Annotated in this window: 125 protein-coding genes (1 of these 125 running past the window's edge); 42 read left to right on the plus strand and 83 right to left on the minus strand. The window is 52.3% G+C overall.

The genetic code is table 11. From position 1 onward, the window contains the following. Positions 1-106: 106 nt before the first annotated feature. Positions 107-904 carry a glucose 1-dehydrogenase gene (locus tag KNP71_RS08785; RefSeq protein WP_029596296.1) on the minus strand — a complete coding sequence of 266 codons (798 nt, stop codon included), beginning with the start codon at positions 902-904 and terminating at the stop codon, positions 107-109. Between the two features lie 192 nt (positions 905-1,096). Here KNP71_RS08785 and KNP71_RS08790 point away from each other — a divergent pair, with 192 nt between their 5' ends. Together KNP71_RS08790 and KNP71_RS08795 are read left to right on the plus strand one after the other, a co-directional pair. Continuing rightward, positions 1,097-2,419 carry a hemolysin family protein gene (locus KNP71_RS08790; RefSeq protein WP_034797473.1) on the plus strand — a complete coding sequence of 441 codons (1,323 nt, stop codon included), beginning with the start codon at positions 1,097-1,099 and terminating at the stop codon, positions 2,417-2,419. Between the two features lie 192 nt (positions 2,420-2,611). Beyond that, entirely contained in the window at positions 2,612-3,604 is a 993-nt protein-coding gene (locus tag KNP71_RS08795) for a 5'-3' exonuclease (protein WP_021068063.1), read from the plus strand. Between the two features lie 13 nt (positions 3,605-3,617). On the opposite strand, the gene KNP71_RS08800 is transcribed toward KNP71_RS08795, so the two are convergent. Further along, complete coding sequence (locus tag KNP71_RS08800) at positions 3,618-4,418, minus strand: VOC family protein (protein ID WP_029596298.1); 801 nt, start codon at positions 4,416-4,418, stop codon at positions 3,618-3,620. 106 nt (positions 4,419-4,524) lie between these two features. Here KNP71_RS08800 and KNP71_RS08805 point away from each other — a divergent pair, with 106 nt between their 5' ends. The 3 genes from KNP71_RS08805 (at position 4,525) to KNP71_RS08815 (ending at position 6,330) form a co-directional block, all read left to right on the plus strand. Then, positions 4,525-4,851, plus strand: coding sequence for a winged helix-turn-helix transcriptional regulator (locus KNP71_RS08805; RefSeq protein ID WP_021068061.1), 327 nt, complete (start codon positions 4,525-4,527; stop codon positions 4,849-4,851). Between the two features lie 63 nt (positions 4,852-4,914). Next, a complete protein-coding gene (locus KNP71_RS08810; protein ID WP_214756406.1) occupies positions 4,915-5,922 on the plus strand; it encodes a S66 family peptidase in 1,008 nt (335 codons plus the stop codon). A gap of 198 nt (positions 5,923-6,120) precedes the next feature. Further along, entirely contained in the window at positions 6,121-6,330 is a 210-nt protein-coding gene (locus KNP71_RS08815) for a hypothetical protein (RefSeq protein WP_242678974.1), read from the plus strand. Positions 6,331-6,354: 24 nt separating this feature from the next. Here the strand turns inward: KNP71_RS08815 and KNP71_RS08820 are convergent, their stop codons facing one another. From KNP71_RS08820 to KNP71_RS08835, 4 genes are all read right to left on the minus strand, one after another. Continuing rightward, positions 6,355-6,651 (minus strand): DUF3817 domain-containing protein, encoded by a 297-nt coding sequence (locus tag KNP71_RS08820; RefSeq protein WP_029596302.1) that lies wholly within the window; start codon positions 6,649-6,651, stop codon positions 6,355-6,357. Positions 6,652-6,733: 82 nt separating this feature from the next. Beyond that, positions 6,734-7,237 carry a DoxX family protein gene (locus tag KNP71_RS08825; protein WP_029596303.1) on the minus strand — a complete coding sequence of 168 codons (504 nt, stop codon included), beginning with the start codon at positions 7,235-7,237 and terminating at the stop codon, positions 6,734-6,736. 191 nt (positions 7,238-7,428) lie between these two features. Continuing rightward, entirely contained in the window at positions 7,429-7,842 is a 414-nt protein-coding gene (locus tag KNP71_RS08830) for a pyridoxamine 5'-phosphate oxidase family protein (protein WP_131471649.1), read from the minus strand. A gap of 126 nt (positions 7,843-7,968) precedes the next feature. After that, positions 7,969-8,169 (minus strand): cold-shock protein, encoded by a 201-nt coding sequence (locus tag KNP71_RS08835; RefSeq protein WP_016507985.1) that lies wholly within the window; start codon positions 8,167-8,169, stop codon positions 7,969-7,971. 267 nt (positions 8,170-8,436) lie between these two features. Between KNP71_RS08835 and KNP71_RS08840 the strand changes: the two genes are divergently transcribed. Next, positions 8,437-10,035 (plus strand): glycoside hydrolase family 55 protein, encoded by a 1,599-nt coding sequence (locus tag KNP71_RS08840; RefSeq protein ID WP_029596305.1) that lies wholly within the window; start codon positions 8,437-8,439, stop codon positions 10,033-10,035. Here KNP71_RS08840 and KNP71_RS08845 read toward each other — a convergent pair. Both KNP71_RS08845 and KNP71_RS08850 read right to left on the minus strand, forming a co-directional pair. Continuing rightward, positions 9,999-10,505, minus strand: coding sequence for a flavodoxin domain-containing protein (locus KNP71_RS08845; RefSeq protein ID WP_021068053.1), 507 nt, complete (start codon positions 10,503-10,505; stop codon positions 9,999-10,001). The genes KNP71_RS08840 and KNP71_RS08845 overlap by 37 nt on opposite strands. Before the next feature lie 103 nt (positions 10,506-10,608). After that, positions 10,609-12,258, minus strand: a complete 1,650-nt coding sequence (locus KNP71_RS08850; protein WP_214830487.1) for a glycoside hydrolase family 13 protein — start codon at positions 12,256-12,258, stop codon at positions 10,609-10,611. 114 nt (positions 12,259-12,372) lie between these two features. Here KNP71_RS08850 and KNP71_RS08855 point away from each other — a divergent pair, with 114 nt between their 5' ends. The 3 genes from KNP71_RS08855 to KNP71_RS08865 all read left to right on the plus strand — a co-directional run bounded on the left by KNP71_RS08855 (position 12,373) and on the right by KNP71_RS08865 (position 15,491). Continuing rightward, complete coding sequence (locus tag KNP71_RS08855; protein WP_035385701.1) at positions 12,373-13,152, plus strand: helix-turn-helix domain-containing protein; 780 nt, start codon at positions 12,373-12,375, stop codon at positions 13,150-13,152. An 82-nt stretch (positions 13,153-13,234) separates the two neighbouring features. Continuing rightward, positions 13,235-14,575: a globin family protein gene (locus KNP71_RS08860; protein WP_214756408.1), complete on the plus strand. Its 1,341-nt coding sequence runs from the start codon at positions 13,235-13,237 to the stop codon at positions 14,573-14,575. Positions 14,576-14,594: 19 nt separating this feature from the next. After that, complete coding sequence (locus tag KNP71_RS08865) at positions 14,595-15,491, plus strand: class F sortase (RefSeq protein ID WP_029596309.1); 897 nt, start codon at positions 14,595-14,597, stop codon at positions 15,489-15,491. 96 nt (positions 15,492-15,587) lie between these two features. On the opposite strand, the gene KNP71_RS08870 is transcribed toward KNP71_RS08865, so the two are convergent. The 3 genes from KNP71_RS08870 to KNP71_RS08880 all read right to left on the minus strand — a co-directional run bounded on the left by KNP71_RS08870 (position 15,588) and on the right by KNP71_RS08880 (position 19,140). Further along, positions 15,588-16,295: an ABC transporter ATP-binding protein gene (locus KNP71_RS08870; RefSeq protein WP_021068048.1), complete on the minus strand. Its 708-nt coding sequence runs from the start codon at positions 16,293-16,295 to the stop codon at positions 15,588-15,590. Next, positions 16,295-17,932 (minus strand): ABC transporter permease, encoded by a 1,638-nt coding sequence (locus tag KNP71_RS08875; protein WP_214830488.1) that lies wholly within the window; start codon positions 17,930-17,932, stop codon positions 16,295-16,297. The genes KNP71_RS08870 and KNP71_RS08875 overlap by 1 nt, the downstream gene beginning before the upstream one ends. 137 nt (positions 17,933-18,069) lie before the next feature. After that, a complete protein-coding gene (locus KNP71_RS08880) occupies positions 18,070-19,140 on the minus strand; it encodes a Fe(3+) ABC transporter substrate-binding protein (protein ID WP_214830489.1) in 1,071 nt (356 codons plus the stop codon). Between the two features lie 227 nt (positions 19,141-19,367). On the opposite strand from KNP71_RS08880, the gene KNP71_RS08885 reads away from it, so the two are divergent. Together KNP71_RS08885 and KNP71_RS08890 are read left to right on the plus strand one after the other, a co-directional pair. After that, positions 19,368-19,940 (plus strand): TetR/AcrR family transcriptional regulator, encoded by a 573-nt coding sequence (locus KNP71_RS08885; RefSeq protein ID WP_214718539.1) that lies wholly within the window; start codon positions 19,368-19,370, stop codon positions 19,938-19,940. Positions 19,941-19,964: 24 nt separating this feature from the next. After that, positions 19,965-23,108, plus strand: a complete 3,144-nt coding sequence (locus KNP71_RS08890) for an efflux RND transporter permease subunit (RefSeq protein WP_214830491.1) — start codon at positions 19,965-19,967, stop codon at positions 23,106-23,108. A gap of 45 nt (positions 23,109-23,153) precedes the next feature. On the opposite strand, the gene KNP71_RS08895 is transcribed toward KNP71_RS08890, so the two are convergent. After that, the gene (locus KNP71_RS08895) at positions 23,154-23,891 is read right to left on the minus strand and encodes a YwqG family protein (protein ID WP_214830493.1); all 738 of its coding nucleotides are present in this window, start codon (positions 23,889-23,891) and stop codon (positions 23,154-23,156) included. Between the two features lie 151 nt (positions 23,892-24,042). Here KNP71_RS08895 and KNP71_RS08900 point away from each other — a divergent pair, with 151 nt between their 5' ends. The 5 genes from KNP71_RS08900 (at position 24,043) to KNP71_RS08920 (ending at position 27,664) form a co-directional block, all read left to right on the plus strand. Beyond that, positions 24,043-24,399 carry a CidA/LrgA family protein gene (locus KNP71_RS08900; RefSeq protein WP_214830495.1) on the plus strand — a complete coding sequence of 119 codons (357 nt, stop codon included), beginning with the start codon at positions 24,043-24,045 and terminating at the stop codon, positions 24,397-24,399. Then, positions 24,396-25,070 (plus strand): LrgB family protein, encoded by a 675-nt coding sequence (locus KNP71_RS08905; protein ID WP_214830497.1) that lies wholly within the window; start codon positions 24,396-24,398, stop codon positions 25,068-25,070. The genes KNP71_RS08900 and KNP71_RS08905 overlap by 4 nt, the downstream gene beginning before the upstream one ends. A 129-nt stretch (positions 25,071-25,199) precedes the next feature. After that, positions 25,200-26,438: a peptidase T gene (pepT, locus tag KNP71_RS08910; protein WP_214830499.1), complete on the plus strand. Its 1,239-nt coding sequence runs from the start codon at positions 25,200-25,202 to the stop codon at positions 26,436-26,438. 54 nt (positions 26,439-26,492) lie between these two features. After that, positions 26,493-26,939: an SACOL1771 family peroxiredoxin gene (locus KNP71_RS08915; protein ID WP_214718558.1), complete on the plus strand. Its 447-nt coding sequence runs from the start codon at positions 26,493-26,495 to the stop codon at positions 26,937-26,939. Positions 26,940-26,941: 2 nt separating this feature from the next. Beyond that, on the plus strand, positions 26,942-27,664 hold the full coding sequence (locus KNP71_RS08920) for a DNA/RNA nuclease SfsA (RefSeq protein ID WP_214830501.1): 723 nt from the start codon (positions 26,942-26,944) through the stop codon (positions 27,662-27,664). 23 nt (positions 27,665-27,687) lie between these two features. Here KNP71_RS08920 and KNP71_RS08925 read toward each other — a convergent pair whose 3' ends face one another. Further along, the gene (locus KNP71_RS08925) at positions 27,688-28,299 is read right to left on the minus strand and encodes a stage II sporulation protein M (protein ID WP_214830503.1); all 612 of its coding nucleotides are present in this window, start codon (positions 28,297-28,299) and stop codon (positions 27,688-27,690) included. Between the two features lie 131 nt (positions 28,300-28,430). On the opposite strand from KNP71_RS08925, the gene KNP71_RS08930 reads away from it, so the two are divergent. After that, on the plus strand, positions 28,431-30,056 hold the full coding sequence (locus tag KNP71_RS08930) for an ABC-F family ATP-binding cassette domain-containing protein (RefSeq protein ID WP_034780623.1): 1,626 nt from the start codon (positions 28,431-28,433) through the stop codon (positions 30,054-30,056). Between the two features lie 32 nt (positions 30,057-30,088). Here KNP71_RS08930 and KNP71_RS08935 read toward each other — a convergent pair whose 3' ends face one another. Next, entirely contained in the window at positions 30,089-30,838 is a 750-nt protein-coding gene (locus KNP71_RS08935) for a FixH family protein (RefSeq protein ID WP_214830504.1), read from the minus strand. Between the two features lie 278 nt (positions 30,839-31,116). On the opposite strand from KNP71_RS08935, the gene KNP71_RS08940 reads away from it, so the two are divergent. Beyond that, positions 31,117-32,313, plus strand: coding sequence for a LysM peptidoglycan-binding domain-containing protein (locus KNP71_RS08940; RefSeq protein WP_214830505.1), 1,197 nt, complete (start codon positions 31,117-31,119; stop codon positions 32,311-32,313). A 39-nt stretch (positions 32,314-32,352) separates the two neighbouring features. Here the strand turns inward: KNP71_RS08940 and KNP71_RS08945 are convergent, their stop codons facing one another. The 10 genes from KNP71_RS08945 to KNP71_RS08990 all read right to left on the minus strand — a co-directional run bounded on the left by KNP71_RS08945 (position 32,353) and on the right by KNP71_RS08990 (position 39,613). Beyond that, complete coding sequence (locus KNP71_RS08945) at positions 32,353-33,363, minus strand: ThiF family adenylyltransferase (protein ID WP_214830506.1); 1,011 nt, start codon at positions 33,361-33,363, stop codon at positions 32,353-32,355. Further along, positions 33,360-33,824, minus strand: coding sequence for a cyclic pyranopterin monophosphate synthase MoaC (moaC, locus tag KNP71_RS08950; protein ID WP_214830507.1), 465 nt, complete (start codon positions 33,822-33,824; stop codon positions 33,360-33,362). The genes KNP71_RS08945 and moaC overlap by 4 nt, the downstream gene beginning before the upstream one ends. Before the next feature lie 3 nt (positions 33,825-33,827). Continuing rightward, entirely contained in the window at positions 33,828-34,055 is a 228-nt protein-coding gene (locus KNP71_RS08955; protein ID WP_214830508.1) for a MoaD/ThiS family protein, read from the minus strand. Continuing rightward, positions 34,052-34,507, minus strand: coding sequence for a molybdenum cofactor biosynthesis protein MoaE (locus KNP71_RS08960; protein WP_114164939.1), 456 nt, complete (start codon positions 34,505-34,507; stop codon positions 34,052-34,054). Before KNP71_RS08960 ends, KNP71_RS08955 begins: the two co-directional genes overlap by 4 nt. Next, the gene (gene mobB, locus KNP71_RS08965) at positions 34,485-34,961 is read right to left on the minus strand and encodes a molybdopterin-guanine dinucleotide biosynthesis protein B (RefSeq protein ID WP_214830509.1); all 477 of its coding nucleotides are present in this window, start codon (positions 34,959-34,961) and stop codon (positions 34,485-34,487) included. Before mobB ends, KNP71_RS08960 begins: the two co-directional genes overlap by 23 nt. Further along, positions 34,937-36,172, minus strand: a complete 1,236-nt coding sequence (locus KNP71_RS08970; RefSeq protein WP_214830511.1) for a molybdopterin molybdotransferase MoeA — start codon at positions 36,170-36,172, stop codon at positions 34,937-34,939. The genes mobB and KNP71_RS08970 overlap by 25 nt, the downstream gene beginning before the upstream one ends. After that, positions 36,172-36,720, minus strand: a complete 549-nt coding sequence (locus KNP71_RS08975) for a molybdenum cofactor guanylyltransferase (RefSeq protein WP_214830513.1) — start codon at positions 36,718-36,720, stop codon at positions 36,172-36,174. The genes KNP71_RS08970 and KNP71_RS08975 overlap by 1 nt, the downstream gene beginning before the upstream one ends. Next, positions 36,717-37,220 (minus strand): MogA/MoaB family molybdenum cofactor biosynthesis protein, encoded by a 504-nt coding sequence (locus tag KNP71_RS08980; RefSeq protein ID WP_214830515.1) that lies wholly within the window; start codon positions 37,218-37,220, stop codon positions 36,717-36,719. Before KNP71_RS08980 ends, KNP71_RS08975 begins: the two co-directional genes overlap by 4 nt. 5 nt (positions 37,221-37,225) lie before the next feature. Further along, the gene (moaA, locus tag KNP71_RS08985; protein ID WP_114164946.1) at positions 37,226-38,233 is read right to left on the minus strand and encodes a GTP 3',8-cyclase MoaA; all 1,008 of its coding nucleotides are present in this window, start codon (positions 38,231-38,233) and stop codon (positions 37,226-37,228) included. 63 nt (positions 38,234-38,296) lie between these two features. Then, positions 38,297-39,613, minus strand: coding sequence for an MFS transporter (locus tag KNP71_RS08990; protein WP_214830518.1), 1,317 nt, complete (start codon positions 39,611-39,613; stop codon positions 38,297-38,299). 222 nt (positions 39,614-39,835) lie between these two features. On the opposite strand from KNP71_RS08990, the gene KNP71_RS08995 reads away from it, so the two are divergent. Then, a complete protein-coding gene (locus KNP71_RS08995; protein ID WP_214830520.1) occupies positions 39,836-40,348 on the plus strand; it encodes a hypothetical protein in 513 nt (170 codons plus the stop codon). Here KNP71_RS08995 and KNP71_RS09000 read toward each other — a convergent pair whose 3' ends face one another. The 7 genes from KNP71_RS09000 to KNP71_RS09030 all read right to left on the minus strand — a co-directional run bounded on the left by KNP71_RS09000 (position 40,349) and on the right by KNP71_RS09030 (position 46,045). Beyond that, positions 40,349-41,041 (minus strand): Crp/Fnr family transcriptional regulator, encoded by a 693-nt coding sequence (locus KNP71_RS09000; protein ID WP_214830522.1) that lies wholly within the window; start codon positions 41,039-41,041, stop codon positions 40,349-40,351. 110 nt (positions 41,042-41,151) lie between these two features. Continuing rightward, entirely contained in the window at positions 41,152-41,355 is a 204-nt protein-coding gene (locus tag KNP71_RS09005; RefSeq protein WP_114164953.1) for a hypothetical protein, read from the minus strand. After that, positions 41,345-41,851 carry a QcrA and Rieske domain-containing protein gene (locus tag KNP71_RS09010; protein ID WP_214830524.1) on the minus strand — a complete coding sequence of 169 codons (507 nt, stop codon included), beginning with the start codon at positions 41,849-41,851 and terminating at the stop codon, positions 41,345-41,347. The genes KNP71_RS09005 and KNP71_RS09010 overlap by 11 nt, the downstream gene beginning before the upstream one ends. Before the next feature lie 20 nt (positions 41,852-41,871). Then, complete coding sequence (locus KNP71_RS09015; RefSeq protein ID WP_021068020.1) at positions 41,872-42,414, minus strand: 4Fe-4S dicluster domain-containing protein; 543 nt, start codon at positions 42,412-42,414, stop codon at positions 41,872-41,874. After that, entirely contained in the window at positions 42,411-44,657 is a 2,247-nt protein-coding gene (locus KNP71_RS09020) for a molybdopterin oxidoreductase family protein (RefSeq protein WP_214830526.1), read from the minus strand. The genes KNP71_RS09015 and KNP71_RS09020 overlap by 4 nt, the downstream gene beginning before the upstream one ends. Then, on the minus strand, positions 44,650-44,937 hold the full coding sequence (locus KNP71_RS09025) for a hypothetical protein (RefSeq protein WP_021068018.1): 288 nt from the start codon (positions 44,935-44,937) through the stop codon (positions 44,650-44,652). The genes KNP71_RS09020 and KNP71_RS09025 overlap by 8 nt, the downstream gene beginning before the upstream one ends. Beyond that, entirely contained in the window at positions 44,918-46,045 is a 1,128-nt protein-coding gene (locus tag KNP71_RS09030; RefSeq protein ID WP_214830528.1) for an MFS transporter, read from the minus strand. Before KNP71_RS09030 ends, KNP71_RS09025 begins: the two co-directional genes overlap by 20 nt. Before the next feature lie 134 nt (positions 46,046-46,179). Between KNP71_RS09030 and KNP71_RS09035 the strand changes: the two genes are divergently transcribed. Beyond that, positions 46,180-46,551, plus strand: coding sequence for a DUF3221 domain-containing protein (locus KNP71_RS09035; RefSeq protein WP_214830529.1), 372 nt, complete (start codon positions 46,180-46,182; stop codon positions 46,549-46,551). Here KNP71_RS09035 and modB read toward each other — a convergent pair. The 6 genes from modB to KNP71_RS09065 form a co-directional block, all read right to left on the minus strand. Beyond that, the gene (gene modB / locus KNP71_RS09040; RefSeq protein ID WP_214830530.1) at positions 46,548-47,189 is read right to left on the minus strand and encodes a molybdate ABC transporter permease subunit; all 642 of its coding nucleotides are present in this window, start codon (positions 47,187-47,189) and stop codon (positions 46,548-46,550) included. The two genes, KNP71_RS09035 and modB, sit on opposite strands and share 4 nt — an antisense overlap. Then, positions 47,186-47,917, minus strand: a complete 732-nt coding sequence (gene modA, locus KNP71_RS09045) for a molybdate ABC transporter substrate-binding protein (RefSeq protein ID WP_214830531.1) — start codon at positions 47,915-47,917, stop codon at positions 47,186-47,188. The genes modB and modA overlap by 4 nt, the downstream gene beginning before the upstream one ends. Before the next feature lie 106 nt (positions 47,918-48,023). After that, the gene (gene ric / locus KNP71_RS09050; RefSeq protein WP_021068013.1) at positions 48,024-48,731 is read right to left on the minus strand and encodes an iron-sulfur cluster repair di-iron protein; all 708 of its coding nucleotides are present in this window, start codon (positions 48,729-48,731) and stop codon (positions 48,024-48,026) included. 148 nt (positions 48,732-48,879) lie between these two features. After that, entirely contained in the window at positions 48,880-50,160 is a 1,281-nt protein-coding gene (gene aceA / locus KNP71_RS09055) for an isocitrate lyase (RefSeq protein ID WP_214830532.1), read from the minus strand. 66 nt (positions 50,161-50,226) lie between these two features. Beyond that, the gene (locus tag KNP71_RS09060) at positions 50,227-50,523 is read right to left on the minus strand and encodes a hypothetical protein (protein WP_021068011.1); all 297 of its coding nucleotides are present in this window, start codon (positions 50,521-50,523) and stop codon (positions 50,227-50,229) included. Then, positions 50,520-52,712: a malate synthase G gene (locus tag KNP71_RS09065; protein WP_251132790.1), complete on the minus strand. Its 2,193-nt coding sequence runs from the start codon at positions 52,710-52,712 to the stop codon at positions 50,520-50,522. Before KNP71_RS09065 ends, KNP71_RS09060 begins: the two co-directional genes overlap by 4 nt. 183 nt (positions 52,713-52,895) lie before the next feature. Between KNP71_RS09065 and KNP71_RS09070 the strand changes: the two genes are divergently transcribed. Both KNP71_RS09070 and KNP71_RS09075 read left to right on the plus strand, forming a co-directional pair. After that, complete coding sequence (locus KNP71_RS09070) at positions 52,896-53,342, plus strand: MarR family winged helix-turn-helix transcriptional regulator (protein WP_029596329.1); 447 nt, start codon at positions 52,896-52,898, stop codon at positions 53,340-53,342. Further along, positions 53,339-53,974 (plus strand): nitroreductase family protein, encoded by a 636-nt coding sequence (locus KNP71_RS09075; RefSeq protein WP_214830535.1) that lies wholly within the window; start codon positions 53,339-53,341, stop codon positions 53,972-53,974. Before KNP71_RS09070 ends, KNP71_RS09075 begins: the two co-directional genes overlap by 4 nt. Positions 53,975-54,010: 36 nt before the next feature. Here KNP71_RS09075 and KNP71_RS09080 read toward each other — a convergent pair whose 3' ends face one another. From KNP71_RS09080 to KNP71_RS09120, 9 genes are all read right to left on the minus strand, one after another. Next, a complete protein-coding gene (locus KNP71_RS09080) occupies positions 54,011-54,673 on the minus strand; it encodes an NAD(P)H-dependent oxidoreductase (RefSeq protein ID WP_214756437.1) in 663 nt (220 codons plus the stop codon). A gap of 17 nt (positions 54,674-54,690) precedes the next feature. Next, entirely contained in the window at positions 54,691-55,302 is a 612-nt protein-coding gene (locus KNP71_RS09085; protein ID WP_029596332.1) for a class I SAM-dependent methyltransferase, read from the minus strand. Further along, positions 55,299-56,306 (minus strand): ABC transporter permease, encoded by a 1,008-nt coding sequence (locus KNP71_RS09090; RefSeq protein ID WP_214830537.1) that lies wholly within the window; start codon positions 56,304-56,306, stop codon positions 55,299-55,301. Before KNP71_RS09090 ends, KNP71_RS09085 begins: the two co-directional genes overlap by 4 nt. After that, positions 56,303-56,977, minus strand: coding sequence for an ABC transporter ATP-binding protein (locus KNP71_RS09095; protein ID WP_214830539.1), 675 nt, complete (start codon positions 56,975-56,977; stop codon positions 56,303-56,305). The genes KNP71_RS09090 and KNP71_RS09095 overlap by 4 nt, the downstream gene beginning before the upstream one ends. A 39-nt stretch (positions 56,978-57,016) precedes the next feature. After that, positions 57,017-57,745: a GntR family transcriptional regulator gene (locus tag KNP71_RS09100; protein WP_131471682.1), complete on the minus strand. Its 729-nt coding sequence runs from the start codon at positions 57,743-57,745 to the stop codon at positions 57,017-57,019. 80 nt (positions 57,746-57,825) lie between these two features. Next, positions 57,826-59,250, minus strand: a complete 1,425-nt coding sequence (locus tag KNP71_RS09105) for a glycoside hydrolase family 1 protein (RefSeq protein WP_029596336.1) — start codon at positions 59,248-59,250, stop codon at positions 57,826-57,828. Between the two features lie 32 nt (positions 59,251-59,282). Then, positions 59,283-60,593, minus strand: coding sequence for a PTS cellobiose transporter subunit IIC (gene celB / locus KNP71_RS09110; protein WP_058765536.1), 1,311 nt, complete (start codon positions 60,591-60,593; stop codon positions 59,283-59,285). A 23-nt stretch (positions 60,594-60,616) separates the two neighbouring features. Beyond that, the gene (locus tag KNP71_RS09115; protein ID WP_021068000.1) at positions 60,617-60,961 is read right to left on the minus strand and encodes a PTS sugar transporter subunit IIA; all 345 of its coding nucleotides are present in this window, start codon (positions 60,959-60,961) and stop codon (positions 60,617-60,619) included. Positions 60,962-60,965: 4 nt separating this feature from the next. Further along, a complete protein-coding gene (locus KNP71_RS09120) occupies positions 60,966-61,262 on the minus strand; it encodes a PTS sugar transporter subunit IIB (protein WP_021067999.1) in 297 nt (98 codons plus the stop codon). 141 nt (positions 61,263-61,403) lie between these two features. Between KNP71_RS09120 and KNP71_RS09125 the strand changes: the two genes are divergently transcribed. Next, the gene (locus tag KNP71_RS09125; protein ID WP_165569425.1) at positions 61,404-63,188 is read left to right on the plus strand and encodes a type I phosphomannose isomerase catalytic subunit; all 1,785 of its coding nucleotides are present in this window, start codon (positions 61,404-61,406) and stop codon (positions 63,186-63,188) included. A gap of 16 nt (positions 63,189-63,204) precedes the next feature. Beyond that, entirely contained in the window at positions 63,205-64,077 is an 873-nt protein-coding gene (locus KNP71_RS09130) for an ROK family protein (protein ID WP_165569426.1), read from the plus strand. 39 nt (positions 64,078-64,116) lie between these two features. On the opposite strand, the gene KNP71_RS09135 is transcribed toward KNP71_RS09130, so the two are convergent. Both KNP71_RS09135 and KNP71_RS09140 read right to left on the minus strand, forming a co-directional pair. Continuing rightward, the gene (locus KNP71_RS09135; RefSeq protein ID WP_131471687.1) at positions 64,117-64,611 is read right to left on the minus strand and encodes a hypothetical protein; all 495 of its coding nucleotides are present in this window, start codon (positions 64,609-64,611) and stop codon (positions 64,117-64,119) included. After that, positions 64,608-66,143 (minus strand): sensor domain-containing diguanylate cyclase, encoded by a 1,536-nt coding sequence (locus KNP71_RS09140; protein ID WP_131471689.1) that lies wholly within the window; start codon positions 66,141-66,143, stop codon positions 64,608-64,610. Before KNP71_RS09140 ends, KNP71_RS09135 begins: the two co-directional genes overlap by 4 nt. 227 nt (positions 66,144-66,370) lie before the next feature. Here KNP71_RS09140 and KNP71_RS09145 point away from each other — a divergent pair, with 227 nt between their 5' ends. After that, positions 66,371-66,805: a hypothetical protein gene (locus tag KNP71_RS09145; protein ID WP_131471690.1), complete on the plus strand. Its 435-nt coding sequence runs from the start codon at positions 66,371-66,373 to the stop codon at positions 66,803-66,805. 120 nt (positions 66,806-66,925) lie between these two features. Here the strand turns inward: KNP71_RS09145 and KNP71_RS09150 are convergent, their stop codons facing one another. The 6 genes from KNP71_RS09150 to KNP71_RS09175 form a co-directional block, all read right to left on the minus strand. Further along, positions 66,926-68,377 (minus strand): glycoside hydrolase family 1 protein, encoded by a 1,452-nt coding sequence (locus KNP71_RS09150; protein WP_031200425.1) that lies wholly within the window; start codon positions 68,375-68,377, stop codon positions 66,926-66,928. Positions 68,378-68,386: 9 nt separating this feature from the next. Beyond that, a complete protein-coding gene (locus KNP71_RS09155) occupies positions 68,387-70,240 on the minus strand; it encodes a beta-glucoside-specific PTS transporter subunit IIABC (protein WP_214799415.1) in 1,854 nt (617 codons plus the stop codon). A gap of 99 nt (positions 70,241-70,339) precedes the next feature. Continuing rightward, entirely contained in the window at positions 70,340-71,191 is an 852-nt protein-coding gene (gene licT, locus KNP71_RS09160; RefSeq protein WP_021067990.1) for a BglG family transcription antiterminator LicT, read from the minus strand. Between the two features lie 212 nt (positions 71,192-71,403). Continuing rightward, complete coding sequence (locus KNP71_RS09165) at positions 71,404-72,144, minus strand: AAA family ATPase (RefSeq protein WP_029596342.1); 741 nt, start codon at positions 72,142-72,144, stop codon at positions 71,404-71,406. After that, positions 72,135-73,403: a HAMP domain-containing sensor histidine kinase gene (locus tag KNP71_RS09170; protein WP_214799417.1), complete on the minus strand. Its 1,269-nt coding sequence runs from the start codon at positions 73,401-73,403 to the stop codon at positions 72,135-72,137. Before KNP71_RS09170 ends, KNP71_RS09165 begins: the two co-directional genes overlap by 10 nt. Next, positions 73,400-74,050 (minus strand): response regulator transcription factor, encoded by a 651-nt coding sequence (locus KNP71_RS09175; RefSeq protein WP_131471693.1) that lies wholly within the window; start codon positions 74,048-74,050, stop codon positions 73,400-73,402. The genes KNP71_RS09170 and KNP71_RS09175 overlap by 4 nt, the downstream gene beginning before the upstream one ends. 142 nt (positions 74,051-74,192) lie before the next feature. Here KNP71_RS09175 and KNP71_RS09180 point away from each other — a divergent pair, with 142 nt between their 5' ends. After that, a complete protein-coding gene (locus tag KNP71_RS09180) occupies positions 74,193-74,762 on the plus strand; it encodes a hypothetical protein (RefSeq protein WP_131471695.1) in 570 nt (189 codons plus the stop codon). Between the two features lie 30 nt (positions 74,763-74,792). Here KNP71_RS09180 and KNP71_RS09185 read toward each other — a convergent pair whose 3' ends face one another. Together KNP71_RS09185 and KNP71_RS09190 are read right to left on the minus strand one after the other, a co-directional pair. Then, positions 74,793-75,500: a hypothetical protein gene (locus tag KNP71_RS09185; protein ID WP_214830541.1), complete on the minus strand. Its 708-nt coding sequence runs from the start codon at positions 75,498-75,500 to the stop codon at positions 74,793-74,795. A 90-nt stretch (positions 75,501-75,590) separates the two neighbouring features. Continuing rightward, entirely contained in the window at positions 75,591-77,501 is a 1,911-nt protein-coding gene (locus tag KNP71_RS09190; RefSeq protein WP_214799419.1) for an endonuclease MutS2, read from the minus strand. Between the two features lie 459 nt (positions 77,502-77,960). Between KNP71_RS09190 and KNP71_RS09195 the strand changes: the two genes are divergently transcribed. The 3 genes from KNP71_RS09195 to nagE are packed head-to-tail and all read left to right on the plus strand — an operon-like array spanning position 77,961 to position 80,801. Continuing rightward, entirely contained in the window at positions 77,961-78,449 is a 489-nt protein-coding gene (locus KNP71_RS09195) for a PTS sugar transporter subunit IIA (protein WP_214756441.1), read from the plus strand. 19 nt (positions 78,450-78,468) lie between these two features. After that, entirely contained in the window at positions 78,469-79,317 is an 849-nt protein-coding gene (locus tag KNP71_RS09200; protein ID WP_034780531.1) for a PRD domain-containing protein, read from the plus strand. Then, a complete protein-coding gene (nagE, locus tag KNP71_RS09205) occupies positions 79,314-80,801 on the plus strand; it encodes an N-acetylglucosamine-specific PTS transporter subunit IIBC (RefSeq protein ID WP_029596350.1) in 1,488 nt (495 codons plus the stop codon). The genes KNP71_RS09200 and nagE overlap by 4 nt, the downstream gene beginning before the upstream one ends. Positions 80,802-81,104: 303 nt before the next feature. Here nagE and htpX read toward each other — a convergent pair whose 3' ends face one another. Together htpX and KNP71_RS09215 are read right to left on the minus strand one after the other, a co-directional pair. Next, positions 81,105-81,986, minus strand: a complete 882-nt coding sequence (gene htpX, locus KNP71_RS09210) for a zinc metalloprotease HtpX (RefSeq protein ID WP_034780909.1) — start codon at positions 81,984-81,986, stop codon at positions 81,105-81,107. 21 nt (positions 81,987-82,007) lie between these two features. Beyond that, the gene (locus tag KNP71_RS09215) at positions 82,008-82,556 is read right to left on the minus strand and encodes a LemA family protein (RefSeq protein WP_034780526.1); all 549 of its coding nucleotides are present in this window, start codon (positions 82,554-82,556) and stop codon (positions 82,008-82,010) included. A 138-nt stretch (positions 82,557-82,694) separates the two neighbouring features. Here KNP71_RS09215 and KNP71_RS09220 point away from each other — a divergent pair, with 138 nt between their 5' ends. Both KNP71_RS09220 and KNP71_RS09225 read left to right on the plus strand, forming a co-directional pair. Further along, positions 82,695-83,147 (plus strand): NUDIX hydrolase, encoded by a 453-nt coding sequence (locus tag KNP71_RS09220; protein WP_131471703.1) that lies wholly within the window; start codon positions 82,695-82,697, stop codon positions 83,145-83,147. Continuing rightward, on the plus strand, positions 83,138-84,322 hold the full coding sequence (locus tag KNP71_RS09225) for a M20 metallopeptidase family protein (protein ID WP_052090255.1): 1,185 nt from the start codon (positions 83,138-83,140) through the stop codon (positions 84,320-84,322). Before KNP71_RS09220 ends, KNP71_RS09225 begins: the two co-directional genes overlap by 10 nt. A 10-nt stretch (positions 84,323-84,332) precedes the next feature. Here the strand turns inward: KNP71_RS09225 and KNP71_RS09230 are convergent, their stop codons facing one another. The 5 genes from KNP71_RS09230 to KNP71_RS09250 form a co-directional block, all read right to left on the minus strand. Further along, positions 84,333-85,658 carry a hemolysin family protein gene (locus tag KNP71_RS09230; protein ID WP_131471705.1) on the minus strand — a complete coding sequence of 442 codons (1,326 nt, stop codon included), beginning with the start codon at positions 85,656-85,658 and terminating at the stop codon, positions 84,333-84,335. A gap of 87 nt (positions 85,659-85,745) precedes the next feature. After that, positions 85,746-86,222 carry a DMT family transporter gene (locus KNP71_RS09235; protein ID WP_131471707.1) on the minus strand — a complete coding sequence of 159 codons (477 nt, stop codon included), beginning with the start codon at positions 86,220-86,222 and terminating at the stop codon, positions 85,746-85,748. 11 nt (positions 86,223-86,233) lie between these two features. Further along, a complete protein-coding gene (locus KNP71_RS09240; RefSeq protein ID WP_114164987.1) occupies positions 86,234-86,905 on the minus strand; it encodes a Crp/Fnr family transcriptional regulator in 672 nt (223 codons plus the stop codon). An 11-nt stretch (positions 86,906-86,916) separates the two neighbouring features. Beyond that, positions 86,917-87,342 carry a DMT family transporter gene (locus KNP71_RS09245; RefSeq protein ID WP_131471709.1) on the minus strand — a complete coding sequence of 142 codons (426 nt, stop codon included), beginning with the start codon at positions 87,340-87,342 and terminating at the stop codon, positions 86,917-86,919. A 109-nt stretch (positions 87,343-87,451) separates the two neighbouring features. Further along, positions 87,452-88,111, minus strand: a complete 660-nt coding sequence (locus KNP71_RS09250) for a type 1 glutamine amidotransferase domain-containing protein (RefSeq protein WP_131471711.1) — start codon at positions 88,109-88,111, stop codon at positions 87,452-87,454. 373 nt (positions 88,112-88,484) lie between these two features. Between KNP71_RS09250 and KNP71_RS09255 the strand changes: the two genes are divergently transcribed. After that, positions 88,485-89,591: a glycerol dehydrogenase gene (locus tag KNP71_RS09255; RefSeq protein ID WP_131471713.1), complete on the plus strand. Its 1,107-nt coding sequence runs from the start codon at positions 88,485-88,487 to the stop codon at positions 89,589-89,591. On the opposite strand, the gene KNP71_RS09260 is transcribed toward KNP71_RS09255, so the two are convergent. Both KNP71_RS09260 and KNP71_RS09265 read right to left on the minus strand, forming a co-directional pair. Next, on the minus strand, positions 89,573-90,079 hold the full coding sequence (locus KNP71_RS09260) for a hypothetical protein (protein ID WP_214830543.1): 507 nt from the start codon (positions 90,077-90,079) through the stop codon (positions 89,573-89,575). The two genes, KNP71_RS09255 and KNP71_RS09260, sit on opposite strands and share 19 nt — an antisense overlap. Before the next feature lie 61 nt (positions 90,080-90,140). After that, positions 90,141-90,359 carry a hypothetical protein gene (locus KNP71_RS09265; protein ID WP_034780509.1) on the minus strand — a complete coding sequence of 73 codons (219 nt, stop codon included), beginning with the start codon at positions 90,357-90,359 and terminating at the stop codon, positions 90,141-90,143. 200 nt (positions 90,360-90,559) lie between these two features. Between KNP71_RS09265 and KNP71_RS09270 the strand changes: the two genes are divergently transcribed. Together KNP71_RS09270 and KNP71_RS09275 are read left to right on the plus strand one after the other, a co-directional pair. Further along, positions 90,560-91,399 (plus strand): M15 family metallopeptidase, encoded by an 840-nt coding sequence (locus tag KNP71_RS09270; protein WP_214756444.1) that lies wholly within the window; start codon positions 90,560-90,562, stop codon positions 91,397-91,399. Positions 91,400-91,477: 78 nt separating this feature from the next. Next, positions 91,478-91,813: an antibiotic biosynthesis monooxygenase gene (locus tag KNP71_RS09275; protein ID WP_034780505.1), complete on the plus strand. Its 336-nt coding sequence runs from the start codon at positions 91,478-91,480 to the stop codon at positions 91,811-91,813. Here KNP71_RS09275 and KNP71_RS15865 read toward each other — a convergent pair. Further along, complete coding sequence (locus KNP71_RS15865; protein ID WP_251132791.1) at positions 91,796-92,062, minus strand: hypothetical protein; 267 nt, start codon at positions 92,060-92,062, stop codon at positions 91,796-91,798. The two genes, KNP71_RS09275 and KNP71_RS15865, sit on opposite strands and share 18 nt — an antisense overlap. Further along, the gene (locus tag KNP71_RS15870) at positions 92,059-92,496 is read right to left on the minus strand and encodes a CBS domain-containing protein (protein WP_251132792.1); all 438 of its coding nucleotides are present in this window, start codon (positions 92,494-92,496) and stop codon (positions 92,059-92,061) included. Before KNP71_RS15870 ends, KNP71_RS15865 begins: the two co-directional genes overlap by 4 nt. 112 nt (positions 92,497-92,608) lie before the next feature. On the opposite strand from KNP71_RS15870, the gene KNP71_RS09285 reads away from it, so the two are divergent. Beyond that, complete coding sequence (locus KNP71_RS09285; protein ID WP_214756446.1) at positions 92,609-93,337, plus strand: AzlC family ABC transporter permease; 729 nt, start codon at positions 92,609-92,611, stop codon at positions 93,335-93,337. Next, complete coding sequence (locus tag KNP71_RS09290) at positions 93,334-93,636, plus strand: AzlD domain-containing protein (RefSeq protein ID WP_131471719.1); 303 nt, start codon at positions 93,334-93,336, stop codon at positions 93,634-93,636. Before KNP71_RS09285 ends, KNP71_RS09290 begins: the two co-directional genes overlap by 4 nt. 38 nt (positions 93,637-93,674) lie before the next feature. Here KNP71_RS09290 and KNP71_RS09295 read toward each other — a convergent pair whose 3' ends face one another. Then, entirely contained in the window at positions 93,675-95,153 is a 1,479-nt protein-coding gene (locus KNP71_RS09295; protein WP_214708332.1) for an HD domain-containing phosphohydrolase, read from the minus strand. A gap of 113 nt (positions 95,154-95,266) precedes the next feature. After that, positions 95,267-97,054, minus strand: coding sequence for a mechanosensitive ion channel (locus tag KNP71_RS09300; RefSeq protein WP_131471949.1), 1,788 nt, complete (start codon positions 97,052-97,054; stop codon positions 95,267-95,269). 226 nt (positions 97,055-97,280) lie between these two features. On the opposite strand from KNP71_RS09300, the gene KNP71_RS09305 reads away from it, so the two are divergent. From KNP71_RS09305 to KNP71_RS09320, 4 genes are all read left to right on the plus strand, one after another. After that, positions 97,281-97,694 carry a methylglyoxal synthase gene (locus KNP71_RS09305; protein ID WP_034780495.1) on the plus strand — a complete coding sequence of 138 codons (414 nt, stop codon included), beginning with the start codon at positions 97,281-97,283 and terminating at the stop codon, positions 97,692-97,694. Then, the gene (locus KNP71_RS09310) at positions 97,675-98,595 is read left to right on the plus strand and encodes a hypothetical protein (protein ID WP_242678989.1); all 921 of its coding nucleotides are present in this window, start codon (positions 97,675-97,677) and stop codon (positions 98,593-98,595) included. The genes KNP71_RS09305 and KNP71_RS09310 overlap by 20 nt, the downstream gene beginning before the upstream one ends. Before the next feature lie 112 nt (positions 98,596-98,707). Further along, positions 98,708-99,223, plus strand: coding sequence for a YflT domain-containing protein (locus KNP71_RS09315; RefSeq protein ID WP_029596367.1), 516 nt, complete (start codon positions 98,708-98,710; stop codon positions 99,221-99,223). A 13-nt stretch (positions 99,224-99,236) separates the two neighbouring features. Then, the gene (locus KNP71_RS09320) at positions 99,237-100,010 is read left to right on the plus strand and encodes a YflT domain-containing protein (RefSeq protein WP_131471951.1); all 774 of its coding nucleotides are present in this window, start codon (positions 99,237-99,239) and stop codon (positions 100,008-100,010) included. A 46-nt stretch (positions 100,011-100,056) separates the two neighbouring features. Here the strand turns inward: KNP71_RS09320 and KNP71_RS09325 are convergent, their stop codons facing one another. The 3 genes from KNP71_RS09325 to KNP71_RS09335 are packed head-to-tail and all read right to left on the minus strand — an operon-like array spanning position 100,057 to position 103,342. Beyond that, the gene (locus KNP71_RS09325; RefSeq protein ID WP_131471953.1) at positions 100,057-101,019 is read right to left on the minus strand and encodes a 2-hydroxyacid dehydrogenase; all 963 of its coding nucleotides are present in this window, start codon (positions 101,017-101,019) and stop codon (positions 100,057-100,059) included. A 49-nt stretch (positions 101,020-101,068) separates the two neighbouring features. After that, positions 101,069-102,211, minus strand: a complete 1,143-nt coding sequence (locus KNP71_RS09330) for a YcjF family protein (RefSeq protein ID WP_131471955.1) — start codon at positions 102,209-102,211, stop codon at positions 101,069-101,071. A 12-nt stretch (positions 102,212-102,223) separates the two neighbouring features. Next, positions 102,224-103,342, minus strand: a complete 1,119-nt coding sequence (locus tag KNP71_RS09335) for a GTPase (protein ID WP_214830545.1) — start codon at positions 103,340-103,342, stop codon at positions 102,224-102,226. 81 nt (positions 103,343-103,423) lie between these two features. Here KNP71_RS09335 and KNP71_RS09340 point away from each other — a divergent pair, with 81 nt between their 5' ends. Together KNP71_RS09340 and KNP71_RS09345 are read left to right on the plus strand one after the other, a co-directional pair. Beyond that, positions 103,424-103,810 carry a VOC family protein gene (locus tag KNP71_RS09340; RefSeq protein ID WP_214756450.1) on the plus strand — a complete coding sequence of 129 codons (387 nt, stop codon included), beginning with the start codon at positions 103,424-103,426 and terminating at the stop codon, positions 103,808-103,810. Between the two features lie 95 nt (positions 103,811-103,905). Next, complete coding sequence (locus KNP71_RS09345; RefSeq protein ID WP_214830548.1) at positions 103,906-104,706, plus strand: formate/nitrite transporter family protein; 801 nt, start codon at positions 103,906-103,908, stop codon at positions 104,704-104,706. 51 nt (positions 104,707-104,757) lie between these two features. Here the strand turns inward: KNP71_RS09345 and KNP71_RS09350 are convergent, their stop codons facing one another. The 11 genes from KNP71_RS09350 to KNP71_RS09400 all read right to left on the minus strand — a co-directional run. Continuing rightward, a complete protein-coding gene (locus KNP71_RS09350; RefSeq protein ID WP_029596374.1) occupies positions 104,758-106,221 on the minus strand; it encodes an alanine/glycine:cation symporter family protein in 1,464 nt (487 codons plus the stop codon). Positions 106,222-106,575: 354 nt separating this feature from the next. Continuing rightward, positions 106,576-106,743, minus strand: coding sequence for a hypothetical protein (locus KNP71_RS09355; protein WP_021067950.1), 168 nt, complete (start codon positions 106,741-106,743; stop codon positions 106,576-106,578). Between the two features lies 1 nt (position 106,744). Further along, entirely contained in the window at positions 106,745-106,948 is a 204-nt protein-coding gene (locus KNP71_RS09360; protein WP_021067949.1) for a YwbE family protein, read from the minus strand. A gap of 64 nt (positions 106,949-107,012) precedes the next feature. Further along, positions 107,013-107,345 (minus strand): hypothetical protein, encoded by a 333-nt coding sequence (locus KNP71_RS09365; protein WP_131471959.1) that lies wholly within the window; start codon positions 107,343-107,345, stop codon positions 107,013-107,015. Positions 107,346-107,381: 36 nt separating this feature from the next. Then, positions 107,382-107,741 carry a monovalent cation/H(+) antiporter subunit G gene (mnhG, locus tag KNP71_RS09370; RefSeq protein ID WP_131471961.1) on the minus strand — a complete coding sequence of 120 codons (360 nt, stop codon included), beginning with the start codon at positions 107,739-107,741 and terminating at the stop codon, positions 107,382-107,384. Beyond that, positions 107,728-108,003, minus strand: coding sequence for a Na(+)/H(+) antiporter subunit F1 (locus KNP71_RS09375; RefSeq protein ID WP_131471963.1), 276 nt, complete (start codon positions 108,001-108,003; stop codon positions 107,728-107,730). Before KNP71_RS09375 ends, mnhG begins: the two co-directional genes overlap by 14 nt. Continuing rightward, positions 108,003-108,479, minus strand: coding sequence for a Na+/H+ antiporter subunit E (locus KNP71_RS09380; RefSeq protein WP_131471966.1), 477 nt, complete (start codon positions 108,477-108,479; stop codon positions 108,003-108,005). Before KNP71_RS09380 ends, KNP71_RS09375 begins: the two co-directional genes overlap by 1 nt. Next, the gene (locus KNP71_RS09385; protein ID WP_131471968.1) at positions 108,476-109,966 is read right to left on the minus strand and encodes a Na+/H+ antiporter subunit D; all 1,491 of its coding nucleotides are present in this window, start codon (positions 109,964-109,966) and stop codon (positions 108,476-108,478) included. The genes KNP71_RS09380 and KNP71_RS09385 overlap by 4 nt, the downstream gene beginning before the upstream one ends. After that, a complete protein-coding gene (locus tag KNP71_RS09390; protein ID WP_131471970.1) occupies positions 109,959-110,297 on the minus strand; it encodes a Na(+)/H(+) antiporter subunit C in 339 nt (112 codons plus the stop codon). Before KNP71_RS09390 ends, KNP71_RS09385 begins: the two co-directional genes overlap by 8 nt. After that, entirely contained in the window at positions 110,297-110,734 is a 438-nt protein-coding gene (locus tag KNP71_RS09395) for a Na(+)/H(+) antiporter subunit B (protein WP_214756454.1), read from the minus strand. Before KNP71_RS09395 ends, KNP71_RS09390 begins: the two co-directional genes overlap by 1 nt. Continuing rightward, on the minus strand, positions 110,731-111,974 hold the 3' portion of the coding sequence (locus tag KNP71_RS09400; protein WP_131471972.1) for a Na+/H+ antiporter subunit A. Its footprint extends 1,165 nt past the window's final position; the window shows 1,244 of its 2,409 coding nt (coding positions 1,166-2,409); the start codon falls outside the window, past its right edge; the stop codon is at positions 110,731-110,733. Before KNP71_RS09400 ends, KNP71_RS09395 begins: the two co-directional genes overlap by 4 nt.

The raw sequence follows: 111,974 nt of genomic DNA on the forward strand, positions 1-111,974 counted from the left end.
AAACGGCTTGAGCCCTGTCGAATACAGGTCTCAAGCCGCATAGTCCGGTTTTCATTATTTGCCCTGTCTACTTGACGGGGAGCAGTTCAGCGGAGCCTCCCTTTTGTCATTGCACTTTATTTTCAGGACCGAATGATGGATAGAGCGACAAGCCCCCGTCCGCGAAAATCGTCGCGCCGGTGACGTATGATGACTCGTCTGAAGCAAGCCATGCCGCAACGGCCGCAATCTGTTCCGGACGACCGATTTCATGGGTCGGGATGAGCGCCTCGAGCCCTTTCTTCTCTTCAGGGTCTTGCATCGTCTCTTCATTGATTGGTGTGTCGATGGCGCCTGGTGCGATGCCGTTGACACGAATCTTGTTCGGTGCGTACTCGAGGGCGACCGATTTCGTGAACATCTTCACGCCACCTTTACTCGCCGCATAATGCGTATAGCCTGGACGTGGAATCACTTCGTGCACCGATGACATGTTGATGATGTTTCCTTGAATCTCATGGTCGACAAAGTATTTGAGGGCGGCACGTACACCGAGGAACGTTCCCGTCAAATTCGTGTCGATGATTTTCTTCCAGTTATCGAGCTCCATCTCGTGCGTCTTCGCCTCGACCTGTACGCCGGCATTGTTGACGAAAATGTCCATCTTCCCGAACTCCGATACGGCCGTTTCAATCATCTTCTCGGCGAGACCCTCTTCCGCGACGTCCCCTTTGACCGCGACCGCTTTCCCGCCAGCGGCCTCGATGCCTTCAATGACCTTGTTCATCTCGTCCTCGCTACTACGATAGTTCAGGACGACATGGACCCCTTCTTTCGCGTACCGTTCCGCGATTGCTCGCCCGAGTCCCTTCGAACTTCCGGTGATGACCGCGACTTTTCCTTTTAGTTCTGGATAGTTAGCCATATCAATTCCTCCTTCGTCTCTTCTCGATTTGTAGTTCCCTCATTCCCCTCTTGTCGAAACCTTTCCGCCTGTTTTTTGAATATTTTTGGTAAATCCACTATACTGAAACAAACTATTCGTTTTCAGGGATTCTCCTGAACGACATACGACTTAACGTTAATGGAGGTGACTCCCCGATTTTTGGGGGAATTTTTGGACAGTCCCATGTTACTCAGCTTATTGATCGTCGCCTTGCTCATTTTTATGACCGCCTTTTTCGTGGCGGCTGAATTCTCCATCGTTAAAGTGCGCGGGGCCCGACTCGACCAACTCGTGCTCGAGGGGAACCGACGGGCCTCTGTCGCCAAGAAAGTGATTGAGAATCTCGATGACTCGCTATCGGCCTCACAGTTTGGCATCACACTCGCCGCCCTCGGGCTAGGCTGGATTGGTGCGGACCAAATCGAAGGGATGATTCAACCGCTCGTCGACCGCTTGAACGTCTCATCGTCGCTCGCGACCATCCTATCTTTCTTGATTGCCTTCTTGCTGATTGCCTTCTTACACGTCGTCATCGGGGAACTCGTCCCGAAAACGCTTGCTGTGCATGAAGCCGAACGCTTGACGTTACTCGTCGCCCGACCGCTCTATTTCTTCACGAAATTACTGTATCCGTTTATCCATGTGTTGAACGGGACGGCCCGGTTGACGTTGCGCTTGTTCGGCGTGCAGACGACCGCACAAGAGACGGCGCACTCGGAAGAAGAACTTAAGATCATCATGACCGAGAGCTTCCGCAGCGGAGAAATCAACGAGAATGAGCTCGCCTACGTTCAAAACATCTTCTCCTTCGACGAACGAATCGCCAAGGACGCGATGGTCCCACGAATGAACATGGTGACCATCGACGAAGAAGACTCGATTGAGACGATTATCGCTACCGTCCAAGAACATCAATACACCCGTTATCCGGTCACGCGTGATGGCGACCGCGATGACGTGCTTGGCTTCATCAACGCCAAACAATTATTTACCGCTCAACTCGTCAAAAGTGATGCCCCGTTCGAGACGTTCATTCATCAGCTGCCGCTCGTGACGGAATTCACACCGCTCCAAGAAGCGATGGTGAAAATGCAGAACGCGCGGACGATGATGTGTCTCGTCATCGATGAGTACGGCGGTACGGCCGGTCTTCTCACGATCGAGGACATCCTCGAGGAAATCGTCGGAGAGATTCGTGACGAGTTCGACCGTGACGAACAGGCTGAAATCACCGAGGTCACACCCGGTCATTACCGCTTGTCCGGTCTCGTCTTGACGCAAGAGATTGAAGAACGGTTCGGCATCGAAATCGAAGATGACGTCGATACAATCGGCGGTTTCGTCTTATCGCAAAAAGCGAATGCCCGCACCGGTGAACGGTTCGTCTTACCGGGCGAACATGAACTGATCGTCCGTGAAATCGACAATCACCGCGTCGTTTTCGTCGATTTGATTTTAGCCCATAAAGACGAGATTCAACCTGAACTCGACTGACTCAATGGACCGCCCTCCCTGATTTTTCGGGGAGGGCTTTTCGTGGAGCGGTCGAACTGTCGCTATATTTTCATGTCTTGTCGTGATATACTGCACATATGTTGCTAATTTGAGTGCGTGTCACTCATTGACACAACATCACCGAACAGTTCATCAATGTTCGGTCCAACAACTACAGAAAGAAGGTTACGCATGGAACGTAAACTATTTTTAATTGACGGAAACTCCATGCTGGCCAGTGCCTACTATGGTGCCGCCGCGAGCCGAACGAAAAAAGGACGCGAGGTATCTAAAAACGATCGGAGTGCCGTCATCGGTATGACCGGCCTCATCCGGACGATTCTACGCAGACATCGTCCGACTCATTTCGTCGTCGTGTGGGACGTCTCACGTGAAACATTATGGCGCCGCGAGCTCTATCCAGGCTATAAACGCCGTCGCCGCCAGACACCACCCGAGTTGAAAGCACAAATGGAACTCATGCGCCAATTGCTTGAAGAGAGCGGCATTCCGCAATATCAAGTCGAAGGCTATGAAGGTGAAGATTTGATTGCTCATATCGCTCGGAAGTTCAGCTGTAGCGCCCCTGTCGTCATCATGACGAAAGACAAGGACTTGCTTCAGCTCGTGAGCCCACGCATCACCGTCTGGCTTCAAACGCAAGAGCTGCAACAAATGCAGGCTCGTTGCGACATCAAAGACAATCGCCCGCTCCCGCTCAAGCGACATCTCGAGATTCGCCCTGAGGAGATTGCGGCATTGTACGAGGGATTGAAGCCAAAACAGCTCTCAGCAGTCAAAGCATTGACAGGAGACCGTTCAGACGGGATTCCACCTGTGGCCGGATTGGACGAAAGCCAATCGGTCCAGTTGATCAAACGCTTTGGTTCGCTTGATAAGCTCTATACGGCGCTAAGCGTCAAAGGCGACAAACGACAATTAATCAATGAAACGATCGCGGCACTGACGTCAGAAGAAGTGCCCCGTAACTTGAGACGCACACGTAAAAAGGCCGAGCGCAACATGGAGCTCGTCCGTCTCGATGTCACGGTGCCAGAACTCGAACACTTGAAACTCGCTCATCTTGAGCTCAGTATCAATTCAAAACGTGTCGAACAAGCGTATCAAAAACGCGGCATTCGCCTCTCGTTTGATTCGAGTCAAAAGAAAATTTCAGCACGCTAAAAAAGCGCGGACATTAGTCCACGCTTTTTATATTGACCGTGATGCCGTCGTCATCGGTGAGCGACCATTCCGATGTCGTCCCGCCGAGTTCGCGATTCGTGGCCGTATCGACCAAGAGCGTCCACGCCTCCAGACCGGCCTCTTGTCCCATCGGCTGGCTTGGTCGGGCCCAGACGTTCGCGCCAATGTGGTGATGATACCCGTCGGCCGCTAAAAATAAGGCGCCCGGATACGAATCGGTCGTCACCTTGAAACCGAGACGATTTTGATAGAATAATTTTGCCGCTTCTAGGGAACGTACTTTGAAGTGGACATGCCCCATCGTCGTCCCGTTCGGAAGACCCGTGAACGGACGGTCGGCCGCCGCCTCGAGCATCGATTCATATTCAACCGGGTCCGTCGACATCTTCACATGACCGTTCGCTTCATATTCCCACTGCTCGCGGGGACGATCGGCGTAGAGCTCGATGCCGTTACCTTCCGGGTCGCTCAAATAGAACGCCTCACTGACCAAATGGTCGCCTTGTCCGACTTCAATCCGTTGTTCAATCAAATGACGAAGGATCCGTCCGAGTTCGACGCGGTTTGGCAATAGGATCGCCATATGGAACAAGCCAGCTGTTCGTGGATTTGGACGCACGCCGCTCACTTCATGTAAGACGACGAGCGCCATTTCCTTCGTTCCGAGCGTGACGCGATGTTCTGACGTCTCGAGTACATCCATTCCGATGACGCGCTCATAATATGTTTTCATCGTTTCTAAATCGCTGACGCGCAATGTGACGGCGCCGAGTTTAATGTTTGTTAAGTTCATCCTTGATCACCTCTTTCTCAGTATACCCGCTAAGTAGAATCGACAGAAGACGGCACAAAAAGGTGGTATAGTTACCTCAAGGATACTATAGAGAGGAGTGAGACTGATGCCATTGATTTCAAGTTGCGAAGTCGATACCGCGCTCGAGCTGATCACGGGGAAATGGAAACCGTCGATTTTACTCGCGCTCATTAATGGGGACACGTTACGGTTCAGCGAATTGAAACGCTCGCTCCCAAATATCAGTCAAAAGATTTTGACGGCACAGCTTCGCGATTTAGAGGAGCAAGACATCATCATCCGCACCGTCTATCCCGAAGTTCCGCCTCGTGTGGACTATCGCTTGAGCGAGTATGGGAAGACGTTGATTCCGGTGCTCGAGACGATGAACGCTTGGGGCATCCAACACGCAGAACGTATGCGTCAAAAATAATTGTCCACATGTGGATAACCCGTTCCCGCATTCCCATCTATCACTTATCCACAGGAGGCTCACATGATTCGTTATCCACAATTGACCGGACATCACTTCGGTGTGACGGCCCCTTCGTCTGGCGTTCCCGCTGAATTACATGGACTGCTCCATGAGGCCGAGGCGACATTCACCCGCCATGGGTTCACGCTCCAATTCGAGTCATCGGTCTGGACGCAAGACAAGGCGAAATCGGCACCGGCAAAAGTCCGGGCCGATGAATTGACGCGGTTGTTCCACGATGATGGGATCGATTTGATTATCCCGCCATGGGGCGGCGTCCTCTTGATTGAGTTGCTAGACGCTATCGACTGGGACGCGCTCCCACCGAAATGGATGCTCGGCTATTCTGACGTCAGCTTATTCCTATTCGTGTACACGCTCAAGACCGGTATCGCTTCGGCCCACGGGACGAACCTTGTCGACCTACGCGGCGAAGAATGGGACGCGACAAGCTCGCGTTGGCTCGACGTCGTATCAGCAAAAGAAGGCGAGACGGTCATCCAGCTCGCCTCGGAACAGTTCCAAAAAGAGTGGCAGCATGAGAACCCAAGCCCGCACGTCTATCATTTGACCGAACCGACGGAGTGGAAATCACTCGGCGGGACAGAGGCGACCGGACGATTGCTCGGCGGCTGTATCGACGTCTTGTTGCATACCATCGGCACACCGTATGGAGATGTCGCCACGTTCCACCAGACCCATTTGGACGGGGAGCCGATTCTTTGGTATTTCGAGAACGCCGAGCTCGATGTTACGGCACTCAAACGGACCCTGCTTCAAATGAAGTGGGCCGGTTGGTTTGATCATACGTCTGGCATTTTGTTCGGGCGCAGTGCGGCCCAACAGCCCGTCCAAGGCTACACGGCAGAAGACGTGTATACGGAACTGCAGGAATTGCTCGACGTACCTGTCATTTACGATATCGATTGCGGGCACGTCCCGCCGCAAATGACACTCATCAACGGTGCCCACGCCTCGATTCAAGTCGAGGACGGCAAAGGGACACTCATTCAAACGTTCAAGGGCTGACGCGTCAGCCCTTGATTTTTTGTAATAGTTCGGTCAAATGCGTCCGGTAGAATCCTTCTGGGAGCTTTTCGACGGCTTCACGTATAAACGGGATTAACTTCTCCCCACATCCGTTTAAGCGGATTCTTCATCATCCGCATCAATATCCCCATTCAGCTCTATTTACAGACGAACACGGAACCAGGTTATCTCGGTCGCGTGATCGGTGTTCTCGAATCCCTCGCCATGGGCATCACACCGTTCGGATTCATCGTGTTTGGCCTATTGAGCGAATGGATGCCGGTCGCTTCACTCTATACGATTTGTATGCTCTGCCTGCTCACCATCACGTTGTTCGCGATGTATCGGATCCGTCACGACATCTCTGCCGAAAAAGCAAATGTGTCAGCGAAAGCAGAAAGTGCGTGAACACAAAAAGACATCGAACGTTTTTCAGTTCGATGTCTTTTCTGTTGATGGAAGGACGCGTTTCTCTAACAAGAACGGTCCGAGTGGGATGACCGACGCCATGACGGCGAGGACCAACACTTTGAAGCCCCAGTTGAAACGCCATGCCATATAGACGGCTGCCGCCACGTAAGCGACGAACAGGAAACCATGGGCCGCGCCGACGATGCTGACAGCGAGCGGCATGCCCGCCAAATACTTGAGCGGCATCGCGATGAGCAACAAGAGTAAGAAAGACACTCCTTCTGTGTATCCGAGCCATTTAAAATGTGTCGCGTTCATATTCGTTCTCCTTTTCAATCGATGCTACGTTCATCGTAGCCGAAAGTGGTGAGGTTTGTCACAGGAGAACGTCATAAAGTCGTTACGCTATTTGACGATTTGGTGAACGATGCATGACTTTTGTTTCCACGAACTTGCGAAGGAACAATCCATCGACGCCAAGTTTACCAGCATTGTAGCCTGCGACGAGAATGAGGACTGATACGATTAACATCGTCGGGTTCGTGCTGACCGTACCTGAGAGCAAGAACGCCATGTTCATGACGAGACCGAAGAAGGCTGCGCTACGTGTGAGGGCACCCACTAAGAGTCCAAGACCGACTAGGAATTCACCGTATGGGATCAACACATCGAACAAGGCTGCGTTCGGGATGGCGAAGTTTTCAAGGAATGCTGCCCACCAACCGGCAACGGCTGGGTGATCACCCGTGGCGAGAGAAGCTGCGTTTTGAAGATATCCTTCTGAACCAAATCCGCCTGTGATTTTGCCCCAACCTGCTGTGAGCCAGTGATAGCCGAGCCAGACGCGAAGGACTGTCAAAATACCGGTGGCGACGTTGTGGTTCTGCCAAAATTTTGTGAACATGATAATTCCTCCTTAGAATGAGTGAATGATGACTTATATGTGATTACATTCACAATATACCATCCATGTTCATCTTTTCACATAGGTTAGGACAAAAGTTCACGTTTCGTTCATATGTGTGTCACAGGTCAGTCACTTTTTGGAAATTGGTCAATTACAAAAGACGCCCACTCGGGACGTCTTTGTTTGAATTACAGGTTCACTTCTTGAGGCGGCTGTCCTTTTTTATTCATCACGCGCATCGATTGCGGCGAGATTTTTAAGATGACGAGTTTTGGATCATCCGGACCGTCGAACCAACCTTCGAGTTTCTCGTTCCATACCTTTTCTTTCATCGATTCATCGTCAGATACACTCGTCTCGCCTAAAATCTCGAGGTACGTATCCCCGACGCCGTCCCCGTCATAGCCAATCAAAATATGCGTATACGGATTATTTTTCAGTTCATCCACTTTATCCGTTTCTTTCGAAGTTGCGGTGTAGAGCGTCAAGTCATCATGGAAAAATGTCATATAACGGCTGTGCGGCTTCCCTTTATAAACCGTTGCCATTGTCCCTACGTTACTATGATCTAAAATCTGTTTTGCCGTTTGCATTGCATCCATTCTGAAAAACCTCCTTGTGGTAGTCACTCGTATATTGATTCCCCTGGGACAAGTGATTAAACACGCGGACAACAAAAAACCTGCTCGCCGAAGCGAGCAGGTTATAAAATTCCTTAGAAAGGAAGATTAGATTTTTTCAACGTTAGAAGCTTGTGGTCCACGAGCTCCGTCAGTGATTTCGAAAGTTACTGCTTGGCCTTCTTCAAGTGTCTTGAAGCCGTCGCCTTGGATTGCTGAGAAGTGTACGAATACGTCGTCTCCGCCTTCCATTTCGATGAAGCCGTAACCTTTTTCTGAGTTAAACCATTTTACTTTACCTGTGTTCATAATGAACCCTCCTGAAATAAACGCTGTGCGTTCTAGTAGTGCCTTACTAGAAAAAACTGACCAATAAAAAATCACAAACCTCTAGGATTATCTTAAACGAAAAATAATCCAAAGCGTTTTGTGAATTATGTTTCCAGCTATTCTTAATTAAGCACATATAGAATATACCATGGATAAATGCTTCTGTCTACTAAATACTTCGGTTTGCTAAAAATACTTTTAAAACGGGTACATTCAATTGTAGTGAACGCTAGGAGGATGAACCATATGACCGCACACATTGATCGCTCGAATATCGCTGCCACCATCGCCCACCATTCGAACTGGGCGCTCGGTGATCTATTGAAAGAAACACTTGATTGGCATGAGACGACACGACAGGCTCACTATCCCGACCAAGCGAAAACCTATCTCTCTCACCTGCCGATGACCGAACGCATCGTCCCAGTGACAAGTTCCTTGCCGCTCGAGACGATCGATGGAATCGTCCGCCCGGTGTGGATGCGCCGGCTCGACGCCGAGCACTTGAACTTGAGACAAGCGACACGCCAACATGTCGACGTCACCGACTACGGGGCCGTCGGGGATGGTTTGACGGATTGCACGCTCGCTTTCCGGCTCGCCCTCCGGTCAAACCGCCACGTCCACGTGCCGGCCGGCGTGTATGTCGTCCGCGGCATCCGCATCCCGTCGAACTGTGTGCTTGAAGGGGCAAGCCAGCAGGAAACGATCATCAAGCTCTCGGACCGAGCTCCGAAACATCGACGGTTGCTTCGAAATGCAACCCCGTTCGCCGGAAACCACCATATTGAAGTCGCACATTTGACGCTCGACTGGAACGTGGAGCGCCTCGGTGACGTCGACCGGACCTCGAGTGGCGATACCGCTTCGAGCGCATTGACGTTCGCGCACGTCAAATTCGGTTGGATTCACCATGTCACGGCGAAAAACGCTGGACTCCATGCCTTCGATATCACGTCTCCTCATTATCATTACTTAGGGGACGGGCTTCGCGCCAAAAAAGGGAGCCGGTACGTGTGGCTCGACCATTGCGAAGCGACGAATTACGGGGACGACGGCATTACGACCCATCATAGCGACGCCCTCTATATCACGAACTGTTACTGCCATCATCCACATGGACGCACCCACGCCCATGGCTTCTCGAACTCAAACGGGATCGAGATTGATGACGGGTCACGCCACGTCACACTCGTCAATAATATGAGCGAAGGTTGTTTCGGGGGCGTCGAAGTGAAAGCGCACGGGACGTCTTCAGCCGCTCACGACGTCCACATATTCGGACACTTCTCGTATCACGACAATCGGTCGTTCAATTTCCGTCACATCAGCCATCACTTGGCCGATGACCCACAGTCGAAGACGGCACGCTTCCTTTCAGGGACGAACCTCGTCTCGATGGAACCGGTCCGCTCGAAGCTGTATACGAAATCTTCGGCACGCAGCCTCGTCGTGTCGGCGTATCAGGACGTTTTGATTCATGGATTTACGGCCATCGGCAATCCGGATTACGATTATCGCGCCAATCCAGCCCTCGCCGTCCAATATAAATCTCGCAACGTACGTTTGAAACGGATTGCGACGAGCGGATTTGCATCGGGTCGGGCCGACATTGAACTGTTCGGCGGCGATAACCGGACCGACCACGTCACGATCGAGGACGTTATCTGTCGCAACTCGGCCCCGGTCGCATTGAAAATTGGTGGCCAGTTGACGAATATTACGCTCCAGCGAATCGAAGGCGAACAAAAAAGTGGAGATGTGCTCATCTCCACGAGTAGTCCAATCGAGGCTCACGACTTGTTTGCTTACGGGTTCTCAGACCGTGTACGCAACGATGTTTGAGCCGCCTCGACGAGTTCATCGAGCATCGTCTCGTCTAAATTGAGCGAACTCACCGTCTGTTTTGCCATCATGCGGACGATGGCTTTGTCGAGAAAGCCCATCCGCTCGAAATCATAGCCGTTGCCGACGACCTCGACAAAATAAGCGTGTGCACGCAACACTTCTCGATACGCGTCCTCGAGCTCCCGTTGCCGTTCGGCTGGGGTCGGCGTACCGGCACATAAATAGAGGCCGAGCGGTCGTTTGAGCAATTGAGCTTCGTTGATGTGCAGCCAAGCCGTCATCTCGTCTTGAATTTTGCCCATCCGGATTGAGCTGCCGACAATCACATGGTCGACCGTCCCCCACTCGACGTCCGGTGCTTCGACCACGTTTTGAATGTGGACGTCTCCCGGAAGCCGCTCCGCCAACAGATGGGCGACTTTCTCACTCGTCCCGTAGCGGGTCGAATAAGCAATTAACGTATTCATCGTGTTTCCCCCTTTCGGTCAGACTCTACTATCCTTATTCCCGAAATGGGTCATCTTTACTAACGACACAACAAAAACTCGCCAAGGAGGCGAGTTTTTTTCGTCACACTTTATACACTTGCGCTTCGTACGGACGAAGCGTGAACGGTTCGATCGGTTCCATGTTCCCGATGACACGTTCTGTCACGTCATACGGGAGTTCGCGTGTCACCGTCTCAGCTGAGAAGTTGCAGAGCACGAGCCACGTCTCCCTTTCGAACGTTCGAGTGAAGGCGTATACCGCTTCATCGTCTGGGAGTAACAGTTCATACTTCCCGTAGACAACGATCGGATTTTGTTTCCGGAGCTGAATCAACTGGCGATAATAATGGAAGAGCGAGTCCGAATCACGCCGCGCCGCTTCCGCGTTCACGGTCATATAGTTCGGGTTGACCCCGATCCACGGCGTTCCGGACGTGAATCCGCCTTGCGGTTCGGCCGACCACTGGACCGGTGTCCGCGAGTTGTCGCGCCCACGTGCGTGAATACCGCGGAAAATCTCATCATGCGTCAACAAGCCATTCGTCGTGTAATCCCGATACGCGTTGAGCGTCTCGATGTCACGGTACTCATCAATCGAGTCGAACGCCACGTTCGTCATCCCGAACTCTTCACCTTGATAGATGTATGGCGTCCCTTTCAGCATGTGCAGGAGCGTCGCCAGCATCTTGCCAGAGACAACACGATACTCGTCCGAGTCGTTCCCGAATCGTGAGATGGCTCGCGGTTGGTCATGGTTGCTCCAGTAGAGACTGTTCCAGCCATCTTCTTCAAGACCTTCTTGCCAACGCGAGAAGATTGTCTTCAAGTCCGTCAACTTCCAGTCCGTCGGATTCCATTTGCCGAAACTGCCGTTGCCGACGTCGACGTGTTCGAAATGGAACACCATGTTCAACTCGTCACGACCTTCTCCCGTATAAAGCTTCGCCTCGTCGACGCTGACGCCCGGCATCTCACCGACCGTGATCGTATCGTATTTCGACAGGACCTCACGATTCATCTCCTGCATGAACTCATGGATGCGCGGCCCATTGAAGAAGAACGGTGTGCCGTCCCCGTAACCCGTCCCCCGCGTCTCGCCGTCTGGGTAGCTCGGATCTTTCGAGATCATGTTGATGACGTCCATTCGGAAACCGTCGACCCCTTTGTCGAGCCAGTACGTCATCAAATCGTATACTTCACGGCGCAACGTCTCCGACTCCCAGTTCAAGTCTGGTTGCTTTTTGCTGAACAGATGCAAGTAGTATTCGTCGCTCGCCTCATCGTATTGCCAGGCACTCCCTCCGAAGAAAGCACCCCAGTTCGTCGGTGGCTGACCGTTCTCGCCTTTTTTCCAAATGTAGTAGTCTCGGTACGGGCTGTCTTTTGAGGATCGCGATTCCATGAACCATTGGTGTTCGTCCGACGAATGGTTGACGACGAGGTCCATCATGATTTTGATGCCGTGACGATGCGCTTCTTCGAGCATCGCATCGAAATCGTCCATCGTTCCGAACTCATCCATGATGGCCCGGTAATCGCGGATGTCGTATCCGTTGTCGTCGTTCGGTGAATCGTACACCGGCGATAGCCAGATGACATCGATGCCGAGTTCCGCCAAATACGACATCTTCTCAGTGATTCCAGGGATGTCCCCAATCCCGTCACCGTTCGAGTCATTAAAGCTACGCGGGTAAATTTGATAGACGACCGCTTCTTTCCACCATTGTTTCATGTTTCATCCTCCTCATACGTTCTGTCGATTTCATCGTACCCGCTCGTCGCCTTGATTTCTATCCATGATATGATGAAAATATGCACGATTTTGCTATTAAGAAAGGATGATTCGATGGAAATTGGCTTTTGTGGCTATTCGTATCATACAACGACCTATACTTTTCCTTTTCCCAATCGGTTGGAGACGTATTTGATTCGCTTGCAAACAGAAGGCACGGCGCGCATCGTCGTCAATGGGAAGACGTATACGGCACGGCCTGGCGACCTGTTGCTCGTTAAACCTGGTGACGCGTACGAACTGCATGTCGATACCCCGGCAAGCGGGGATTATCATCTTTTCTGTGACGGTCTGACCCTCGATGCATGGTGGGTGGCGGTCGATCGTTCCCGCATCACGTCCATCTCGATCGACCCTCGCTTGTTGTCACTCTGGCAGCATATCACCGAAGAGGCGCGACGCCCGACGACTGAACAAAGTCCGGACTTGATTGAAACACTGATTGAAGCCTTGCTCCTCATGCTCGACCGTTCAGTCCAAGAAGTGCAAGCAAACGTGCGACCACCTGTCGTGTCACGCATGATGCGTTATATAGAAGGAAACGTTACAAGCGACTTCAAAGTGGCGGACGTCGCCGACGCGGTCGGGCTCAGTGTATCGCGGACCGTCCACTTATTTAAAGAAGTGACCGGTATGACGATTGTCGCCTATGCTCAATCGATTCGACTCCAGCTCGCCGAAGAACAGATGCAGTATACCCAACACTCTCTCGAACGGATTGCCGAGCTGTCTGGATTCCGCTCCTATCCATATTTTCATCGTATCTTTAAACGAAAATATGGCGTCGCACCAGGGGTTTATCGCACACTTCAACAAAAAAACGAAAAAAAATAAAAAAAGAGTGATCCATTTTTTGAACCGCTCCGTTAGATGGGTGTAAACAACGACAACCACTCAAAAAAAGGAGCGATTACCCATGAAGAAGAAAACAATGAACAAGATTGTAGCACCGGCACTCGCACTCGGCTTACTCGTACCATTGAATGCACAGGCAGCGGATCACGCACCGACAGCAAGCACACCAGCAGGTGACTTACGAGCCACGCTCGACCAATTACTGTCTGAGCATTACGTCTTAGCCGTCACATCGATGATGAAAGCATATGATGGAGCACCAGACGCTGAAGTCGCGATGAAGGCACTCGATCAAAACGCACTCGACATGACACCGGCCATCGCTTCAATTTATGGAGATGAGGGCGCAGCCCAGTTCGAAGACATCTTCGCTGGTCACAACGACTACTCAGCTGACTTCGTTGAAGCGGCTAAATCAGAAGACAAAGAGCTTCGTGCTGACGCTGAAGCTGAGGTCGACGAATTCGTCGAAGAGTTCTCAACATTCCTTGATGCAGCAACAGAAGGTAACTTACCGAAAGACGCTGCTGCTGACGTACTTGAGCTTCACGAAGACCAAGTTCTCTCAGTATTCGACAACTATGTCGCAGGTGACTACGAGTCGGCATACATGACGTACCGTGAAGGGTACAAGCTCATGTTCGACATCAGTAAAGCCCTCTCAGGCGCAATCGTCACACAGATGCCTGACAAATTTGAAACTGCTGCTGACACACCAGCCGTCGAGCTTCGTTCAACATTGAACAGCCTTGCTGGTGAACACTTCGCACTCGCAGCAATCGGCATGCAAAAAGGCTACGATCAAGCAGAAGACTTCGACTACGTGAGCTGGGCTGAAGATCAGAACACACTCGATTTCAAAGCAGCCATCGGTTCAGTCTACGGTGATGAAGGTGCGGCCCAATTCGAAAAAGTATGGAACGGGAACCACATCACAGCCCAAGGTGACATCGTTGCCGCTACACTCGAAGGCGATGAAGCTAAAATTGAAGAAGCACGCATGAAGCTCGACCAGTTCGCTGTCGATTTCAGCACATTCCTCGATGCAGCGACAGAAGGTAACTTGCCACAAGAAGCTGGCCAAGAAGCCATCAAACAACATGAGGCCCTCGTGCTTCAAACGTTCGATCAGTATGTAGCTGGTGACGCGGATGCCGCTTGGATGTCATTCCGTGAAGGATACGCGTTCATGTTCGGTGTTGGTGAGACACTCGGTAACGCGATCGTGACACAAATGCCTGACAAGTTCGCTGAAACAACAATGCCTGAAGAGATGCCTGAAACAGGTCTCGGTGGTGCACAAGAACAATCAATGAACACGCTCTACGCTGGCCTTGCTGTACTTGGCGGAATCTTGCTCGCCTTTGTAACGCTTCGTAACCGTAAACAATCTGTTCAATAATCAATAAGGAGGGAGCCCCATGAACAAGCGCCATTTGTTTCTGGCGCTCTCTCTCTTTTGTTTTGGCTTCTGGACGTGGACGAGCGCCCAAGAATCGTCGTCACCACCTGTAGAAGAAAAACAAATAGAGGAGAGCCCAGATTTATCGGCTGAATTCTCACTTCTACAGGAAGAGGTGAAGAAGCTCCGATTAGCCGAGGAAGAGGAAAGTGCCAAGGCCGCGACACCCGTCCAACTTCAAATCCCAACCATTGACGTCGACACCGCGATTGAACAAGTCGGTGTGCTCGACAATGGACAGATGGGCGTCCCAAAAGACGAGAACCAAGTCGGTTGGTTCGAACCGGGCGTCAAACCCGGCAGTAAAGGCAACGCCGTCATCGCCGGACACGTCGACAGCAAGACCGGCCCCGCCGTCTTCTATGAACTCGATCAGCTGAAGACAGGCGATGCCGTGACGATTATCGACGAGACCGGTAACACGTTGCGGTTTCGTGTCACAAAGACAGAGAGTTATGACACGAGCAACGCCCCGATCGAAGCAATTTTCGGTGCTACGTCGAGTCGGCATTTGAACTTGATCACGTGTTCCGGCACCTTCGGAGACGGCGGCTATGACCAACGTTTCGTCGTCTACACCGAACTCGTCGATAGCGAGATCAAGTCGACAGTCGAACTCGACGCACCGACGAGCGTCGAACTCCGCGGGAACTTATTGACGTGGCACGCCGTCCGTGACGACGCCGTCATCGGCTATCGCGTCTACGAAATGGTCGACGGTGAAGCGACACATATCGAAAGTATCCCGTCGCACGCCCGGAAGAGCATCGAAGTCACGAACGAGCAGGCAGCGTATTACGTGACAGCGATCGATCAACTCGGGAACGAGTCGAGTCCTTCCGCACAGACGAAGTGATGATCGAAGCACCCACAGACCGCCATCTGTGGGTGCTTTTTATCAACTTGCAACTTCAAGCAAAAAAGCATCCCTCGATGAGGAATGCTTTTTCGTTTAGACGAAACACGGAATCTGCGGGTTGAACGTCTTATTGTTCTCCGTCATGATCTGTTTTTTGATTTTGCCTTCGCCGAGATAGACGATACGGTCAGCGAGCGCCTCCGCGTCCTCTTCATCGTGGGTAACGAAGATCGTCGTCGTCCCCGTCTGTTTGAGGAGGCGGCGCAAATCGTCCCGAATGCGATGTTGGAGCGACGTGTCCAAGTTGCTGAACGGCTCATCTAAAATGAGGAGCGATGGTTTCGGTGCGAGCGCACGCGCGAGCGCGACACGCTGTTGCTGACCACCACTGAGCTCATACGGATAGCGGTGACGGAACTCGGACAGGTTTACGAGCGTCAGCATCTCTTCGACACGCTCGTTCCGCTCTTTCCGGCTCAATTTATGCAGACCGAAGCGGATGTTCTTCTCAACGGTCATATGCGGGAAGAGCGCATAGTCTTGGAACACCATCCCGACACCACGCTGTTCAGGCGGCATGAACTGGCAATCGTCGCAACAGACACAGTCGTTAACGACGACGACGCCTTGATTCGGCATCTCAAGCCCTGCGATGAGGCGTAAAATCGTACTCTTCCCAGAACCGCTGTCACCGAGAAGCGAGACGATTTCACCTTTCGTGATCGAGATTGAGAATCCTTTAATCGTCTCGGCTTGCGCACCTTTATAGCTGAAGTGTAAATCGTTGATTTGAACAAACATTAGTCGGCCTCCTTATCAAGCACCTTATGGAACACAAAGATCAACAGTCCGCTCATGAGCACGATGACGATTGAGGCGAGCGCTGCCTCATGTATCTTCTCGTCACTGACATATTTGAACGCCTGTGTGGCGAGCGTCGAAAAATTGAATGGCTGTAAAAACAGCGTCAGCGGCAATTCTTTCATAATATCGATAAAGACGAGGATGAACGCGCTCATGATCGCCCCTTTAATCATCGGGATATCGACCCGGAAGAACGTCTGTACCGTCCCCCACCCGAGCATGCGCGACGCTTCCGTGAACGACTTCCCGACTTTCTCAAATCCGCTCTCAATCGAGTTATAGCCGATGGCGAGGAAGCGGATGACGTAGGCGAAAATGAGCATGATGAGCGTCGTCCTAAACACGAACGTCTGCCCCAAATCGAGCGCGAGCGCCACGTTCAGCACCCACTCGTCAAGCAGCAAGAACAACGTGATGACGGCGATGGCGATGGCCGCTCCCGGAATCGAATAGCCGAGCGTCGTCACTTTCGAGATGACGCGTGTCATGTTCGACGGAAACAGGCGCGTGTAGTTCGCGATGATGAGCGCGAACACGAGAATGATTACGGTCGCGATGAACGCCACGCTCACCGTGTTCCAGACGAGGCGGAAAAACTCGGCCGTGAACACTTGCTCGAACGTCAACACCGTCCAAGCGACGAGTTGCACGAACGGGATGAGAAACGCGATAGCGAAGATGGTCGCCACGTAGCCGAATACGGCGTAGCGGTGCCACCCGTTCAATTGTCTCGGTTTGAGCGGCTTCACTTTCGTCGTCGCATAGCTGAACTGCTTCCGACCTCGGACGAGCCGTTCCATCGTCAAGATGGCGATGACGAGAATCATGAGCGTCCCGGCGAGTTTCAGCGCCGAGGACGTATCTTTCATCCCGAACCACGTACTGAAGATGGCCGTACTGAACGTTTGAATCCCGAAGTATTTGACGACCCCATAGTCGTTCAATACTTCCATCAACACGAGGCTGACCCCGCCGATGATGGCGACACGCGAAATCGGGATGACGACGGTGAAGAAGATATCCCATGAGCCGCGGCCGAGGATGCGGGCGTTCTCAATCATCGAGGACGATTGGTTGTGCAAGAAAGCCCGCGTGATCGTGTAAATGTATGGATACAAGAACAGCGTGAAGATGAACACCGTTCCTTGAATCGTCATGATGTTGAAATACGTCTGGTCGACGGTGATGCCGAACTCATTGCGTAGCGTCGTCTGGATGACGCCCGTATAGTTCAAAATCCCGTGATACGTGTATCCCCCGATATAAGGCGGGATGGCGAGCGGTAAGATGAGCGCCCATTTGAAGAACTTACGGAACGGGAAGTCGTATACCGTGACGAACCAAGCTAAGCTCGTCCCGATAATCGTCGTCAGCAGGCCGGTCGCAAGCATGATGAACAGGGTATTGCGTACGTAAGTCGGCAACAAATACTCGCGGATGTGTTGCCAGTTGTCATTGACCGGTGCGAATAGTTCGACCAAGACGACGACGCCTGGCAGGACGATGAACAAGAGCGCGATAAAGCTGAGGATGGCCCATCCATTCAGTTGTCGTTTCAGCGCGTACCAGTTCATGTCGTACAACTCCCGTTCTTCTTTCGTTCAGTCACTTCCTGTCCCATCATATCAGGTTCAACGCTCTCGTTATACCGCTAGCGTGTCGAGAAACGCAAAAATCTTCGGCCTGAACGTCTGTTCAAGCCGAAGTCTTCTTATTTCCAGCCCGCTTCGTTGAAGACGCGGATGGCTTCTTGCTGGTTTTCACCGAGGACAGACAAGTTGATGTCCTGCTCTTTGAACTCACCCCATGATTTAAGGAGTTCGTTCGGTTCAACCGATTCATTTACTGGATACTCGTAGTTTACGCTCGCGAACTGCTCTTGTGCCGACGGATCAGACATGAACTCCATGAGCTTCTTCGCGTTCTCTGAGTTCTTCGAGGCTTTCGTCATCGCGATTCCTGAGATGTTCACGTGTGTCCCCGTCGTATCTTGGTTCGGGAAGAAGACGCCAAGTTGTTCAGCGACTTTCTTCTCTTCCGCATCTTCCGAATTCAACATGAGACCCATGTAGTAGGTGTTCATAATGGCGACATCACCTTCACCGGCCACGACTGCTTTCGCTTGGTCACGGTCGTTCCCTTGTGGGTCGCGTGCAAAGTTGTTGACCATGCCTTTCGCCCACTCTTTTGCCTGGTCGACACCGTTCACTTCAATGAATGAGGCGAGGAGCGAGATGTTGTACATGTTCTCAGACGGACGGACGAGTACTTTGCCGTTCCACTGCTCTTCCGTGAGTGCTTCATACGTTGACAAGTCTTCTGGTTTCACGCGGTCTTTCGCGTAGACGATGACACGCGCCCGTTTCGTGAGACCGAACCATTCGTTGTCCGTGTCACGGTATTTCTCCGGAACGTTCGACTCAAGCACGTCGCTATCGACCGCTTGCAGGTGTCCCGCTTCTTTCGCTTGATACAAGTTCCCTGCATCCGCTGTGATGAAGAGATCGGCTTCTGTATTGTCGCCTTCTGTGTTCAAACGCTCGAGCAACTCATCGCTCTTCCCTTCAACGACATTAACTTTCACGCCTGTCTCTTCTTCGAACTGCTTGTAAAGCTCTTTATCTACATCATAGTGACGGCTCGAGTAAACGTTGACGACTTTTGACTCTTCTGCTGTCTCGTTGTCGCTTGAAGTCGTCGTTTCTTCTGTGCTGGCGCAAGCCGCAAGAAGTGATGTCGTGAGCGCAGCCGAAAGGCCGAGTGCCATGTACTTTTTGTTCATTTCATAATCCCCCACTTATTCATATCTATTATTGGTAATGATAATTACTCTCAGTTAATATCATCACTGATAATCATTCTCACGTCAACCTTTTTTGAAATCGTTTACTGCAGTTATAGGTACATAACTTAACAGTTTTAACATCATCATTTCTTGACTTCAAAATGACTAGCCCCCTATAGTGAAAGAGAACAAACCGTCTGGTCGGTACAGAAAGGAGGCATGACATGACAAACCGATCAATGATCACGAAACAAAAATTGTTGGATGCCGCGACGGATATCATCATGGAGCATGGTGTGCATCATCTTACATTAGATGAAGTCGCCAAGACAGCTGGCGTCTCGAAAGGTGGTCTCCTGTATCATTATCCATCCAAAGAAGCGCTGCTGACCGCCATCGTCGAACGGCTCCAAACCGAACAAAACGATTTGTACGAGTCGCTTCAAGCGGACGGCAACGGTCCTGTCGAAGCGTTCGTCCGCCTGTTTGACGAGACAAAACTCCATCCGGAGCGTTCACCGATCCACATCGACGCCGAGAAAATGATCGCTTTCTTGACGTTGTTCGCGGTCGACCAAGAGTACGCGGAACGATGGAAGCACGACCTCGACACGTTCTTCGCTCAGTTTCAACAGACGAGCGACCCCGTTGAGACGATGATTATCCGTTATGCACTCGAAGGCATGATGATGTCCGAGCACTTCAACGTCGGCGTCGCCCCGCCTGCCTTAAAACACGACATTATCGCTCGCTTGATCGAGCGAGCCCGGAATATCGATTCGGGTAAAACAGACTAAGCCCTCAGAGGAGAAATGAATCCCATGCAGAAAATCACGTCCTTCTCCGTCAACAACAAGTTCGCAGTCTGGTTGATGACGATCATCTTGACAGCCGCCGGAATTTTCGCCGGCTTGACGATGAAACTAGAAACATTGCCTGACATCACGACACCGACCGTCTCGGTGACGACGATTTATCCAGGAGCCTCACCTGAACAAGTGCTCGACGAAGTGAGCACCGTGCTCGAAGAACGCTTGAAGAGCTTGAACGGTGTCGAACAAGTTCGTTCGTCTTCGTTCCAGAACGCTTCAAACATTCAAATCGATTACGACTTCAGCACCGACATGGAAGAGGCTGAACAACTGGTCAAAGACGCGCTCAGCAACGTCGAGTTGCCTGAAGCCGTCCAAGACCCGCAGGTGTCGCGTCTCAGCTTTGACGCGTTCCCGGTCATCGGGGCAGCCGTCTCGGATGAGAGTCTCGATTTGGCTGAATTGACGAAATTGGTCGAAGATGAGTTACAACCAGCGCTTGAAGGTGTAGAAGGCGCTCAGACCGTGCAAATCGCCGGACAAGAGATTCGTCGCGTCGAGCTTCAGTTCGATGAGGAGGCACTTGCCGAATACAACTTGACGGAAGACACGGTCAAACAGTTGATTCAAGCGAACGATGCCCGCATCGCGCTCGGCTTGTATGAACTCGGTGATACGGAACAAGCCGTCGTCATCGACGGGAAGTCGGAGACGCTCGAAGCGTTCCGCGACCTCCAAATCCCGTACTCACCCGCACAAACGGAACAGCCGGTGCCAGGTGCGTCAACAGAACTTCCGACTGGCGAGACTCCACAAGTCCCGACTGAAGTGCCAGGTGCCGTGCCACCAGCCAACATCCCGACGACTGTCCCGACCGTCGCCTTGAGCGAACTCGCGACGATTGAAGACCGCGGGATCGAGGAATCGATTTCACGGTCGAACGGGGAACGTTCCATCGGGATTCAAGTGACGAAAACACAAGATGCGAACACCGTCGACGTCGTCAACGCCGTCAAAGACGTGCTCGCCGACTTCGAAGCCGACTATGACACGGCCAAAGTATCGGTCACGCTCGACCAAGGTCAACCGATTGAAGAATCGGTCGAGACGATGGTCTCGAAAGCGTTGCTCGGTGGCTTGTTCGCCATCTTGATCATTCTCGTGTTCCTTCGTAACTTCCGCTCGACGATTATTGCGGTCATCTCGATTCCGCTCTCGCTCCTTATGGCATTGATCGTCTTGAAACAGCTCGACATCACGCTTAACATCATGACGCTCGGCGCGATGACCGTCGCCATCGGACGCGTCGTCGACGACTCCATCGTCGTCATTGAGAACATTTACCGCCGCCTCACCCGTCCGAACGAGACGTTGCGAGGCAAAGAACTGATTATCGCCTCGACGAAAGAAGTGTTCATTCCGATCGCGTCGTCGACGATCGTCACAATCGCTGTCTTCTTGCCGCTCGGGTTCGTCACTGGCTTCGTCGGTGAGCTGTTCTTACCGTTCGCCTTGACCGTCGTCTTCGCCTTGCTCGCGTCATTACTCGTCGCGATCACGGTCGTACCGATGATGGCCGACTCGTTCTTTAAGAACCGCGATAAATTGAAACCAGAAGAAGGACCAGGGAAGCTCGCGCAATGGTATCGTGGCGTCCTCAACTGGTCGCTCAACCATAAACTCGTCGTCTTCGGTCTCGCGACAGCACTCTTAATCGGAAGTTTCGCCCTCGTCCCAGCCATCGGGGTCAACTTCTTGAACCAAGAGTCGGAGAAGACGCTTTACGTCACGTTCGACCCAGAACCGGGCCAAACACTCGACGATTCGATTGCGGCAGCTGAAATCGCCGAAACTTATTTCATGGAAGAGCAAGCAGACGCGACCGACGTCCAATTCACGGTCGGTGGCGAGAACCCGCTCAACCCGGGGAACAACAAACAAGGGATTTTCATCGTCCAGTATGACCCGGACACAGAAGATTTCGCTGACGTCAAAATCGCTGACGTCGAACGCTTGAACGAACTCGCTACAGGCGGGGAATGGAAAGAGCAAGACTTCGCCGGCGGCGCCGGCACGAGTGGCGTGACGTACAACGTCTATGCCAACTCGCTCGAAGATCTAGAAGCCATCGTCCCGACATTCATCGAGACGATTGAAGAAGAGACGGATTACGTCCGTCAAGCGACGTCCGATCTTCGCGAATCTTACGTGCAGTACACGTTCAACGTCGACCAGCAAGCTACTGCTGAGGCAGGCGTCTCGGCCGCTCAGCTCGCCCAGACGATTGGACAGTTCCAAGCGCAAGAAAGCCCGCTTTCGACCGTGACGATCGATGACAAGCAACTCGATGTCATCATCCCGACAGAACAAGTCACGTACGACAGCATCGAAGAGTTGCAAGAACAAGAAGTGACGACGCCGTTCGGCCCTCGGCCAATCTCGGACTTCATCGAAGTCGAGGAAGGTACGACACCGGATACGCTCGTCCAACGCGACGGGAAGCTCCTCGCTCGCGTCAACGTCGAGCTCAGCACGGACAAAGCGACGGAAGCTTCGGCTGCTATCGAAGAACGTGTGTCTGACATCGAGCTCCCGACTGGCGTCTCTTATGACGTCGGTGGGGTCACTGAACAGATTCAAGAATCGTTCACCCAGCTCGGTCTCGCCATGCTCGCGGCCGTCGCCATCGTCTACTTGGTGCTCGTCATCACGTTCGGCGGTGCCGTCACACCGTTCGTCGTCCTGTTCTCGCTTCCTTATGCGATTATCGGGGGACTTGTCGCCCTACTCATCACAGGCGAAACGATTTCGGTATCAGCCTTGATCGGTGCGCTTATGTTGATTGGGATCGTCGTCACGAACGCCATCGTCCTGATTGACCGCGTCATTCATAAAGAAGCGGCCGGTCTCTCGACGCGTGATGCGTTGCTCGAGGCAGCCGGTACACGTCTCCGTCCGATTCTCATGACGGCGCTCGCGACAATCGGTGCCCTCGCTCCGCTCGCACTTGGCCTTGAAGGCGGCGCCTTGATCTCGAAAGGTCTCGGTGTGACCGTCATCGGCGGATTGACAAGTTCGACGCTGTTGACGCTCCTCATCGTCCCAATCGTGTATGAGTTCTTCGCACGGTTCCGCAAGAAAAAACAAGCGTAACGCAAAAGAGAGTTGGCCCAAATAGGGTCGACTCTCTTTTTGTGTTTAATAGCATTGCATGATGATTTCTGCCTCTTCAAAGCGCTTGTCTTTGAGGGCGTCGGTCGGGATGAGGAAATAAAGGATGCCGGCGTCACCGAACATGATGTCGAGTTCTTCACTCGAATCCATTTGGAATAAGAGAAACGGGTCACGGAAACGTTCCCCATACGTCTCTTCAATCTCTTCAAACACATCGTTTTGCACCTCGTCCGGATGCCCGCCCACCGCATGCAACTCGCCCTCATCGAACAGCTCCTCAAAAGCGGTATATTCTTCTTCGCTCATCAAATCAAACAGTGCATCATCGTTTTGCGCATAACCTTCCTCGAATGTGGCAGCCCGCTCCTTGAGCGCTTCGCCGACCCGTACCCGTTCAAGCGTCGTCGCTTCTGTATAGAGGACGCGCCAAAGGTGACGTTCGTCTGCGTCACCCCACGGTTGTTCATCCAAATCATAGAAGAACGATAACATGCCTTCTTTCGGAAGCGCTTCGACCGATTCAAATCCAGCGAAGTCACTAAGCCTGAACTGTGCCAAAAACGTCAAGTTCTCTCCGGGATGGTCCGACACACTCGGTAAATCCGGATAGCCGCCAAATTTCGAATGACCGATTGCGACTTCTTCTCGTGTCGTTCGGGGTTCAAGCTTCAAGTTAACGCGCTTCGTGAACGCCGCCAAGATGTCATCCCCCTGTTCGAGCCCGTGCTGGTCAATAAACTGTTTGATTGATTGAAGTTCCATTCGAACACCTCATTCGGATATGATACAAGTAGTCTATCATACCGAACGTGTGTACCCTTTATCATTTTTTATATAGCCTTTCTCTTGACCGAATGAATGAAACTTGAGAAGATGCTTACGTTTTGAACTTATTCGTGAAAGGATGTCACATATGCAACGTCTCATCGAATGGGTGATCGGCCTTTCGCTCTTGTTTGGCTTGAGCGCACTCGGAAATTGGATTGTCGCGACGCTTGATTTAAAAGTTCCCGGAAGCGTCATCGGGATGGTCCTCTTGCTGCTCTTACTGATGACCAAATTGATCCGTGTCGAGTGGATTGAAGACAGCGCCGGCTTTTTGACGAAGCATCTCGCCTTCTTCTTTATCCCGATCGCGGTCGGACTCATGTCGTACAGTGATTTATTAAAGGCGGAGGGCGTGCCGCTCTTTGCCGCCTTGATCATCAGCCTATTCGTCGGCCTCATCGTCACCGCCCTCATCTCCGGAAAAGAAGGTGAAGCGTCATGACGTTATTTTGGGTGCTCGTCACCATCGGCGTCTACATGTTGAGCCGCAAACTGTCATTTAAATGGGCGTCCCCGTTCACGAACGTCGTCTTCTTGAGCACGGCGACATTGATTGTGGTGTTGCTGTTGTCCGGACAGACGTATGATGCGTACGCTCCGGCTCGAGACGCCATCACGACGCTGCTTGGACCAGCCACGGTCGCACTCGGATTACCACTCTATCGCAACTTGCCCATTTTGCTCGCGCGTGCGAAACGGGCGCTCGGGGCCATCATGCTCGGGACGCTGTCGACAATTTTCGTCGCTGTCGGGTTAGGGACCGCGCTTAAATTGACAGACCACGTCTTGCTCGCCTTGTCCGTAAAATCAGTGACGTCACCAATCGCACTGGAATTGGCGCGGCAACTGCAAGGTGACGCCGCACTCGCCGCGTCGGTCGCCGTCGCTTGTGGGATTCTCGGGGCCATGCTCGGTCCGACGATTCTGACGCGCTTCAACGTGACCGACCCGTTCACACGAGGATTGGCGCTCGGGACGCTGAGCCACGGCATCGGCACGGCCCAAGCAGCCACAGAACACCCGCTGTCAGGGGCGACAGGCGGCGCCGCGATGGGTCTGTCTGCCATCTTCACGTCATTCGTGTTGCCGTTTCTACTTCCTCTTCTGTTTTGATTCGGGAAGAAATCGGGCACGAAGAGAGGCCATTGCGCCTCTCTTTTTATTTTCAAAAAATTTCGATACTTTTCAAAACGGCTCTCATGCTAAACTAAATGAGAACAGATTCATCAGAGGAGGCAGACCATGCAATCGAAATTGATTGAACGTTTAATCACGTATGCAAAAATTGACACACAGTCCGACTTCACGAGTGAGACGACACCGTCGACGGCGAAACAATGGGATTTGATTCGCCATCTCGAGACCGAGTTGAAAGCGATTGGACTCGAAGACGTCGAGACGGATGAATACGGCTACTTGTTCGCCACGCTTACGAGCAACGTCGACCATGACGTACCGACAATCGGGCTCCTCGCCCACGTCGATACGGCGACCGACTTCACCGGGACGAACGTCAACCCGCAACTAGTCGAGCATTACGAGGGTGGCGATATCGTCTTGAACGAGGCGCTCGGTGTCATCTTGTCGCCGCGTGACTTCCCGGAACTCGACGGCTACGTCGGCCATACGCTCATCACGACAGATGGGACGACGCTGCTCGGGGCCGATGATAAAGCCGGCATGGCTGAAATCGTCACCGCTGTCGAATACTTATTGGCCCATCCGGAAATTCCGCACGGACCGGTCCGCATCGCCTTCACACCGGACGAAGAGATTGGCCGCGGCCCGCACAAGTTCGACGTCGCCCGCTTCAACGCCGACTTCGCCTATACGATGGACGGTGGCTCGCTCGGCGAACTCCAATATGAGAGTTTCAACGCCGCCGGTGCCACGGTCACGTTCCATGGGACGAACGTTCACCCGGGCAGTGCCAAAAACAAGATGGTCAACTCGATGAAATTGGCGATGGCATTCCACAACCGCCTTCCGGCCGATGAGGCGCCAGAGCATACGAGCGACTATGAAGGCTTCTTCCATTTGAACGGCTTCTCTGGCGACGTGGAGACGACGACGCTCCAATACATCATCCGCGACCACGACCGCACGAAGTTCGAAGCGCGCAAAGCGTTGCTTGAAAAACTCGTCGTCGAATGGAAACAGAAATACGGCGAAGCGCGCATCGACTTGAAGATGGACGACCAATACTACAACATGGCCGAGAAAATCGAGCCGGTGAAACATATCGTCGACACGGTCGCCGATGTCATGCTCGAACTCGGTATCGAACCGAAAATCGAACCGATTCGCGGCGGGACAGACGGCTCGCAACTGTCGTATATGGGACTCCCGACCCCGAACATCTTCACGGGCGGCGAGAACTATCACGGCAAGTTCGAGTACGTCTCCGTCAACAACATGGAAAAAGCGACCCATGTCATCATCCAGACGCTCCGCACGTTCGCTGAACGCGCGCGAGCATAACACATGCGCCTCCAATCGTTCTCTTCTAGAATAGAGACATTGGAGGCGATTTTTATGAAGCATACGTTTCAAATGAACCTCGACTGGACCGGCGGACGCAATGACGTCGGTACGCTCGAGGCTGAACGGTTGAAAACACAAATCTCGATTCCCCCGGAAATGGATGGGCCCGGCATCGGGACGAACCCTGATGAGATGCTTCTCGGTGCTGCAGCTACTTGCTATATCATCACGCTCGCGGCCATGCTCGGGCGCAGTGACCTGCCGCACCGTGGCATCACCATCGACGCCGAAGGCATCGTCGACGTGACGAACGGCGTCTTCACGTATGAGACGATTCGCTACACGACCCGCATCAACGTGCCGGCAACAGCCACAGACCGTGACCTCACGCTCGTCGAACGGATTGCTAAAAAAGCGAAAGACGGTTGCATGATTTCACGCGCCTTGGCCGGCAACGTCACGTTCGAGCTCGACACGACGGTCACACGCGTCGACTGACGATGTATCGCTTCGCACAACCCCTGCATGAAGGGATCATCTTGAAACGGCGCAATCGGTTCGTGATGGACGTGTTGCTCGGTGACACCGTCGTCGCCTGTCACTGTCCGGTCACAGGCCGCATCGGCGATCTCGTCTTTGACGGGGTGCCTTGTCTCGTCTCGACGACGAACGACCCGCGACGGCACACGGCCTACACGGTAGAAGCCGTCTCAATCGATGCGGATGGACAATGGATCGGGATTCATCAAGGTCGCGCCAACGATTTCGTCGCGCATTGTTTGGACACGGACGCATTACCGGTCTTTCCTTCCCCCAAACAGGTGGGGCGTGAGCAAGTCGTCGGGTCATCACGACTCGATTTCAAGGTCGATGGTGTTTATATGGAAGTGAAGGCACCACTCACCGAGTTGTTTGTGACGCCTCTCTCGCGCTTTGAACGACGTGCGGTGACGAGACCGGTCGAGACCGAACGGTTGATGCGGCATCTCGAGACGTTGATTGCGACGTTGCCTGAAACCAAACGGGCTGTCCTGCTGTATGTCTTCCTATACGACGCGCCCGTGTTCACCGGCAATCCGAACCGGAAACAAGACGCACGGATTCGCCAGATGATTCGCGAGGCGATTGCGGACGGACTAGAAATGTGGCAAGTGAACGGCGAGCTGACCACAGAAGGGATTCGTATGATCCGTTGCGTTGAGACAACGAATCATTTCAAGTAAAAAAGCCATCGCTGATGGCTTTTTTACTTTAACAACAGTGGGGTCACGTATGCCTCGATGACGGCCGAAATGGCGAGGAGCGGCACCGCGATGGAGAGAAACATCTTCACGCCTGCCACAAATAGCGCCTTGAACGTGACGTCCGTCTCTTTCCCGCGCAGTTTCTTCCACACGTAACGGTTGAGCGATAATCCCATCGCCGCTCCGAGCAAGATGGCCGAAATCTCGGTGATTCCGTGCGGCAAGATGCCGAGCACGATGACCCGGACGACCGATTCGCCGGCGAACCCGACGAGCATGGCGACTAAACCGATGACAGCGGCGTTGATGACGACGAACACGTATGGAATGAAGAGCGGAATCATCCCGAGCAGGAAAGCGAACAACGTGACGCGTGTATTGTTCACGAACAAGGCGATCATCGTCTCGCGCGCGCTCGTATCGAACGTCAAGCCCCTCGATTCAAACGTATCTCCGAGCTGGGCTAAAATCTCGTCTACTTGATCGGGTGCGATAAACGATCGAAACAAGAAGTACGACCCGATGCCGGTAATGATGAAAAGGATCCACAGTCGTAGAAAGTCGTTCCGATAATAGTTCGACCACGCCTCGCGAATGGATAGTGATGTTTTCATTTGAATTCCCCCTTATCAAGCTATACGAATCTCGTCAACGTTCGTTTCATTTTTCCCCACGACTGCGCGTTTTCCAAAAACGTGATACAATACACGTCGTAAACAAATCAGAAAAACGAGGGATCCTATACATGATTACAGTAAATAACGTAAGTCTCCAATTCGGTGGACGCAAGTTGTTCGAAGACGTGAACATCAAGTTCACACCAGGCAACTGTTACGGCTTGATCGGCGCAAACGGCGCCGGGAAATCAACATTCTTAAAAATTCTTGCCGGTGAGCAAGAGACGACAACAGGTGACGTCAGCTTCTCGCCTGGCGAACGCCTCGCTGTCCTTAAACAGGACCATTACGCGTACGAAGATCAAGCGGTACTCGAGACGGTCATCATGGGCCACGAGCGTTTGTATCAAGTCATGAAAGAGAAAGACGCCATCTATATGAAGGAAGATTTCTCTGACGAAGATGGTATGCGCGCTGCTGAACTCGAAGGCGAATTCGCTGAGATGAACGGTTGGGAAGCCGAATCAGAAGCTGCCATGGTCCTTCAAGGACTAGGGATCACGGATGCATCACACCACAAGCTCATGAGCGAGCTCACAGGTGGCGAGAAAGTCAAAGTCCTCCTTGCTCAAGCATTGTTTGGCAAACCTGACATTCTTCTCCTCGATGAGCCGACGAACGGTCTTGACCTCAAAGCGATCCAATGGCTCGAAGAGTTCTTGATCAACTTCGAGAATACCGTCATCGTCGTATCCCACGACCGTCACTTCTTGAACAAAGTCTGTACGCACATGGCCGACCTTGATTTCGGGAAGATCCAATTGTACGTCGGGAACTACGACTTCTGGTACGAGTCGAGCCAACTCGCTTCGCGTATGGCCAACGATCAGAACAAGAAAAAAGAAGAGAAAATCAAAGAACTTCAAAACTTCATCGCCCGTTTCAGCTCGAACGCCTCGAAGGCGCGTCAAGCGACGTCGCGTAAGAAGTTGCTCGATAAAATCACGCTCGACGATATCCGTCCATCATCACGTCGCTATCCGTTCGTCGGTTTCTCGATGGAACGTGAAATCGGGAACGACGTGCTCTACGTCGACAACGTCTCGAAGACGATTGATGGCGTCAAAGTACTCGACAACGTCACGTTCTCACTCAACAAGACGGACAAAGTCGCATTCGTCGGCCGTTCGGACGTTGCCATTACGACTCTCTTCAAAATCATCATGGGCGAGATGGAACCGGACACGGGTACGGTCAAATGGGGCGTGACGACGACACAGTCGTACTTCCCGAAAGACAACTCGGAATACTTCGAAGGCTCGGATAAGAGCATCTTGGATTGGTTACGCCAGTTCTCACCAGCCGACGAGTCGGATACGTTCCTTCGCGGTTTCCTCGGACGTATGCTCTTCTCAGGCGAAGAAGTCATGAAGAAAGCATCTGTCCTCTCAGGGGGAGAGAAAGTGCGTTGCATGCTCTCGAAAATGATGCTCTCGAACTCGAACGTCCTCGTCCTCGACGATCCGACGAACCACTTGGATCTCGAGTCGATCACAGCGCTCAACAACGGTCTCGAAACGTTCAAAGGCGTACTCCTCTTCAGCTCGCATGACCATCAGCTCATCTCGACGATTGCCACGCGCATCATCGAAGTGACACCGAACGGGATTGTCGACAAAGAAGCGACGTACGATGAGTTCCTCGAGAACGAATCGCTTCAACAGCAAGTCGAATCGCTCTATCAGAACGCATAAGAAAATCGATCGGCCGCGGCCGATCGATTTTTTTATTTGACCTCGACCGTCTCCATGATGTGTTCATGGATGTCGTGGCCTTTCGTCACATGGACTTGCACATTGTACGTGCCCTTTTCAGGGAACGTATGCTCACCTGCATAGTTTCCAGCTGTCGTTTCCTCAAGCTTCACCCAGTCGTGCTTGTCCGCTCCGTCTTTGAACACTTCGAGTTGGACGTCCGCTCCCGTCAACGCCTCATGCTCAATTTCGACGTTGACGGTGAACGGTTGGACTTCCTTGGCGACAGCTTGAGTCGGATTAAGGAAGATGTCCGCTCCCGCGTGGTTGTGATGGTCTTCCTCAGCTTCGGCCTCGGCCGCCGTCTCCGGATGGCCGACCGTCACGTTCGTCGTCGGCATCGTATGCATCGAACGGGCCGTCACATGGACTTGCACCGTGTAAACTGCTTCTTCGACAAACGTCGTCTCCGCCTCGTAGACTCCATCTTCTGTGAGCGACGCTTTCGTCATCTCACTCTCTTCCTTGGCGCCATTTTTCCAGACCTCGAACTTAATCTCGTCGGCGTCATCGACCGCTTTCCCGTCTTGTGTGACGCGAACTGCCAATGTGACTGCCTCGTCTTTATCTGCCGAGGCCGGCACGTTCAATTCTGCTTCCACCGGTTCCATCGACTGCACCATCTCCGTACCACTGGTCGTTTCATCGGCTCCGCACGCCCCAAGGACGAACAGACCGACGAGACCAAATGCCACCCCGAACCGTTTCATTGATTTGCTCATGTTGAATCCCCCTATTTAATCGCTTACATTCTTCACACATTGTTCATGATAGCACCCTTTTTTAGGAAATGTGTGAGGATTGTGTGATATTTGACACGTTTGTCACTCATAAATTGAACACAAAATTTGAGGGTCGTTATCCAAAAATTCCTTTGCCTATTTTTAGGGTTAGACGATGTTTACCACTAAAATGGGGTATATAAAATATATATGCAGCTCAATATATGGAAAACCTTAACATCAAGATACATACACCTAAGAATGGAGGCGAAACCAAAATGAAGAGCAAGTTCGTACGTGTATTGATGGCCTTGTTGATCATGCTGGCACCGTTAGTCGCTTATCCAAAATCGGCTGACGCCGCCGCTTCGAAATTCATCACGAGCGTGAACACGACGAGTAAAGTCGTCGCGTTGACGTTTGATGACGGAGCGGATGGTGCGAATACGAACAAAATTTTGGACATACTTGCCAAGAACAACGTCAAAGCCACTTTCTTTTTGACTGGATCAGGCGCCAATAACCATCCTCAATACATTAAAAACATCGCCGCTAAAGGTCACCAACTCGGTAACCATTCGTATACCCATCCAGACTTCACAAAGTTGACCGCCACGCAAATGAAATCAGAACTTGATCGGACGGAAGCGCTCATTAAATCGCTTACTGGCAAAACGACAAAACCAATCTTTCGGGCACCTTTCGGCGCCGTCAATAGCGCCGTGTTGAGCGGAGTCGGCGCTGCCGGCTACGGCTATACGATTCAATGGAACATCGATACGATTGACTGGAAAGGACTGACTGCTAGCCAAATCAATACGAAAGTCCAGGCGAACATCAAACCAGGCTCAATCGTCTTGATGCACACCGGTGCCGGTGCACCAGGTACACCGCTCGCCTTGCCGACAATGATTTCTCAGTTGAAAGCGAAAGGCTACAAGTTCGTCACCGTCTCTCAACTGCTCGCTTACCAAAACACATCGACTAGCAAGACTTACACCGTCAAATCAGGTGATACGCTCTACAGCATTGCTCGGGCTTACGGTGTCACTGTCGCTGCGCTCGCTGCCGCCAACAAGATCACGAACTACAACTTAATTTCTGTCGGACAAGTGCTCGTCATCCCGGGTACGACCGTCACACCACCACCTACGACGACCGTCAAGTACACGGTCAAATCGGGAGACACGCTCTATAAGATCGCCACTTTGTACAAAACGACCGTCGCTAAGATTGCCGCCGCCAACAATATTACGAACGTCAACTCCATCTATGTCGGACAAGTGCTTGTCATCCCAGGCACAACCGTCACACCACCACCTGCGACGACCGTGAAATATACCGTTAAGTCAGGCGACACACTCTATAAGATTGCGACGATGTATAACACGACTGTCGCTAAAATCGCGGCCGCCAACAATATTACGAATGTCAGCTTGATCAGTGTCGGACAAGTGCTCACGATTCCGCGCTAACCAAAAAGAAGTGTCCGCCGTTTTTGGGGGACACTTCTTTTATGTGCCGAGACACTCGTCGACCATCGCGACCGCGACATGCGCATCGTCAACCCCGTGGACGAGGACTCTTCCGTCTTTGAACAAGAGCATCCGATGATTCCGCCATCGCCACTCCAACGTGAACGGGGTCTGCTTCACGGCGATGTCCGCACGCTCAAGTAGATGCGCGATCGGGTCAAGCCCTTCGATGGAACGACGGACTTGGACGACGTCACGACCGCATAGAAGCGCTGTATGCTGTCGACTTGAAACGAGACTCGGGTAGTCATTGGTCTGGCAAGACGGACAAACCACGTCAACGAGCCGGGCGACATCGAGCCGCTGTGACTGATTCTCCCACATGTCTTCAATCAACAGTCGGCGCTCCATCTGTTCATAACGCCCCGTCAAATATTTCAACGCCTCAACGGCTTGACGGCTCGCCACGTGTTGCACGATGGGAGCCACCACCCCCGCTGTCGCGCACGTCTGTCCGGCTAATGGCAAATGACGCATGAGACAACGAAGACACGGCGCTTCTCCCGGCATCACCGTGTAGTTCATGCCGTATGCCCCGACGCAAGAGGCAAACAAGAACGGAATGCCGCGCTCGAGTGCGAAATCATTCAATAGAAGACGTGTCTCGACGTTATCGGTTGCGTCCAAGACGAGATCAACGGACGGCAAAGGCCGAAGCCAATCCCACGATACATCGGCGATCTGTGCGTCCAACTCAACGTCTGAGTTGATGGCCCGCAGGCGTTCGAGCGCCGCGACCGCTTTCGGCGTCTCGGCACGTGCGTCCTGTTCCGTATAGAGCGTCTGTCGTTGTAAGTTCGTCACCTCGACATAGTCGCGGTCGACGAGGATAAGTGAGACGCCGGCCCGAACAAGTTGATCGCTCACGGCCGCCCCAAGCGCACCGAGACCGACGACGAGCACTCGTTTCTCCATCAGACGTTCTTGTCCATCCACTCCGATGCCGTGAAACCGGGCCTGCCGCGCGTAACGTTCCGGGATATGTGTCATCGGACATAGTCCCCTGACTTCCCGCCTTGTTTCTCAAGCAAGTACGTCGGTCCGATGACGATGCCTTTATCGACCGCTTTCGTCATATCGTATACGGTCAACGCCGCGACCGATGCGGCCGTCAATGCTTCCATCTCAACACCGGTATCGCCTTTCGTCTTCACGAACGACTCGATGATGAGCTGTGTCCCGTCCCATTCGAACGTCAAATCGACTTTTTTCAAGGCAAGTGGATGACACATCGGGATGATGCGGCTCGTCTCTTTGGCGGCCATGATGCCAGCCACTTGGGCGACGGCGAGTACATCCCCTTTTGCAAGACCACCGTCCGTGATGAGTTGTTTGAGTTCACCGCTTAGTTCAACTGATGTACGGGCCCGAGCAGTACGTGTCGTTTCCGATTTATCCGAGACATCGACCATCCGCGCCCGCCCTTGGTCGTTCATATGTGTCAATTCCATCGTTTACCCTCCGCTCACCATTGGGATGACGGCGACCGTGTCCCCGTCTACAACCGTGTATTCGTCCGTCTCATAACGCTCATTGACCGCGAACATGAGACGTTCCGCTCCCGACACGCCCCGCTCGGACAAATCCGCTCGCAAGGCGGCGATTGTTTGTGGCGCCGAAACGGTATAGGACCGGACCGCCAACTCTTCTGCCACGTGGGCAAAACATAATACCTCAATCATGTGTACGTCACTCCTTCCGGGCGTCCTGGGTGTTGTTCTTTTTGATCACCGATCCATTTCGTGCCGTCGGTCCAATGCTCCCGTTTCCAAATCGGGACAATTTCTTTGATCCGTTCGATGGCGTAACGATTCGCCTCGTAGGCGTCGGCGCGATGGGAAGAACTCGTCGCGATGACGACCGCCTCTTCCATGATATCGAGTCGTCCAATCCGGTGATGGATCGCCGTCAACGCACCAGGCCAACGTTCCGCCACTTCTGTCGCGATCTGTTCGAGCATCTTCTCGGCCATCGGCACGTATGATTCATACTCCAAGAGTTCGGTCTGCTTAGAACCAGTCATTTCTCGCACCGTCCCGATAAACAGCACGACCGCCCCGACGTTTCGATGCCGGACCGTTTCGTAAAGTGCCATCGGTTCGAGCGGATGTTCATTCACTTGATACCATTTCATCCTCCATCCACCTTTCCACTAAACGCATCAACCGGTCCTTGTCTGCCACGGAATCTCCGCGTGCGATCACGTTCGTCACATCGACCGGTTGTTCATGCCCGTCTCGCACGAGCACCACTTTCGGATAGTCTTTCTGCTTGTAGCCTTCGATGAGCACGATGTCGACGTGCGCCTCGTACCAGTTGAGAAGCAACTCAAACGTATCGACCGCTTGCCACTCGATCAACGTCCCGTCTTCACCGATCACACTCGATAGCACGGCACCGGCCAACGCGTGACGATGCGAGTCCGTCATCGGCAAGTCGAACGACCCTCCGTGACCGTGGTGTTTGATGACGCCGACACGGAGCCCCGTCGCCGACAAGCGTGCTGTCAGCTCGGAGACGAACGATGTCTTACCACTATTTTGATAGCCGACCACTTGTAAAATCAAAGCTGATCGATGATTCGACATCGCACCGAGTCCCCTTTTTGAAACCCTCTCGTCCCGCCTGGCAGATGAATCAACGCGTTACACGTCGCGAGCGAGGAGACGATGCCCGACTTATCTTTACCGTTCGGATGAACGACCGTCTGCCCGGTCGCATCAATCGTCACATGTCCACGCACGAACCGGTCGAACGGATTCGGTTTCGGGAAATCGACACCGAGTTCCGCCTGAATGACAGGTCGCTCCGCTTGCCCGAATAACGTCTTCATATACGTGCCGACAAACAGTTCTGTGCCGACAAAACACGCCGACGGATTCCCGGATAATCCGAACAACAACCGATTTTCGACGTGCGCGACCGTCGTGACGGACCCTGGCCGCATCCCAACTTTATTGAACAGCACTGTCGCCCCGAGCGCGTCATACACATCCGGTAAATAATCAAAATCTCCGACCGATACCCCGCCTGTCGTGACGATGGCGTCACTTGTCTGAAGTGCCTCGGCAATTGCTTGCTTCGTCGAAGCGAACGTATCCGGCAAGATGCCGCCATATGTCGCCGCGCCACCGAGTGCCTCGATTTGAGCGAGAATCATATACGCATTCGAATTACAGATTTGCCCGTCGGCTTTTTTCTGTCCCGGTTCGACGAGCTCATCACCGGTCGCAAACACGGTGATGTGCGGTTTTACGTATACGTCGACCTGCTCATACCCGAACGTAGCGAGCAAGGCGATGACGCCCGGATTAATGCGGGTGCCTCGGTCGACGATATTCGTCCCCGTCGCCATATCTTCCCCGCGATAGGAGATATTGGCATCGCGGACCGGTCGTTTGAACGTCACGACTCGTTCATCTGCTTGTACGAGTTCGAGCATGACGACCGCGTCGGCTCCGGCTGGAATTTTTGCCCCGGTCATGATGCGAATCGCTTGGCCCTCGCGTAACGGTTCTCCGACGTGCCCGGCTCCCTGAACGTATTGAACGGGCAAGGTGATCGGTTCATCGCGGCTCGCTCTCAACAAATCCGCGGACCGGACAGCAAAACCGTCATACGGGGATTTATTAAATGCCGGAACGTCATGCGTCGCAATGAGATCCATCGCTAAAATCCGGCCGTTCGCTCGATACAACGGTACCGTTTCCGTCCGACCTTTTCCCGTCGCTTCTTGGACACGGATGACCGCCTCGTCAACGGCGAGCGGCTTACGAAACAGGGTCGACACCTTCTCCATCACTTCACTTCCTTTCCTAGCACTTCTTCATAATCACTCGGTGTATTCACATTCTTAAACCAGTCCCGTTCAGCAAACGAGACGATTGTCGCCTCTGTCAAGTGAGGCATGACCGCCCGTTCGCCTCGACGTAACGCGGCTTCAAACCGGGACATCATCGAGCGGGGGTACAAGGCGATGAGCGGATGGATGCGATCGTCGGCGTAGGCGACAACTGGCTGATTCCCTCGTTCTATCGCAAGCCGTTCATAAACGGTCGGCGGCAACAAAGGTGTATCACACGCACAGACGGCGTACCACTCACTCGGGACGTGCCGCATGACGGTAACGATGCCGGCGAGCGGCCCCATGCCACGCCATTCTCTGTCATCTTCGAGTTGATAGGATGTCATCGACTGTCCGGCTGGCACAACGCTCCATTGGGACGTCGTCGTGGTACTAAGCGTCTGTCGGGCCCGGTCTTCAAATGAGACATCCTCATAACGGGCTTTCCATTTTGGAGACCCGAACCGACGTGACTTCCCACCCGCCAAGACGATGCCAATCATCGTGTCGCTTCCCAGACGATATGGGAGAGCTCGGGGAGAATCAAGCGGGTCATCGCCAAATCGACGGCGCCGCGCGATCCTGGCATCGAGAAGATAATCGTATCCCCGATTCGTCCGGCGAGAGCACGCGACAACATCGCCGCCGGTCCAATATCTTCCGCGAAACTGACGTAACGGAACAGTTCGCCGAAGCCGACCATCTCCCGGTCGAGCAGCGGTCGAATCGTCTCGATGGTGACGTCCCGTTTCGTGATGCCCGTTCCCCCGGTCGTCAAGATGACGTCCATTTTTTCGTCGACCATTCGTCTGACGGCCGCCTCGATTTCAAATGGGTCATCTTTCGTGATCTCGCGGTACGTGACCGTGTGCGCTTCTTCTTTTAACAACGTACAAATATGTTCGCCTGACACATCCGTATCGAGTGTGCGCGTATCCGAAATCGTCAAAATCGCGGCCCGGACACGCTGTGTGTTTTGATGTACATGATTGTGTGCTTGCATCGTCTTCACCCTCCGATATAACTCATTTCAATCCGATTGCGTGTTCGGCTCCCCGTTCGCGACCGTTCTTCCGAATAGCGGTCGTCCCGTACTTCCCATACCATTTTCAATGTCATGGCAATTAATTCATCGCTCGCCCCGCTACGGAGCAGTTCACGAATGTCAGTACCGTCTTCTGCGAACAGGCACGTGTACCATTTACCGTCGCTCGATAGACGCCCTCGCGTACACGTTCCGCAGAAAGGTTGGCTGACCGAGGAGATGAAACCGACTTGCGCCCCATCCGTGTAACGGTAACGTTGCGCGACCTCGCCGAGCGCTTCGGGCGCGAGAGGTTCAAGCAAGCCGTTCTGTTGGCGCAGCACGTCGAGAATCGATTCAGACGACACGACGTGTTCGACGTTCCACTCGTTTGCCGTGCCAACGTCCATGAACTCGATGTAACGGAGCGTGATGTTCCGTTCTTTGAAATACGCCGCCATCGGAGCGACTTCATGATCATTCCATCCTTTCCGGACGACCATGTTCACTTTCACTTCGAGTCCTTGTCGTTTCGCCTCATCGATTCCCCGTAACACCGTCTCGGGCGACGTGCCGCGTCCGTTCATCATCCCGAACGTCTCGGCCGATAAGGCGTCTAGACTGACGTTGACCCGGTCAAGCCCGGCTTGCTTCAACGCTTTCGCCATCCGTTCTAAATAGACGCCGTTCGTCGTCAAGCCAATCGTCTCGATGGTCGTGACCGCACGAAGACGGCGAATCAATTCATCAAGATTCGGTCTAAGTAACGGTTCACCTCCAGTTAGGCGCACTTTTTTCACGCCATGCGGGGCGATGATGCGAACGAAGCGCTCAATCTCGTCAAACGATAGCAATTCATCTCGCTTTAAAAACTGGTGGTGGCGAAACGCTTCTTCCGGCATACAGTACCGGCAACGAAAGTTGCATTTGTCAATGACTGAGATGCGTAAGTCTTCCAACGGTCGTCTCCGTCGATCGGTCCATGGGGTCATCTTGATTCATCCTTTCTATCCATCAACGACAGCAGGGACCTTCACAGTCCCCACTTCGGATTGTCAGCGAATCGGCTTTTCAGCCCCGCTGCGCAAGTAATAATAAATTGTAGTGACGATTGAAATTGCATAGAGTCCGAGCATGACGAACAACGCGCCATTGAACGAACCGACGAGTTCGAGCGACCAGCCGAACATCTTCGGAATGAAGAAGGCGCCGTAAGCGGCAAACGCTGCCGAGAATCCGACGACGGCCGGTGTCTTCGTTGCCACAAACACGTGGGGAATCATCGCAAACGTCGCACCGGAGTTGAGTCCGGTCGCGATGAACAGAACGACGAACGAGATGAAAAACATCGTCAAGTTGTCGTTCGTGATGGCCAGGATGACACTCATCGTCCCGAGCGCCATGACACCGAACACGACCAATGTCACTTTGGCCGCTCCGACCTTATCACTAATCCAACCTCCGAATGGACGTGAGGAAGCGCCGAGGAACGCACCAAGGAAGGCGAGTGCCAACAAGTCCGATTCAGGGAACTTTAATTTCAAAATCATCGGGAACGCAGCGGCATATCCGATGAACGAACCGAAGGCCGCCGTGTAGAGCAACGTTTGAATCCAAAAGTGCTTGTCTTTGAACACGCTCGCCTGTTCTCGAATCGATTGGCGTGCCGTCGGTAAGTTATCCATGAACAAGTAGGCACAGACTGTCAATATGATGGTCGGCACGACCCAAAGCAGCGCCGCGTTTTGGAGCCAAATCTGTTGCCCGGTCTCAGTCACGAGGGCGTTGCCGCCAATGAATCCGAATATACTCGTCGTGATGACAAGCGGTGTGATCAATTGAACGAGCGAGACGCCCAAGTTCCCGATGCCTCCGTTAATCCCAAGCGCCGTCCCTTTTTTCGCTTTCGGATAAAACGCACCGATATTGGCGTTTGACGACGAGAAGTTCCCCCCACCTAGTCCGCAAAGAGCGGCCAAAATCATGAACACCCAATACGGTGTGTTGACGTTTTGCACGGCGTAGGCGATACCAAGGAGCGGCAACAACAAAATCGACGTCGAGAAGATCGTCCAGTTCCGCCCGCCGAATATACTGTTCGCAAACGTGTAGAAAAAGCGCAACGACGCCCCGACAAGTCCAGGCAGTGCGGCCAACGTGAATAATTGGCCTTGAGTAAAGCTGAATCCAATCGAATTCAATTGGACGGCCGCGACCGACCACATCTGCCAAACGATGAACGCAAGCGTCAGGGCCGGGACTGAGACAAGTAGGTTGCGATTGGCGACTTGTTTCCCCGTCCCTTCCCAGAACCCCACGTCCTCTGGCTTCCACTCGGCGAGTGCATGCGACCCTTTGTCTAATTGTTGCATTGTCTATTCCTCCTCTAAACGGTTCAATTCGTATCCTAATCCCATCCTATCGACCCCTCCCTTAAAAAAGTGTGCCTTCTTTCACACTTATTTCGCATGTTGAGTTTTTTTATCGGCTTGTCATCAATCTGTGACAAAATCGCCTTTCTTTCGGTTCTGTGACATTGAACACAGAAAAACCCTCCCCGATTCCTTATCGTAAGGAATAGAGGAGGGATAACTGTGTCACATCTTATTCAAATTCATTGCGCATCCGAGGCTCGTTTGGCGCTGCAGCCATATTTCTTCAGTCAAGATGGGGCCCATGTGTTCCGCGTCTTCGGTGTCTCGATTGCCGAAGCGGCGTTCACGGAGACGGGGCTCGATATCACATTCCCACTTGAAAGTCCGTTAGAAGAACTAGAAGCGCTGCACACCTTGCTCGTTCGGATCGACACTCACCATGACGTGACGATCGATGACGCCCAGGCAGTTATCGGTTACTTAGGGGACGGGACAACGGTCACCGTTTATCGCCATTTCAAACGATGGCTCGACTTTTTATCTGCAGCGCGTGTCCGCTCGATGGAAGGTGTCGTCGTCGAGGTCCGTGCCAACGGGATCAAGCTAGCCGAAGGCGTGCTCCGGTCTTATGAATTGATGGAAGATGGCGAGTTTTATGTATCGGCCTGTACAATCGAGGCCGATGGATTGGAGCATTTTGAAGGCGAGCTATCGCTTGCCGCCGTAATGTGATCAATCGATGACACAGACCGAGACCGGACAGTCCTCACAATGGTTGAGCAGTTTCAACCGGTCGAGATCATGGATAATGATTTGACGGGAAGGGAGTGACAAAATCCCTTCTTGGGCGAGCTCGTTCAACATGCGATTCACGCGTTCACGCGATGTCCCGCAATAGTTGGCGAGCTCTTGGTTTTTCAGTTTCAAGTCGATGAGAATGCCGTCTTCGACTTCCACCCCATAGCTGTTCGCCATACGAATGAGCGTCGAGTAGAGCGCTCCTTTTTTCCCGTTCAGCACCAAGTCTCTAAATTTCGTATGCTGTTTCCGCATATGTTCGTTGATCATGACCATGAACTCGCGGACGAATTCCGGGTTCGACGACAAAATCATCGTTTCAATACGCTCGATTTTGACCGCGTAAATTTCACTATCTTCTAACGCCTTGGCGTTAAATAAATATTTTGGTTCGATTGCGAATAACGTCAACTCTCCGCAACAAGCCTCAGCGCTTAAACAACGTAACGTCAATTCTTTTCCATTTTCCGTCAATTTCGAAATTTGGATCAGTCCACTCTTTACAATATAAAATTCAGCTGCGTCTTCTTGTTCTCGGAACAGAAAACCGCCTTTTGGGACATGAATGATTCGATGTGCCAATTTTTTTGTTTCCTCGAGCACCATCGCTTTACTTGAATGAGCCATTTCCACCGACCTTCCTTAAAACACGTTGCGCCATATTAAAGCTTGCCTTCATTCTAAACACAAACCCCCTCGAAACGCAATCAACATTTGGAAGCGTTTCAAGGGGAGGACTATTCTTTCGTACGATATTCAATTTTTTTCCAATATCGATATAATAAGCCGATCAATCCGACATTGATGACAGCGATGATCATATACAGTCGCATCGAGGCATGATCATACACCATGTAGCTCTCAATTGTATATTGCAAGAGTACCATGTTCGTCGCGAGCAACACGACCAGTCCGATTAAACTCCAACCGTTACGCCCCATGATGAATCTCTCTTCCGACCGCAAAGATTTTCCCATTCTCAATCTCAAGCAAAATTTTAGGGAGTTCCCGTTGTGGCGGACCCGCTTGCGGCTGTCCATCCAGACCGAAGTAGCCGCGGTGGCATGGGCAGAGGAGCACATCTTCTTCCTCTACATAAAACACAGGACACTGCAGATGTGTACATTTGTTGTTATAGGCGACGAACTCACCGGTCTTTAAATGAACAAGCAACGATGGTTCCGTACCCGGATATTCAAATTCGAGTGATTTCCCGCGCTCGAGCGCCGCGACCGTCGTGATGAACTGACGGTCGGTTCTCGGCTCGCTTCGAACGAAGGTCGCGATATTGAACGGGACCGTCGCGAGACCGAGCGCGATGCCGGCCCCAAACGTCGATTTGATGAAGGCCCGTCGGTTCAGTTTCACATCATCGGCCCGACTCAAGTTATCGACAAGTGCGGATAACCGTTCCCGCTCTTTTGAATCTTTCGACATAAGTCATCTTCCTTTCTGCCTCAGTCGGAATAGACGCCAAAGAATTCAGGGACGTAATTCCATTTATCGTCTTGTGAAGGTTTTTTTCCTTCAATCATGTTCATTTGAACGCGCTGACGACGCAGTTGCATCATCTCGTCATGGTCAATGAAACGAATCGCATCTGACGGACAAACTGACGCACACATCGGCGCGATATCATGTTTGGAACGGTCGTAACACATGTCGCATTTATACATCTTGTTCTTCTCAAAATCGAACTTCGGAATCCCGAACGGACAAGCGAACGTACAGTTCCGGCAGCCGATACATTTTTCTTCGGAAGCCGATAAGACGACACCTTCTGGCGTGATTTGAATCGCATTGGCCGGACACACTTGAGCACAAGCTGGATTTTTACATTGCATACAGATCATCGGGAACGTCTGACGGTTCTCCGAGAAATCGATATAGTCCACGTAGTTGCGCTCAAGTCCGTCATGATCGCCACATTCGCGGCAAGCCGCCTGACAAGCTCGACAGCCGATACAGCGTTCAAATTCTAAATACATGACTTTATTCATTTCGTATGAACCTCCTCATCCATGACGTGACAGCTCGTCGCAATCGCATGGTCCGCCATGAACGGTACGCTCGAACCGAGTGGCACCGTCAACGGGTTAATGTGTAGCGGCGTATTCGCCGGTAACTTCTTCAGTTGAACCGCACATACTTTGAACTCAGGCATGCGTGACATCGGATCGAGACACGGATTCGTCAATTGATTGATGGCGAGCTCTTTGCCCCAATGGTAAGGGACAAAGACGGTATCGTTTCGAATCGCCTTCGTCAAACGCGCCTCGACGACCATCGCTCCGCGGCGTGTCCGCAGTTCGACTTTGTCACCCGTTTGTAGGCCATAACTTGAGGCGAGCTCGGGATGAATCTCCACGAACGGCAATTTTGACATCGTGCTCAAGAAATCGACACGACGCGTCTGGTTGCCCGACAAGTAATGGAAGACGACACGGCCTGTCGTGAGCGTGACCGGATATTCTTCATTCGCATATTCGCCGGCCGGTCGATACGTGACGACGGGCAAATTCGCTTTCCCGTTTGCCGTCCCAAACCGTTCTTTGAACATCGTCGGTGTGCCCGGATGGTCTTCAGACGGACACGGCCAGAAGACGCCATATTCGTTGTCGATTCGTTCCCACGTGATTCCGGAGTAGTCGGCCGCTCCACCTTTTGTCGCGATGCGGAACTCCTCCCAAATGTCACGCGCCGTCTCGTACGGGAAGTACTGTCCGCGTCCCATCCGTTCAGCAATCCGCTTCATGATTTCCCAGTCTGGAAGCGAGTCTCCGAGCGGTTCGCGCACTTTCCGGATCCGAATGACACGTCCTTCTAGGTTCGTCGTCGTCCCTTCATCTTCGGCCCACGAACAAGCCGGCAAGACGACGTCCGCGAACTCGCAAGATTCTGACATGAAGAAGTCGCTGACGACGAAGAAATCGAGCTTATTGAAACTGTCCCACACGTACGGTAGGTTCGGTGCCGAGACGGCCGGATTCGAACACATGAGGTGCATCGCCCGAATCGTTCCCGCTTGAATCTCATCGAACATTTCGAATGCAGACACCCCTGGTTTTGGCATCTCAGAAGGATCGATGCCCCAGACACCGCTCACATATTCGACGGCTTTCGAGTCAGTTAACTTCCGGTAGCCCGGTAACAAATCGGCTTTTTGTCCATGTTCTCGTCCGCCTTGGCCATTCCCTTGCCCGGTCATCGTAGCGACACCCGAGGCGAATTTTCCGACCATGCCGCGCAGAAGTGCCATCGACGTGTAGAGCGAGACGTTGTCGACGCCTTTTGACTGTTGTTCGACACCACGGGCAAACAACATGACCGACCGTGGGCTCTTTCCGTAAATGTGGCCTGCCTTTTCAAGTTTTTCGATAGCGATTCCCGTCACGTCACTCGTCCGTTCGAGCGTCCAGTCACGGACCGACGCCTTCAACTCTTCGTAGTTATCGCAACGCTCATCCACATACGCTTGATCGACATAATCGTGTTCGACTAAAAAGTTGAGCAGTCCCATCGCAAGCGCCGCATCCGTCCCCGGTTTCAAATCGAGGTGGACATCGGCGACACGCGCCATCGGAATCTCACGCGGGTCGGCGACGATGATTTTCGCGCCTTTGTCCTTCGCTTTCCAAATATGCTGCGTCGTCGTCGGATGACATTCGGCGATATTCGAACCGGCGACAAAGAACGTGTCGACATGCTCGAACTCCGTCCACGGGAGCGTCGCCCCGCGGTCAATCCCGAGTGTCTTTAAGAAACCGCCGGCGGCAGATGACATACAGAAGCGGCCGTTATAGTCGATGAATCGTGTGCCGAGTGCGACCCGCGCATACTTCCCGACGAGGTAACATTTCTCATTCGTCATCGAGACGCCGCCGAAGACAGACACCGCATCCTTTCCGTGCTCTCGTTGAATCCGTTTAAAGTTCGCTTCGATCACGTCGAGCGCTTCGTCCCATGTCGCTTTCTCAAACTTGCCATTCCGCTTGATGAGCGGTGTGAGGATGCGGTCCGGATGCTCAATCGTTTGATAGGCCGTGACGCCTTTCGGGCAAAGCTTGCCTTTATTCACCGGGAAATCGTAGCGTGGTTCGACGCCTTTGACGGCCCCGGTCTTCTCATCGACCCGGATGTGCATGCCGCACTGCATCCCGCAGTAGCAACAATGGGTCGTAATCAGTTTCTCACCAGGTTTGATTAAGTTCTGTACTTCTGGCGACGTTAAAAAGTCACTCATCGTCTTCCCCTCCATAGAACGTCTCCGCTCTTCGTTTTGAAAATCCACTGACGTGATAGCCGTTAATCGTTTGAAGCGGATAATGCATCCCGTCACTTCCTGGCCGCCCAAGCGCCGAATCGAGCCGGGCCCGACGACGACAGGCGTGACAGAGGTCTTGGACCGTATGTGCCGCATCGACTTTCACGAGTTGGTCCGACCCTTCGAGCATTTGTTTCACTTGCTCGATTTCTTCAAGCGTCCCGGTCGGTTCTCCGCATTTAACGCACAGGTGTCTCATCTTTTGCCTCATCTTTCGTCTCCTTCGGCCGGCCGAACCCTGGCATCGACATGCCGGTATTCGTATCGACCGGGTGCGTCGACAACTGTCCATTCATCAAGTTCAACTGCATCTTCACACGCATCGAACGTCGACACGGTTGGCAGTAATCCGACAGCTGGGTCCCGTCACTGAGTCCGAGCTGAATCGTCTGTGCTTGTAAAATCGCTTGGACGTCCTCGACTTGATTGTCCGTTGCATAGCGTGTGCCACACCCAGCGCAGACACGCGTCTCATCCGCTTCGACTTCCCGGTAGTTCATCGGTACGCTGGCTGCCATCGGTCGGACCGGCAAGTGGAACAGTTTACCGAACGGGAAGTAGCATAAAAAGATGATGACGGTCAATTGATGGAACAAGGCGAGTTCATGATGAATGAAGCCGCCGAAGAATACGTACGACACGGTCAACAAGAGACCTGATACGGTGACGATGAGCAACATGAGGAGCGGTAAAATATCAAATTCGAACCGCTGTGTCACTTTCACGTCCTGGTCGTTAATCCGGCGATAGAGGGCCATGAGCACTCCGACGAGCAACATGAGCGCGGTGATGTTCAAGCCGTTATAGACAAGCTCGGCGAACAACCCATGCGCGGCCATTTTGATGGTCGGGATGTTGAAGACGACGATTTGATACGTCTCGATATCAATCAAATCAAAGCGCATCCATTGGAACGTCAAGCCGAACGTGATGGCGAACGACCCGAGGCATCCCCAGGCGATCAACATATGTTGGGTCCAGCGGTACCAGCCACGTTCCCAGATGAACTTCTGTAAGACGATGTTATTGACAGTTGTCGTGGCGACGGCTTTACTGGCCCGTTTCTTTTCTGCCTTCATTTGTTTGAGGCTCCGCTTCAATACTTGCGAAGTGGCCGGCCGTGCAAAGAATAACGTCAAACGAACGACCATCCCAATCATGCAAATGACGGCGGCGATATAGTAGCCGAACAACGCCATGTCCACGTGCTCAAATCCTGCCGACGCGACCCACGTAGAGAGCACCAAGGCTGTGAATCCTACAAACGACCACTTTGCAGCGGTCGAATAAAAATAACGATCGGACATATGTGTTCCTCCTTCTCTTTCCGAGCGACTTCATAGTTTCATCATAAAGATGACATCTCGACTTAACTGTTACTTTTTTCACAGATAAGCGATTCGAGACGTGACAGAATAATGAACGAAGGAGGCGTTCCCTTATGAAATCATCATTCAAAATCATGTTATTCCTCACCATCGCGGCCATGCTCGTCGTCTTTTCCATCGGGTTTGTCTTCGCTAACCGGGCGACGACCGAGCCAGACGTCGAAGGATATGTGATTGAAATAAATGAGTCTGACCGCACCGCACTCGTCATCAGCGGCATCACTGCAGAAGAGGCCACGCTCTCTCCTGACACTCTTTTCGCGCAAAGTGAACCGGAAGACGTAAGTTGGTTCAAGTTTCAAGTGAAAGCCACGTTCGAACAAATCGCTGTCGGGGACCACGTCCACATTTGGAAAAAGACCGGCCCAAGTATCTTAAATACTCCGAACCGGTCTTATGTGAAAAAAGTCGACGTGATTGACTAATATTGACGTTTGCCATAACGTTCACTCAGCCATAGGACTAAAAACGCCAAACCAACCAACCATCCACTCCAGATGAGCGCTTGCTTCATATCGCCGTTGATTGTCGCCATATAAATCGCAGTGGCAAGTGTCATCGTCTCGCCAGGAATGTTCCCGGCAATCATCATCGTGATCCCGAACTCGCCGATTGACCGTGCGAAACCGAGGACGAAGCCGCTCGTCAACGCGGGTAGCAGCAGTGGAATCGTCACGTAAGTGAACAGTTGACGCTCTGACCCGCCGAGCACGCGTCCGGCCTCATACCATTCTGCATCGAGTTGTTTGAGCCCGAGACGAATTGTTTGGTAGATGAGCGGAAACGCGGCCAAGGCGGACGCGATGACGTTCGCCTGTTTGGTGAACAAGATGGTGACGGGCAAGAACCCACCGATCCCGTTGTTCCCAAGGACAATCAAGGCGTATAGCCCGATGACTGTCGGCGGCAAGATAAGCGGCAGTAAGAACACTGTCTCCAGCAGCCGCTTTCCTTTAAATCGACGGTGATGCATGAAATAGGCCGCTCCGAAGGCAAGGACGAAGGCGCTCACCGTCGCCATCATCCCGACTTCGAATGTGAGTTGAAGTGGAGATTGCGTCATTTGGAAAATCCTTTCGCCAAAAAGTGAGCTTGAATCTCATCATCAAACAAACGCGCATAGATATCGCGGACGTATGGATCATGCGTTAAGCGAACTGCCGGATACGAAATCGCACCCGTCGCTTCAAACGGGACCGACTGAATCGACTCGATGTCCGTCGTGAGTTCCGTTTTATAAACGAATCCCGCATTGGCGTCACCTTGTTCGATGAGCGTCAGCACTTGTCTCACGTTTTGGGCGAACATGACTCGCGGCTCCACTTCCTCCCACACATCTTCCCCTTCGAGCGCCACTTTTGCGTAACGACCGGCCGGGACATTGATTGGATCACCGATGACGATGCGAGCACATGTATTTAAGTCGTCCCACGTCTCCGCGCACGGTTTCCCTTTCGGTGTTACGAGCCACAATTCGTTATGCAAGAACATATCCCGCTCTAGAATCGGGATTTGTAATCGGTCGACATCGTCAACGCTCGCGGCTAAAAAGATATCTGCCGGAGACCCGTGATTGATTTGTGCTCGCAAAGCGCCGCTCCCGTTCGTCACGACCCGAACATCAATCCCATCGAATTCCGCTTCAAGTTGTCGCTCGACCTCTTCCAAAGCCGGTCCTAAGCTTGCCGCTGCTAGGATGGTCACGGTGTCCTCCGAATCTGAACTCGACCAGACTTGACTTAGTAATAAGGCGACTGCCATCCCTATGATGACTCCACTCACCCGTTTCATGATTGATCACTCCTTTGCTTCTCTTTTATCGTAGCGATTGCTTCGCCTCCCATCTGTATCAAACGTCACAAAAATACACCCCTACGTCAGTAGAGGTGTGCCCTTATTAAGCGAACGTGCGCGCCCGCGGGAATAAAATGTTGTTCTCGAGATGAATATGTTCGAACGTATCCGATTCGAGCGCTTCTAACCGTTGATAGACAAGACGATACGTCCCACACGCACCTTCAGGCGGCGTATAGTCGTTCGTGATGTGCCGAAGCTCTTTCAAGATGTCACCCGCTGCTGCATGTTCTGACTCGAGCGAAGCCAAAATGTCATCAAGCTCCCGTCTCGTTTCAGCTGTCGGTGCCGTCTCATGACGAAGCAACGTCGGGAAGTCTTCCGTCTCTTCTTTGACGATATGTTGTTCAAGTTCCACTTTCAATTGATTGAACAATTGGTGAATGCGACCGAGGTGCGGATGATTTTGTCCGTGAACCCGGAACACTTTTGTCACATATGGTGTGAGCTGAGGCAATTCGTCCGTCAAAAACTGGTGATGCTTATAAATAATGTGCTCAATCAATTCCGAAGAAGAAGCGGCATCCCAATCGATGCTCTTCTCGTTCATCTCTTGCTTGCGTTGATAGAGCGCATTGACTTCTTCTAAAATATCTTCTGTCGACCGTTTCGATTTGTCAGTCGCTTCAGCGAGTGGTCGGTTGCCACCACAACAAAAATCGATTCGATTCCGTTTGAAGATGTCTGCTGCTTGCGGGCATTGTTTGACGATTTCAGATACGTGCGTATCGCCCGTGAATGTCTGTGTCATCTGTCATAACCTCCATATTCGTTTTGACATGTTTAGCGTAGCAAGAGTTTGACGACAAAAATGTGAAATACGTCACATTTAGGTGAACGGGATTGCCTCGTTCCAAATTTGGACACAAAACAGCCCCTCATTTTGTGAGGGGCGTCGATTAATGGGAAGGCGTTTCAAACTGCTCTGCCTCTGTCGATCCGGCCAGTGCCGTCGTCGACGACTGGCCTCCAGAAATGACGAGTGACACTTCATCAAAGTACCCGGTCCCGACTTCGCGTTGGTGACGTGTCGCCGTATAGCCATGCTGCTCCGCCGAGAATTCAGCTTGCTGCAACTCGGAATAGGCAGCCATCCCGCGGGCTTTGTATCCGCGTGCGAGTTCGAACATTCCGAAGTTGAGCGAGTGGAAACCAGCGAGCGTGACGAATTGGAACTTGTACCCCATCGCACCAATTTCTTGTTGGAACGTTGCGATTTCCTCGTCTGACAGCTTTTTCTTCCAGTTGAACGAAGGTGAGCAGTTGTAAGCAAGCAGTTTGCCCGGATATTTCGCGTGAATCGCATTTGCGAATTGGCGTGCCTCGTCCAAATCGGGCTCGGACGTCTCGCACCAGACGAGGTCGGCGTACGGTGCGTAGGCAAGACCACGCGCGATTGCCTGCTCGATGCCTGCCTCGGTGCGGTAAAACCCTTCCGGTGTCCGGTCACCGACGATGAACGGATGGTCGATTGGGTCGATGTCGCTCGTAATCAAATTCGCCGCGTGAGCATCCGTCCGGGCGACGATAATCGTCGACACCCCCATGACGTCTGCCGCGAGCCGAGCGGCAATCAAGTTTTTCACGGCCGTCTGTGTCGGTAGCAACACTTTCCCGCCGAGATGTCCGCACTTCTTCTCTGACGACAATTGATCCTCAAGATGGACACCGGCCGCCCCCGCCTCAATCATCGCCTTCGTCAGTTCGAACACGTTGAGCACACCGCCGAAACCGGCCTCCATGTCAGCGACAATCGGGGCGAACCAATGCGTATCGCCTTTTCCTTCCGCCGTTTGGATTTGGTCGGCGCGTTGAAGCGCCTGATTGATCCGTTTGACGACGCTCGGCACCGAATTGGCCGGATACAGGCTTTGATCCGGATACATATGTCCCGACAAGTTCGCGTCGGCGGCAACTTGCCAACCGCTCAAATAGATGGCCTCAAGACCAGCCTTTACTTGCTGGATGGCCTGGTTCCCCGTTAACGCCCCAAGCGCGTGGACGTAGTCCCGTTCGTGGAGTAACTCCCATAACCGTTCCGCTCCTTTTGTCGCGAGCGTATGTTCAATTAACACCGACCCCCGAAGTCGCATCACGTCTACAACTCCGTATGGACGTTCGACCCCAATAAATCGTTCCGACTGTATCATTTCCTCAACTTGTGCGCGTTGTTCGTTCATACCCATTCCTCCTGTATTATATTAATTTTAGATTTAATCGTTTGTTATATAACAGATGGTGCGTGATTAATCCAAGTATGCGCAGCACTCAAGCGCCGACTTGAAGGATGAGTGTTCCATGCCGCAGCAGCGACAGACGTTCTCTTCATCACGTTCTTCCGGTTTGCGGAACACGACGACTTCTTCGACTGGCTCTCTCATGATTTGGAGCGATCCGTCGGCCCGGTCTAGGACGAGGCGCATCAAATCGTTCCCGTAGACGAACGCCGTGTTCGCGAGCGTCGCTGTCGATTCCCCTGAGATGATTCGACGGACGACCCAACGTTCAATTAACTGTTCGCTTTCGATTTTTTTCGTTGTCATAATGATGCTCCTCCTTTTAAGTTCGGTTCTAATGTCACTTGTTGTAAAAACTGTCGACGGCGCCGGTGCAAAATCGGTTCCGTATATCCGTTCGGCGATTCGCCGCCTTCGAATACTAAATCTCGCGCCGCTTGATAGGCGATCGAACGCTCCACGTCAGGCGTCATCGGGCGATAGTACGGGTCCGACGCGTTTTGCGCGTCGACGACACCGGCCATCCGGACGAGCGTCGCTTCCACTTGCTCTCGACTACAGACGCCATGATACAACCAGTTGGCCACGTGCTGACTCGAGATGCGGAGCGTCGCCCGGTCTTCCATTAAGCCGACATGATGAATATCGGGTACTTTCGAGCAGCCGACACCTTGCTCGACCCAACGGACGACGTAACCGAGCAACCCTTGCAGGTTGTTCTCGAGTTCCTCGTTCACTTCCTCATCTGTATAGAGACGCGTGGCGAGTGGTACCTCGAGCAGACGCCCTCGCTCAGTTGCTGGATTAAACGAACGATTCGCCAACTCACGCTGAACGTCAAACGCATCGACTTGATGGTAATGCAGCGCATGAAGCGTGGCCGCCGTCGGGGACGGCACCCAAGCCGTCGTCGCCCCGGACCGGACATGATTGCTTTTTTCACGCATCATGTCGCGCATCCGATCGGGCATCGCCCACATCCCTTTCCCGATTTGCCCGCGTTGATGGAATCCTGCGTCAAGCCCGATCTGGACATTCAGACGTTCATAAGCATCGAGCCACTCCGATGTTTTCATCTCGCCTTTCTTGCGCATCGGTCCGAGCGTGAGCGAGGAGTGAATCTCATCGCCCGTCCGGTCGAGGAATCCGGTATTGATGAAGACGATGCGTTCCTTCACTTGCTCGATACAGTTCTTCAAATTAAGCGACGTGCGTCGCTCCTCGTCCATCACGCCGACTTTGAGCGTGTGACGCGGTAACTCGAGTACATCTTCAATCGCATCGAACAAGTCGTTCGTGAACGCGACTTCCTTAGATCCATGCATCTTCGGTTTGACGATATAGATGGAGCGTTCGCGGGAATTTCGTCTGGCATCAAGATGGCGGCTCGCGATGAGCGCAGTGAAAATCCCGTCCAAGATCCCTTCCGGTACTTCACGCCCTTCCGCGTCGAGCATCAAGTCTGTCGTCATCAAGTGCCCGACGTTTCGAATAAAGAGGAGCGATCGGCCCGGAAGCGTGACTTCACGCCCGTCTTTCCCGACATACTTCCGGTCAGGGTTCAACTTCCGAGTGAGCGGCCGACCTCCTTTCGTGAATGTTGCTTCGAGCGTCCCGTCCATCAGGCCTAGCCAGTTCGCGTAAAGGTGGACCTTGTCTTCCGCCCGAACAGCGGCAACCGAGTCTTCACAGTCGACGATGGCAGACAAGGCGGACTCGAGTTCGATGTCAATGAGCCCTGCTCGATCGACCCGTCCGATTGGGTGGTCCCGGTCAAACTGCAACTCGGCGTGAATCCCGTTATGGACGAGCAAGAGCTTATTCGGATCACTCGTTTCCCCGACATAGCCGACGAGACAATCGTCTTGAAACGCGATGCGGTTCCCTTCGATGATGGCGTATGGCCTGCCCTCTGACACGAGATAGCCGTTCGCTTCTTCGTGCGAGCCCTCCCGGAGCGGAAATGTATCGTCGAGAAACTGTTTGGCGTAGGCGATGACCGCTTCACCTCGGACTGGATTATAACCACTCGACTTCGTTTTCCCGTCCTCTTCGTCGATGACGTCCGTTCCGTACAAGGCGTCATACAGACTTCCCCAGCGGGCGTTCGCCGCGTTCAACGCATAGCGCGCGTTGTCGAGCGGAACGACGAGCTGTGGTCCGGCTTGCCTACTAACCTCTGAATCGACACCTGAAACGTCGATGCTGAAATCAGGGACGGTCGCTTCGATGTAATCGATGGACCGAAGGAAACGCTCATAGTCTTCCAGGTCGAAGGCTTGCTTGTGCTCGCTGTACCATTCCTGTAATAGTCGCTCATACGACTCACGTTCGTGAAGCAGTGACTCATTCCGAGGAATGAACTCATCGAGTAGGCGCCCGACCCCAGGCCAAAATTGTCGGTGCGCCTCTTCGTCAGGCAATATACGAGCCGAGATGAAGTCGAGCAACGTTTCATGTACGTGATAAGTACCTACTTGTTTGTAATGTTCCAAGCCGTCACATCCTTCCATTCAATTGTTATATATCAGTTGACTTTAATATAGACTATTATATAACAGTTTGACAACAGTTTTTTGAAACTTTTTATTTGCGATCTATTTCAAAACCGATTAGTATACATTGTGTGAGCTATCAATGATTGATTCATCAATTAGTTTTTTGAAGGAGGATACCCGATGCGCGACGCCTGTTCGCTCAGCGATGAGATTCTCTACCACGTCATCACCGTACAAAAAGAACTGGCCCAACTGTTCGATACGGAAATGGACGGGCTCAGCTCGACCCGCTTCGATATTTTGAGCAACTTGCATCACGTCGGCCCTTTGCGTCAGCGTGAACTGCAACAACGGGTCGGCGTCGATCATGCCGCCATCACGCGTCATTTGAAACAGCTCGAGACACAGGGCTTGATCACGCGCGAACGCTGCCTCCAAGACAATCGGGTCATCTTTGTCGATTTGACCGATGTCGGTCGGGAGCGGATTGCACATTGGACCGAGCAAAAGAAGTGCTTATCGGACCGTCTTTTTGTAAACATGAAGGTAGAGGAGCAACGACAGTTACTCGAACTTTTAAATACGTTACAAACCAACATTCAACATGAAAGGAAGACCCTTATATGAACACGACAACACAGAAAGACTTTATGGAAATCCTCAAAGGACGCCGCTCGATTCGCGTCTATGATGAGAACGTCAAAATCTCAAAAGAAGAGATGACACAAATCCTGGAGGAAGCGACGACGGCACCGTCATCACTCAACCTGCAACCGTGGCGCTTCGTCGTCATCGATAGCGCAGAAGGTAAAGACACACTCCTTCCGCTCGCAAGCTTCAACAAACGCCAAGTCGAGACGTCATCAGCCGTTATCGCCATCTTTGCCGACTACCAGATGGCCGATTACACACAAGAGATCTTTGATACGGCCGTCGAGCGTGGCCTCATGCCACCAGAAGTCCGCGACCGTCAAGTCGACATGATCAAAGACATCTTCAAAGACGCACCGAAAGAGTCTGTCAAAGACAGCATCTTGCTCGACTCGGGTCTCGTCGCGATGCAACTCATGCTCGTCGCCCGTGCCCACGGCTACGACACAAACCCGATCGGTGGTTATGACAAAGCGAACATCGCGGAAGCGTTCGGCCTCGAGAAAGAGCGCTACCTTCCTGTCATGCTCCTCTCAATCGGAAAAGCCGCGGAAGACGGTTACCAATCGGTCCGCTTCCCAATCGACCGCATCACCGACTGGAAATAAGCAAAAGCTCAAGCGCCTCGGCGCTTGAGCTTTTTTTCATCCGATGTATTTGACGACCTCATTAAAGTCACGGCGTGTCTTCGGCGCGAAGTCACGGGCCCGATGTCCGAATGCGACCATGACCGAGAGCGACCAGGCACCTCGTTCCATGACCCCTTCCGAGATCAATAATTCGTCAATCTCCGCTTGATTGAACCCTTCGATCGGACATGAGTCGACGCCGATCTGTGCGGCGGCCGTCATCATGTTGCCGAGCGGGATATACGTCTGGCGTTTAATCCATTCTTGGAACACACGCTCGTCGTCCAACAGTCGATAATCTTGTTCTTGGAACTCACGGACCCGTTTCACCCGAAGGGCGTACTCGTCCTCGGTCCGTCCTTGGACGTCCGTGACGATATGACGGATGTAGTCCGAGTCGTAGCGCATCGCTTCAGGCGTCCGCGCCAAGATCAACACGAAATGGCTCGCCGTTAACGCCTGTCCTTGGGCACCCCACGCGTGGTCTTTGATCTTCCGGAGCAAGTCTTCGCGACGAATGACGACGAACTGCCAAGGCTCGAAGCCGAACGAACTCGGTGATAAGCGACCCGTCTCCAGAATGAATTCGAAATCTTCCTCATCGATTTTGCGGTCCGCGTCGAACTCTTTCGTCGCTTGACGCCAACGATACGCATCTAAAATATCTTCTTTCTTCACGATGATCCACTCCCCATTTACCAAGATGACTCCATCATATCAAAACGATAAATAAGAAAGCGCTCATGGAGATTCTTTAACGGCAAGCGAACGTCCTGTACGTAGCGGAAAGGCGTCTCGTCATTCAAAAAATGTAAGTACTCATCGGCCGGATAATAGAGGATGAGGTCGACCGGACGCTGTGCGCGCTCGACCGACTCGATGATGTTCGCAACGACCTGCCGGAACACGTTCACCGAGAACGGGTTGAAGAAATAAAAGCGGTTCGCCTCAGCCGGCACCTCAAACTGTTCGGCGTAGCCGCGGACGAGCTGGACACTGCCACGCGTCCGGTGTTTCTTGGCGTAGTTCATCCAATTCTCAAGTGCCGCTTCGTGGAAGCCGCCATCCATTTCGATGCCAATGGCCCGAACTCGGAACGTATAGGCGAGATAAAACGGGAGGCGCCCTTTCCCCGAACCGAAATCGACGACCGTGTCCGTGGCCGCGAGCGGATAGGCGTCACGCAACAAGTCGAGCGCCTCATAAGGAGTCGGTTCATAGCGGTGGTATTCGGCCGAGGCCGGGAACCCTTGTTGCGGTTTCGCCGTCTCGATTTGAAGCAATCGTTCATAGTCTTGTTCAGTCATAAATCTGTCCTTTCTTGGATGGCGCGGAAAAATGGATGACGCTCCATCTCTTGTTTGAACGCCTGTCGTTCTTGCCACATCACATAGCCGACGTAGAGCGGGATGAGCAACTTGAACCAGCTCGGCACGAGGAGCATCCCTGTGACGGCAAGCGGGATGAGACGTAGCCATAAGTTCCGATGACGCGGCGTCCGTATATAGAGTAAGATGGCCGACGTACGCCGGGCGGTCCCAAACCGATTCGGTCTCGGTCGATAGAGCGGACGCTTGCGCCGGCTCGGCTTCTCGATGGCGCCCGACGTGGATAATAATGCCCGGTCAAAAGCGGTACGCAGCGCCTCACTACGTTCGAGTTCTTGGCTAAGAAATGGATGACGCGTCACCCACCCCTCTCCCACATATATCGCAACCGCCACGAGGCCGCTGCCGAGAACGACCGCCCCTAAAGGCGAATCGCTGAGGAGCGCATACATACAAACGAACGTCACACACGTGACCGTAACTCGTAACATCCAATGGCTGCGCCGGACCGTCAATTGATAACGGATCCACGTATGAAGCCCGGTCAAAAACAGGAGGCTGATCCCGAATGCGAATATAGAGGCAACGGACCAACCGTCAAGCCAAAGCACGGGGATGAACATCAATAGGACAAAGAGGAGCGTTGAACCTAGTTTGATGGCGTGATAAAGCAACGAATCGTGCTTCAACCTGCGAACCAAAGAACGTTTGGCCACCAGCGTCACGTCCGCCCGTTCGACCCAGACGAAAAACTGATTTCTAAGGAGTACGATTCCAATTCCAAGCGCCCAAACGAGCGTCGGCACCTGACTCACCCCCTCGATTTCGCCTTGCCAAAGCAATCGGTATTGATACCCGAGAAAGATGGCGAACGGAATGACGCCGTACAGAACGACTGTCCAATCCAAGATGAGCCGCCACGTCTTCCACTGCTTGGTCACATGGGTGCGGACACGTCTAGCAAACAGCTGATGTTCATTCATCGCATAACCACATCTTCCATCATATCGAACAGCGACTCGCCTTCGGTTTGCAGGCTGAGACGCAATTCATCTTTCGTCCCACTTGCGAGCATGCGTCCGTCATCGATCCAGACGAAGCGGTCGCATAACCGCTCTGCCGTATCGAGGACGTGGGTGACGAGAAGCACCCCGGTACCTTGACGACGTTCCGCTTCAAGTAAACGAAGCAACTGGATCGTCGTCGTCACATCGAGTCCAACGAACGGTTCGTCGACAAGGAGAAACTTCGCTTCTTGGATGAGCGCCAAGAGGATCATCGCTTTTTGCTTCATCCCTTTTGAGAACGAGGCGATATAGTCGTGGCGAACCGTCTCGAGCCGAAACAACCGGATCAGTTCTTCCGTCCGCTCACGATTATCAACGTCCGTCAATTCCAACACGAGAGCGATATGTTCCTCGAGCGTCAAATAATCATAGTAAACCGGTTGCTCGGGGATATAGGCGTAGCGGTCGATTTTCACCGTTCCACGCATCCACGGGATTGTTTCGGTGAGACAGGCGAGCGTCGTGCTCTTCCCGGCCCCGTTCGACCCAATCATCCCGACGATTTCGCCCGGTCGGACCTCAAATTCGATGTCCTCAATGACCGACTCACCGCGTTCATACCCGGCTTGTTCAATGTGAACGTCCATTCGAACCTCCTTCGCAAAAAGTCGCCTTTTCAGGCGACGTCATCGAACGATATTGACCGAAGAGAAAACGAACCTGTCATAGCGGTGCCGGGCGAATGAATATTCGAACGGCTTCCCGTTACTCAAGTAAACGACTTGTTCGACTTCGATGATTGGGTCGGTAATGTCATTCTTCAAGTAGCGTTGGTCGTACTCGTCAGGCTTGTCGGCTCGAATCATCTTGTGTGAACTCGTGATCGTGTAACCGAGCTCCTGTTGGATGTAGCTATAGACCGACTTCTCTAAAATTTTACGCGACAGTCCTGTAATTAGATTGGCGACCATGTACGTCAATTCGATGACATACGGCTCTTCGTCCACATAGCGGACACGACGAATCTCATAGACTGGTTCCGTCAGCTCAATCATCAAATGGTCGGCGACTTCCTGGGTCGGGAACTTCACTTCGAAATCGAGCACTTCACTGCGCAAACTGCGGTCGCCGATGACTTGCGTCAATCCTCTCGTCTCTTTACTGATGATGTTGATGCGTTCTTTTTGGAAACTGGCCGGCAAGATGAACGTCCCTTTGCCACGCTTCCGATAAATCAAGCCTTCCATCACGAGAATTTCGAGAGCGCGCTTCATCGTCATACGGCTGACACCAAATTCTTCTGCCAATTGAATCTCATCTGGGAGCGGTGTTTCGAGTTCATAAGCCTGTTCATTGATCCGATGCCGAATCTCATCCGCAATCGATTCATATTTTGGTTTTTTCTTTGTAGACATATTCCACCTCATGTATAGACATATACAAATAATATATCAAAAAAAGCTGACAAAGAGTAGGTCCTTGTCAGCTTTTCCTATTATTCTGTAAATCCATGATTGGTAATCACTTGTTTGAACCAGTGACCAGACTTTTTAACGGTCCGCTCTTGGGTCGCCAAGTCGACACCGACGAACCCATAGCGGTTCTTATAGGCGTTGCTCCATGACCAGTTGTCCATGAACGTCCATAAATGGTACCCTTTCACGTTCGCACCTTCTTCGAGCGCCCGATGCGTCCATTTCAAATGCTCGCGAATGAAATCGATCCGGTAGTCGTCTTGGACGCTGCCGTCGGTGTCACGGTAACGTTCTTCTCCTTCGACGCCCATCCCGTTCTCAGAAATGAAACACGGGATGTTACCGTAGTTGTCTTTCAAGTTGATCAAGATGTCATAGACGCCCTGCTCATAAATTTCCCAACCACGATACGGGTTCATCTTGCGACCCGGCATCTCATAGAAGTCGAACAAATTCTCGGGTAGGAACGGCGCATCAGGATTCGGTAGCGACGCCTTTGCCTTGACCCGACGCGGTTGATAGTAGTTGATGCCAAGGAGGTCGATCGTATTCGCCCGAATGAGATCCAAGTCTCCAGGTTGCATCTCCGGCATCGCGCCTTGTTCCTGTAACACGTCGACGAGTTCTTCAGGGAACGTCCCGAGCACGGACGGGTCCAAGAACGAGCGGTTGAAGATCGCGTCGGCCAAGCGTGACGCCTTCAGATCGGCCGGATGTTGGCTGCGCGGATACGACGGCGTCAAATTCAGGATAATTCCGATTTGACCGGCCTGTTCCCGCTCCCGGTACGCCTGAATGGCGAGCGCGCTCGATATGATCGAATGGTAAGCGACTTGAACGGCACGCTTGAAATCGACGACGTTCGGATAGTGGAAATCGTACAAATAGCCGCCTTCGACCGGTACGATCGGTTCGTTATGGGTGAACCATGTCGTCACACGGTCTCCGAAAAGTTCGAAACACGTCTTCGCGAACTGTACGTAAGCGTCGACGACGTCACGTGACTCCCAGCCGCCTCGGTCTTGAAGCGCCATCGGCATGTCGAAGTGATACAAGTTGATGAACGGCTCGATGTCATGATCGATGAGGCAATTAATCACATTGTTATAGAACGTGATCGCCTCTTCATTCACCTCACCGACGCCTTCTGGGAATAGACGTGACCACGAGATTGAGAAACGGAACGTGTTATGTCCGAGCTCCTTCATGAGTGCGATGTCTTGCTCGTACAAATGATAGAAGTTAGACGCCTCCGTCGCGCTGACGCCATTGAAGAATCGGTTCGGCTGTTGCATATACCAATAATCCCAAATATTTAAGCCTTTGCCTCCCTCAAACGCCGCACCTTCCATTTGCGTCGCCGAAGAGGCCGTCCCCCACCAAAAATCGGTCGGGAATTGATAAGTCACTGCTGCTGATGTTTTCGTTTCTGTCGGGTTCGTCATAAACTTTCTCTCCCTTATTCTCTATTTCTCATTCATACCGCTTCGTCTTTATGGTTAGCGGCTTCTTCCTGTTCTTTCTTCAAGTTCAAACGGTCAATAAATTTAAGGAATGGGAACCAGACCGCCAAGATGATCAAGAAGTTGACGAGTTGTAGCAAACCTCCGGCAAGTGAGTTCGTCGCCATCATCCCGCTGATGAACATCGGGACGGTCCAAGGTACCGCGACCCCTGTCGGCGGCGGGACGAGCCCTGTCGACATCGCAAAGTAAGTGACCGTGACCGTGATGAGTGGGGCGACAATCCACGGAATCATGATGAGCGGGTTCATGACGATCGGCAGACCGAAAATGACCGGTTCGTTGACGTTAAAAATCCCTGGTCCGAGTGACAGTTTCCCGATTTGTTTCAACTGCTTCGATTTCAAGAACAACAAAATCGCTACGATGACGGCAAGCGTCGAGCCGGAGCCACCAAGGCCGACCGTATAGATTTCGACGAACTGTTTACTGATGATGTTCGGCACATCTCCGGTCGCCGTGTACGCGTTCAAGTTTTCAAGCGACAACGTATTCCAAATCGGATCCATGACCGAGTTGACGATGACTTGTCCGTGCAACCCGAAGAACCAGAACAATTGGACGAAGAAGATGGCGATCAACGTTGGGACGAGACCGTTACCCAATTTAACGAGCGGCTGTTGCACGACGTTGAAGATGACGTCATGTAAGTTCGTATTGAACAAGCTCGTCACACCAATGTTGAGGAGCAAGAAGACTGTGAGCGTCAACAAGGCCGGAACGAGCGCCGAGAACGACTTCGCAACCGCCGGCGGTACGCCGTCCGGCATTTTGATCGTCCAGTTCTTTTGAACGACGAATCGATAAATCTCACCTGAGAGGAAACCTGTAATCATGGCGAGGAACATTCCTTTGGCGCCAAGACGATCAAGCGGGAGGACGTTACCGACCGCTTCTGTCATTCCTTCGACTTCAATGAGGAACGGTGTCAACAAGAGGAACGATACGAGCGAAATCGCCCCACCGAAGACGGCTTCGACGTTGTAACTTTTCGAAAGATAATAGCCAATACCGAAAACGACGAAGATTGACATGATTCCCATCGTGGCCGATGGGGCGTTACCGAGTGACGATTTGAACGCATTCAGCGTCCCTTCCGACATGAACTTGTCTAAGAACGGCAAGTTGGCAATAACGACGACGATTGAACCGAACATGGTAATCGGGAACGCGAGCATGAACGCATCCCGTAATACTTGCAAATACCGACTGTTGTTCAAGTAAGTCGCCATCGGCATGAGCAACTTGCTGATCAATAAGAACATTTTGTTGTCCTGTGACATAGGATTCACCCTTCTTGATTAGGATTTACAATCTTTTGCTCCATCATCTCGATCAGGCTTGCCGTCAAATCGAGCATCGTCTGAGTCGACATGAGATGGTCTTCGGCGTGAAGGAGCAACAGTGACATGTCCGTCTTCTCCCCGTTCGCCTCTTTTTGAATTTGACCGAAGTGCGTCTGATGCGCTTCTTTTAACTGTTCACGTGCTGTCGCTAGCTGCGCTTCAAACGCTTCGTAGGAACCGTTCTTATACGTTTGGATTGCTTCTTGAATCGTGCTCCGAGCGTTCCCGCTATGCAAAATCATCATGAACGCCATCTGTTCTAACGTTAACTCTTCCGTTCCTTCCATGACCTCACCCCATCAATTTGATTGCTTGCTCATACGCTGCTTTCCCATTCGCCGTTCCGTAGGCCATCATGTCGATGACTTCGACCGGCTTCGATGTTTGCGCTTTCAATTTATCGAGCAAAAAGCGCATTTGCGGTCCGATGAGGATGACGTCCGCTTCTTCCATCTCCTTACCAACCTGGTCTTGACCGACTGCCCAAATTTTCGCTTCGTCCCCGATTGACGCCGCGTGCTGTTGCATTTTCGTGACGAGCAGGCTCGTCGACATTCCTGAACTACAAGCAAGTAATACCTTCTTCATGTTCGACCACTCCTTTTTTGAAATCGTTTACAACTTTTATTATACACATGATTAATTTCATGTCTATACTTGATTTAAAGTTTGTTTAGTTTTTAAATTTAAAAGTGTATACGATAATAAATGAGAGTGAGGGAATTGACGATGAAAATCATCCCGTTACAGCCGCATTATCAATATCGTCTTTGGGGAGGCGACCGCTTAAAGCGTTTTGGTTTTTGTTTTGATGAAGTCTCGATCGGCGAAGCATGGACCGCCTCGGCGTTGCCGCAAGGCAGTTCCGTCGTGTCTGCCGGATCGCATATTGGGACAACGCTAGACGACCTTTATGCCACGCATCCAGAACTGTTCGGCATTAACTCACCTGTATTTCCGTTATTGATCAAGTGGATTGACCCGAACGATGATTTATCGATTCAAGTGCATCCTGATGACGAGCTCGCGCAGTCGCTCGAGGGTCAACCGTATGGAAAGAATGAATGCTGGTACATCCTCGACGCGCCAGAAGGGGGAGAAATCATCTACGGGCATACGTTCGAGTCGAAAGAGACGTTACAACAGGCGCTCGAAGCTGGTGATGTCATGTCCGGTTTAATTCGAAAACCTGTCAGCCGCGGCGATTTTTTATACGTGCCGGCCGGGACTGTCCACGCTTTGACGAAAGACGTATCTGTTCTCGAGATTCAACAAAGTTCGGATACGACGTACCGTCTCTATGATTACGGACGCACTGAACCGACGACGGGCCGCACACGTGATCTCCACGTCAATCAAGGTACCCTTGCCTCCTTCGCACCCCATCTCGACTATGTGGAACCTGCCCTGTCACTGGATCATTTCCGAACGCAGTTGACGCGCAATCCGTATTTCTTCGTCGAAAAATGGACGATCGAACGCGAAGAATCCGTCTCGACGGACACGTTCCGTTTGCTCTCGGTCGTCGAAGGGACACTTGAGATTGACGGTTCGGCCTTCGAGATCGGTGCGACGTTGCTTTTGCCAGCGGGTCAGTCATTTCAGTTAGACGGAACGGCCACGTGCCTCGTCACCGGTGTATCCTCTCCAACGAAACAAAAAGCCCGCATCGGCATCGATTTGGGCGGCACAAACACACGAATCGCCGTCGTGTCGACAGAAGGGCGTCTCGAGAAACAATATAAATTGAAGACACAGCCGCACCTTGCGCTCGACACCTTGTTGAACCAAATCAAGCTTGCCGTCGAACGATTCCAACTCGAATATGACATCACGCACGTCGGCATCGCGGCACCGGGTCCGCTCGACTTAAAACGAGGTGCGTTCTTGACCCCGCCGAACCTCCCGAACTGGCACCATCAGACAATCGTGGAGCCGCTATGCACTCTGCTCGGCCTACCTGTCACGTTAGAGAATGATGCCAATGCGGCAGCGCTCGCCGAAGCGAAATTTGGGGCTGGTCGTCATGTCGACTCCGTCTTTTACGTCACGGTCAGCACAGGTATTGGCGGCGGTTTCGTCTATAAGCAAAATTTGATTAGCGGGGCTCATGGTAGCGCCGGAGAAGTCGGCAATATGATCATTCGTACGGACGGACCAGCACATCCGACGCTGAACGTCGGAGCGCTTGAGACGCATGCGAGTGGAACGGCACTTCACGAACGTGCCCGCACTAAAGGAATGACTGATTCGATGACGCTTTTGACAGACGAAATCGAACGCAGCACGTTCGTCGAGGATTTAGCGACCGGTCTCGCCAATATCATCCACACGGTCGATCCTGACGTCATCATTCTTGGAGGAGGCGTGACGGCTTCGGCTCCGTTATACTGGAATCAGTTACAAGACGCGGTCGCGATGCGAGTATACCCTCATTTGAGAGGAGCGACCCCCCTCGTCCTGCAGCAACTGCATGGCGACGCTGGCGTCATCGGGGCCGCGTTCTTGCCATAAGGAGTGGAAACAAGACATGCAACATTATTTAGCCATCGATATCGGTGGTACCAGTATCAAATACGGAGTCGTCCAAGCCGACGGCAACCTCCTGTCGAACAAACACGTCCCAACCCCAGCGACGTGGGACGGCTTGCTTGATCAAGTCGATGTGATTTTTAACGAAGCGACCGTCGAGTCCCCGCTCGACGGAATCGCCTTCAGTGCGCCCGGCTCCGTCGACTCGACGACCGGTTTGATTCATGGCATCAGCGCATTGCCGTATATCCACAATCGTCCGTTTCTACAGGCGTTCGAAGACCGTTACGACTTACCGGTCACCGTCTTGAACGATGCCAATGCGGCAGCACTTGCAGAAGGATGGAACGGTGCGGCCGCATCCGTGAAACGTTATGCGACCGTGGTCATCGGTACAGGCATCGGTGGTGCTTTCGTCGACTCGGACGTCATCATGGTCGGGTCACACTTCCACGGCGGTGAGTACGGGTACTGGATTTTGGACCCGAACTTGCCGCATCCAGATGGAACATGGAGCGCCATCGGTTCGACGGCCGTCCTCGTCAAGCGTTGCAGCGAACAGCTCGGTCGTCCACTTACCGGAAAAGACGTGTTCGCGCTTCAAACCGATCCGGTCATCCAAACGGAATTAGAGCGCTTCTATCGCTGGAACGCAATCGGCATGTACAATCTTCAATTCGGACTCGACCCGGAGCGGATTTTAATCGGTGGTGGCATCAGTCGCCGTCCGGAAGTCCGAGACGGCATCAAACGACACTTGGATGCGCTCTGTGACGCGTTCGGGACGTTCCACATCGATCTCGAGACGTGTGCCCACTTCAACGAGGCCAACTTGATTGGGGCCGCACGGTTTCACATGTTAGCGCAGTGAAAAAAGGGTTTCCACCACGAGTCTGTGATGGAAACCCTTTTATTGTGCCAGGCGGTCTTCATGAATGTGATGGTACACCTCGTCTCGAATCGCTTCGAGCGTACGCTCATGAACGATCATGTGTGCCCGAATCGTTCGGTTGACGCGTTCATTAACCTTGCCGGCCTCCAAGTGTCGATCCAACACGGGAAGGCTGAAGTCGTCAATCGGCAAATAGGCGATAGGAATCACGGCGGACCCTGATTTAACCGAGACTTGCACGCCGTTCACTTCTGGAAAGAAATACGACTCATAATACGGTTCGACGACCAGCTCTTCTTTCATCGCATCCCGCACTTCGGGAATCGTTGTCGGCAAGGCGATGAAATACACCATTTGGTCGAACGAGAATGAGACGTCTTTCAGCGAGACGCCCAGTGCCTCCGCGTGTCGGTTGGCCACACTACCCGTCACAAACCGATAACTTGGACGGCTCGTAAACAAGATGGTCGCTATAAAGGCGACGGTCATGATCATGACACTGAATTCGGTCATAGCGGCACCCCTTCCCAGCGGCAGACTTGGTTTTTCCCTCGTGATTTGGCCGCGTACAACGCTTGATCGGCGCACTCAATCAACCGTTCGCGTGACTGTTCGTGAAGCGTGTGCTTCGAAGCGACACCGAAGCTGAGCGTTAACTGACCACCTGGTTGTCGCTCCCCGTACATGAAGTTGGTGCCGAGCACGGCCGCACGAATCGTCTCCGCGACGTGGGACGCCTCGACTTCGTCGAACTGCGGCAAGAGAACGACAAACTCTTCGCCACCGAACCGATACGCCATCTGTTCATCCGGCACGCTTCGTCGAATGACACTCGCGAGCCGCGTGAGTAACTCGTTTCCAGCCAAGTGACCGTTTGTGTCGTTGAAATGCTTGAAATGGTCAATATCCATCACAATCAGTGACAGCTCGTCCGTTTCGCACTCCCGGAACAAGACATCCAAATCTTGTTCGAACGAGCGATGGTTTTTAAGACGCGTCAACCCGTCACGAAGCGCCAACGTCTCGATGCGTTGGTACAGCATCGTCTGATGCAATGCGAGTGAAGCTTGCTCCGCGATTGGTCGAACACTGTCCATTTTTTGAGGGGTGATCGGTTTCTTATTGACGACGTTGTCGATGACGAGAAGTCCGTATGGGATTCCTTGGTGATGGAGCGGGAAAATCGTACACTCGTCCATCTGTAAATCGGTATGTAACATACGCAACACCGGATCGTCGGTGATGCTCGCGTAGACGTGGAGCGGCCGTCCCGAGTCGAGTGTCTGCTTGAACAGATGGTCTCCATGAAACGGGATCGTCATTTTCCGAATCCGTTCGTTCAACTGCTCATCGTGTGTCGAGTCCGTCTCTTTCTCGTCAATCAGTCCTTGGAGATCATAATGTTGCCGAGTGATTTCTTCCCAAATTTGAAAACCATCTTCCGGGTTCATTGGACCCGTTCCCATGACCCCGTAAATACTATCTTTTTCCACATCGGCGAAGAAAATGATCGATCGGTTAAAGCCGAGACCGTGCCCAGCCGTCACTGACGTTAAAATTGTTTGGAGCAACCGGTCCGGGTCGAGCGTGTCTTGCATGGTGAAACTGACCTCTCGGAACACGTTCAATTGTCGAGAACTCGCCGTCAACATGCGCAATCGTCCTGATCGTTCTCGTTTCAACTGGGTGACATAGCCGAAAAGAAGCGCTGCACCTAGGCCGAAGAAGATATAACTGAGCAAGAGTGGAAAGGATAACGTCCCGGATTGACTGTACACGAGGAGCCAGCTGACCATGATGGCAACAGTCATGCCTTTCCAATGAAAACAAATGAGTCCTGTCATAATCAATAACAGCACCGACCAATGTAAATCATAAAAATCGAACAATACTCCGTGCCAAATCACGACGAGGCTACTCGACCCAGCGAGCAACCAGCGATTCAGGACGGGGGTCGTCATCAACCGAAGGATGTTGAAGACGATGGTGATGAGGACGATGCCGCCAATCAACAAGCCATAAACCATGATTATCCCTCGTTTCATTAAATCGATTCACCTATACTTTTTATTATAAGTCGAATCACGGGTAACTTGCCGAAATTCATTGAATCACTTACCAAACTTTCAATTACTTTGAAATATTTACCACAAGAACTTGCGCATGATGATTGTACTTTTGATATGAGTGATTTCACATAATCCTTTCATTTACTTTAGCGAAGTAACGTGGAATGATGGAATTAACTAACCCATTTAAGCGAGGTGGAAGCGTGACCCGTACCGAACATCTTGAAGCAACACGGATTTTACAGCATTTGTTTAACGCATCTTCCTTCGTCGGAATCGACTTCGGTTCTGGCCCCAATCATCATCTACTCTACTTCAACCGAGACGGCAACGAGTCGTGGCTCTCGATTGAAGGACCTTGGTACGTCCATTCATCGGGACCGTTGTTCAACGAAGATGAACAACTCCATCACCTCGTCGGACTCCGACGTGAACGCGTCCGTTCCATCCTGTTATCTGAAGACAATCCCCATCTTGAACTGACATTTGAATCTGGAGCCGTCCTGTTCGTGAACGGCTATCACGAACAGTATGAAAGTTGGCAGGCCGGAGACGCCCGTCCGCTCGGAGGCGAACACTTCTTACTCGTCGCCATGCCTCAAGGGGACTTGGCCGTCTTCGCGGAGGAGGATGTCTGATGACAGCTTGGATGGAGATTCTCACGTATATGTTGATTGCCGGTGGCGTCAGTCTCGCCATCATCGTCTTGCGCAAAGTCACGAAGTCATAAGAAAAGAGCGGCCGCGGCCGCTCTTTTATTATTTCACCGTCTCGTCCTCGAACAAGCTTGCCCCGTTCGTCTGGATGACGTCTTGATACCAGAAGAACGAGTCTTTCCGTGAACGCTCGAGCGTCCCTGACCCGTCGTCGTGCTTATCGACGTAGATGAAACCGTAACGTTTGCTGTACTCCCCGGTCGATGCGCTGACAAGGTCGATACAGCCCCAGCTCGTATAACCGATGACGTCGACACCGTCTTCAATCGCCTCCACCATCGCTTTCAAATGGTCACGCAAGTACTCAATCCGATAATCGTCATGGACCGAACCGTCCGCTTCGACCTTATCATAAGCCCCGAGACCGTTCTCGACGATGAAGAGCGGCAATTCATAACGCTCATACAGTTTGTTCAAAATGACGCGAAGTCCCATCGGATCGATTTCCCAACCCCAGTCGCTTGCTTTCAAGTAAGGGTTTTTCACACCGCTCATGATATTCCCTGCTGCTTCGTCTTCTGTCTTCTCCGCTTTCTCGGTACGCGACATATAGTAGCTGAGTGAGAAGAAGTCGACCGTGTGTGCTTTCAGCGTCTCGAGATCGCCATCTTCCATCACGAGTTCAATCCCGTTCTCACGGAAGAATCGTTTCGCGAACGACGGATATTCACCGCGAACGTGAACGTCGCCGCAGAAGAAGTTCATCATGCGCTCGGCGTCATGCGCGTACCAAATGTCTTCCGGGTTCGAGCTGTACGGATAGACCGGCGCCGCGATGAGCATGCAGCCGATTTGCATCGACGGGTCGATTTCGCGTGCCGCTTTTGTCGCGAGTGCACTTGCCACGAGTTGATGATGCAACCCTTGATACGTCAATTGCAACTGGTCGTCCCCTTCACGGATCGCCATCCCGAGACTGAGCATCGGCATGAATTGGGCCCCGTTGATTTCATTGAACGTGAGCCAATATTTGACCTTGCCTTGGTAACGTTCGAACAAGACACGGCTGTACCGCTCGAAAAATGTCACGAGGCGGCGGTCACGCCAACCACCGTATGCTGTCGCCAAGTGGAGCGGCAACTCATAGTGCGAGATGGTGACGAGCGGCTCAATCCCCTGCGCGACGAGCTCGTCGATGACGCGGTCATAGAATTGAAGACCTTCCTCGTTCGGCTCGAGTTCGTCACCGTTCGGGAAGATGCGCGACCAAGCGATTGACATGCGGAACGTCTTGAAGCCCATCTCTTTGAAGAGAGCGATGTCTTCCTTGTAGTGATGATAGAAGTCAATGCCTTCGTGGTTCGGGTACGTATACTCGTCATGTAACTCGAAATCGAACGTCGGGTCATGGATGATTTTCATCCGGTCCTTGCCGCCCGGCATCACATCCGCGATCGACAGTCCTTTGCCACCTTCTTGATATCCGCCTTCAAATTGGTTCGCCGCTGTGGCGCCACCCCATAAAAAGTTTTTCGCTACTTGTTTCATATCCATTTCCTCCTTTTAGGCTAAGACGCGCAAGACGCCGTGGTTTGGTTCGACGATGCCGCTATGTGTCGGCAAGACATCTAAGTAATTCCCTGTATTTGTGACAATTACCGGAGTTATCGTGTCGTAACCGGCTTGAGCAATGGCTTCTAAATCAAATTTCACCAACACGTCGCCTTCGGTCACTTGTTGTCCGTCTGTGACGAACGATTCGAAATGTTGTCCCCCGAGCTGGACCGTGTCGAGCCCGACGTGAATCAATACTTCGACACCGCTATGCGACCGGAGTCCGATTGCGTGCTTCGATTGATAGACCGTGACGACTTCCCCGTCGAACGGCGCATAGACGACGCCTTCCGTTGGCATGATGGCAATTCCTTTCCCCATCGCGCCACTCGAGAACACTTCATCGCGAACGGTCTCAAGTGCGACGACTTCCCCTTTGACCGGTGAGGAGACCGGTGTACCGACGTGATCAGTCAAGACAGGTGCTGATTCGACACGCGGCGACGTTTCTTCCGATGTTACTTCTTTATGGAATGCGAACGTGAGTCCGAACGAGACGAGCGTCGCAACTGCCATCCCAATCAACGCACCATAGAATGTCATATCAAGGCCCGTTGCCGGAATCATGACCGGGATACTGAACACGCCGAGACCACCCATCGCATAAGCGGCCGTCCCGAGCATACCGCCGACGACACCGCCGGCCGCGCCACCGACCATCCCAAAGACGAACGGTTTTTTACGCGGGAGCGTCAATCCGTAAATCGCCGGCTCGGTGATACCGAACACACCAGCGATCGTCGACGAGGTACCAAGTCCTTTCGTCTTCGGGTCACGCGCCTTCAATGTGATGGCGAGCGTTGCCCCGACTTGACCGAATGTCGCCATGAGGACTCCGACGACGATCGTGTCCATGCCGACGACTGCCAAGTTGTTGATGATAATCGGCACGAGCCCCCAATGGAGACCGAACATGACGAGCACTTGCCAAAATGCACCGATGAAAGCGATGGCGACGACTGGACTGAGTTCATATAAGAACGAGTAGCCGCCGGCGAGACCTTGACTCGCGTATGTTGCGACCGGACCGATGGCGAGGAACGTGAGCGGGACGACAATCAAGAGTGCCATCATCGGGGTCGTGAAGTTACGGACCGCCTCATGCGTGTGTTTGTTGAAGAACGTTTCGACTTTCGATGACACGTACACCGCCAAGATAATCGGGATGACCGAGGACGCGTAGCTCATCAAGACGACTGGCACCGTGAGGAATGAGAGTGACTCGCCCGCACCTTGTATCGCGACGATAGCCGGATAGACGAGCGCACCCCCGATAATCATCCCAATATACGGATTGCCGCCAAACTTCTTCGCTGCCGAATGGCCGAGGATGACCGGTAAGAAGTAGAAGAGCGCGTCGGCCGCTGCGTTCAAGACGATGTATGTGCCCATGTCTTGTGTCAGTAAGCCGAGGGCGACGAGAATGGCGAGCAACCCTTTCAATAGACCACTACCGGCCATCGGACCGAGAATCGGGGTGAAAATCCCCGCAATCACATCAATCAAACGGTTAAAGACGCCCGTTTTTTCCGTATCGTCGTTCGATGACGTCTGGAATCCACCCGCCTCGACCACGTCTTGATAGACGTATGGGACGTTGTTGCCGATGACGACTTGGAATTGACCGCCGCTTTGGACGACCGTGATGACGCCGTCATGATTTTTTAACGCTTCAGGATTGGCTTTCTGTTCATCTTTCAATTTAAAACGTAGCCGTGTTGCACAATGGAACACGCTTTTGACGTTATCTTTCCCGCCGACGTGACGAATGATGTCCGCGGCGAGCGTTTTTGTTTGGCTCATACTGTTCACTCCTTCAATTTGGGTAAAAAGAAAAACCTAAATGAACGCACACGGGAGGTGCCGTCATTTAGGTTTGGCCTGCATCATCAGTAACCATCCTTAGGATCGTCGTTCTTTCATTAAGTTTTCGATATGAATCATCATATACAACCGCTCATCGGTCGAAACCTCGTAATTGTACTTCGTGGCGATTAGACCGGCGATTTTCTCGACACATTCGTAAGCGTCCGGATAGCGCAGCTTCACCATCTCGAACAGCGTCTCGTCGCCCCCCTGCTTAATCTTCTCACCTGAGGCAAGCCGTTGGACGAAATACTTCAAGTGGGTCAAGAATCGTGAATAGGCGTATGATTCTTCATCCAAATCAATTTGAAAGTGGTACGTGATGATGGTGAGGATTGCTTGTGTGGCGCGTGTCATCTCGGTGACGAGATGCAAATTTTCACCTTTGGCGCCCGACATCGTCGCGTTGACGAGATGGAGCGCGATGGCGACCGCCTCGTCTTCGTCTAATTTGACGTCGTGCCGTTCATTGATGAGGGCGACCGCTTCTTTCCCGATGGTGAACTCGGGTCCGTAAAATCGTTTCACTTCCCAAACGAGCGGGTTCCGAATGATGATTCCATCCCGATACCGACTGAGGGCGAAATGGATGTGGTCGGCGAGGGTCACATATAGCGAATCATGGACCGACTTCTCAAGCCGCGTCTCCGCCAACTTGACGATTTCTTTGACCGTATCCATCTCCGCCGCTGGCATCTCATTCAAAAAATGAACGAACCGTTCGTGGCTCTCTTTACTCTCGAGCGTAAAGACTTTTTCGATCCGCGCTTGATCAATCGCATCACCCGGACGTTTTTGAAACGCAATCCCCCGTCCCATGACGACTTGTTCTTGACCGTTCGCTTGAATGGCCACGACGTTATTGTTGAACACTTTTGAAATCTGCATGGAATCAATTCACCTCCGCTCAAGTTCGAGTGAAAAGAAAAAAACCTAAATTCACACCGGTCCGCCCAAATTTGGATGATCGGCATCAATTTAGGTTTTGCCTGCTTGACCAGTAACAATCCCAAAATGGATTTTCTTCTTCTCGCTACTAGCATACTCCCTTGAAATCTTGACGTCAACATAAAAATAAAACGCTTACACCGTGACCGTTTTCACTCGAACAGGATGCGTTGCATCCGTTCTGGTGCCGCTAGAAAGTCACGCATGACACGGACGTGCTCGAGTTCGTCGAACGTCGTCGGCCGGAGTCCCGTCTCGACTTGGAGTATGTCGGCGTCAGGATACGACATGAGGATTGGTGAATGGGTCGCGATGATGAATTGACTGCCCGATTGGACGAGTTCATGCATCCGCGCGAGCATCGTCAACTGCCGCATCGGGGACAAGGCGGCCTCAGGCTCGTCCAATATATAGAGCCCGCCATCCCGGAAACGATGGAGCATGAGCGACAAGAACGCCTCTCCGTGCGATTGCTCATGGAGCGATCGACCGCCGTAAGACGCATAGAACCGTTCCGGGTCGGGCGACGTTCGTGCAATCTCATCCACATAACTCGACAATTGATATGCCGTCTCGGCCCGGAGGAAAAATCCGTCCTTCGGTCGATAGGCACCCCGAATCGGACGGAGCGCCTCGAACAACGGGCTATGCGTTGCCTCGGTCTCAAAACGGAACGTCGTCGCCCCACCTTCCGGATTGAATCCGGCGGCGATGGCCATCCCTTCGACCAACGTCGATTTTCCACTCCCATTCTCGCCGACCAAGAACGTGACCGGCTTCGTCAGCGTCAGTTCATCAAACCCCTCAAAAATCGGTAGCGAGAACGGATAGCCAGGTGTCTCAATCCGGTCCCGTTCCAAGCGCACACCCCGCAAAAATAAGTTTATTCCCATTCGATCCAAAACAGTGCCCCCTCTCTCGACTCAATCCCGTACGACAGCCCTTGTGCCTCGAGTAACAGCTTATTGATAGCCAGACCAAGCCCGTGCCCGTTCGAACGGTCGCCTTTCACATACATGTCCCAGATGTTGGCACGCATCGATTCTGTGATGCCCGGACCCTTATCCTCGATTTCAAGCCGTCGCTCAGTGAGCCTGATTGTAATCACACCGCCAATCGGACTCGCGTGATATGCGTTCTGAAGAAAGTTCGACAGGATGCGCTCCATCGCCAACCGGTCCGCCTGTACTGTCACATCCTCAAGTTCAAGCGTGACCGTCACTTGCTTGTGCCGGAACCATTCCTCCATCCGCGCGACCGTCGCTTCAATCAATTCATTCATGTGAACAGTTTCAATCGTGAGCGCCAGCTTGCCTGCCGATAGCTTCGAGTATTCGAGCATCTGGGTGACGAGCCGGTCGATGCGATCGACTTCTTCGGTCATGCTACGTCCCGTCGCCGCCACGTCTTCTTGTTTGACGACACCGAGTTCAAGCATTTCGGCCTCGTTCCGGACAATGGCAAGCGGGGTCCGGACATCGTGCGTAACCCCTGAGATGAATGTATTTTGCATCCGTTCTTTCTCTTCGAGTGATGTGTTCATCTGACGGACCGCTTCCGTCAAATCGCCAATCTCGTCGTCGGTGACAGGCGGCAGTGTGATGTCATGCCGGCCCAACATGATGGCTGCGGTCGCCTGCTTCAACTCGACGAGCGGGGACGTCAAACGCCGCCCCATCCAATACGTCACACCGACGGCGACGATGAGCGCGAGCAAGAACCCGCTCCCGAGAATGACGTAGATTTGACGAAACTGCGGATTCGACAGCGGGACGGGTGCGTACGTCACGATTTGCACATCCCCTTCTTCCCGAAGGAACGTCAATAACCGCGCCCCGTTCACACTGACCTCATCTCGTTCAGAAAGTGAGTCTGGATCGAGGGCTGGCGACATATGTCGACGCATCCTGCCCCCACGATCAAGATTGACCGCTTCCCCGTCTTGAAACACGAGAACATCGAGTTGACCCGGTATGCCGCGTCCATCCACAAGCGCCTCATACACGATGTCCGCTTCACGCTCGAGTTGGTCATAGCTCTCCGTCTCCGCGAAACGCCCAATCAAGAGTGATGTCAGACCAAATGTGAGCACCGCCATGACGACGAGAGGGAGGATCGCGGTCCAAAGCAACTTCTTCATCAACCGGCTCATCGGACTTCCTCCAATCGATAACCGACGCGATGCACCGTCTTCAAGTACCGCTTCATCGTCGGCAATTTGTCACGCAACTGTTTGACGTGCGTGTCGACCGTGCGCGTGTCCCCGGCGAACGTATAATCCCACACCTCGTCAAGTAGGCGGTTGCGATCGAGCGCTTCTCCACTATGTTTCAAGAAGAAGAGGAGCAACTCGTATTCTTTATTGGTCATCCGAATCGCTTGGCCGTGATCGGTCACCGTACGGGATCGTGCGTCCACCATCATGTCGCCGAACGAGATCTCGTCCGTCTGTTTGACGAGACGTTTCAGGCGAATTTCGAGTTCTTTTAACACGATCGGTTTGACCAAATAATCGTCGGCCCCGAGCTCGAGGCCGAACACACGGTCATCCGCCTCTCCTCGTGCCGTCGCCAAGATGATGGCCGGTCGCGGCTTGAGCGTCTTCAATTTCGGGATGAGCGTCCAACCTTCCCCGTCCGGCAGACGAACATCGAGCAGGACCGCATCGAACGGTTGCTCGAGCTGCCGCTTCGCTTCGGCGAGTGTGCCGACCACACTGACGTGAAACCCCGCGTACGTTAAAAAGCGGGCGAGCCCGTCCGCTAATTTCGGTTCATCTTCGACTACGAGTACGTTCATCTTTATCGCCTCCACCCCCATTATATCGCATCGCGAAACGAACCCATCATTTCCCAAAGACAATTTGCAGAAACCTTGCAATTCCCTCACAACTTTTGATCACCCACGTCCTACACTTGAGGTAGTAAAGGAGGAGATTGACATGAAGACATCTAAATTAGCCATCACCCTGGCCGGCCTACTTGCCGTCTCAGGAACCGGCGTCTATGCCGCCACGAACGACACGACAACGACCGACGGAACGGAAACGACGACCCAATGCGAACGCGGGGAACGAGGCGAGCGGGGTATGTTCGGTAATCGGGCAGCCGGTCAGGCCGCTTTGCTCGAGGCGCTCGGGTTGACCGAAGCCGACGTGGAAGCAGCGCGCGAAGAAGGACAATCGCTTCCTGAACTCGCGGAAGAAACAGGGATCACCATTGAACAGTTCATCGAGGCGATGATCACTTCTCATGAAGCGAAACTTGAGGCAGCCGTTGAATCAGGTGACTTGACGCAAGATGAGGCCGACGCGATTCTCGCCGACCACGAAGAGCGTTTTGCTGACATCACGAGTTACGACGACTTAGGCGACATGCGCGGCTTTGGCGGTGGACGTCACGGAGGCGGGCATGGCCCTCATCACGGTGGTCTATTCGGTGGCCCGAACCAAGATGAGGACACACCTGCGGCCGACGATAACGTAGACAATCAGAGCACCAATTCACTGTAAGCAAAAAGGCAACCACGATCGGTTGCCTTTTCATATGGCCAATAACAGCAGAGCGTATCCGATAAGCCCAACGGCAAAGGCGCGGAAACTGCTGTCCCGCTCTTCTGGCAGCTCTTCTTTCATGACGTTCAAAATAATCCCCCCGGCCAAGAACGCGACAATCATCGACAGCGTCACTTCATGGAGCGCTGAAAATGCGCCGACGCTCCACCCGGCAAGCACGGCCAACGACAACCACAATCGGCCTCGCCTGTCGTACAACTCCTGATGGTGATGCCTCAGACCCTGGTCGACCGTGATGAAATGAATCCCTAATGCGACAAAGTAGAGTGTCATTGCCCACGCCGTATCGAACTCGCTCTCCGCGAGCACATAGCCGATGCTGAAGTTGTAGACGATGAACAACGCCATGTGAATCCAAAACACGTTGCCATTCCCACGTCTCTTCATTTGCGTGGCCAACCGTTCCAAGCCGTAGAACACCGCCAGACCGAGCATGCTGACGACGAGGATATGATTCTCAATGGAGGCGAACAGTCCGCTCTCGAGATGTCCTTCGAGTTCTTGTTGATATTCGTTCAGTTCAGGCAAGAGATGAAGAAACACATAGGCGACGGCGACTCCGCCGGCGAGTGACAGAAACCGGCTCCGCGGCGTCTCGCGCACGTGAATCAACTGTCCTGAAAAGTAGTGAATCAAGGCAAATCCGATGGCGAACAACAAGCTTAACCAAAACATCCAGTCACCTCCGACACGTTACCCGAAAGCCGAACTGTACGTGATGACTCCCGGTCCTTGTTCCTTACCCGAGTGTCTTCCCGGATACACTCATTTGCTTCGTTCGGCACGTTGCCGCGCCCGAATCTCTTTCTCGACGCGACGGAGCGCCTTCTTCGAACCGCGAGCAAAGTCATGGGCTTCTTTCCGGTCCCGGTAATCGATGAATAACGTTTCCAGGTCATAACCAGCTGGATACAAGTCGAGCGCTTTCGCCTCGCGTCGAACTCGGCGGAGCGGTTGCTCACTGAAGACACCGTCGACATAGACGGTGACTTGGCGCAACGATTCGTCCATCGCATAGACAAGACCGACTTGATCCGTCTCGAGCAGGCGGACCCGGTCCCCTTTTGACAGAACTTGATCTGGTTCGATGACGGATGAGACGACTGCTTGCGTCAGACGTGCCGGATCGACGAGCGACTGGTCGTACGTCTTGTCGTGCATATAGCGGGCCGCCTGCTTCAAAATCGATTCGGGCAATTTCATTTTCCGGGCAATGAACAAGGCGTTGCTGTCGCCGGACTGCCCAATCAACAGCCGATACTTCGGTTCGAGCGTTTCCGGGTCGAACTGCATGGCCGCGTTCATGAAGTCCGGATGCGTCTCGGAGTACGCCTTGATTTCGCCGTAATGGGTCGAGGCGACGACGAGACAGCCTCGTTTATATGCTTCTTCTAAAATTGCGATGGCGAGGGCCGCTCCCTCGTTCGGTTCGGTCCCGCTTCCAATCTCATCGAATAACAGTAACGACCGTTTCCCTGCCTTCTGCATGATGTGCGCCACGTTATGCATATGGGCCGAGAACGTGCTGAGCGCCGAACCCATGTCCTGGTTGTCCCCGATGTCGACGAATACGTCGTCAAACGTCGAGATGTCCGTGTCCGGATGGGCCGGGATATGAAGTCCGCTCATCGTCATCAAACTGAGCAGACCAATCGTCTTCAAGACGACCGTCTTCCCGCCGGCGTTCGGTCCGGTGATGATCAGACCGCGGTACGTGTCCCCGAGCGAGAAGTCGAGAGGGACCGCCCGTTCGAGGAGTGGATGGCGGACTTGTTTCAAACGGATTTTCCCGACCGCGTTCACGCGAGGGGCGATGCCATCGATGGCTTGGCTATACTTCCCTTTCGCGAACACCATATCGTATTGGGCGATGACATCAAGCGTCGCCTCGATGGTCGGCAACGCTTCCGCCACCATGCCGGTGAGCGTGGCGAGAACTTGATAGATTTCGACCGCTTCCTCCGTTCGTTTGACGACGAGTTCCGCGTTCAACTTCGCCACCGCCTCTGGTTCGATGAAGACCGTCGTCCCTCGGCTCGACGTGTCGATGATTGTCCCAGCGACTTTATGTTTATATGACGCTTTGATTGGAATCGTGAATCGATCTTGTTTCTTCGTCACAAAGCCGTCTTGAATCGCTTCCCGGTTTGTGGCGCTCTTCAAGAACTTGCTCAACCGCTCCTCGATCCGTCCTTCGAGAATGTCGATTTGTTTGCGGACGCGTTTCAATTCTTTGGACGCCTCGTCGACGACCCGTCCCCCACGAATCGATTGGACGATGTCTTCCTCGATGCTGCGCCACTCGCTCATCTCTCCCGCGTAAAGGGACAAGAGCGGGGCAAAGAACGCCTGCTCGGCCATGAATCGCTTCAGTTTACGGGCCCCGCGGAAAAATTCGGCGACGGCTTCGAGTTCGCTTGCCTCGAGCTGGATGCCACGGCTGATTTTACCGATGAGCGGTTCCATAGCAGACACCCCGATAAAGGGGACGTGTGACGTCGCGTCGAGAATCGCGCGTGCTTCCGATGTCTCTTGAAGCCGTTTTTTCACCGTTTGCAGATGGCTCGTCGGACGCTGGTTTCGTAACAAGTTGCGTCCGAATCCGCTGATGCAGTATCGTTCGACGTGATGAATCAAGTCGTTGTATTGTAGTTTGTCTAATGTTTGTTCATTCATGATGGAGTCTCCTTATTTTGTGATGGAGATACCGCGCAAACAAAAAGCGTCGGCCGATGACGACCAACGCAAAAAGACAGACCGGTGTCTGGCAGTTTATGAATGGCGGTATCTGTAACAGAACATGAAGGCATGACAAAAAGACGCGTCATCCAACATTTTTCAGTTCGTTAGGCAGATACAACCTCACTCATTAACATGCAACACCTTTCCCATTCAGTTTCGCCCTAACTATACAACAGATTTTCGAAGAAGTAAAATTTCTAGAGAACGCTTTCAAATTAGGTCTTGATATCTATACATCGGCGTGCTATCTTGAGGGTGACGAAACGAATAATGATCACATGTGACTGATTCGATCAGGCATGGGGTAAGACGAAAGGCTCACGCCACCCGTCTATACTCCATGCCTGTTTTGTTTTTTCACAATCATTTTTCAAGCGAAAGGATGAATCGAACATGTTATTGAATAAGTGGATGAAGAGACATACACTGACACTTTACGCACCCGTGGAAGGAGACATCATTCCACTTGAGGAAGTGACCGACCCCGTCTTCAGCGAGAAGATGATGGGCGACGGGATTGCCATCATGCCGACGGACGGAACGGTCGTCGCACCGGTAGATGGAACCATCATCCAAGTCGCACCGACGAAGCACGCGATCGGTATCCGTTCGGGAGACGGAGCTGAAATTTTGATTCATGTCGGACTCGATACGGTCGAACTCGCGGGTAGCCCATTCAACGTCCACGTCAAAGTCGGTGACACGGTCACGACCGGACAGCCACTGTTGACGGCCGACTTGGAACAAATCCAGCGAGCCGGTAAAGACACGGTCACTCCGATGGTCATCACAAACGGGAGCACGTTAGAGCACCCGTATTCGTTCCATGCAGGCGGCCCATCGCTTCCTGGGAAGACCGTCGTCGCTCAAGCGGAACAATGACTCCTCGATAGGAGGACACATGTTAAAAATCAAAAAGATTCTAAACAACAACGCGGTCATCGTCTCAGACGAGGGTGAAGAGAAAATCGCCATCGGACCGGGCGTCGCATTCAAGAAGGCACGCAACGATATCGTCAATCCGCATAAAGTTGAAAAGTTGTTCGTCATGTCGGAGAACGATAAATTTCAACAACTGCTGACGCGGATTCCAATCGAGCACTTCACGATTTCAGAAGAAATCATTTCGCATGCGGAAAAACGGCTCGAGACGACGTTCAACGAACACATCCATATCGTCCTCACCGATCACATCTCGTTCGCCATCGAGCGCGAGCAAGAAGGCATCTCGCTCCGAAATAAACTGTTGAACGAGATTAAGATTTTATATCGCAACGAATACGAGATCGGACTATGGGCGCTTCACCTCATCGAGGACAAACTCGGCGTAAAGATGCCGAAAGATGAGGCGGCCTTCATCGCGCTACACATCCATACACTAAAAGTGAAGGGAGGTGATTTACGCAAGACGGTCAAACAGACGACAATCGTACGTGACATGATTCAATCGATTTCGAGACGACTCGATCTATCTATAGAAGAAGATGACTTATCCTATCAACGCTTATTAACTCATTTACGATTCGTCATGGATCGGGTCAACCATTACGATCACCATACGATCGACGAAGATATGCTTCTCATGATTCAAACGAAGTTCTCGTCGGCCTATGCATGTGCGTCTGACGTCGCAAACGAAATGGAAGACTTATACGGCATCGTCTTGCCCGAATCAGAGCTTGGTTACATCACGCTCCACATTCAACGCCTGCAAGATCAACACCATCAAAAAGGAGGACATTCACAATGATGAACTTTTTACAACGTCTCGGACGTTCCCTCATGTTGCCAGTTGCCGTACTTCCTGCAGCTGCCATTCTCATGGGGATCGGTTACTGGATCGACCCGGTCGGCTGGGGTTCTGAAAACATCGCCGCCGCATTCTTGATCAAAGCCGGTTCAGCGATCATCGATAACATTCCAATTCTCTTCGCAGTCGGGGTCGCCCTCGGGATGGCGAAAAACCGTGACGGCTCAGCCGCTCTAAGCGGACTTGTCGCCTTCCTCACGGTCACGACACTCTTGTCTTCGGCAACGGTCGCCTTGTTCCAAGGTGTCGACGTCGAAGCCGTCAACCCAGCGTTCGGTAAGATTGCCAACGCGTTCGTCGGTATCTTGTCAGGTATCGTCGCCGCTCAAATGTACAACCGCTTCAGTCATGTGAAGCTACCAGATGCACTCGCCTTCTTTAGTGGGAAGCGTCTCGTGCCAATCATGACGGCATTCTCGATGATCCTCGTCTCGGTCGCCCTTTACTTCGTCTGGCCGGTCGTGTACACAGGACTCGTCGGATTTGGGGAAACGATCTCTAAAATGGGTGCAATCGGGGCCGGCCTTTACGGCTTCTTCAACCGTCTGTTAATCCCAACTGGTCTTCACCACGCCTTGAACTCGGTATTCTGGTTCGATGTGGCCGGCATTAACGATATCGGTAACTTCTGGTCAGGTGAAGGTGTGAAAGGGATTACTGGACGCTATCAAGCCGGGTTCTTCCCGATTATGATGTTCGGTCTTCCGGCAGCAGCCCTCGCCATGTACCATACAGCGAAAACAAAACGTAAAAAACAAGCGGCCTCGCTCCTTCTCGCCGCAGCGTTCGCATCGTTCTTCACAGGTGTCACGGAACCGCTCGAATTCTCGTTCATGTTCCTCGCACCAGTTCTCTACCTCGTCCACGCGGTCTTGACAGGGGTTTCCCTCTTCATCGCGGCGACGTTCCAATGGACGGCCGGATTCGGCTTCAGCGCCGGTCTTGTCGACTTTGTCCTCAGCTCACGGTTACCGCTCGCGAACCAGCCGTACATGTTGCTCGTTCAAGGTCTCGTCTTCGGTGCCATCTACTACGTCATCTTCCGCTTCATGATCGTCAAGCTCAACTTGGCAACGCCAGGCCGTGAGTCAGACGAAGCGGTTGACGCAGTCGCAACGGAAACGACTCCTGAAGGCGAAACGAAGACGGCTCCAGTCGCTGCCGGCGGTCAATATTCAGCGATGGCAGTGATGATTTACGATGGTCTCGGTGGCGATCAAAACGTCACAGGCATCGAGTCATGCGTCACACGTCTCCGCGTCGATGTGAAAGACATGGATACGGTCGACCAAGCCCAAATCAAGAAAGCGGGCATCCCTGGTATCAAGGTTGTCAGCCCGAACCACATTCAAGTCATCGTCGGAACGAACGTCCAATTCGTCCTCGAAGAGATTGAAAAACTCCGGAGCCATCGCGCCGGGTAACTGACGAAAGCCACCTCGCGCACGAGGTGGCTTTTTGCCGTCTTGGCTCATATGTTAATAAAATTGTCGTTCACTCAGCTCTTCTTGGCTGACATCAACATGAGCGAAACCGTGATGGAATAAATCAATAAAAATAGGACAATGCCTAACTCGAGTGCCGACTCAAACATGGAATCTCCTCCATTTCATCCTCTTTTTACTATCATTCCCATTTAATATTGATACAAACTGAATTTGCGAATTAAGTTGATCCTATTCACGTACAAAAAAGCCCTCTTCTAAAAAGAGGACCTTCGTTATAGGCTACATGCTGCGAAGTCTGGCAATCCGTTCAGCCGGGTTCGGGTGCGTCGAGAACAGACCGCTCAGCTTTTTCTTAAGCGGGTCTGAAAAGTAGAGCGACGCCGAGGCGCGAGAGGCTTCCTTCACCGGTGTTTGGATATTCGCGATTTTCTCTAGCGCCGACGCGAGCGCATCCGGATTACGCGTCAACTCGGCCCCGCTCGCATCCGCCAAAAACTCGCGATTTCGCGAGATGGCCAAGTTGACGAGCGTGGCGATGAGCGGCGCAAGAATCAATAACACCAGCCCGACGATCATAAAAATCGGGTTTTGGTTGTTGTCGCGGCGGCCACCGACACTTCGGAAGAAGAGCATCCGTGAGCCGATATCGCTCATGATGGCGATGACCGAGACGAGGGCGAGCGTCACCGTCGCCAATCGCACATCGTAATTTTTAATATGGGCGACTTCATGGGCGATGACGCCTTCGACTTCTTCTCGCGTCAACTGATCGAGCAGTCCGGTCGTCACGGCGACGGCCGCTTTCTCTGGTTTCAGGCCGGTCGCGAACGCATTCGGTGACGCATCGTTGATGATAAAGATGCGCGGCATCGGGACACGCGCGACCATGGCCATGTTCTCAACCGTATGCCACAGAAATCGGTGCTGGTCGACCGAGGTGATTTCTTGGGCATGGTTCATCTTCATGACGATGTTCGTGCTCGACATGATGACAATCCCGATATAAAACAACGAGAACACCGGAGTGAAGATGAGGCCTGGGAGCGGATCACCATAGTTCAAATATGAGATGACCACTCCAACGGCCAAGACGAGAAGGACGAATCCGGCCACGATGAACACGGTCTTGATTTTATTTTTACGAATTTGTTCATACAGGATCATCGTCGCCACCCCAATCCATTAGAATGAGACACGCACGTTTTCGCGTTCTTCCTCACGTGCTTCGAGCATGTCGCGTTTTTCGAAATTATGGACGGAGGCGATGATGTTCGTCGGGACCGATTCGACTTTCGTGTTATATTTCATGACCGTATTGTTATATAACTGCCGTGAATAGGCGACTTTATTCTCCGTCTGCGTCAATTCTTCTTGGAGCATCTTAAAATTCTCGTTCGCTTTCAAATCTGGGTATGCCTCCCGGAGTGCGAACAAATTCTTCAATGCGCCGCTCAATTGATCGTTCACTTCCATCTGTTCTTGACGGCTCGTCTTCGAACCGAGTTGATTCCGTAACTCAACAACTTTTGCGAGCGTCTCTTGCTCATGCTTGGCATAGCCCTTCACCGTTTCGACCAAGTTCGGAATCAAATCGTAACGCCGTTTCAGCTGCACATCAATCTGTGCCCATGCCTCGTCGACCCAGTTCCGATATTTGACGAGTCCGTTGTACATCGAAAAATAGATGAACGCCAAGACAACGATGATACCGATTGCGATAATCCAACCCATTTCGACACCTCATTTCATGATTTTCTCCTGTATTAATTCCCTTTTGTCGTATACCATAAGCATAACTTAGGGAATATGTAGAAAATGATTCATATATGCTGTGGGTTCTCTCACGAATTCATACAAAGGAGTGTCATCATGTCCGTTCCTACCATCGTTGTTGCCGTGAAAGCGGTGATTGTGCAAGACGACCACATTCTCATCATCAAACGAGCTGATGATGACGAGGTCAATCCCGGCACGTGGGAACTCGTCGGAGGTAAACTCGACTTTGGCGAGTCGCTCAAACGCGCTCTTGAACGGGAAGTGTTCGAAGAGGCCGGTTTGCATGTGGCGGTCCAGCAATTGTTGTACGCCACGACGTTTTTGACCGCCCCGGATCGTCAAGTCGTCATCATGACGTATTTAGCTCACCCGGTCGCGACGACCGTCACCCTCTCCGAGGAGCACAGTGATGCCAGATGGGTGACGGCTGACGAAGCGCAAACCTTATTACATCGTCCGATTCTCGACGATTTGAATTCACACGACGTATGGACCTTGCTTCAACCAAAAATGATCAACGGACAGGAGTGTAAATCATGCTTGTGACTGACCTCGATTCACGCTTGACGGAGCTATACGACGAGATGGTGACGCTCCGCCGCCACTTCCATCAACATCCCGAACTTTCATTCGAAGAACGAGAGACACCTCGGACGATTGCAGCTTATTTGCGCGACCTCGGCCTCGATGTGCGCGAACATGTCGGTGGCAACGGTGTTGTCGCACGCATTCATGGCGGCGAAGGCCCGACCATCGCGTTTCGGGCAGACTTTGACGCCTTGCCGATTCAAGATTTAAAGGACGTCCCGTACCGCTCGAAAGTGAATGGCTCGATGCACGCTTGCGGTCATGATGCGCATACGGCGACGTTGCTCGTCCTTGCGAAAGCACTCACGGAAATCGACCTTCCGGGAGATGTCGTCCTCATTCACCAGTTCGCGGAAGAACTCGCGCCAGGTGGGGCCAAACCGATGATCGAAGATGGATGTCTTGACGGTGTCGATTATATTTACGGCTCTCATATTTGGACCCCGCTTCCATACGGGACGATTGGTGTGAAGACGGGACCGATCATGGCCGCGGCTGATCGCTTCGAACTGACCGTCAAAGGCAAAGGTGGTCACGGGGCCATCCCGCAACACACGGTCGATGCCGTCATGGTCGGAACCAATATCGTCAGCCAGTTGCAACAAGTAATCAGTCGTCGCATCGACCCGCTCGAACCGGCCGTCTTAACTGTCGGCACGTTCGTTGCCGGTCAGGCATTCAACGTCATCGCCGATGAAGCGAAGCTGTCTGGCACGGTACGGACGTTCACACCAGAGACGCAAACACGCATCATCGCCGAGATGGAGCGGACTATCACCCATATCTGTTCGGCGAGCGAAGCGCACTACGAGCTCGACTATATCCGGGGCTACCCCGCCGTGATCAACCATCCTATCGAGACCGATCACGTCCGTCGCAGCGCCGCTCGCGTCGTTGGCACCGATGGCGTCATCGAAATGTCCCCGCTCATGGTCGGAGAAGATTTTGCCTATTATATGCAACACGTACCGGGCAGCTTCTTCTTCACCGGAGCCGGTAACCCGGAAGTCGGTGCCGTCTTCCCTCATCATCATCCCCGCTTCGATGTGGACGAACGGGCGATGCTTCATACCGCCCGCGTCCTCATGCAGGCGGCATTCGAGACATGGAACGCGCCTAAAAAAGAAGACTGACGCCGCGGCGTCAGTCTTCTTTTGTTTGTTCAGGCAACATCGATACGAGCACTTGGTCAACACGTTTGCCGTCCATATCGACGACCTCGAATCGAAGACCATATGCTTCGACAACGTCTCCCCGTTTTGGGAAATCGCCGAGCGCATAAATAACAAGTCCGGCAAGAGTATGATACGAGTTACGCCCTTCATCAAAACGATTGTCTCGAATTCCGAACGTCCGCTTCAAATCCTCAACCCCGAGCAAACCATCGGCCAAGTACGAACCGTCTTCACGGCGCACGACTTCCGGTGTTTCTTCTTCAATCATCACTTCGCCGACGATTTCTTCTAGAATATCGAACAATGTGACCATCCCGAGGAATCCGCCGTACTCATCGAGCACGAAGGCGATTTCGACGCCATTCTTTTGCATCATCTGCAACACTTGGCTCGCTTCTCGCTGTTTTGGGACGATGAGTGGTTGTTTGATTCGCTTCAAAATTTGTGAGGGCTCCCGAAGCGTCGATAATGTCAAAATGTCACGGACATCGATATAACCGACGAACTCGTCGAGCGTATCGCGCCCGACCGGGAGTTTATTGTGTTTACTCTCATAAATCGATTTCTTGATATCGTCCATATCGTCTTCAAGGTCGACCCATTCCAGCGTCGTCCGCGGTTGCATCAATTCATAAATCAGCTGGTCATGGAACGCAAACACACGCTCGACCTGTTGCACTTCCTCGTGTGCGAATGCCCCTTGCTGGGCTCCTTCGAACAAGAGTTGCTTGATTTCGAGCTCGGTCTCACCACTCGATTGCTCCGCTTTCAAGCCAAGCAATTTGAAAAGGAAAAGTGTCGACTTCGACAAAATCCAAATAAACGGTCGCATCACTTTACTAAATAAGTCGAGTGCCGGAATGATCGCCATCGTGACTTTTTCCGGAGCCACGAGCGCAATCCGTTTCGGCACGAGCTCACCGATGATGAGCGACAAATACGTAATAATCGTGACGACGACGACGTAACCGACGGTCGGTGCGTACTGGGGACTCATGCCAAGATTGGCGAACACATCGGCGAGCGGCGCCGAGAAACGCGCACCCCCGTAAGCCCCGTTGATGATACCGATCAATGTGATTCCGACTTGGACAGTCGATAACAGGTCGGTCGGATCTTTTGAATACTTGAGTGCGATTTCGGCACTGCGTTTACCACGGCTCGCCTCGACTTCAAGTTTGGCCGGTTTGGACGAGATCAGTGCGATTTCCGTCATCGCGAAAATCCCGTTCAACACAATCAAGAATAAAACGATCAGTAAATCGATCACTATGGAAGAATCCACTGTTTTCATCACCTCTGCGTATATTTCGTACTACAATCTCATCATATCAGAGATTTGTTATTCACCTGTACCCGTTTCACTCGAGAAAAAGCCCCTTCAACGTGAAGTGGCTTCGGGTGCGGCTTCCTGATGCAGGGCCGCCGCTTGAGATTGTTTGAAGACGATGACGCCTAAGAGCAACACCATCAACCCGATGACCTGCCCTGGGGACAGTGACAACTGTTGCATCCCGAACGCTCCCGTTAGGTCGACGGCGAGCGCCCATATCAACTGAGATACGAGAATGATGGACACCGATAGCGTCGGTCCGAGCAATTGAATGCTTCGCATCACACAGAAGACGACACCGACCCCGAGCAACCCGCCGAGCGCGTATATCGGCGAGATTTCGAATACGCCGTGAACATTACCACCGAACAAAGCGAGTGGGACAAGCGATCCAAGCAAGCCGACAATGAAGACGAGCACCGTTGTCGCCCATGCCCCCAGATGGGCGTTCATTTTGGCATTGACTGCAGCTTGTACACTAATAAATGCGCCGGCTACCGCCGAACAGATGATTCCTACTATCATGAGTTGCCTCCTTATTCGTACAACATGCCATTGGCACGTTCTTTTAATCGAGTCGCATCTAAAATCGTTACTTTTGTCCGCGTCTTTTCGACGAGTCCTTCATCCGCGAACGATTGTAACGTCCGATTCAAATGACGATAACTCGTCCCGAGCCATTCCGCCACTTCTTTTCGTTTCAACTGACTCATCTCGTCTTGGAACAAGTCGTTCCCTGATTCGCTGAGCGAGACGAGATATCCCGCTAATCGTTCTTCGAGTGTCGACATGAGATGGTTCGACGAGGCATTCGCCTCGATGAACAGTTTCTCAGATACGCCGCGCAGAAGATGCTCCGTGAACTCGATCGTTCGGTTATGCGTGCGGAGAACATCAAACGGCACGCGCAGACAGGTTACTGCCCCGACGGCCTCGACCGTGTGGAGTACGTTGCGTCCGCTGGCGTATTCGATATCCCCAATCAATGTCGGGGCCATCTTCAAACGGAGCAAGCGCAACTTGCCTTCCTCGCTCAACGTATAGATTTTGACACGCCCTTCTAACACGACGAAGAGAGACTCGATCGGGTTATCGTTCGTGCAGAGCATCGCTCCGGACGGATACGTCACAATCGTCGATGCCTCTAATGTTTGTTCCGAGAACAGGTGGACCCACCCGAGTCGTTCTAGTGCTGCCTCTACTTTCATCCGTCTCCCCCTTACGTGAACGTGTAAATGCCAATCCCGGCGACCATCAAGGCAAGTCCTGTGAGCTGACCTTGGTTGAGCGGTTTCCGTTTCACACCAAACCATCCGTTCACATCAATCAAAAACGCCCCGATCAATTGGGCGACGAGCAAGACGCAGATCGCCCAAGTCACACCGAGCTGTTGAATAGCAGTCAGTTCTCCGAAAACGACAAACACCCCAAACAGACCGCCCAAGCTATAGTACCAAGGTACGCGCCGAAACGCCGTCATGTCTGCATCCCGCTTGAACGCATAAATGAGAAGAGCAAGTACAAGGCCAACGAGGTGAACGACCGTGACCGACACCCAAGCACCGACCGCGTAGCCGAGCTTGGCATTAAAAATCCCTTGCAATGCGATGAACGTGCCTGAAAGCACGGCAAATAACAGACCCATCCGATTTCCTCCTATCTCCTCGTCTGACTTTACGTGAGATGAGAAGGCTTGAAAAGGACATATGTCCGAAAAAAAGACAACTTAGGAGTAACCTAAGCTGTCTGTGGGACTATCCGAGCAATTTGACGATTTCTGCCCCGACTTGTTCTGAAGATTGCGGATTTTGTCCGGTAACGAGACGTTCATCGACCGTTACGTTGACAGCCCAGTTGTCTGCGCCATCAAATTTTCCACCGCGCTCGCGCATCGCCGATTCAAGGAGGAAAGGTACCGCTGAGTCAAGCTGCATCTCGCGTTCCTCGGCATCCGTGAATCCTGTAACGCGCTTGTCTTTGACGAGCGGATCTCCGTTGCTCAAATTAACGTTGACGAGTCCAATCGGTCCATGACAGACGGCCGCGACGACGTTTCCGCCTTCATACGTATCACGGATGACACGCTGTAACGTTTCACTGTTCGGGAAATCAACGACCGTACCGTGTCCTCCCGGAAGGAAGACTGCGTCATACGTGTCATTGGCCACTTGATCGAGTCGCGCCGTATCTTTCAACAGGTGTTTCGTATCCAACACCTCTTGCGGCAAATCGCCTTCTAGGCTGTTCGCATCGATTGGCACGTCTCCACCTTCGATGCTCGCTACTGTGACTTTATAACCTTGTTTCTCGAATTGAAGATACGGTGCAGCAAACTCCTCGAGCCAAAGCCCTGTCGCGTGACCGTTCTCCAGTTGATTCGCAGACGTCGTGACAATCAGTACATGTTTAGACATTGCAAATTCCTCCTTCTAAATTAAGCATACGAAAGAGTTGTTCCCGCTGTGAGTTCATTCAAACCTTGTAACCCTTAACGCTACTCTTTTTTTGACCAGGTCCTATTTTTAGAACGGCAGAAATCAATCCACCGTCTATACTGGTCTCATCAGCTGGCAGGAGGGAATGACCGTGATGAAGCATGTACTCGACTGGGGATTTCTTGCCGTCGTCGCTTTGATAGTGTTACTCGTGATTATTGGCGGGTTGTGAAGAAAGCCCAAAGCAGTTTCACCGAGATGTCACATGTAGGACTGTTTGAAGGAGGGGCTGTATCGGGAACAAACCTACTGTTGTCCTGTCGTCACTGTTACTTTAGAAAGGATGTTGAATATGTCAGAACGCGTATTTATCAGTCCGGCCAAGTACGTGCAAGGAAAAAATACAATCGATCGCATCGGGGAGCACGTTAGCCATTTTGGATCACAGGCTCTCTTGATTGCCGATGACATCGTCTGGCGCTTGATTGGGGAACGGGTGACCGATTCACTCAAGTCGAGCGGCGTGAACGCAGAAAAGGCCGATTTTGTCGGGGAAGCGTCCCGTCACGAGATTGAACGGATCGCCAAAACGGCAGCAGAGAGCCATACTGCTTTCGTCATCGGAATGGGCGGCGGAAAAACGCTCGACACGGCGAAAGCTGTCGCCGACGAACTCGATGCCCGCATCGTCATCGTCCCGACCATCGCCTCAACGGATGCCCCGACGAGCGCCTTGTCCGTCATCTATACGGATGAAGGAAACTTTGAAAGCTATCGCTTCTATAAAAAGAACCCGGATTTGGTCCTCGTCGATACGAAATTGATCGCCGAGGCCCCGGCCCGATTCCTCGCCTCGGGGATTGCCGATGCGCTCGCGACATGGGTCGAAGTCCGGAGCGTCCTCGCCTTCGGTGGCAAAACGATGGCGGGTGGTGTCCCGACGATTGCCGCGGAAGCCATCGCCAAACGCTGCGAAGAGGTGCTATTCGATTACGGAATCCCTGCTTATGAATCGGTGAAGGCCAAAGTCGTCACTCCGGCACTCGAGTCCGTCGTCGAGGCGAACACACTTCTAAGTGGTCTCGGTTTTGAAAGCGGCGGGCTCGCAGCGGCCCACGCCATTCATAACGGCTTCACCGCCCTCCACGGAGACATCCACCATTTGACGCACGGGGAAAAAGTCGCGTTCGGCACACTCGTCCAACTTGCGCTCGAAGGCCGAACGCAGGAAGAGTTCGACCGCTACGTCGCCTTGTATATGGCGCTCGAGTTGCCGGTCACACTCGAAGACGTGAAGTTGAAAGACGCTTCCCGTGAAGACATCCTAAAAGTCGGTCAAGCGGCAACGGCGGAAGGTGAGACGATTCATAGTGGGTTCGATGTGACCGCTGAACAAGTGGCCGATGCCATCATCGCGGCCGACCGGTACGCTCGTCTCTATCAAAACAAATTGCAGTGAACAAGAACGAGGAACGGCTCAACTAGCCGTTCCTCGTTCGTTTGTTTTCGCGTGACGAAGGAAAACGCTACCCCGATTGCCATGCAACTGACCGTCAAGACGAAAAACGTCAATTGGTTCGCATAAATGATGTTCGTGAACTGGTTCCATCCTGAGGCGTACGCCGCATTCTCAGAAGCACGGATTCCAGCCCGGAGCGAAGCCGCTTGACCGGCGTTGATATATAGACCGATTCCCGCCATCACGAGGCTCCCGGCTAAAAGACCGACTCGTCCCAGGCGATGAACCGATTCGACCGCACGCCGAGCAAGCCGAATCGTAATCCAGATGAACAACAGGACGAACGGCCAACCGATGAGCAAGACGAGCACGTAGGGATTCCCTTCACCCGCCGTTTCTGTATAGGCGGCAGTCATCGTCTCGCCGAGTTTGAATAATACAAACGTTATGAGCGTGATGATGAACCACGCCTTGATCAATTTCTCCATGACAACACCTCACCCCCAGTATAACAAAAAAATACCATGCGCTTTCGCACACGGTGTCAGGTCAGGCTTTCGGACGGACTGCATAGTAGATCAAGATGACGAGCCACGTCCAAACGCCGGTGAAGATTCCGATAATCCCGACGATAAAGAACCCGAGCGGCATCATCGATTTCGTCCGATCATAGTCTTTCCACATGTTCGATAACCCTTTGATGTTGAAATACAAAAAGGCGAAGAACAAGACGAGCAACAATAACGGTAAACCAAAAATGAGTTCCATACGTTCACTCCTTTCTAGTCTCAACCATCCTCTTACATTCAGTGTACTACTTCCCGCTCTCCATCACATCCGGCTCGCGCAGTACAGGAAGCAGGTCAAGAGGCGGAGACAGTCCTGTTCACTATTCCCCAATTTCTCTTCTTTTCATCTCCTTAAAAACCGGGAAAAGAAGACTATCCAGCAAAAAGGAGGTCATCCTTATGAAACTCATCCATGTACTCCTCGTCTTGATGCTCATCTTTCCCGTCATATCGACTTCCGCCGCAACCCCGTCACCCCAGCCAGGCTACACGATTAAAACGACGAAACTGTACTGGCGGGCCATGCAAACGTCCCCGGTCGCCAAGACGCTGTCCACGAACACACCTGTCCGTTACACGATGTATAATCGCAGTTGGTCAAACGTTTATATCGATGGTACACGCTACTATACCCCGTCGAGCAACTTAAAAGCTGGCATCCCGAAACTTGCGCCTGCGGAACGGATTCGACTCGTCAATAAACAACACGGCCTCTCGAGCACGTATCGTTCGCGGCAACTCGTCACGTTGACCATCCCGACCGTCTACACGAAAGGAAGCGAGCGAACCCTCATGGCCGCTGAAGCCGCTCACGCGCTAGCCCGCCTCTATTACGCCGGGCGAAAAGAAGGCCACACGTTGTATGCCCTCAGCGCCTATCGCTCCTACGCCAGCCAGAAATCACTCTACATATATTGGGTCAACACGCGAGGCACAGCGTACGCCTCAAAATATGTCGCCCGTCCTGGATATAGTGAGCATCAGACCGGTCTCGCCGTCGATATGACGAGTGCACGCATGCAGATGGGACTCTATGCCTCGTTCGACCAGACCCCAGAAGGCAAATGGATGCTCCAACAGGCACACCGTTACGGATTTATCGTCCGCTATCCGAAAGGAAAAGAGAAAATCACCGGCTACAACTACGAGCCATGGCATCTCCGGTACGTCGGTGTGAAAGAAGCGACGACGATGAAACAACAAAATTGGACGTTCGAGGAGTGGTGGGCCACACGTTGATGCGAGCATCTCGAGCGAGGCATCGATCGTGTTCCATGTATAATGAACGCGTACGATATCGCAGAGGAGGACATGTGCATGTGGATTGTCATGAACAAACTAGACGTTGAAAAAGGGAAAGTCGCTGCGGTCACGGCCCGTTTCCAGACGACGAAAGGCATCGAGTCGATGGATGGGTTCGTTCGGATGCAAGTGTTGACCGATACGTCGGACGAGACGAAAGATCAAGTCGTCATCATGACGACTTGGCGCGATGCGGCGAGCTTCGAAAATTGGCGTGATAGCGGAGCGTATAAACATGCCCATAAAAAACGGGACGACGGTACTTCTGAAGTGAAGCCCATCGTCCTTGGAAACACGGTCACCCAATATGAGGTCGCCATCGAGCACGGCGCCTCAACCGATGACGTATAAAATATCTTGCGGCCGGATGATCCCGAGCAAAGGTTCATCTTCTTGTCCTGTCTCAGTGATCAACAACGCATCGAGCCGGACCCCGTCTTTCATGTTGATGAAATGATGGTGTGCCTCGATGACCGATGTCTCTTTCGCGATAAACCGATACCGTCGCAGGTGCGGATCGTGATGGAGCACGTGCTTGACTTGAATGCCTTCGAGTGACACATGCGGCCCGTTGACCGTTTCGGCGAGCCAGCTGGTCACTCCTTTTTTGTCAATAACCCGCGCCATGACCCGTCATGGTTATAGACCGGGAACTGCGAGTAGTTCTTATCTCGAATCTCACCGAGGACGTCGACCAACGAGTCATCGGCGTCGAACGTCGTCACAATTTTACGAAACAGCGGGATGACTTGACGCGGATGAAGGAGTTCTTTCTCCACCTCGAGAATCAAATTAACGAGCGATTCATGCGGTTCCGCGATGATGAAATCTGGCTCGCGCCGCTCGTGGACGATGGCGTTTCGCAATTGGCTCATTTGATGTAAATCTTCTTTGTAACGTTCAATGATTGGGTTATGTTTGGCAAGACGATTGACCATGTTGCTGAAACTGAAATGCTGGCCGTCCCCCATCTCGCGACTCAAATGATCCTCGATCCGGTGATACGATGCGATAAATTCTTCTGCACGACTCATATATTCACACTCCTTATCGCCTATATATACCCTATTTTTTTCGAGTTCGAGCAGGAAAGCGTGACCCAATCTCGAATCCACAACTAATCATCTCTGAAATGGAGGGGGTCTCATGGCAACTCCGGTCTCACAAATGACACCGATCCCGAATAAGGACGCCTTCCGTTCCGGCATGCGGGCCGGTATACCGGTCGCTGTCGGCTATATCCCGATTGCCATCGCTTTCGGGCTGCTTGCGAAATCATTCGATATGCCAAACGTCATCACGCTCGCCATGTCATTATTCATTTTTGCCGGCGCCAGTCAATTTATTGGCGTCCAACTGATCATGGCCGGTTCGATGTATTGGGAGATTATCTTGACGACGTTCATCCTGAACTTACGGCACTTCCTCATGTCGGCGTCGTTGTCCCAACGTCTCGAGACGACCTCGAATCGATTTCTGGCCGCCATCGCGTTCGGCGTGACCGATGAGACGTTCAGTGTCGCCTCGACGCGTGACGAGTCGACGCGCGGTCACTTTGTGCTCGGGCTAAACCTAATCGCCTTCTTAGCTTGGAACGTCGGAACATGGATTGGCGTCTTTCTCGCCTTCGGCTTGCCCGCCTCGGTCCAAGCGAGTATGGGCATCGCCTTGTACGCCATGTTCATCGGCCTACTCGTCCCATCCCTTACCCGCAAACCGGTCATCGTCGTGGCTGCAATCGCCGTCTTGACTCAAGCCATTCTCTACTTCGGCGTCTCTCCATTCATCCCGCTGTCGTCCGGTTTGAGCATCATCTTGGCCACGATGGTCGCAGCCGGCATCGGCGCTTTGGTATACAAGGAGGATGAGGCATGATCAGTCTGTTTTTGCTCGTCCTGGCCATGGCGTTCGTCACATACATCCCGCGGCTCGTTCCGCTGCTTTGGCTCCGGGACATCAAGTTGCCGCCGTTCTTGAAGCGATTTTTACTGTTCACGCCTTATGCGGTGCTCGCCAGTCTCATTTTCCCGGGCATCCTGCAGGCAACGACCAGTCTTACGTCCGCTTTAGCGGGTGGGGTGGTCGCCGCAACGCTCGCATTCCTTCGGGTCAACTTGATGCTCGTCGTCATCGGCGGCATCGTCGGGGTGTATCTCATTGAAACGTTCCTTTAACAAACAGGTCCGCCCAATTGTGGGGCGGACCTGTTTGTTTAAGCAGAGATGGCCTGACGTCGTAACCTAATGAATACATCGACGAACGCCGGATCCCACTGTGTACCGCGACCACTCTCTAAAATCGATAGAGCCTTCTCGACTGGCATCCCGTCCCGATATGGACGGTCAGAGGTCATAGCGTCATATGCGTCGGCGATTGCCATGATACGACCGAAGAGCGGAATCTCCTCTCCGACCAACCGATCCGGATATCCGCGCCCATCAATCCGTTCATGATGGGACCGGACACCTGCCAATATCGGTTGTAACGCAGCCGGTAGGGAAATTTGATTCAAAATATGAATTCCGATGGTCGGGTGTTCTTGAATTTGCGCGAACTCATGATCCGTCAGCTTCCCTTCCTTCAACAACACATCGTCACGGATACCAATCTTCCCGATATCATGGAGTAGCGCCGATTTGCGGAGCAGCTCGATTTGTCCGGCCGGCAACTGGAGCGCCTGTGCCAACTCGACAGAATAGGCGGCGACTCGCTCGGAATGCCCGGCCGTATACGAATCCCGGGCATCGAGTGTTGCAGCGAACAAGACGAACAGACTGTTCAACAGTTGCTCGTTTTCCGCATCTCGATACGTGACGTTCGTGACCATCTGATTAAAGCCCGTGACGAGTTGGGCGAACTCATCCGAGTAAGGGTTATCAATCTGATTCAATCGTCCGGCATCTAACGCGGCGACCCCTTCGGTTAATGCACTGATTGGACGTTTGATGTTGTCATACAGCAAAAAGCTGCTAAACGTCGCGACCCCGATGATAACGACTAAAATCACAGCCGCCCACTGCCAGTATGCATCGACCTGATTGACAGTCGACAGTTGCACCCCGGACGCGAGGATGAACAATGCGACCGGGAACACACCGATGACGAGCATGCTGATCAATAGTTTCGTCCGGACGCTAATGGAGCGATACGTCGCTTGGAGCGGCCGCCCGTACAAGTTTCCGCTCATCTCCTGCAACTGAAGCAACAACGGTTCAACCGAGCGATAGGTCAAAAAGAATTCAATCAACGCATGCAAGATGGCGATTAAAATAGCACCGAACGCCGCCAAGCCAATCAACCGATACGGCAAGTCAATCCACCCTTGTTCGATGGCGAGTGCCGTCATACTCATCGCCGGCACGGACAAACCGAACAAATGCGGACCGAGAATCCGTTTCACCGTCAACGTAGGAAAGTGACTCGTTTGATCGAACGCCTGTTGAAGCTCCTCATACGTTGGTGTCTCTGTTTGAAACACACGACGGATCGGTCGGATGTGACGTCGATAAAGAAGCAGTTCAAGCCCAATCATCATCATCCCGGACAGCCCCATGATAGCCAAGAGGATGAGCATCTCCGTCTTGGATAAATCGAGCGTCTGAAAAATGAACAGCCCCCCGACACCGAACACGGCGATGCCTGAACCCCATATGTAATTCATGATTAATGTGTGTTGAAATCGTTGGTACATCTTCCCCTCACTCCTGCCTTTTCGTCGACCTCTTTCTTATTATATCGACAAAAGTGACACTTTTTTACAGAAATACAAAAACGGGCCCCTTTTTAGGGACCCGTCCTTCACCGTTACGGACGACGTGGACCTTCGTTGTCATCAAGTGAACGATTGTCTTGATCTGGCGTGACGTTTTCATGGAACGGGTTCGGTTCTGGACCGTCCACGTTCGTCACGTCAGATTGTGAGGCTTGCGGACGATTCGTTTCACGTTTCAACTCTTGTTTCGTTTGATCCGCTTCACGCTTCGACTGCTCCATACCTTGTTTCGCCTGTCGCTTCGCAGCCTCGGCTTCTTGGTTCATTTGGGCTTTCTCTTGCTCGAGACCTTCTTTTGACACTTCTGTCTCATCGATTCGCTTCTCAGCTTTCTTCAAGTAGCGAGCTGCTGTCTCACGTCCGCCGAGACCGAAGGCAAGGCCGAAGGCGAGCGCAACTGCACCGAGGATGAGCAAGAATGCCGTATTGACGATCAATGGCGCAATGCCAAGTTGGCTGATGGCCATGAAGAAGGCGATTCCAAGAATCGCGTACTTCGCGACGTGGCGCAGGACGCTCGGTTGGCCAGCTCCATCTACGAGCACACTGCCGACGAGACGCTCTGCCATGTTCGCGAGCCAGAAACCGACCGCCAAGATGACGATGGCTGCGATGACCATTGGCAAGTATGCGAAGATGGCTGTCGCGAGCGAAGCCATAAAGTCGAGGTTTGCGACTTGAAGGGCTTCCGATACGAACAACAAGATGATGATGATTTGAACGATTGTTCCGATCACTTGTGCGATCGATGTCGATGACGACGAGCGACCACCGAGACCCATCTTACTAGCGAGTGAGTTGACGCCTAAGTTCTCAAGGAGAGACACGACGACGCCTTTCAACCATTTAGCAAGGAAGACACCTGCGAGAATCAAGACGATGGCCACGATGATATTTGGAATCATTGCCAAGACGTCGTTGAGCATCGAGATGGCTGGATCCGAGATTCCGCGAATATCGAGCGCTTCAAGCGCTGAAATCGTGACCGGGATCATAATCAAGATGAAGACGATCGTACCGACCACTTTCGCGAGACTTGACCCTTTTACGTAGTCTGACAAGTGCAGTTTTTCAGCGAAGCGGTTAAGACCTGCTGCTTCCAAGAACTTCGTCAAGATGTCACGGACGATTTTCGCAACGATATAACCAATCGCGAAGATGAGTGCAGCCGCGACAAGTTTCGGAATGAAGGCGAGGAAACTGTTCAACAAGTCTTCAAACGGTCCGCTGATGCCTCGCAACCCAAGCGCATCAAGCACCGCCGGAAGAGCTAACAATAAGACGAGGTAGAAGACGATATTGGCGACCGTGTCGACCCATTTCGTCTGATTGACGCTCGTCGACTCTTGGCCCGTCTTCTCCATCAACTTGTTCAAGTTGAGGCGATGACCCGCCATTTGAATACCTTTTTTCAAGAGCGTCGCGATAATCCATGCGACGAGCAAGATGAGACCCGCTTTGATGACCCCTGTGATCAACCCAGAGAAGCCAGCATAGATTTGACTGAACGGTTGTGTGATAGCCGGTACGTTCATGAATTCGAAGATGATTAAAAATGCGAGAAGCAATACGCCGAAGAAGACGACTTTTCCGATGATCCGCTCAGGCGTCCATCGTTTCTCCTCTTTACCCGGTTTTCCAGGTTCCCCTTCTTGTTTGACACCGACACGATCGTCAAGGCGTGCTTTGCGAAGCGCTTTGCGCGTCACGTTTTCTAGAACTTTCGCCAAAATGAATCCGACGACAAGAATAAGCAATGCGAGCAAAAGCTCAGGCAGCCATGACATGAACGTGTTGAAATTATAAGTAGTATCGTTCATCTAACATCTTCCTCCCATCTCTTTTTAAAAATGATTTCATTTATTTGACTCTTTGTATAAATACCAACATTTTCATCTCTTTAAACCTTGCCATTTCCTATTTCCCGATAAAGACTTGATGGGAAAACAGCTTTTTCAGAAAGCATTCTTAAAGAAAGAAGGCGTGTCTTTCTAGGTCAAATGTGATACGAATTAAAAGAAGAAGTCTTTTGGAGGAGGAAGTAAGATGAACATCGCCCTAATTGCCCATGACAAGAAGAAAGATGATTTAATCGTACTTGTGAAAGCCTACGCTCATGTCTTGGAAAAACATCATCTGTTCGCCACTGGCACGACCGGTAAGCGCATTGCCGAGGCGACAGGATTGCCCGTCCATTGCTTTCAGTCGGGCCCGCTCGGCGGAGACCAAGAAATCGGTGCCGCCGTCGCCCGGGGTGAGATGGACATGATTATTTTCTTCCGTGACCCATTGACGGCTCAACCGCACGAACCTGATGTGAGTGCCTTGATGCGTCTCTGTGATGTCTATTCCATCCCTTTGGCCACTAACATGGGCGGAAGTGAGATTCTCATCCGCAGTATCGAGCAAGGCGATTTTGAATCGCTGACCTTGACCCATAATGACAAACCACCAGTATGAACAACTTATCAAGAAGAGAGGAATTTTTCTGAAACCACACGTATCGAACGACCCGGTCGTTCAACAGTTTTACGATCAAGTCCGTACGCATTTAAACGACTTATTAGATGACAAGCAGCAAGCCGATCGCTTGCTTGACAGTTTAGCCGGCTATATTCAACAGGCGGAAAAGAACGGGCAGCCTCTCGAAGGACTCACGAAACAAAACCCGCACGACTATGCTCGATTTTTAATTGAACAACCGGCGACAAACGAAGAATACCAACGTCGCTACCATATGATGATTGAGACGACGGATGAATTGAAACCTCATGAGAAAGCGCAGGCGAATCGGGAATTCGATTGGGCGATTGAGCGGCTCAACGAAGTTCAAGTCAAGCTCCAGGATGTCGAGATGCGTGATGTCTCCTTTTTAGCCTATACGAAAATTGAGGCAATCAAGTCATCTCGTCGCGTCTGGAATCAATTCGGTTGGCTACTCGGTATGATTTTGGCATTCGCCTACGCCAACTTATTGCTTGTAATGGATGATGTGTTCAGTCTGCGCTTGTTCACGGCACCCGCTACGCCTTACCCGCTCGATTATTTCGGCTTCGTCCTCCCTGTTCTATTGACCGGTGCCATCTTTGGCCTATTGACCCGTTTCCGTCACCACTTCCAAACGCTAGGACGACGGATTGTCTTCGCATTGCTCATCATAGCCCTGTACGTCGGTTTCGTGTTATTGACCCAACCTATCCTGTTCTCGCTCGGATGGTCGTTCTTGATTCAATTGACGCCTGTGTATGCACTCATTCTGCTCGCGATCAGTGGATTCATGGCCATGTGGACACTCGTCGAGTTCGTTTGGAAGAACACGCGGTGCCACCTCGGCAATGAGACGTTAATGATTTATTATTGATCACGCCATTCTCTCTAGGAGATGGCGTTTTTTGTTTGAACCTTTGCTAGAACGGAAATTACTAATAGCGTGACGTCAATTAAAAATGAAACGAAATCGAAGGAGGCACAACATGTCGGATCGTAAAATTATTGGGTTGTTCCATAACGAGCAAGAAGTCATGGATAAGGTGAATGAACTCAAACAAGCTGGGGAAGCAGAGAAAAACATGCATGTCGTGGCCAAGCGGGACGGGGAAATTTCCGCCTTGCGCTACCATACCGATGTGAACGCCGAATCGGGGATTCGTGATGTCAACTGGCTGGACCGTGTGAAAGCGTTCCTTCACGGCAGTGACCGCATTCGTGATGAATTGCGGAACATGGGACTCAGTGATGCGGAGGCTGAAGAGTATTATACGTCGATCGATGCCGGCAAATTATTGCTTTACATCGATAAACACTCATACGAACGCTATCCGAATATGTATAAGAAAGATAGTGAACTCGACCATGATAAAGGGGAAGAAGCGGATGGCATCGCCTTCGACGCGAAGCCATTCAATGATCACGACGAAGAACCTCGCGGTACGAAAGAGGACCCGATCGTCCGCGGACATTCCGGTCTAGAAGACCACCGGCGATTATAAGGAGGAAACGAAGATGAGTGAGAAACGGTTTATCAGCATGTATGACACACAGGACGCGGCACTCGGAAAAGTCGAGGAGTTGCGTGCGAAGGGCTATAAAGACTCAGACATCTATGTCGTCGCCAAACATGAAGATAACGTCTCGATTTTGCGTCGTCAAACGGACGTCCATACCGAAGCAGCACACCACGCCGGCTGGTTTGATAAGGTACGGGCTTTCTTGAGCGGACATGAGGACGTCCATGCCGGACTTCGCAATATGGGCTTGAGCGAAGACGAGGTGAAGCGCCACTACAGCGATGTCGAGGCTGGAAAGATTTTAATCTATGTGGATGAAGATTTCGAGCGTCGTCATAATGAAGGGCTGACGATCGATTCGTCACCTTATACCGACTCGAGACACGATACGAGTCACCAAGGCCACCATACGGCCGATGGGCTTGAAATCGATTCGACGCCGTATAATGATCCGAAATCTGACACGACCCGTTCGACCCGCTCAGATCATCACACGTCCGATGGTGTGGAGATTGATTCGGAGCCATATAATGACCCGAAACATCGTGACGCGAACCGGGACGATCGCCATACGTCTGATGGTGTAGAAATCGATTCGAAACCGTTCAACGAATCGACGGCCGACAATCCAAACCGGGCCGTCGACCCCGAGCAGGACATATTGGATAAAAAATCCGAGTTGACTGACCGTGAGAACAAGTTGCGTGGACTCGATGATCGGGCCCTCCGAAACGATTACGAAGATCCAGACAATATCCGCCGTTTCTAACCAAGATGCAACAAGGACCTGACCACAACCCGGTCAGGTCCTTGTTTTACGTTAATCGGTTTTTCGGCTCTTCTCCTTCGAGCACGTTCACGATGGCTTCCCGATTGAGCGCCATCATGGCAAGCCTTGTCTTGATGGAGGCGCTGCCGATATGCGGCAACGTCGTCACGTTCGGGAGCGTCAAGAGTGGATGGTCCATCGCCACCGGTTCTTTGGCGAACACATCAAGTCCCGCCGCCCAAATCCGCCGTTCCTTCAGTGCTTCATAGAGCGCCGTCTCATCGATAATCTCGCCACGGGCGACATTGATGAAGCTGGCTGTCTCTTTCATTTTCGCGAACTGCTCTGCGCCTAACATCCCACGTGTCTCTTCGGTGAGCGGCGCGAGGACGACGACGAAGTCGGACTGTTCGAGCAACTCGTCGAGTTCCGCATAGACGAAGCCATACATCGATTCCGATTCATGGCGACGCGTCCGATTATGGTACAACACATCCATGTCGAAGCCGCGGGCCCGACGTGCGACTGCTTCCCCGATTCGACCCATGCCGATGATCCCGAGTTTGGCCCGGTACAAGTCCATCCCGACGTACCCCATCGGCGTCCACGATTTCCATTCTCCGTCTCGTAAATCGCGTTCTGCTTCCCCGAGCCGACGTGCCGTCATCATCATCAATCCGAACGCGAGATCGGCCGTCGTCTCTGTCAACACGTCCGGCGTGTTCGTCACAACGATGCCGCGTTCCTTGGCCGCTCCAATATCGATATTATTATAGCCGACCGCCAAGTTCGAGATGACTTCGAGTTGCGAGGCCTGTTCAATCACTTCCCGGTCGATTGTATCACTGAGCATCGTCCAAAGCGCATGTGCCGACGCCGCTTCTTCCACTAACACGTCACGTGGGACGCTCTTCGCTTCTTCTTCCCACATGCGGACCTCGTACTTGTCTCGCAGTGGCGCCACTGCTTCTTCCGGTAACCGTCTCGTGATGTAAATGCGTTTCTTCATTCCGTCTCCCCCTTTGTCTTGTCTCGACCAGTTTATCAAACGTGTCGAATCAAGGTTTCTTTTTCGTTACTGGATTTTGCTCCATGAACTGCTCGAATAGCGAGCCGAAGTCACTGTTAAGCAGTTGCTCGATTGTTTTCGATGAGTCCATCGCGTTCCGGTACGCGACTTCGTTGATGGCAAGTCCGATCGCCCAGGTGATGCCTGACGCGACAGTCGCATTGATGACACTCGCCGCCGCGTTCGCCCCAGGAAAGAACTTCATGACGTTCAATAAAATCGTCTTCGAGAGCGCCCGACCGATTTGCGGGATGATGGTGCTGCCGATCAGCGTCTTCAACATATCGTCATTCGCTTTCACACCCCAATAACGGAACAAGTGAACGCTCATCGTCACTTGAATCGGCGTGAGCGCGATCGCATCGGCGAATGGGAGCGGGACCGCCGCCGCCGTCCCGGCACTGGCGACATAACCCGAGATGATCCGGTTCGCTTTCTTCCGTTTCAGCTTGAGCATCGCCTCACTCTCGGCATGAATCTCCATGAGCAACCCTTCTTGGAGCGATTGGTCGAGTTGTTCGACAGACCAGGTGACGAGACGCTCCCAATCGAGATGGTTCCGAAGTTCTTGGTCATTCAACAGCTCTTCAGCGACACTGACTTGGAACACGGCCTCTTCCGGTACCACATCCATTAATTCCTGTCGGAGGGCCGTGAGCTCATCTACATCGACTTGATCGATTTGCGTCAACAGGACCGCGACCGACGTCGCTTCGTTTAACTGCTTGATGAGCGCACGGTCGAGCGGGGTGACCCGTTTCATCGAGGCGTTGATGACGTACCAAACGAGATGAATCTGTTCGGCAGCGCCTTTCGTCTGGGCCCGCTCAACGAAACCGATGACTTCATCGGCATACGCTTGCTGCCGGTCGCTCCCAATCTCATACCCTTCACTGTCATAGAGCACGATAGAAATCTCATCGCTCATGAACTGATGAATCCCGCGCGTCACCGGTTCACCGGCGGCCACTTTCGTCAAGTCGCGACCGAACACGTGGTTGACGACCGAACTCTTGCCCGATCCGGTCGCCCCTGCGATGAAAATATTCGGCTTTTTGACTTTTCCGCGTAAGCGGTCGAGCTCTTCCTTCAAATCGTACGTATCAAAATTGAATGGGGTCTGTTTATCCATGTCCGTTCCTCCTCATTGATTGAGCGTCCGGCCGAGCCGTCGCATCTCTTCCTCGAATCCGCGGTGCACGTCCAGCTCAATCGTCTGTTTGACCAGCTCGTATTGTTGATTGACGGCTTTCTTGATGCCGCGCTCCGCCGTTCGCCGTTTGAACGCCCAGTAAATGAAGTGGACGCCCGGAATCATGCCGAGCACCATCTTCCGGACGGTCCGGTTAAACGAATAATCAAACCCGAGCTCGACCCGACGCGTTTTAAAGACAAGGTCGGACGGGGCACCGACGAGCGGGTAGCGTTCCATCAATTGAATATAATGCCGAACGCCTTGGGCCATCGCGGCCTCTGTGGTCTCAGCGGCCGCTTCGAGCGTTCGTTCCAAGTCTTTTTCGATTTGGCGTGCTTTCCAGCTGATCATCACTTGCGGGGTGATCATGCGAATCGTCTCAGCCGAACGATAGCTCCGGGCGCGCCACGCCTCTAACTCGGTCAATAAATGACGCGTCAAGTTATGCGGTAGTTTTCGTTCGACGTCTTTCCAGAGGTTGGTCCGATTACGTTGCCACACCGCCTCATAGCCGATATGCGGCACGACTTGTCCGCCGAGCAATTTCTTTTCGACACTGTTGACTCGAATCATCGCATCCCGTGAAATTCCGAGTTCGCGCATGAGCACGTCCTCCATCGCTTCCGCCTTCTCGACGTTCATCGCACTGTCTGGGTTATAGTTCGTCAAGATGATCGTGACATTGCTTCGCTTCGCGTAGAGCGGTTTGAGAATCGATTCGAGTTCGTACGCCTCAACGCGCCCCGAGTTGATCGAGAGTAAATAATAAATGGTATGGAACCAGTCGGCGATATCGAGCGCACCTTCCCGCTTGTTGACGATGGAGAGGACCGCTTCATGCCATTCGTCGGATCGGTCCGCCTCAAGTCCCCACGTATCGAAGAACCGGAACAAGATGCCTCGCTCAAGGTCATAGTATTCATATTCATGCAGCCCTTCGGCCGTCACTGGGCTGCCGGCACGTGACTCGGCCACATTACGCCCGTAAATGTAATTTAAAAAAGCGCTCTTGCCGACCCCGGTCTTCCCCGCGATCAAGATGTTCGAGACAAGCCCCGTGTTGTCCATATGGTTCCCCCTGCATTCGTTATATAATAACCATTATACTAAACGGACAAATTTGAAACGTCCGACGGAAGGATGAGACCGATGCTACACCATGTCGAACTGTACGTTTCTGATTTGAACAAGAGCCTCGTGGCGTGGGACTGGCTCCTCACTGAGCTCGGCTATACCGTCTACCAACAATGGGAAGAAGGAAGGAGTTATCGTTTCGGCGATACGTATCTCGTCTTCGTCCAAACCGAGACCGCACATCTCGATCCTCCGTATCATCGTAAAAAGACAGGGTTGAACCACCTCGCCTTTCATGCCGCGTCATTGGAGCAACTCGAGCGACTGCGCTCGGAATTGCCTCAGCACGGATTCACGGAGCTCTATGCCGACCGCTTCCCTTATGCCGGTGGTCCGAACTATATCGCTCTTTATTTCGAGGATCCCGACCGCATGAAAGTCGAACTCGTGGCAACGATGTGAACAGTTGAAACGGCTTTCAAAAAAGTTTGTGAAAACAATTGCAAACTTTTGTTGGACCTCCTAGACTTAAGTTGTCTAAAGGAGGCCGTGTTCAAATGGAAAAACAAGCTGTCGCGTATATGGAAGAAGCCGCCTATAAAAAAGCGACGCTGTTGCGTCATGCGTTCGGTCACTACGCACTCCGTTCCATCGTCGCTGGTTTTCTAATCGGGATTGGGGTCGTCTTTGCCTTTTCGGTCGGGAATATGTTCATTGATGTACCTGGTACGATGCTGTTCGCCGGGATGAGTTTCTCGGTCGCGCTCGTCTTTATCGTCTGGATGGGCGGCGAACTGTTCACGAGCAACACGATGTATTTGTATACGGGCGCGAAACGCGGACGTGTCGACTGGCGCGATTTGACGGCCGTCTGGGGTATCAGCTGGTTCGGTAACCTCGTCGGTGCACTGATTCTCGTCGGGCTCGTCATCGGGGCCCACAGCATGGGTGACGTCGACACGGATCATCTCTTGTCCGTCGTCGCTGCGAAAAAGATGGGCGGCGAGGCGCTCGCGATTTTCTTAAAAGGGATTTTGTGCAACATCCTCGTCTGTATCGCTATCTTCATGCCACTGAAAACGAAGAATGATGTCGCCAAAATCATGCTGACGATGCTCCCGGTCGTCGTCTTTTTCGCCGCCGGCTTCGAGCACTCGATTGCCAATATGGGCATCTTCGGGCTCGCGCTCTATTATGTGCCGTCCGAGGCGATCAACCTCGGGCTGGCGTTGAACAATCTTTTGTTTGCCACGCTTGGCAACATCGTCGGAGGCGCCTTGTTCGTCGCCGGGACGTACGTCCATTTGAACGCCAAGCCAGCCGATACGAAAATCGAATCTATCCGTCAACAAGCATAAAAAGACAGGGGCCCCGATGCGCAGGGCCCCTGTTGTTGCATATTGAACGAATTAACCTTTTGTCGTATCGGCAGCAGCCGCTTGGACTGCACCTTGTGCGACTTCTTCTTCTTCGACGTCCCAACATTCCGTGTTCTCGATGCCGAGTTTACGGGCCGAGAAGCGTGGGTTGAGCCCTTGGGCACGCTGCTCTTCGTAGTCGCGAAGGACTTTGAAGGCGACGCCACCAAGCAATGTGATGGCTGCAATGTTGATTAACGTCATCCCTGCCATGAACAAGTCAGCCAAGCTCCAGACGAAGCCGAGGCTTGCGACCGCTCCGATGAAGACGAACGCCATTGTCGCAAGGCGGAAACCAAGAACTGCGTTTTTGCTCTTCTTGATGAACTCGATGTTTGTTTCACCGTAGTAGTAGCTACCTGCGATTGAACTGAAGGCGAACAAGAAGACACTGACAGCTACGAACGCTGGCGCCCACGATCCGATTTGTTCGCTCAATGCATTTTGAAGCATGACGATTCCTTCTCCGTTACCGGCAGCATAGCTGTCTGAGAGGAGGATGATGGCCGCTGTTGCCGTACAGACGATCAACGTGTCCAAGAAGACGCCGAGCGCTTGAAGGAAACCTTGTTTCGCTGGGTGTGAAACTTCAGCAGCTGCTGCCGCGTTTGGTGCCGAACCCATACCTGCTTCGTTCGAGAAGAGACCGCGACGTACACCCATCGAGATGGCTGCTCCGACCGATCCACCGAACGCTTGCTCAAGACCGAATGCGCTCTGGAAGATCATCGCGAACACGCCTGGGATTTCTGTGATGTTGACGACGACGACATAAGCGGCGATGGCCAAGTACAATCCAGCCATAATCGGTACAACGATTGCCGAGAAGTTGGCGACACGGTGTACACCACCGAAGATGACCAATCCAGTCAAGACGACGAGGATGGCTCCACCGACGACGGCATCGATGCCGAACGCGTTATCAAACGCGGCCGCGATCGTGTTCGATTGCACTGAGTTGAAGATGAGACCGAACGTCACCGCGATTAAGACGGCGAAGACGATACCAAGGGCCCGGTTGTTGAGTCCTTTTTCAATGTAGTATGCTGGACCGCCGCGGTACGCGACGTCATCTTTTACTTTATAGACTTGTGCGAGCGTGCTCTCAATCATCGCTGTCGCTCCACCGAGAAGCGCGACAATCCACATCCAGAAGACCGCTCCTGGTCCACCTACCGTCACGGCGACGGTGACACCAGCCAAGTTACCCGTCCCGATTCGTGTGGCTGCTCCGATGAAGAACGATTTCATTGAACTGATGCTCTTGCTGTCTGTGACCTCCGGTTTTTCAGCGACGACCCGGAACATCTCTTTTAAGTAACGGAACTGCATAAAGCGTGTCCTCACTGTAAAGTAAATCCCGGCTCCGACGAGCGCGACGATCAGAACATAAGTCCATAAGATGTTGTTCATGTAATCGACGCTTCCTTGTAACATGCTTTGCACGGCTTCCATAAGTAAGTTCCTCCCTGTTGTGTGAATCTAAAGTTGTTTAAAAATTTTATGATGTCTTAGTTCTGAATTATACAAAGATTCTGACAATTATCAATAATTTTTTTTATAGGTCAGTTCACACTTATTTCATATGTTATATAACAAAAGGTGAGTTATAGCTTTATTTAAAGCGCTTACAAAGTTATCTGAAAGAAATAATAAATCTTTATTTCCCTACTTTTTTTTGACGTCCTCATTCAACTTGTTTCAAACTATTCGCTTTGTAAATAGATTTGAATGTATAGAAAATACCAGCTTCCTTTCATTATTCATTTGGGAAATAAAAAAAGCAGCCGCTCATTGAGCGGCTGCTTGTTAAACGCCTGTCCGTTTCTTCTGGTTGTTCGGCTTCTTCGTCAACTGGTTCGTCAACGGTTTCTGCTTCGTCCCACGAAGTCCTGTCGGCACTTTCGTCTCGTTTTGTTTCTTTTCAGCGAGTTTTTGCTTCATCGCCTCTTGAAAACTTAATTTCTTTTCAGTCATGTTATTCACCTCCAGCTTCGATCACTTTCACCCGACCGACCTGTCCATCGCTTAAGCGTACTTTAATGCCGTGCGGGTGACGCGGCGAGTTCGTCAAAATGTCTTTGACGACGCCTGACGTCAACTTCCCACTCCGCTGATCTTGTTTTAGGACAATCTGGACGTGGAGCCCTGGGCGAATGTCCGCGCGTTTCGTGCCATCCATACCCGACACCCCTTTCCGTATAGTCAACCTCTATCATATGCTCTTTTCCCGCGTTTGTCACAATCTATTCCACGATCCCGATTTGAGCAAGCACAGGTGTCATATAACTTTGATCGGTCGTAAGCGTTCGGATACCAGCGTCTCCGATCAGCTGAACATCGACGTGACCACCGAGGTATTCGATGTTCAATACTTCTTCGCCTTGGACGTTCAAGAGCTGAGCCACCCCACTCAATCGCCGATGGGCCGTAGTGAGGTCGCGCGCAAAGGAAATATAGTTCGCCGTCGTCACCACCTCGCGCCGACCATGAACATCGAGGATAAGGAAGGCCCGGTCGGCCTCGACAATCGTCACTCGATACGAAACACTTTCATTTTCAACTTGAATTTGATGCATGGCGCGCCTCCTCAGCAATTCGGTTTCTGACAAGGTCTACTTTACATCTTTTTGGGCATCGGGGTACTTTTTCTTCAAATCATCTTGCGTCGTAAGTTCAGACAACGGAACTCCGGTTAAATAGGCTGCCCGAGACATCATGAGTGCAGCAAGCGGCGCCGTCAAAAAGACGAACAAAATCGTCAATAAAATCTTCCCGGAGAACATGCCTTCTATAACCAAAAAGTAGAGGAATGTCCCCGTCATGACGGTCATGACACCGAGCGTTGCACTTTTCGCAGCCGCATGGGTCCTACCGTACACGTCCGGGAAACGAATAAGTCCGATTCCGCCCATGAAGCTGAGAAAGCCGCCAATCAAACATAAAATCGCAATCAACCATTCAATCGCGGTCAAAGATATTCCCCCTCTCTATGAATTTCGATAAGGCAATCGTCCCGACAAACGCCAAAATACCAATCATCAAAATGACTTCCGCGTATGCAATCGTCTTTTGGAGAATCATTAGAATCCCAATCATCCCAATCAAGGTGATCCCAATCGAATCGAGGGCGACGATGCGATCTGGAAGGGATGGTCCCTTGATGATTCGAGCAAACGAAATAACGAGCGCGAATGACATGAGGATCAACGAGATCATGAGCAACACGTTAAACATCAATGTGTCACCTCCATGATGGCTTTTTCAAACGTTTCATGGATTTCTCGGATCATCTCTTCTTTATCCGGTACATGGATCGAATGGACAAAGAGCGATTTATTGTCTTCCGAAAAGTCCATGACAATCGTACCAGGTGTCAAACTGATGAGGGAAACGAGCAGTGTCAGCTCCCAGCCACTCTTTAGTTCTGTCGACACTTCAATAATCCCAGGCTCAATCTCAAACTTTGGACTGAGCAACACTTTCACGACGTCGATATTGGATAGAATCAACTCTTTAATGAACAGGGCGAGTAGTTTAAATGCGGCAATCACCCGGCGCATATAAAAATCAAAGTGGAGGAAGTGCCGGAGGACATATAAGATGAAAACCCCGACGAGATAACCGAGCAGGAAATCGACTCCGGTATAACTGTTCCAAAGCACCGCCCACAAAATGGCGATGGCCGTGTTCAATACGATTTGAAACGTCATGCTCCCCCTCCTCTCAAGACCGAATCAATATAAATCGACGGGTCCAACAACTGATTTGATGCATCAAGGAAGAACGAGAGGATCGGTTGCGCCGCAATCCCGAGCACCGTCGTCAAAATGACGAGCGGGACGGCCGGGAGCAACAACGCTCCGACTTTCGTCTTCCCTTGGGCTGTCGTGTGCTTTTGCTCACCCCAGAACACGTACATGAAAATCTTGATCATCGAGAAGAGCGTCAGCATCCCGACGGCGAGTGCAATCCCGCCGACGAGATATTGCTCTGTCTCAAAACTAGAAACGATGAGTGACAACTTGCTGATGAACCCACTGAACGGCGGTATTCCCGCAATGGCGATTCCGGTGATGAAGAACATCCACCCGAGGAGCGGGTGCGTCTTCAACAATCCACCCATTTGCTTCAAATCGGTCGTACCCGTAATCCGCTGCGCCGTCCCTGCGTACAGGAAAAGTGCCGTCTTCACGATGATATTGTGGACGATATAGTAAATCGCCGCAGCAATCGCAAGGCTCGTGTATAGCCCGAGACCGATGACCATATAACCGACCTGCGATACGATATGGTACGACAAGATCCGCTTGAAGTCGAAGTTCGAGACCGCTCCGAGACCGCCGATGACAATCGTGATGGCCCCGACCCAGATGAGGATTGGTTGGGTGAACTCTTGATTGTGCGGGAAGATGAGCGTGAACGTCCGGATAATCGCGTAAATCCCAACCTTCGTCAACAGTCCGCCGAACAATGCGGCGACCGCTGCGGGTGGCCCGAAGTATGAACGCGGTAACCAGAAGTAGAGGGGGAAGAGCGCGCCTTTCATCCCGAAGACGATGAAGTAAAACATCGCAATCACATTCAACACCCCGACTTGTTCGAGCTCAGCCACGCGCTCAGCGAGTTGCGCCATATTCAGCGTACCCGTCACGGCATAGGTGAAGGCCATTGTCGCGACGAACAAGATGGACGCGAAGATATTCATGACGACGTATTTGAGAGATTCACGTAACTGGTACTTCGTCCCGCCCATCACAATCAAGACGTAAGACGAGATCAGCATGACTTCGAAGAAGACAAACAAGTTGAAGATGTCTCCCGTCAAGAACGCTCCGTTCACACCCGTTAATAGGAAAAAGTAAAACGGGTAGAAGAAGAATTTCTCACGTTCCGGCGCGATTGTCCGAAACGCGAACAAGAGACAGAGGAGACCGACGATAGCCGACATGAGCACCATCGTCACCGCAAACAAATCAGCGACAAGGACGATTCCAAACGGTGCGGACCAATCACCAACTTCTAACACGACAATCCCTTCTGTCATGACGACGCGAACCAAGTAGATGGCGACGCCGAGCATGGACAGGGCGGTCAGTCCACTCAAAACGCGCTGTAGACCGATGTTCTTAGAAAACAGAATCATGACCGCTCCCATCACAAACGGGATAAGAAATGGAAGTACGAGTAGATTACTCATCAGGCGACCCCCTTAACTGATCTAAGTCGTCTGTCCGAAACACTTTGTATGTCCGATAAGACAGGACAAGTAAAAAGGACGTCATTCCAAAACTAATCACGATTGCCGTTAGCACCAACGCTTGTGGCAAAGGATCGGTGAACGTCTCCACGTTCAAATTCAAGAGCGGTGGACCGCCCGTTTGTAGCCCGCCCATCGTCAGAAGCAAGAAGTGTGCGCCATGCGACAATATGATGAGGGCGAGTACAATTCGTAATAAACTTTTCGACAGTAACAGGTAAGTGCCGATCATAAAGAGGACACCAACCGTAATTGACATGAGTATCTCCATTACGCATCATCCTCCGCAATCGCTAAAATAATCGTTAATGCCATACCAACGACGACTAAATAAATACCTAAATCAAACGGTAGCGAAGTCGCTACCCCCGTCTCCCCGAGTACAGGCAACTGCACGTACTCATAAAACTGGCTCAAAAACGGATGGCCGAAAAACATGCTCGACACACTCGTCGCTAGCGCGACTAGCAAACCGACAGCAATGATCGTCGTGAAATCAAAAGGCACAGCCTTTTTAATCCGTCTCATGCTAAATCCTAAATAGAGAAGGAGAAGTGCGCTTGCCGTCATCAATCCACCAATAAAGCCTCCACCGGGATTATTATGCCCGGCGAAGAACAAGTAAATCGAGAACGTAAACAAGATGAATGTGACCACTCGAGTAACGTTGCGAAGCATCAAGTTATTCGGTTTCACTTGCTTATTCATACATCTTCTCCTCCTTTCAAGCGCAGTTTAATCAATGTGACGACTCCAAGCGCGGCCACGGCGAGTACGAGTACCTCAAGTAGTGTATCGAGACCTCGGAAGTCGACGAGAATGACGTTGACGACGTTATAGCCTCCAGCGAGCTCTTTTGCATTTTCTAGGAAATACTCAGAAATCGAAACGTACCCTGACGAATTACCAAGCGCCATCGAACTGAAAGCGACGAGCGTCATCATGACACCGACACTCACCGAGATGAGCATGTTACTAATGTTCAAGCGCGGTGTGAACTTTTCTTTGCGCAACTCTGGCAAGTGATAGAACGCGAGCATGAAGATGACGAGGGTGACCGTCTCAACGAGCAACTTTGTGAGCGCGAGGTCTGGCGCCCGGAACACGATGAGCAAAAGTGCTAGCAAGAAACCGACGACCCCGACGACGATGACCGCGGTGATTCGATGATTCAAGAACGGGATGCTAATCACTGCCGCCATGAGCAGTGGAATCAAAATCCACATGAACGGCTCAATCACGCTCGTGTTCGACGTATCGATGGCGAATGCGTCGAAGCGCCAGAACGTATACCCGACGAGAAGCAACATGAACGTGAAGATATAGGCGAAGTAATCCCGCAACCGCCCTGTCATTTGGAGACGCGTGATCCACTGCGAGCCGGATGTGAGTCCTGTAAGCGCATTGTCGTAGAGCCAGTTGAGCGGGTCACGCTCGCGGTTATAGATCGCGAGTTTCGTCCAACGCCCCATCACATAGAACAACAGAGAAGCAACCAAGACGACACCAAGCGTCATCAAAAGCTCTGTGTTAATGCCATGCCATAGTTTAATGTTGACGACGAACTGTTCCCCTTCCGGCAAGTAAGTCGGTAAGATGGCTTGTTTAGCCGGCTCAATGATCGAGTACGACAACAAGTTCGGGAACAAACCGAAGACGATCACGAGGACGACGAGAATGATTGGACTAATCAACATCCCGAGTGGTGCCTCGTGCACGGTCCGCTCATAGTTACTCGGTTCAAACTTCCCACGGAACGTGCGGAAGAACATAATCAAACTGTAGAGGAACGTGAAGATACTCGCGATCCAGGCGATGATCGGGAACATTATCCCAAACGAACCGACATCAAACGCCTCGAAGTCACGAACGCTGAGCATCGCCGTGAAGAACTTTTCTTTACTCAAGAAACCGTTGAACGGTGGAAGTCCTGCCATCGAAGCGAGAC

It is taken from the genome of Exiguobacterium sp. s56 (genome assembly GCF_018618255.1).
Lineage (GTDB): Bacteria > Bacillota > Bacilli > Exiguobacteriales > Exiguobacteriaceae > Exiguobacterium > Exiguobacterium chiriqhucha.

Excerpts from the sequence above, each read along its gene's own strand:
- KNP71_RS08785 (WP_029596296.1), bottom strand. The coding sequence starts at position 904 with ATGGCTAACTATCCAGAACTAAAAGGAAAAGTCGCGGTCATCACCGGA.
- KNP71_RS08795 (WP_021068063.1), top strand. The coding sequence starts at position 2,612 with ATGGAACGTAAACTATTTTTAATTGACGGAAACTCCATGCTGGCCAGT.
- KNP71_RS08800 (WP_029596298.1), bottom strand. The coding sequence starts at position 4,418 with ATGAACTTAACAAACATTAAACTCGGCGCCGTCACATTGCGCGTCAGC.
- KNP71_RS08805 (WP_021068061.1), top strand. The coding sequence starts at position 4,525 with ATGCCATTGATTTCAAGTTGCGAAGTCGATACCGCGCTCGAGCTGATC.
- KNP71_RS08810 (WP_214756406.1), top strand. The coding sequence starts at position 4,915 with ATGATTCGTTATCCACAATTGACCGGACATCACTTCGGTGTGACGGCC.
- KNP71_RS08820 (WP_029596302.1), bottom strand. The coding sequence starts at position 6,651 with ATGAACGCGACACATTTTAAATGGCTCGGATACACAGAAGGAGTGTCT.
- KNP71_RS08825 (WP_029596303.1), bottom strand. The coding sequence starts at position 7,237 with ATGTTCACAAAATTTTGGCAGAACCACAACGTCGCCACCGGTATTTTG.
- KNP71_RS08830 (WP_131471649.1), bottom strand. The coding sequence starts at position 7,842 with ATGGATGCAATGCAAACGGCAAAACAGATTTTAGATCATAGTAACGTA.
- KNP71_RS08835 (WP_016507985.1), bottom strand. The coding sequence starts at position 8,169 with ATGAACACAGGTAAAGTAAAATGGTTTAACTCAGAAAAAGGTTACGGC.
- KNP71_RS08840 (WP_029596305.1), top strand. The coding sequence starts at position 8,437 with ATGACCGCACACATTGATCGCTCGAATATCGCTGCCACCATCGCCCAC.
- KNP71_RS08845 (WP_021068053.1), bottom strand. The coding sequence starts at position 10,505 with ATGAATACGTTAATTGCTTATTCGACCCGCTACGGGACGAGTGAGAAA.
- KNP71_RS08850 (WP_214830487.1), bottom strand. The coding sequence starts at position 12,258 with ATGAAACAATGGTGGAAAGAAGCGGTCGTCTATCAAATTTACCCGCGT.
- KNP71_RS08855 (WP_035385701.1), top strand. The coding sequence starts at position 12,373 with ATGGAAATTGGCTTTTGTGGCTATTCGTATCATACAACGACCTATACT.
- KNP71_RS08860 (WP_214756408.1), top strand. The coding sequence starts at position 13,235 with ATGAAGAAGAAAACAATGAACAAGATTGTAGCACCGGCACTCGCACTC.
- KNP71_RS08865 (WP_029596309.1), top strand. The coding sequence starts at position 14,595 with ATGAACAAGCGCCATTTGTTTCTGGCGCTCTCTCTCTTTTGTTTTGGC.
- KNP71_RS08870 (WP_021068048.1), bottom strand. The coding sequence starts at position 16,295 with ATGTTTGTTCAAATCAACGATTTACACTTCAGCTATAAAGGTGCGCAA.
- KNP71_RS08875 (WP_214830488.1), bottom strand. The coding sequence starts at position 17,932 with ATGAACTGGTACGCGCTGAAACGACAACTGAATGGATGGGCCATCCTC.
- KNP71_RS08880 (WP_214830489.1), bottom strand. The coding sequence starts at position 19,140 with ATGAACAAAAAGTACATGGCACTCGGCCTTTCGGCTGCGCTCACGACA.
- KNP71_RS08885 (WP_214718539.1), top strand. The coding sequence starts at position 19,368 with ATGACAAACCGATCAATGATCACGAAACAAAAATTGTTGGATGCCGCG.
- KNP71_RS08890 (WP_214830491.1), top strand. The coding sequence starts at position 19,965 with ATGCAGAAAATCACGTCCTTCTCCGTCAACAACAAGTTCGCAGTCTGG.
- KNP71_RS08895 (WP_214830493.1), bottom strand. The coding sequence starts at position 23,891 with ATGGAACTTCAATCAATCAAACAGTTTATTGACCAGCACGGGCTCGAA.
- KNP71_RS08900 (WP_214830495.1), top strand. The coding sequence starts at position 24,043 with ATGCAACGTCTCATCGAATGGGTGATCGGCCTTTCGCTCTTGTTTGGC.
- KNP71_RS08905 (WP_214830497.1), top strand. The coding sequence starts at position 24,396 with ATGACGTTATTTTGGGTGCTCGTCACCATCGGCGTCTACATGTTGAGC.
- pepT (WP_214830499.1), top strand. The coding sequence starts at position 25,200 with ATGCAATCGAAATTGATTGAACGTTTAATCACGTATGCAAAAATTGAC.
- KNP71_RS08915 (WP_214718558.1), top strand. The coding sequence starts at position 26,493 with ATGAAGCATACGTTTCAAATGAACCTCGACTGGACCGGCGGACGCAAT.
- KNP71_RS08920 (WP_214830501.1), top strand. The coding sequence starts at position 26,942 with ATGTATCGCTTCGCACAACCCCTGCATGAAGGGATCATCTTGAAACGG.
- KNP71_RS08925 (WP_214830503.1), bottom strand. The coding sequence starts at position 28,299 with ATGAAAACATCACTATCCATTCGCGAGGCGTGGTCGAACTATTATCGG.
- KNP71_RS08930 (WP_034780623.1), top strand. The coding sequence starts at position 28,431 with ATGATTACAGTAAATAACGTAAGTCTCCAATTCGGTGGACGCAAGTTG.
- KNP71_RS08935 (WP_214830504.1), bottom strand. The coding sequence starts at position 30,838 with ATGAGCAAATCAATGAAACGGTTCGGGGTGGCATTTGGTCTCGTCGGT.
- KNP71_RS08940 (WP_214830505.1), top strand. The coding sequence starts at position 31,117 with ATGAAGAGCAAGTTCGTACGTGTATTGATGGCCTTGTTGATCATGCTG.
- KNP71_RS08945 (WP_214830506.1), bottom strand. The coding sequence starts at position 33,363 with ATGACACATATCCCGGAACGTTACGCGCGGCAGGCCCGGTTTCACGGC.
- moaC (WP_214830507.1), bottom strand. The coding sequence starts at position 33,824 with ATGGAATTGACACATATGAACGACCAAGGGCGGGCGCGGATGGTCGAT.
- KNP71_RS08955 (WP_214830508.1), bottom strand. The coding sequence starts at position 34,055 with ATGATTGAGGTATTATGTTTTGCCCACGTGGCAGAAGAGTTGGCGGTC.
- KNP71_RS08960 (WP_114164939.1), bottom strand. The coding sequence starts at position 34,507 with ATGAAATGGTATCAAGTGAATGAACATCCGCTCGAACCGATGGCACTT.
- mobB (WP_214830509.1), bottom strand. The coding sequence starts at position 34,961 with ATGTCGAATCATCGATCAGCTTTGATTTTACAAGTGGTCGGCTATCAA.
- KNP71_RS08970 (WP_214830511.1), bottom strand. The coding sequence starts at position 36,172 with ATGGAGAAGGTGTCGACCCTGTTTCGTAAGCCGCTCGCCGTTGACGAG.
- KNP71_RS08975 (WP_214830513.1), bottom strand. The coding sequence starts at position 36,720 with ATGATTGGCATCGTCTTGGCGGGTGGGAAGTCACGTCGGTTCGGGTCT.
- KNP71_RS08980 (WP_214830515.1), bottom strand. The coding sequence starts at position 37,220 with ATGCAAGCACACAATCATGTACATCAAAACACACAGCGTGTCCGGGCC.
- moaA (WP_114164946.1), bottom strand. The coding sequence starts at position 38,233 with ATGACCCCATGGACCGATCGACGGAGACGACCGTTGGAAGACTTACGC.
- KNP71_RS08990 (WP_214830518.1), bottom strand. The coding sequence starts at position 39,613 with ATGCAACAATTAGACAAAGGGTCGCATGCACTCGCCGAGTGGAAGCCA.
- KNP71_RS09000 (WP_214830522.1), bottom strand. The coding sequence starts at position 41,041 with ATGGCTCATTCAAGTAAAGCGATGGTGCTCGAGGAAACAAAAAAATTG.
- KNP71_RS09005 (WP_114164953.1), bottom strand. The coding sequence starts at position 41,355 with ATGGGGCGTAACGGTTGGAGTTTAATCGGACTGGTCGTGTTGCTCGCG.
- KNP71_RS09010 (WP_214830524.1), bottom strand. The coding sequence starts at position 41,851 with ATGTCGAAAGATTCAAAAGAGCGGGAACGGTTATCCGCACTTGTCGAT.
- KNP71_RS09015 (WP_021068020.1), bottom strand. The coding sequence starts at position 42,414 with ATGAATAAAGTCATGTATTTAGAATTTGAACGCTGTATCGGCTGTCGA.
- KNP71_RS09020 (WP_214830526.1), bottom strand. The coding sequence starts at position 44,657 with ATGAGTGACTTTTTAACGTCGCCAGAAGTACAGAACTTAATCAAACCT.
- KNP71_RS09025 (WP_021068018.1), bottom strand. The coding sequence starts at position 44,937 with ATGAGACACCTGTGCGTTAAATGCGGAGAACCGACCGGGACGCTTGAA.
- KNP71_RS09030 (WP_214830528.1), bottom strand. The coding sequence starts at position 46,045 with ATGTCCGATCGTTATTTTTATTCGACCGCTGCAAAGTGGTCGTTTGTA.
- KNP71_RS09035 (WP_214830529.1), top strand. The coding sequence starts at position 46,180 with ATGAAATCATCATTCAAAATCATGTTATTCCTCACCATCGCGGCCATG.
- modB (WP_214830530.1), bottom strand. The coding sequence starts at position 47,189 with ATGACGCAATCTCCACTTCAACTCACATTCGAAGTCGGGATGATGGCG.
- modA (WP_214830531.1), bottom strand. The coding sequence starts at position 47,917 with ATGAAACGGGTGAGTGGAGTCATCATAGGGATGGCAGTCGCCTTATTA.
- ric (WP_021068013.1), bottom strand. The coding sequence starts at position 48,731 with ATGACACAGACATTCACGGGCGATACGCACGTATCTGAAATCGTCAAA.
- aceA (WP_214830532.1), bottom strand. The coding sequence starts at position 50,160 with ATGAACGAACAACGCGCACAAGTTGAGGAAATGATACAGTCGGAACGA.
- KNP71_RS09060 (WP_021068011.1), bottom strand. The coding sequence starts at position 50,523 with ATGACAACGAAAAAAATCGAAAGCGAACAGTTAATTGAACGTTGGGTC.
- KNP71_RS09070 (WP_029596329.1), top strand. The coding sequence starts at position 52,896 with ATGCGCGACGCCTGTTCGCTCAGCGATGAGATTCTCTACCACGTCATC.
- KNP71_RS09075 (WP_214830535.1), top strand. The coding sequence starts at position 53,339 with ATGAACACGACAACACAGAAAGACTTTATGGAAATCCTCAAAGGACGC.
- KNP71_RS09085 (WP_029596332.1), bottom strand. The coding sequence starts at position 55,302 with ATGACTGAACAAGACTATGAACGATTGCTTCAAATCGAGACGGCGAAA.
- KNP71_RS09090 (WP_214830537.1), bottom strand. The coding sequence starts at position 56,306 with ATGAATGAACATCAGCTGTTTGCTAGACGTGTCCGCACCCATGTGACC.
- KNP71_RS09095 (WP_214830539.1), bottom strand. The coding sequence starts at position 56,977 with ATGGACGTTCACATTGAACAAGCCGGGTATGAACGCGGTGAGTCGGTC.
- KNP71_RS09100 (WP_131471682.1), bottom strand. The coding sequence starts at position 57,745 with ATGTCTACAAAGAAAAAACCAAAATATGAATCGATTGCGGATGAGATT.
- KNP71_RS09105 (WP_029596336.1), bottom strand. The coding sequence starts at position 59,250 with ATGACGAACCCGACAGAAACGAAAACATCAGCAGCAGTGACTTATCAA.
- celB (WP_058765536.1), bottom strand. The coding sequence starts at position 60,593 with ATGTTCTTATTGATCAGCAAGTTGCTCATGCCGATGGCGACTTACTTG.
- KNP71_RS09115 (WP_021068000.1), bottom strand. The coding sequence starts at position 60,961 with ATGGAAGGAACGGAAGAGTTAACGTTAGAACAGATGGCGTTCATGATG.
- KNP71_RS09120 (WP_021067999.1), bottom strand. The coding sequence starts at position 61,262 with ATGAAGAAGGTATTACTTGCTTGTAGTTCAGGAATGTCGACGAGCCTG.
- KNP71_RS09125 (WP_165569425.1), top strand. The coding sequence starts at position 61,404 with ATGAAAATCATCCCGTTACAGCCGCATTATCAATATCGTCTTTGGGGA.
- KNP71_RS09130 (WP_165569426.1), top strand. The coding sequence starts at position 63,205 with ATGCAACATTATTTAGCCATCGATATCGGTGGTACCAGTATCAAATAC.
- KNP71_RS09135 (WP_131471687.1), bottom strand. The coding sequence starts at position 64,611 with ATGACCGAATTCAGTGTCATGATCATGACCGTCGCCTTTATAGCGACC.
- KNP71_RS09140 (WP_131471689.1), bottom strand. The coding sequence starts at position 66,143 with ATGAAACGAGGGATAATCATGGTTTATGGCTTGTTGATTGGCGGCATC.
- KNP71_RS09150 (WP_031200425.1), bottom strand. The coding sequence starts at position 68,377 with ATGGATATGAAACAAGTAGCGAAAAACTTTTTATGGGGTGGCGCCACA.
- KNP71_RS09155 (WP_214799415.1), bottom strand. The coding sequence starts at position 70,240 with ATGAGCCAAACAAAAACGCTCGCCGCGGACATCATTCGTCACGTCGGC.
- licT (WP_021067990.1), bottom strand. The coding sequence starts at position 71,191 with ATGCAGATTTCAAAAGTGTTCAACAATAACGTCGTGGCCATTCAAGCG.
- KNP71_RS09165 (WP_029596342.1), bottom strand. The coding sequence starts at position 72,144 with ATGGGAATAAACTTATTTTTGCGGGGTGTGCGCTTGGAACGGGACCGG.
- KNP71_RS09170 (WP_214799417.1), bottom strand. The coding sequence starts at position 73,403 with ATGAGCCGGTTGATGAAGAAGTTGCTTTGGACCGCGATCCTCCCTCTC.
- KNP71_RS09175 (WP_131471693.1), bottom strand. The coding sequence starts at position 74,050 with ATGAACGTACTCGTAGTCGAAGATGAACCGAAATTAGCGGACGGGCTC.
- KNP71_RS09180 (WP_131471695.1), top strand. The coding sequence starts at position 74,193 with ATGAAGACATCTAAATTAGCCATCACCCTGGCCGGCCTACTTGCCGTC.
- KNP71_RS09185 (WP_214830541.1), bottom strand. The coding sequence starts at position 75,500 with ATGTTTTGGTTAAGCTTGTTGTTCGCCATCGGATTTGCCTTGATTCAC.
- KNP71_RS09190 (WP_214799419.1), bottom strand. The coding sequence starts at position 77,501 with ATGAATGAACAAACATTAGACAAACTACAATACAACGACTTGATTCAT.
- KNP71_RS09195 (WP_214756441.1), top strand. The coding sequence starts at position 77,961 with ATGTTATTGAATAAGTGGATGAAGAGACATACACTGACACTTTACGCA.
- KNP71_RS09200 (WP_034780531.1), top strand. The coding sequence starts at position 78,469 with ATGTTAAAAATCAAAAAGATTCTAAACAACAACGCGGTCATCGTCTCA.
- nagE (WP_029596350.1), top strand. The coding sequence starts at position 79,314 with ATGATGAACTTTTTACAACGTCTCGGACGTTCCCTCATGTTGCCAGTT.
- KNP71_RS09215 (WP_034780526.1), bottom strand. The coding sequence starts at position 82,556 with ATGGGTTGGATTATCGCAATCGGTATCATCGTTGTCTTGGCGTTCATC.
- KNP71_RS09220 (WP_131471703.1), top strand. The coding sequence starts at position 82,695 with ATGTCCGTTCCTACCATCGTTGTTGCCGTGAAAGCGGTGATTGTGCAA.
- KNP71_RS09225 (WP_052090255.1), top strand. The coding sequence starts at position 83,138 with ATGCTTGTGACTGACCTCGATTCACGCTTGACGGAGCTATACGACGAG.
- KNP71_RS09230 (WP_131471705.1), bottom strand. The coding sequence starts at position 85,658 with ATGAAAACAGTGGATTCTTCCATAGTGATCGATTTACTGATCGTTTTA.
- KNP71_RS09235 (WP_131471707.1), bottom strand. The coding sequence starts at position 86,222 with ATGATAGTAGGAATCATCTGTTCGGCGGTAGCCGGCGCATTTATTAGT.
- KNP71_RS09240 (WP_114164987.1), bottom strand. The coding sequence starts at position 86,905 with ATGAAAGTAGAGGCAGCACTAGAACGACTCGGGTGGGTCCACCTGTTC.
- KNP71_RS09245 (WP_131471709.1), bottom strand. The coding sequence starts at position 87,342 with ATGGGTCTGTTATTTGCCGTGCTTTCAGGCACGTTCATCGCATTGCAA.
- KNP71_RS09250 (WP_131471711.1), bottom strand. The coding sequence starts at position 88,111 with ATGTCTAAACATGTACTGATTGTCACGACGTCTGCGAATCAACTGGAG.
- KNP71_RS09255 (WP_131471713.1), top strand. The coding sequence starts at position 88,485 with ATGTCAGAACGCGTATTTATCAGTCCGGCCAAGTACGTGCAAGGAAAA.
- KNP71_RS09260 (WP_214830543.1), bottom strand. The coding sequence starts at position 90,079 with ATGGAGAAATTGATCAAGGCGTGGTTCATCATCACGCTCATAACGTTT.
- KNP71_RS09265 (WP_034780509.1), bottom strand. The coding sequence starts at position 90,359 with ATGGAACTCATTTTTGGTTTACCGTTATTGTTGCTCGTCTTGTTCTTC.
- KNP71_RS09270 (WP_214756444.1), top strand. The coding sequence starts at position 90,560 with ATGAAACTCATCCATGTACTCCTCGTCTTGATGCTCATCTTTCCCGTC.
- KNP71_RS09275 (WP_034780505.1), top strand. The coding sequence starts at position 91,478 with ATGTGGATTGTCATGAACAAACTAGACGTTGAAAAAGGGAAAGTCGCT.
- KNP71_RS15870 (WP_251132792.1), bottom strand. The coding sequence starts at position 92,496 with ATGAGTCGTGCAGAAGAATTTATCGCATCGTATCACCGGATCGAGGAT.
- KNP71_RS09285 (WP_214756446.1), top strand. The coding sequence starts at position 92,609 with ATGGCAACTCCGGTCTCACAAATGACACCGATCCCGAATAAGGACGCC.
- KNP71_RS09290 (WP_131471719.1), top strand. The coding sequence starts at position 93,334 with ATGATCAGTCTGTTTTTGCTCGTCCTGGCCATGGCGTTCGTCACATAC.
- KNP71_RS09295 (WP_214708332.1), bottom strand. The coding sequence starts at position 95,153 with ATGTACCAACGATTTCAACACACATTAATCATGAATTACATATGGGGT.
- KNP71_RS09300 (WP_131471949.1), bottom strand. The coding sequence starts at position 97,054 with ATGAACGATACTACTTATAATTTCAACACGTTCATGTCATGGCTGCCT.
- KNP71_RS09305 (WP_034780495.1), top strand. The coding sequence starts at position 97,281 with ATGAACATCGCCCTAATTGCCCATGACAAGAAGAAAGATGATTTAATC.
- KNP71_RS09310 (WP_242678989.1), top strand. The coding sequence starts at position 97,675 with ATGACAAACCACCAGTATGAACAACTTATCAAGAAGAGAGGAATTTTT.
- KNP71_RS09315 (WP_029596367.1), top strand. The coding sequence starts at position 98,708 with ATGTCGGATCGTAAAATTATTGGGTTGTTCCATAACGAGCAAGAAGTC.
- KNP71_RS09320 (WP_131471951.1), top strand. The coding sequence starts at position 99,237 with ATGAGTGAGAAACGGTTTATCAGCATGTATGACACACAGGACGCGGCA.
- KNP71_RS09325 (WP_131471953.1), bottom strand. The coding sequence starts at position 101,019 with ATGAAGAAACGCATTTACATCACGAGACGGTTACCGGAAGAAGCAGTG.
- KNP71_RS09330 (WP_131471955.1), bottom strand. The coding sequence starts at position 102,211 with ATGGATAAACAGACCCCATTCAATTTTGATACGTACGATTTGAAGGAA.
- KNP71_RS09335 (WP_214830545.1), bottom strand. The coding sequence starts at position 103,342 with ATGGACAACACGGGGCTTGTCTCGAACATCTTGATCGCGGGGAAGACC.
- KNP71_RS09340 (WP_214756450.1), top strand. The coding sequence starts at position 103,424 with ATGCTACACCATGTCGAACTGTACGTTTCTGATTTGAACAAGAGCCTC.
- KNP71_RS09345 (WP_214830548.1), top strand. The coding sequence starts at position 103,906 with ATGGAAAAACAAGCTGTCGCGTATATGGAAGAAGCCGCCTATAAAAAA.
- KNP71_RS09350 (WP_029596374.1), bottom strand. The coding sequence starts at position 106,221 with ATGGAAGCCGTGCAAAGCATGTTACAAGGAAGCGTCGATTACATGAAC.
- KNP71_RS09355 (WP_021067950.1), bottom strand. The coding sequence starts at position 106,743 with ATGACTGAAAAGAAATTAAGTTTTCAAGAGGCGATGAAGCAAAAACTC.
- KNP71_RS09360 (WP_021067949.1), bottom strand. The coding sequence starts at position 106,948 with ATGGATGGCACGAAACGCGCGGACATTCGCCCAGGGCTCCACGTCCAG.
- KNP71_RS09365 (WP_131471959.1), bottom strand. The coding sequence starts at position 107,345 with ATGCATCAAATTCAAGTTGAAAATGAAAGTGTTTCGTATCGAGTGACG.
- KNP71_RS09375 (WP_131471963.1), bottom strand. The coding sequence starts at position 108,003 with ATGTTTAACGTGTTGCTCATGATCTCGTTGATCCTCATGTCATTCGCG.
- KNP71_RS09380 (WP_131471966.1), bottom strand. The coding sequence starts at position 108,479 with ATGACGTTTCAAATCGTATTGAACACGGCCATCGCCATTTTGTGGGCG.
- KNP71_RS09385 (WP_131471968.1), bottom strand. The coding sequence starts at position 109,966 with ATGAGTAATCTACTCGTACTTCCATTTCTTATCCCGTTTGTGATGGGA.
- KNP71_RS09390 (WP_131471970.1), bottom strand. The coding sequence starts at position 110,297 with ATGGAGATACTCATGTCAATTACGGTTGGTGTCCTCTTTATGATCGGC.
- KNP71_RS09395 (WP_214756454.1), bottom strand. The coding sequence starts at position 110,734 with ATGAATAAGCAAGTGAAACCGAATAACTTGATGCTTCGCAACGTTACT.